Below are 114,439 nucleotides of genomic sequence, written 5' to 3'. Positions count from 1 at the left end.
AGAGATGCTGCCGGTGGTGAACAAGCCACTGATTCAGTACGGCGTCGAAGAGGCCCTGGATGCCGGTCTGAACGAGATCTCCATCGTCACTGGCCGTGGTAAGCGCGCGCTGGAAGACCACTTCGACATCAGCTACGAGCTGGAAAACCAGATCAAGGGCACCGACAAGGAAAAATACCTGGTCGGCATCCGCAAACTGCTGGACGAGTGCTCGTTCTCCTACACGCGTCAGACCCAGATGAAAGGCCTTGGCCACGCCATCCTGACCGGTCGCCCGCTGATCGGTGACGAGCCGTTCGCCGTGGTACTGGCGGATGACCTGTGTGTGAACCTGGAAGGCGATGGTGTGCTGACCCAGATGGTCAAGCTGTACCAGAAATACCGTTGCACCATCGTTGCAGTGATGGAAGTGAACCCGACTGAAACCAACAAGTACGGTGTTATTGCCGGCGACGACATTGGCGATGGCCTGATCCGCGTACGTGACATGGTTGAAAAACCAGCACCGGAAGATGCACCTTCCAACCTGGCAATCATTGGTCGTTACATCCTGACCCCGGATATCTTCAAGTTGATCGAAGAAACCGAGCCAGGCAAGGGCGGCGAAATCCAGATCACCGACGCCCTGCTCAAGCAAGCCAAAGACGGTTGCGTGATTGCCTACAAGTTCAAGGGCCAGCGTTTCGACTGCGGCGGCGCTGAAGGCTACATCGAGGCGACCAACTTCTGCTACGAACACTTCTACAAGACTGGCAAGGCTTACTGATTAACCCAATAAGCAGCCTGTTCTAAAAAAGCCACCTTAGGGTGGCTTTTTCGTTTTTCAGCCCCATGTAAGTCGGTATGCTGATTGCCTGCCGAGGAGAGTGAAATGGCCTACGATTTTGACCTGTATGTGATTGGCGCCGGTTCCGGCGGTGTTCGTGCGGCCCGTTTTGCCGCGGGCTTTGGAGCCAAGGTGGCTGTGGCGGAAAGCCGTTACCTGGGCGGCACCTGCGTCAACGTCGGCTGCGTACCGAAAAAGCTGCTGGTGTACGGCGCACATTTCGCCGAAGACTTTGAGCAGGCCAGTGGGTTTGGCTGGTCCCTGGGTGAGGCGAATTTTGATTGGGCCACCCTGATCGCCAACAAGGACCGCGAGATCAACCGCCTCAATGGCATCTACCGCAACTTGCTGGTCAACAGCGGCGTGACGTTGCACGAAGGGCATGCGCGGCTGGTCGATGCGCATCAGGTCGAGATCAATGGCGAGCGCTTCACCGCCAAGCATGTTCTGATTGCGACGGGTGGCTGGCCGCAAATTCCGGAGATTCCGGGGCATGAACATGCCATTGGCTCCAATGAGGCGTTCTTCCTCAAGGAATTGCCGAAGCGCGTACTGGTCGTCGGGGGTGGTTACATTGCCGTGGAGTTCGCAGGAATCTTCCATGGCCTGGGCGCGCAAACCACGCTGCTGTATCGCGGTGATCTGTTCCTGCGCGGTTTCGACGGTTCGGTGCGCACGCACCTGAAAGAAGAGCTGACCAAGCGTGGCCTGGATCTGCAATTCAATGCCGATATCGAGCGTATCGACAAGCAGGCCGACGGCAGCCTCAAGGCGACGTTGAAGGACGGCCGCGTGCTGGAGGCCGACTGTGTGTTCTACGCCACCGGGCGGCGTCCGATGCTGGACAACCTGGGGCTGGAGAATACCGGCGTCAAACTCGACAAGCGCGGCTTCATTGAGGTGGATGACCAGTACCAGACCGCCGATGCATCAATCCTGGCCATCGGCGATGTGATCGGTCGCGTGCAACTGACGCCGGTGGCCCTGGCCGAGGGCATGGCCGTGGCGCGCCGCCTGTTCAAGCCTGAGCAGTATCGCCCGGTCGACTACGCGATGATCCCGACCGCGGTGTTTAGCCTGCCGAACATTGGCACCGTGGGCCTCACCGAAGAAGAAGCGAAAGAGAAGGGCCACAAGGTGCAGATCTTTGAAAGCCGTTTCCGGCCGATGAAGCTGACCCTGACCGAGTGCCAGGAAAAGACCCTGATGAAGCTGGTGGTGGACGCCGATACCGATCAAGTGTTGGGTTGCCACATGGTCGGTCCGGACGCGGGTGAAATCGTCCAGGGCCTGGCGATCGCACTCAAAGCGGGTGCGACCAAGCAGCATTTCGATGACACCATCGGCGTACACCCCACGGCGGCGGAAGAGTTTGTCACCATGCGCACGCCTGTGGCCGACTGATCAGTCCTCGGGCGTTGCCTCTGGCGCCGTCGCAACGACGGTCGCCAGGCGCAATGCCTCAAGGCTGGCCTGGGCCTTGATCAGGTCCAATTCCAAGGTTTTGTTGGCGTGCTGGTGTTCCGCCAATGCTGCCTGGCGTGACTGGCTCTCCAGCACGGCAACGCGCAGACGCTCCTGCAGCAGGGTGCGCTCGCTGTCAATCAGGCCCACTTGTTCATTCAGCTTGAGCATCTGGGCCTGATCTTTGCGGGATTGTTCCTGTAGCGCCGTCAACGCTTTCGATGCCACTCGATGCTCAATCAACAGTCGCTCATTGTCGCGATGCAGCTGGGTGATTTCATCCTGGCGCACCATGGCGCTCTGCTGCGCTTGGCGCAGTTCAGCCTGGACCTGTTGCAGTTGACCTTCGTGGCGACGCTGTTCCTGCTCACGCTGCTCCTTGATTGCATGGCGGTAATGCTCCAAGGCATCCCGGGCGTGTAAATGCTTTTCTTCCAGTGAGCGAATCTGCTCGTCCTTGTCGCTGATCCTTAACTCGTAATCACTGCACGCCTGGCTCAGCCCGGCGTTACGGGTTTGTTCGGTCTGCAGGCTGGTGCTGGCGGTTTGCAGCGCGGCGCTTTCCTCTGCAAGGGCGGCGGCCTGGATATCAAATTGTTGCTTGAGCTGGCTGTGGGCCTCTTCAAGGGCTTCGACCTGGGTGAGCAGGGCGGCTTTCTGTTGCTCGAACTGCGCCATGGCCAGGTCGATGGACTCCTGGGCTTTTTCCTTTAATCGTTGCGCCAGGCGCGCCACTAACTCGCCAAGCTCGTCGTCGATAGGCGCCTCGGTAATGGTGGCACGGGTCTCGCTCTCGTCCAGCTCCTTCAGATAGCGATGAATCGTGGTTTTCGAGCCCGTGTTGCCCATTTCGATGCGTACGGCGTCGATGCTGGGGTTTTCGCCGCGGGCGAGGATTGCCAAGCGCGCCGTTTGGACTACTGCTTTGTTAATGCCGCCGCGAGCCATGGGGTCTCCGTCGATTTCGTATTGTGGTACATGGTATGTATATACGTATCATATCATGAACAAAATACGGTTTGAATTCATGATTTAACAGATGGGATATTGGCGTATTATCCCGTGTCATATGCGTTTAAACCGCGCAAACACCTGCCAGCCGTACGAATAGGCCTCCCATGAGCGATCTGGACCGTTATCTCGATGCCGCCACCCGCGATAACACGCGACGCAGCTATCGCGCCGCCATCGAACATTTCGAAGTGAGTTGGGGAGGGTTCCTGCCCGCCACCAGCGACAGCGTGGCGCGTTATCTGGTGGCGCATGCCGGGGTATTGGCGGTCAACACGCTGAAGTTGCGGCTTTCGGCTTTAGCGCAGTGGCACACGAGCCAGGGCTTTCCCGATCCGACCAAGGCGCCGGTGGTGCGCAAAGTGCTCAAGGGTATTCGCGCCGTGCACCCGGCGCAGGAGAAACAGGCCGAACCTTTGCAGCTCAAGCACCTGGAGCAGGTGGTGGCGTCCCTTGAGAGCGAGGCAAAGGCCGCGGCCCACGACCTGCCTCGGCTACTGCGCGCCAAGCGCGACACCGCACTGATCCTGCTGGGCTTCTGGCGCGGGTTTCGCAGTGATGAGCTGTGCCGTCTCGAGATCGAGCATGTTCACGCCACGCCCGGCGCGGGCATCAGCGTGTATCTGCCACGCAGCAAAAGCGACCGCGACAACCTCGGCAAGACCTATCACACCCCGGCGCTGTTACGCCTGTGCCCGGTGCAGGCCTACAACGAGTGGCTCAGTGCCTCGGCGTTGGTGCGTGGCCCGGTATTTCGCGGCATCGATCGCTGGGGCAACCTGGGGGAGGAGGGGTTGCACCCCAACAGCGTAACCCCATTGCTGCGGCAGGCGCTGGAGCGTGCGGGGATTCCCGCCGAGCAATACACCAGCCACTCATTGCGTCGTGGGTTTGCCACGTGGGCCCATCGCAGCGGCTGGGATTTGAAGTCGTTGATGAGTTACGTCGGCTGGAGCGACATGAAATCCGCCATGCGCTATGTTGAAGCGACGCCCTTTCTTGGCATGACCCTGGCGACGCAACCGCTACTTTGAGATTTCTTCTATTAATACAGTTTCCTGATAGGGAAAACCAATCGTCAGCATCAGGTTTGCCAATGAGCCATCGGCTCAGAGAGTGGGTAGGATTCACTTCATCAACTTTAAGCCCTTCTACAAAACCTGACGGAGAGTCAACGATGCCTATCATCAACAGCCAAGTAAAACCGTTCAAAGCTACCGCCTACAAAAACGGCAACTTCGTAGATGTGTCCGACGCCGATCTGAAAGGCAAGTGGTCCGTTGTGTTCTTCTACCCAGCCGACTTCACCTTCGTTTGCCCAACCGAACTGGAAGACCTGGCTGACAACTACGCCGAATTCCAGAAGCTGGGCGTCGAAATCTACAGCGTTTCCACCGACACCCACTTTGCCCACGCTGCTTGGCACAACACTTCGCCAGCCATCGGCAAAATCCAGTACACCATGATCGGTGACCCAACCCTGACCATCTCCCGCAACTTCGACGTACTGATCGAAGAAGCTGGCCTGGCAGACCGCGGTACGTTCGTGATCAACCCAGAAGGTCAGATCAAGATTGTTGAGCTGAACGACGGCGGTGTTGGCCGTGACGCTTCCGAGCTGCTGCGCAAAATCAAAGCGGCTCAGTACGTCGCTGCCCACCCGGGCGAAGTGTGCCCAGCCAAGTGGAAAGAAGGCGAGGCTACTCTGGCTCCGTCCCTGGACCTGGTCGGCAAGATCTAAGTCTGTGAAGTCTCAAGGGCGGTATTCCGCACTTAAGTAAGCTGCATCCGCCCCCAAAACGCCCGGGCGAGATTCGCTCGGGCGTTTTTTTGTCTGCAATAAACCGAATAAACAGGAAATCGCCCGTATGTTGGACGCCAATCTTAAAGCTCAGTTGAAGTCATACCTGGAACGGGTCACCCAGCCGATCGAGATCGTCGCCTCCCTCGACGACGGCGCGAAATCCCAGGAAATGCTTGCCCTTTTGCAGGATGTTGTCAGCCTCACGACGCTGATTACCCTGAAAACCGATGGTGATGATGCGCGTAAGCCGTCGTTCTCCATCAACCGCCCGGGTGCCGAGATCAGCCTGCGTTTTGCCGGCATCCCCATGGGCCATGAATTCACTTCGTTGGTGCTGGCCCTGCTGCAAGTCGGTGGCCACCCGTCGAAGGCCAGTGTCGAAGTGATTGAACAGATCCGCGCCCTTAAAGGCGAGTTCAGCTTCGAGACCTACTTTTCGCTGTCCTGCCAGAACTGCCCGGACGTGGTCCAGGCGCTCAACCTGATGGCTGTGCTCAACCCGAACATTCGCCACGTCGCCATCGATGGCGCGCTGTTCCAGGCTGAAGTCGACGAACGTCAGATCATGGCGGTGCCCAGCGTTTACTTGAACGGTGTGAACTTCGGCCAGGGCCGCATGGGCCTGGAAGAAATTCTCGCCAAGCTCGACACCAGCGGGATCGAAAAAGCCGCCGAGAAAATCAGCGCCAAAGACGCCTTTGATGTGCTTGTCGTCGGTGGTGGTCCAGCCGGTTCTTCGGCGGCCATCTATGCCGCACGTAAAGGCATTCGTACCGGCGTCGCTGCCGAGCGTTTTGGTGGCCAGGTGCTGGACACCATGTCCATCGAGAACTTCATCTCGGTGCAGGAAACCGAAGGCCCAAAACTGGCCAGCGCCCTGGAAGCCCATGTACGCCAGTACGACGTGGACATCATGAACCTGCAGCGCGCCAGCAGCCTGGTGCCGGCGAAAAACGCCGGTGACCTGCACGAAATTCGTTTCGAAAGCGGTGCGACCCTCAAGTCCAAGACTGTGATCCTGGCCACCGGCGCCCGCTGGCGCGAAATGGGTGTGCCGGGCGAGCAGGAATACAAGGCCAAAGGCGTGTGCTTCTGCCCGCACTGCGACGGCCCGCTGTTCAAGGGCAAGCGTGTAGCGGTGATCGGCGGTGGTAACTCCGGCGTTGAAGCGGCCATCGACCTGGCCGGCATCGTCAGCCATGTCACCTTGCTTGAGTTCGACAGCAAGTTGCGCGCCGACGCCGTGTTGCAACGCAAGCTCTACAGCCTGCCCAACGTTGACGTGATCACCAGCGCGCTGACCAGCGAAGTGAAAGGTGATGGCCAGAAAGTCACCGGCCTGGCGTACAAGGATCGCGACAGCGGCGAGTTCAAGACCATTGACCTGGAAGGTATCTTCGTACAGATCGGTTTGCTGCCCAACACCGACTGGCTCAAAGGCACCGTGGAGCTGACGCCGCGTGGCGAAATCATCGTCGATGCGCGTGGTGAGACTTCACTGCCAGGTGTGTTCGCCGCCGGCGACGTGACGACGGTGCCGTACAAGCAGATCGTGATTGCGGTGGGCGAGGGTGCCAAGGCTTCCCTGAGTGCTTTCGATCACCTGATCCGCACTTCCGCTCCGGCGTAAATCCGAAGCCGCAATGAAAACCCCATGAGCGATCATGGGGTTTTTTTCGTTATAGCGGTGCGGGCTGGATAATCTCGACCCAGTACGCGTCCGGGTCCTTGATGAAGGCCAGGCTTTTCATGCGGCCATCGGTCAGGCGTTTCTGGAAGTCGCAGCCCAGGGCTTCGAAACGTTCGCAGGCAGCGACGATATCCGGCACCGAGATACAGATGTGACCAAAACCACGTGGGTCGGTATTACCATTGTGGTAGGCAAAGTCGGCGTCGTTTTCGGTGCCATGGTTGTGGGTCAGTTCCAGGATACCTGGGATCGACTTCATCCACTGGGTACGCTCGGCGGCGTCGGCCGGAATCTGGGACTTGTCCACCAGGGCCAGGAAGTACAGGCTGAATTCGGCTTCCGGAAAGTCACGCTTTTCAACCAGGGAGAAACCGAGGACGCGGGTGTAGAAGTCCAGAGACTTGGTGATGTCCTTGACCCGCAGCATGGTGTGGTTGAACACGAAGTTCGTGGTGGCGGTGTCCGGTTGGGCAGTGACGCCCGGGAAAGTGTTCAGTTCGTGCAGGCTCATGGGCCCTCCAGAAAAAATGGGGCAAACGCGGCTCTGAAATGTGAGCGGTTCCTTGGCTTGCGGCTGGCATCCGTGCAGCCGGACCATGATACGCAAGGCTCGCCCCAGGCGCCAAATGAAAAAGCCCAAGCAAGCCTTGCGACACATGGGCGCGGGGGCTCAAACTTTGGCGCTTGAACCTTGGGTATTTTTCACAATGATCGCATTTCGTAAACCGCTGTTGAGCGCTGTGTGTGTGCTGTTGGGCAGTTCCTTCGTGCTGGCGGCCGACCCCGAAATTCATTGGCCCAGTGGCTGGCAGGTTGAAGAGGTTGTCCCGGATGGTGACGCACCTGCCAAACCCCAGCCGGTGTCGCGACAGCGTGCGATAAAGAATGATGAAAATGGCGCGACCTTGATGGTGATGGAGTTGACGGGGACGCCGATTGAAGCGGGGCATAAGGTTAATCTTCAAGGCGTACTGCTGGAGATGCGCAAGTCCATCCAGAAAGATTTTGCCCAAGGTGGTTATCAAAGTGTGTGCAGCAAGATGCGCCCTACAACATTGAGTCATCTTGACGCGTTGGAAACTACGTGTGTGATAACCGAAAACGGGCGTCACGTGCTTTCGCAAACATTGGTGGGCGCGGTTGATGCCGATAAGGCGTATGTTTTTTCATACGCAGGGCAGGCGGATGCGTACGAAGCCAGCAAGGACGAAGTCAGTTCGGTGCGCGATAGCCTCAAACTTTAAGTGTGTAATGTCCGGCGGTTCTGAACATAATGAAACGTTATTTAAGTTCGATTTCGAACCGTTGAAATAAAAAAGCCCCGCTTAAGCGGGGCTCTTTGTTAGTGCAGTGCGATCAGCCGCGAAGCCAGGAGTCTACAGTGGCAGCGCCGTACTGTTCTTTCCAGGCCTTGAGGCCACGGTGGTTGCCGCCTTTGGTTTCGATCAGCTCACCGGTGTGTGGGTTCTGGTAAACCTTGACCACGCGGGCGCGGCGCTGTTTTGGTGCGCTGACGGCTGCAGCGCTGGACTTGCCCGGGTTTGGATCAAGGATGGAAATGATGTCACGCAGGCTTTTGCCGTAGGTCTTCATCAGGCCCTGGAGCTTTTCTTCGAATTCGATTTCTTTCTTCAGGCCGGCGTCGTTTTTCAGGGACTCCAGCTGGGCAAGCTGCTCTTGAAGGGCTTTTTCGGCTGCGCGAAATTCGGCGAGTCTGGACAAAATAGGTACTCCAATAGTGTGTTTGGCTGATATCAACTGCAGACAAAGCTATAAGCCAAGCGCTTTAAGGCGACTCAAGAAAGAAGCCGTCTCGCGAGTTCTGCACAGGCTGAAAAAATTGTAGTAGTTAATGTGCTACGAGTAAATCATGTCTTTTGGCTAAATAAAATTATTTCAGCGCAGGTAGTGCATGGCTATTCAATGGCTGACCAGTGATTGAATAAATTCGTCGCACGGCAATGGCTTTCCGAACAGGTAGCCCTGCAGGAAGTCCACGCCTTGGGCGGCCAGGTAATCGGACTGTTCAGGCGTTTCCACACCTTCTGCAACGATGCCCAAGTCGAGTTTGCCGGACAGTTCAATGATGCTGTCGAGAATATGCAGCGATAATGCATCCGCACCGATCATGGCGACAAAACTCTGGTCGATCTTCAAGTAGTCGACATTGAAGTTACGTAAATAGCCCAGGCTTGAGTGGCCGGTTCCAAAGTCATCAATAGCGATCATCACCCCCAGTTGATGCAGGGCGTCGAACAGGCGGCGGGTGATATCGGTAGGCACGATCAGCTCGCGCTCGGTCAACTCCAGCACCAGGGTGACCTGGCCGACGGGAAAGGCGGCGAGAAACTCACGGCAGTCATCCACCAAGGCCAAATCCTGGCAGTGGCGTGCGGTGATGTTGACGCCGATATGAAACCCAGGGCTGAAACGCGACGCGTGGGGCGACAGTTGTGCCGCGGTCTGGCGTAACAGGGCACGGGTCATGGGGACTATCAGGCCAGAGTGCTCGGCCAGAGGAATAAACAGGTCGGGCCGCACCAGGCCTTCTTTGGGATGTTGCCAGCGCATCAGTACTTCACATCCCGCCCACTCGCGGGTATCCCCCCTTACCACTGGCTGGAAATACGGAATGAACTCATTGGCACCCAGCGCCCGTTGCAATTCTTGAGTCGGTGCCGAGGAGCGCTTTTGCAGCCAGTGGGCCAAAAAACCCGCCAGCACGCCAAAAAACACGACCAGGCTGAACATTGCCGGGTAACGGGCCTGCATGTAGCGCCACACTTCGCCCGCCGGCATGCCTGCGTTGACGCTGTAGTGATAGCGTTCGGACGCCAAGTGCTCGTTAGCCACGGCAAATACCGGCATCGCCGTGTCACGAACCTTGCCATCAGTCCCCAGCCAATTCGGGCCAACTTGCAGTACCAGATGGGCGTATAGGTTGATCAGGCGCAGGGCGTTGGTCAGGTGATAGCCGTCGATCGAAGCAAAAGCGGCCTTGTCACCGTCAACCAGCCGGTAGACCAGCAGCGCGGTGTCGGGGGTCACCGGGTTGCCATTCATCAGCCATAACTGGCCGGCCACATAGTCATCCGGGTTGACCGGTGACATGTAGTTGCTGCCGAACAATGAGCTGCAATAGATGTTTTTTTGCCAGGACAGGGTGGTCGCACGCACAAAGGGCCTGCGAGTGACCTGTTCGCGCAGCGCCAGCTGTGCGCCGCTGTCACAGGGTTGCCCCGCCAATGGCAGCAAGGCCTGGGCGGCGAGGGCGGTGTTGTCGAGCATCAGGTCGAATTGGCGCACCGCCTCCTGCGCGGTCTGGGCCGAGCTTTGTTGCAAGGTACGTTCGGCTTGCCAGTACAGGATGGCGACCCCGAGCGCAATCGGCAGCAGCGCACTCAGTGAGGTGATCAGGTAACGACTGGCGCGTTTTCGCGGGCCGTTGACGGTCAGTGGCATGGGGTGAACGGCCTGTTGCAGGAATCAGATTCAGTCGATGATAGATGGCCCGACCGAAATAAGCTCGCGGTACCCAACCATTTGGCCAGTATGCGTCGCTACAACGCCAGACCTTGGGCAATACGGATAAAAGCGAGCGTCGCCGGGGAAGACTGGCGCCGGTCCAGTACGGCGAGGCCAACCTGGCGCGGCACACGCGGGGATAATACGCGCTGTACGTAGCGAGGATCATGGCCGGCCGGCAACGAGGCCTGCGCCACGACGCTCACCGCATCACCCCGGCTGACGGTTTCCAAGGTGCTCAGCAGTTGCGAGCAGCGATAACGCACATTCGGGGTCAGCCGCGCCTCGTCGAACAAGCGCACCACTAATTCAGTTGACCCGGCCTCGGTCAGCGCGAAAGGGTCGTTGCACAAGTCCTTGAGGCTCACGTGTTCGCGGCCAGCCAGCTTATGATCGGACGGCAGCAGCGCCACCATCTGGTCCTCGAACAGTGGGAAAGTGTCGAAGCGTTCCTGGTCCAGCACCACAAAGCCAATATCAACCCGGCGTTCATCGAGCCATTGGATGACTTGTCTGTCCGGCCCTTCATCCACGTGCACCTCAATGCCCGGATACGCCACGCGGAACCGGTTGAGAATCTTCGGCAGCAAGTAAGTCGAGGAGGTGGGGCCGAATGAGCCGATGCGCAGTGTCCCGCGTTTCATGCCCCGGGCGTCCGCGGCCTCCTGTTGCAAGGTGTTTGCCAGGCCTAGCATCGCCCGAGCGCGTCCCAGCAACTGCGCGCCGATATCGCTCAGCTCGACCTGGGCCTGGTGGCGCCTGAACAACGCCACCCCCAGTTCCTGTTCCAGGCCTTTGATCGCGTGGGACACTGCCGACTGGCTGATGCCGAGGCGATGGGCTGCGCTGGTAAAGCCTTGCAGCTCGGCCACGAGCGAGAAGATTTCAAGTTGAGTCAGGGTCATGAGTGATCACTCATTTTACGATGACTTTGTATTACCAGAACAATGCAGGCACCTTCAAGCCAGTAGAGCCCTATCCCGTGCATTCGAGCTCAGATCGCATCACTTATATGAAGTTGGCGGCTGTCACCATGATCTGGGGCGGCACCTTCGTGGCCGGTCGCTACCTGAGCGGCACGGTTGACCCTTTGCTGGCGGCCAGCCTGCGGTTCGCGCTGGCCAGCCTGGCCTTACTGGGATTCCTGGGCTTGGCACGCATCCCACTGGCCCGCCCAAGCCCCAGACAGTTACTGCTACTGGGGATGCTGGGTTTCTTCGGGATTTTTTTCTACAACCTGTGTTTCTTCTACGGATTGCAGTCCATCAACGCTTCGCGAGCCTCATTGATCGTGGCGCTTAACCCGGCGGTGATCGGCCTGGCGTCGCGTTGGCTGTTCAAGGAGCGCCTGGGTGCCAGCAACGTCGCTGGGATCCTGCTGTGTCTGACGGGTGCCGCCGTGGTCATTGTCAGTCGCAATCCCCACGTGCTGAATGAAGCAACCAGCAGCTGGCGTGGGGATTTACTCATCTTCGGGTGTGTCGTGGGGTGGGGCATCTATTCACTGTGTTCCCGTGGCTTGAACCAGAGCCTCGGGCCGCTGCAGACGGTCACCTGGTCGATACTGCTGGGAACCCTGATGCTCACCCTCACAACGCTGATCATGGGCCGCTTTACACTTGAAGCAATGGGTCGCCTGCAGACTGCGCAGGGGCTGAGCCTGGCGTACCTCGGCGTGCTTGGCTCGGCGCTGGCCTATATCGGCTATTACGATGGCATCCGCCGTATCGGCGCGACACGTTCCGGCGTATTTATAGCGCTTAACCCCCTCACCGCGGTGATCTGCGGCGCTTTGCTGCTGGATGAACCGTTGAGCCTGCCCATGCTGATCGGCGGGGCGGTGATCCTGCTGGGCATCTACCTCTGCAACAAACCCCTTGCACGCGCCAGGGCAATGGGGATTTGATAAGAGTACGGACAAATACGGTTACGCTGTGTAGAATCGATTTACGCATACAAGAATATGGACTTGCGCTCACGCAAGCCTAAGCCGTCAGAGACTGATGACCCCATGAAGCTACTCGGCTCCCCCCTCATCTTTGGTGACTTCCTCGCCCGCAGCGTGCGAGGCCTTTCCTGTGCGCCACCCTGCAACCTCATCCTTGCTCGCCATTAATACTGTGTCTATTACAAGAATGATGAGGTGCCACCATGGCAGATCTATACGAAAACCCAATGGGCCTGATGGGCTTTGAATTCATCGAATTCGCGTCGCCGACGCCGGGCACCCTGGAGCCGATCTTCGAGATCATGGGCTTCACCAAAGTCGCGACCCACCGTTCCAAGAACGTGCACCTGTACCGCCAGGGCGAGATCAACCTGATCCTCAACAACGAGCCCAACAGCATCGCCTCCTACTTTGCGGCCGAACACGGCCCGTCGGTGTGCGGCATGGCGTTCCGCGTGAAGGATTCGCAAAAGGCCTACAACCGCGCCCTGGAACTCGGCGCCCAGCCGATCCATATTGACACCGGGCCGATGGAATTGAACCTGCCGGCGATCAAGGGCATCGGCGGCGCGCCGTTGTACCTGATCGACCGTTTCGGCGAAGGCAGCTCGATCTACGACATCGACTTCGTGTACCTCGAAGGTGTGGAGCGCAATCCGGTCGGTGCAGGTCTCAAAGTCATCGACCACCTGACCCACAACGTCTATCGCGGCCGCATGGTCTACTGGGCCAACTTCTACGAGAAATTGTTCAACTTCCGTGAAGCGCGTTACTTCGATATCAAGGGCGAGTACACCGGCCTGACTTCCAAGGCCATGAGTGCGCCGGACGGCATGATCCGCATCCCGCTGAACGAAGAGTCGTCCAAGGGCGCGGGGCAGATCGAAGAGTTCCTGATGCAGTTCAACGGCGAAGGCATCCAGCACGTGGCGTTCCTCACCGACGACCTGGTCAAGACCTGGGACGCGTTGAAGAAAATCGGCATGCGCTTCATGACCGCGCCGCCAGACACTTATTACGAAATGCTCGAAGGCCGCCTGCCTGACCACGGCGAGCCGGTGGATCAACTGCAGGCACGCGGTATCCTGCTGGACGGATCTTCCGTGGAAGGCGACAAACGCCTGCTGCTGCAGATCTTCTCGGAAACCCTGATGGGCCCGGTGTTCTTCGAATTCATCCAGCGCAAGGGCGACGATGGGTTTGGCGAGGGCAACTTCAAGGCGCTGTTCGAGTCCATCGAACGTGACCAGGTGCGTCGTGGTGTATTGACCGCCGATTAAGCGTCAAAAAGCCCGGCCGAGGGTGACCCCGGCCGGGCTTTTTATTGCCTGCGCATCAGGTTTTGCGTTGATGCACCAGGTGCTTGAAGCCTTCAAACACCAGCACCATTACCGCCAACCAGATCGGGATGTAGGTGAGCCACTCGCCACCCTTGATGCCTTCACCCAAGATCAGCGCCACGCCTAACAGCAGGACCGGCTCAACATAGCTAAGCAACCCGAACAGGCTGAACGCCAGCAACCGGCTGGCGATGATATAGCTCACCAGCGCCGAGGCGCTGATCAGGCCCAGCATCGGGATCAGCGCATACAGTTTCGGGTGGGCATCCATCACCGCAAAGCCTTGCTCGCCACTCTGCACAAACCACCACGCCACCGGCAGCATCAGCGCCATATCCAGCCAGAGCCCACCCAGATGGTCGGTCTTGAGGTACTTGCGCACGATGAAATACACCGGGTAGCCGATGATCACCACCAGCGTTGCCCAGGAAAACCCACCGGCCTGATACAGCTCGTTGAGCACCCCGAGGGCCGCAAAAAACACGGCAATCCGTTGCAGGTAGGACAGTTGTTCGCCCCACACCAGGCGCCCGGTCAGCACCATGGTCAGCGGCAGCAGGAAGTACCCCACCGACACATCCAGGCTGCGCCCATTCAGCGGCGCCCACATGAATAGCCACAATTGCACGCCCAACAAGGCAGAGGACAGCAACACACCCGCAATCAAGCGTGGCTTGGCCGCCAACAGCTGCAGCAGCTCCCACACCCGCCGCCATTCGCCGCTGACGATCATGAACACCGTCATGCACGGCACGGTCAGCAACATGCGCCAGCCGAAAATCTCCAGGCCGCTCAAGGGCGTGAGCAATGATGTGAAGTAATACATCACGGCAAACAGCACCGAGGCCAAGACCGATAAAACAACTCCTTTAGACACTCTGTCCTCGCGAAAACCGTTGATACAAAAGATAAGGGGATTATGGAGCTTTTGGCGGGAGAGGGTTGCGCTGTTTTGGGGCGTTTTTCAGGAAACTTTATCGCCGCCTCTTGTAGGAGCGAGCTTGCTCGCGAAGAACGTCAACGATCACGCAGCGCTATCAGGTAGCCTGCGGCGTCCTTGGGTTCTTCGCGAGCAGGCTCGCTCCTACAGAGTGGAGGGGTTATGCGCGTGGTAAGCGACCGGAGACGAAGTGCCCCACATCATTGAACCCCGGCGTCGACGAATGCCCCGGCGTCACCAACGAATCGATAAACGCCTCATCTTCGGCGCTGATCTTCACCTCAAGCGCGCCAATATAGGCATCCCACTGCGCCTCCGTACGCGGCCCGACAATCGCCGAGCTGACCGCCGAGTTGTTCAACACCCAGGCAATCGCAAACTCCACGATCCCCACGCCACGTCCTTGGGTGTACTGCTGGATCTGCTGGGCGATGCGCAGCGATTCGACACGCCATTCGGTTTCCAGGATGCGTTTGTCCTGGCGCGCCGCGCGGCTGCCGGCCTCGGGGGTAACGTCGGGCGCGTATTTACCGCTAAGCACACCGCGAGCCAGCGGGCTATAGGGCACCACACCCAGGCCGTAGGCGGCTGCAGCGGTGATCTGCTCCACCTCGGCCTGGCGGTTGACGATGTTGTACAAAGGCTGGCTGATGACCGGCTTGTCGACGCCCAGGCGCTCGGCAACGCGAATCACCTCGGCAATGCGCCAACCGCGATAGTTGGACAGGCCCCAGTAGCGGATCTTGCCCTGGCGGATCAGGTCGCCAATCGCCGACACCGTCACTTCCAGCGGGGTGTTGTGGTCTTCACGGTGCAGGTAGTAGATGTCCAGGTAATCGGTGTCAAGGCGGGTCAGGCTGGCTTCCAGTGCGTTGAAAATGCGCTTGCGGCTCAAGCCGCTGCGGTTGGGCAAACCGTCCACCGGGCCGATGCCGACCTTGGAGGCCACCACCCAATCCTGGCGATTACGCACAATGGCTTCGCCGACGATTTCCTCGGAGCGCCCGCCGGTGTAGACGTCCGCCGTGTCGATGAAATTGATGCCCTGATCCCAGGCCTTGTCGATGATGCGCAGCGAGTCCTCGGTGTTGGTCTGTTCGCCAAACATCATGGTGCCCAGGGTCAAGGCGCTGACCTTCAAACCGGACTGGCCCAATGTGCGGTAAATCATGGATAACTCCTCAAGGCGGGAAATGTACCCATGCAATACCAGACTCAGAGGCTCTGGGACAAGCCCTGCGCGGGTTTCTTCATGTGCTCAGCAGTGTCTGGCAGCGCTGCTGTAAAAAGCGATGCAGCACCTTCACCCGTTCCGACACCTGCAGGCGGTGAGGGCACATCAGGTTGAAAGGGGCAGGCTCTCCTTGCCAATCCTCAAACAGCGCGACCAGTCGGCCGGCGGCGATATCGCCGATCACGTCGAGCCTGGCCTTGTAGGCGATACCGTGCCCGCCAAGCGCCCAACGCCGGACGATTTCTCCGTCATTGCTGAGGAAATCCCCCGTCACTTCAACCTCCTGTAGCTGATCAGCCTGACGAAACCGCCAAGTCTTGCTCACTTGGCCCTGGCGCATGTACCGCAGCGCGCTATGTCGGGACAGTTCCATCGGTTCGCGCGGCGTCCCATGACGGGCCAGGTAGTCGGGGCTGGCGCAGGCGACGCGGTGGTGATCAGGCGCGATCGGCAATGCAACCAGGCTGGAGTCCTGGGGCACCCCAAAGCGCAGGGCGATGTCGACGGTTTCGCGGAACAGGTCGGCGTTACTGTCGTTCAACATCAATTGCAGGCGGATATTGGGGTGCTCGGCCTTGAACTCATCCAGCCAGCCCAGCACCACGTTGCGCCCGAAATCCGACGGCGCGGCCAGTTGAAGCAACCCACTCAACCCCTGGCTTTGTTGCTTGAGCGCTTGCTCACCTTCGGACAATGCCGACAGTGCCACGCGCACGCTGTCGAGGTAACGCCGGCCTTCCTCGGTCAGGCGCATGCTGCGCGTGGAGCGTGCCAGCAAGCGGATACCCAGGCGGGTTTCCAGGCGTTTGAGGGCGATGCTTGCCGCCGCCGGGGTCAAACCCAGGCCACGGGCAGCGGCAGACAAGCTGCCTGTGTCCGCGGTTCGCACGAAGACTTCAAGGTCGAGGATCGAACTCATTTGTAAAAATCCTTTAAAGATCTTGTCCTTTTACCGGGATTTTTCGCGGATTGCCAAGCTGGGAAGATAAACGCTCACTTTCTCAATCAGGAATTTTCCCATGACCTCTTCCCTCAACGGCAAAACCGTCATCGTGATCGGCGGCAGCAGCGGAATCGGTGCAGCCGTGGCCCAGGCCGCCGCCGCACGAGGTGCGCAGGTGGTGCTGGCCGGGCGGCGCCTGGTGTCCGGTGTCGAAAACGGCCTGCGCAGCGAACCCGTTGACGTCACCGACGCGGCCTCGCTGCAACGCCTGTTCGAAGCGGTGGGGCGTTTTGATCACTTGGTCTACACCTCGGGGCCGAGTGTGCGGGCCAAAACCTTGGTCGAAACCGACCTGATCGAAGCCCAGGAAAACTTCAATGTAAAACTCTGGGGCTCACTGCGGGCGATCCAACAGGCGCTGCCTTTTTTGAACGAGCACGGCAGCATCAGCCTGACGTCCGGGCAATTGGGGCGTAAATCAGTTGCAGGGCAATTCATCAAGACCGGCATCAACGCCGCGACCGAAGCATTGGTCAAGCAGTTGGCCAAGGAGCTGGCGCCGCGCCGGGTCAATGCGATCAGCCCAGGGGTGATTGATACACCGGCCTATGCAGGGCTCTCCGAAGATCAGCGCTTGGCGATGTTCGCCAAGGCCGGTGGCGCGCTGCCGGTGGGGCGAGTGGGGCAGGCGGAGGAGGTCGCGGCGGGGTATGTGCTGGCGATGGAAAATGGTTTTATGACCGGCGCCGTGATCGATATCGACGGCGGCGGTCTGCTCTGACGTGCGTGAGAGCCGGCAAGCCGGCTCTCACAGGCTTATGCCTTCAGGGTACGCGTCATCCGCAACGCCAACACGCTGCCGGCCACGATCACCGCCGCCAGCAGGTACAGCGCCATATCCGTTGACCCGGTGGCATCCTTCACGAACCCGACGATATACGGGCTGAGGAAGCCGGCCATCTGGCCCATGGAGTTGATCAACGCCAGGCCGCCTGCCGCCGCGCCTGCACTGAGCATGGCGGTAGGCACCGGCCAGAACATCGGCAGACCGGTGAGGGCGCCCATGGTGGCAATGGTCAGGCCGAGGATTGCAATAGCCGGGGTGGTGGCGAAGTTCACCGCGATCACCAGGCCGATAGCCCCCATCAGCATCGGCACCACCAAGTGCCAGCGACGCTCCTTGCGCAAGTCGGCGGAGCGACCCACCAGCAACATGAACACGGCTGCCAGCAAGTACGGGATCGCACTCAGCCAGCCGATCACCAGGTTATCGCTGAACCCCAGGTTCTTGATGATCGACGGCAACCAGAAGTTGATGGCATACACGCCGCTCTGGATGCAGAAGTAGATCAGGCCGAATGCCCAGATGGCCGGGTTCTTGAACACTTCGGCCAGGGAGTCCGTGGTTGTCTTGGGCTTGTTGGCCAAATCAGTCGCCTGGTCGGCTTCCAGCACGGCGCGTTCGTGGGGCTTAAGCCACTTGGCGTTGGCGAAGCTGTCGCTGAGCAGGAAGTAGGCGAGGGCGCCCAGCACGACGGTGGGGATGCCTTGCAGCAGGAACATCCACTGCCAGCCCGCGAGACCACCTTGGCCGGCGGCAAAATGGTTGAGGATCCAGCCGGAGAACGGGCTGCCAAGCAAACCCGAGACCGGGATCGCCGACATGAACAGCGCCATGATCCGCCCACGGCGGAAGGTCGGGAACCATTGCGAGAGGTACAGCACCACGCCGGGGAAGAAGCCCGCTTCCGCGGCACCGGTAAACAGACGCAAGGTGTAGAAGTGCGTCGGGGTGGTGACGAACAGCAGGCAGGTGGAGAGTGTGCCCCAGACGATCATCATCAACGCAATCCAGCGCCGTGGACCGAATTTGGTCAACGCCAGGTTGCTCGGTACGCCGCACAGCACGTAGCCGATGAAGAAGATCCCGGCGCCGAGGCCGTACACGGTTTCGCTGAATTTCAACGCATCGAGCATCTGCAATTTGGCAAAGCCAACGTTTACCCGGTCAAGGTAGTTGAACAGATAGCAGATGAAAATGAAGGGGATCAGGCGCAGGGTGATGCGCTTGTAGATGGCGTTTTTATCGTCATCGGTGGCCAGTGGGGTCGTGGCGCTCTGTGACATGGCAGTCTCTCTTTATTATGATTTTTTGCGATGCGAGGGTAACGTTGATCGCCCACTGAGTCTCGGCCACCTGGCAGGCCGCTGTCTTTGTGCTTGCGCACAGCGAACCCTGCTTTGCGCTGTGCCTGTGAACAACCCCGCTTCTAAGGAATTAGCCCCATGTTTGAGCTGGATCATGACCTGGCGCAGGATATTGTCGATCGAACCATGGCGATCCTGCCCTACAACGTCAATGTCATGGACAGCCAAGGCCTGATTCTCGGCAGCGGCGAACCCGAGCGCATCAACACCCGCCATGAAGGCGCCCAACTCGTGCTCGCCAATGGCCGCGTGGTGGAAATCGACGGCCAGACCGCCAAGCACCTCAAGGGCGTGCAGCCAGGCATCAACCTGCCGTTGTTGCATGATGGGCGCCTGATCGGTGTTCTCGGCATCACCGGCGAACCGGAAGGCCTGCGCACCTACGCCGAACTGGTACGCATGACTGCCGAAATGCTGGTCAGCCACCGCCACCAACAGGCCGAGCAACAATGGCGGCGCCAGCGCTGTGATGACCTGCTGGCCTTGCTCCTGGCGGAAACCGGCGACTCGCCGCGCCTGGTGGACGAGGCCCAGCAACTGGGGCTCAAGCCGCAACTGCCGCGCACGCCATACTTGTTCGAACTGGGCGCAGGTCAATCGGCGGAAGCCCTGAGTACCTGGCTGACCTCGCGTTATCCGGACAGCTGGTGTGTCAGCTCGGCGCAATTCTCACTGCTGTGGTGCCGGCCGGCGGCAGTGCAGGTCGACAACCCGCGCTTGCTGGAAAAGCTCGATGCCCTCGGCTGGAACGTCCTGCGCCTGGCCGTTGGCGGGCAGGCGGACGGGCTGGCGGGGTTGCGTCGCTGCTATCGACGCGTCGGGGATCTGCTGGCCTATGGTCGCGATGTGCTACCGCAGTCGCGCCTGCTGACCCTTAACCGCTATCGCCTGCCGGTGATGCTCTGGCGCCATCGCAACGACGATGCGCTCGACGAGTTGCTCAACCCTCTGCGCAAAGTGCTCGCCAAGGACAGCAATGGCCAACTGCTGGCCACGTTGCGCAGTTGGTGCGAACACGACGGGCAAAGCCAGGCCTGTGCCGATGCGCTGGGTATTCACCGCAACAGCCTGCGTTACCGTATGGAGCGCATTGCCGAACTCAGTGGCGTCGACCCATTGACCCTGGACGGCATGCTTGCTCTCTACCTGGGTGTACAGCTGTTGCCCCAGGCTTTGTCGGAATGAACAACAAAGCGCCGCCGTACTTGTGCATCGGACCGGCGTCAGTAGCCCTGCCAACTGGCAGCATGGGCGTTATAAAAACCGGAGAAAGCCCATGAAAATCATCATCGCCCCCGACTCGTTCAAGGACAGCCTGAGTGCCGAAGGCGTCGCCCAGGCCATCGCGGCCGGGTTGTCCGAAGTCTGGCCGCAAGCGCAGTTGATCCAGTGCCCGATGGCGGATGGGGGTGAAGGCACGGTGGACGCGGTGCTGGCCGCCTGCAAGGGTGAGCTGCGCCGCCAGCAGGTGAGAGGTCCGTTGGGTGGCACGGTTGAGGCGCGCTGGGGCTGGTTGGCCGACAGCCACACCGCCATCATCGAAATGGCCGAAGCCAGCGGCCTGCAACTGGTACCGCCGGGCCAGCGCGATGCGTGCACCAGCACCACCTACGGCACCGGCGAACTGATCCGCGCGGCCTTGGACCTCGGCGCCGAGCGCATCATCCTGGCCATCGGCGGCAGCGCTACCAATGACGCTGGCGCGGGCGCAATGCAGGCCCTGGGCGCGCAGCTGTTCGACGCGGAGGCGCAAACCCTGCCACCGGGTGGCCTGGCCTTGTCACGTCTGGCGCATATCAGCCTTGAAAACCTCGACCCACGCCTGGCACAGGTGCGCTTTGAAATCGCCGCCGACGTGAACAATCCCCTGTGCGGCCCCCACGGCGCCTCCGCTATTTTTGGCCCGCAAAAAGGCGCCAGCCCCGTGCATGTCCAACAGTTGGATGCGGCCCTCGGTCACTTCGCCGATCACTGTGCCAGGGTGCTGCCCAAGGATGTGCGCGACGAACCCGGCAGCGGTGCGGCCGGTGGCTTGGGTTTCGCTGCCAAGGCCTTTCTGGGCGCGCAGTTCCGTGCGGGTGTGGAAGTGGTGGCCGAGCTGGTAGGTCTGGAGGACGCCGTACGGGGTGCCGACCTCGTCATTACGGGCGAAGGGCGTTTCGATGCCCAGACCCTGCGCGGCAAAACCCCCTTTGGTGTGGCCCGTATCGCCGGCCAGCACAACGTGCCGGTCATTGTGATTGCCGGCACGCTGGGCGAGGGTTATGAACAGATGTATGCCCATGGTGTAGCGGCAGCCTTTGCCCTGCCTGCGGGGCCGATGAGCCTGGAACAAGCGTGCAGCGAGGCGCCGCGCCTGCTTCGTGAGCGGGCCTCGGATATAGCGCGGGTGTGGCGATTGGCATCGTCCAAGGGCTAGTGAGTGACGCCGATTGCGAGGTGGTCGATCCACTGTTTCTGAAACGCCAGCAACGCGGCCTTAGGCTGCTGCAGCTCGACCAGTGCGAGCATCGGATCGTCCACCGCGGTGCGCACACCCGACAACTCTTCCAGCGTCGCCAACCCGCAAAACGGTACATAGGCTTCGCTGTAGCCGCCTTCGTGCACCAGCACCAGACGGCCCTGGCACAGGCGTTCGGCAGCCTGGCGCACGCAGCGAGTCATCAGGCGGAAGGATTCGCTGTGCAGCAACATGCGCGCGAGCGGGTCGACGGCGTTGGCGTCATAGCCGCAGGCGACAATGATCAGCTCCGGCTGGAAACGCTCCAATGCCGGCACCACGATCCGGTTCATCGCATGCAGGTAGGCGTCGTGACCACTTCCCGGTGGCAAGGGGATATTGATGTTCGCCCCCAGCCCTGCGCCACGGCCACGTTCCTGCTCGCCGCTGTAACCGGGGGGATAACAGCCGTCCTGATGCAGCGAAATCGTCAGCACATCCGCGCGCGCCTCGAAGATCGATTGTGTGCCGTTGCCATGGTGCACATCCCAGTCGATCACCGCGACCTTGCCCAGCCCATTGCGCACCTTGGCGGCTTCGATCGCGATGGCGATGTTGGCCAGGAAGCAGAACCCCATGGCGCTGTCCGCCAGGCAGTGATGCCCCGGCGGTCGTGACAATGAGTAGGCGTTATCTGCCAGGCCCTTGAGCACGGCGTCGACGGCAGCCATCGTGAGGCCGGCCGAAAGTCGGGCGATTTCGTAGCTGCCCGGGCCTATCGGCGCCTGTAATCCCAGGTCGCCGCCACCGGCATCGCTCAACGCCTTGAAACGCTGCAGGTATTCATGGCCGTGGACGCGCAGCAAATCGGCTTCGCTCGCTGGCGCAGCGCTGTGCATGTGCAGGTGATGGCCCAACCCGGAGACATCCAGCAGGCTTTTCATGCGCCGCTTGGTTTCGGGGGATTCGGCATGCCCGCTGCCGGCAGGTGGCTGTACCCAGCCGCCCACGGGCAAGGTCAATGCATGGGAGCTGGCGCTGTGCCAAAGGCTCATTTCATCAAAGAAAAACGCGGTGGTTCGGTTCATACAGGCTCCATTTCAACGACAGGTCCGGGACGGCTGGCAAGGATCATTGCCAACGACAGCAGCGTGATCACGGCGCCGCCCATCAACAGCACGGCAAAGCCGCCGCTGGCCTCGATGAGCCGACCCGCTATCGCCGGGCCGATGGCCAAGCCGCCGCCGATCATCAGGTTCGACGCGTTCATCAGCTTGCCGCTGTGATCGAGGTCGGCCAGGCAAGCAAGGATCAGCGGCAAGATGAAGGTCCAGGCGAACTTGAACAGCAGCGCCGCCAGGGTAAAGCGCACCAGGGTGGGTTGGCCCAGCAGGAGCAGCACCGCTGCCGCCATTAACGCGTAGCCTGCCAGCAGTAACTGCTGACGCGGCAGACGGGAGCCGATCAGTGACGTGCACGCGGCGCCGGCGATTCCCATGACCGTCGCAATGGCCAATATCTCGCCGCTGTGCTGTGGGGAAATCCCGGCAGTGGCGCCCAGGGCGCCGATAAACGTCCAGACTCCGCCCAGGCTGATGTAAAAGGCCAGGACCGCACCGACACCCAGTAGGGCTTTGCGTCGTGTGCCAGCAGCGGCCGTCCCGATTGCTTGTGGCGCTGCATGGGCACAAGGAAAGCCGCGTGCCAGCGGCAGCAACAGCGCCATCAACCCTGCCAGGATCAGGTAGCAACTCTGCAGTCCATAACGTTCGAATAAACCCGGTAATACCGCCAGGCCGATGGCGCCGACGATCAGTTGTCCGACCACCCATAACCCGTAGACACGGCTGGGGTTGGCGGTGATGGCTGCGCTCGCCAGGCAGATGATCATCAACGAACCGCCCGCCAAGGCACTGACCAAGCGCAGGACCAGCAACTGGGTATAGGTGTCGGCAAGCGTCGACATCAGGTTGGCCGCAATGAACAACACGGCTGCGGCCAAGGCTGCCACTCGCCAGTTCACGCACCGCAGCCACCAGAAGGCGGGCAGGGTCGCCAGGCTCATTGCGCCCAGTTCGACGGAAAACAAGTCGCCGATCTGTGCCGGGCTCAATTGCCATTGGGCGGCCAACTGCGCCGCCACGGCAGGCGCAGTCATCAAGATGGTCGGGGTGATCGCGGCAAACAGCACGATGGCCGCCAGCCGCTGCCAGGGTGTAGGGGACGAGTTGTGCATGATCAAGCTCCAGAACAGAAGTCAGAACACATGGACCAGGCGCAACAACGCGTCGGTTCCTGCATAACCGTTGGCGGTGGCGACGTTTTGCGAGAGGCTGAACATCACTTGGTTCTGCTTATCGAGCCAATGCCCGACCTCGAACCCGACCTGGGTGTAGCGCTTGCGGGTGTCGTCGATCGACCGATTGTCGATGCGCAGTGCGCCACCCGTGGCCTGGATCAGGCGCAGGGCACCGTAGGTGACGGGCGTGAAATCGTAGGAGGCGAAGGCTTGCAGGCGGTACAACGGGTCTTGCTTGAGCTCGCTGCCCAGGTAGTCGTCATTCTTGCCGTACAGCTGGGCTTCGAGATTGGCTTCCAGTACCCACTTCTCACCGATGCCACGGGTGTAGTTGTAGACAAAGGTTGCGCCCCAGCGATTGGCGCCGGGGGATACATCCGGCTGCGTGCGGTGGTATTCGCCCAGCGGCAGCGTGATCAGGGTTAACAGGCCGCTGTAGGTGCGCGACGTCGGATCGTTGATGAAAAACAGCGTGCCACCCAACTGCGGGTCACCGAACCCGCTTTCATCGGTGCGCCGGCTGGCCCCTGGCAACCGAGCATCGATATCGGCGAACGGCAGGATAAATTGCGGGGTGCAGAGCGTGCCGCACGCGTCGGTGAAATAGACCTGGCGGTAGGCGATGGCATTGACCTTGAGGTCGGCCTTGCCAGTGCTGTCGGCCGGGCCACGGAAGTCTTGGGCGCGAGTGCCAGGCAGGTACAACACGCCAAGGCTGGTGCCGGATGGTGCGCTGAAAAAATCGCGCGCGTTAAGATCGGCTGCTTGACTGTCCAGGCACAGCAGCGTGCCCCCCAGCAGCAGCGGTAGATGACGCAGATGGGTGTGAGTCATGGCAAGGCATCTCGTGTGATGGCGGCGTGCAGCGATCGGCTGAAAACGGGCAACAGTCGCCCGTGACCGTCAAAGCGACGGTGTGAGAACCCGTAGGAAAAGTGCTGCGGATCAGTCGGGCGGGGCGTGCATCAAGTGTGCGATGTGCGCTTTGTCCTTGACCCCGAGCTTGCTGTAGATAGCGCGGATGTGATGGCGCACCGTATTGGGCGACAAGCCCAGGTCGCGGGCGACTTCCTTGTACGTCTTGCCCTCGCCAAAGCCTTGGGCAACGTCGTTTTCCCGCGGGCTGAGCTGGGGCAGCACCCGGTGGCCCCGTGCGGCCAGCAGCAATTGATCGCCCACCCCCCAGACCTGGAGATGGATGTGCTTGCCTTCATACCCGCGTTCATCCACCGGCACGGGTAGCGTCGGGCCACTCCAGCCTGGCCATTCACTGAGCAACAAATCGACGAAACCGCGCTCGGCGCACTGCAACACCCCCCGCGCGTCGCAGACCGCCAGCGCCAGGTTTCGCGGGTTGCTAAGGGTTTCACGCATGGCCACCAGCGTACGGATCTGGTTCGCTGACACGGCCGCCACCAGATGCAGCATCAGATTATCGAGCAGAAGGCAATCTTGCGCGGTAAACCCCGGGGCCCCGGGCTTGCGGTACAGGGTCAAGTGATCACTGAGGCAGGTGTGGGGGGCGATATGGATCACGCACAACAACTGGCCGATCCCGTAGCGTTCTCCCAGCCAATTCAAGCCTGCACCGCTGCCGGGGTCGCGCATGTCAATGATCACAGCCTGACCGGGCGTAGCATGGGAGCGGCCGAAGGTCACATCCAGATGGCGGATCGACTGCCAGTCGGTCAGGTAACCCGGTGGCAGCTGGTACAGGCAGCTGCTGTGTTCTTCCGGCAGATTCTCGATCACCGCAGAGCGCCCCCACCAGGCGCAGTCGAAAGCCAGTAACTGGCTGATCCGCGCCAGGGCTTGTGGCTGGAAATGCTCGATCTCCTGGTGCTGGGCCAGTCGCTGCAGATCCAGGACCAGCGTGCTGAAGGCCTGCAACAGACCTGTGGGTTCAAGACGGCTCATGAGCGTTCCTCTGTGGGGCTTTCTTATTGTTCTGGTCACAGGGTGAGAGGCCGGTAGCAGGGCCCGGCCCAAGTATCGTTGCAGGAAAGGATGGCCGCTATCGTTCAGATGCAGGATGCGGCCGATTGATATGTGGGACGTTTCCGTGGTCGTCAGCGCAGCGCTTTTCCCCCTAAACTGCTCGGCCACGTGTCTTTCAAAGGATGAAACACAATGCACACACCTGAACCTCATATCGTGATCCAGCGCTTCACCGAGGCCCACCTTGAGGGCGTCGCCGCGCTCTATAACGAACCGGCCGTGTGCCGTCAGGTGCTGCAAATGCCTTTCCAGTCGGTCGAGGCGTGGCGTAACAAGCTGGTACAGGACAACGAGCGGCGGCTGCAGCTGGTGGCCGTGCACGGTGGTGAAGTGATCGGCCAGCTTGGCTTGGAACAATACCTGCGGGTACGCCGAGCCCACGTCGGTTCATTCGGTATGGGCGTGGCGACGGCGTGGCAGGGCAAAGGGGTCGGCTCGCGCCTGCTGACGGCCGCGCTGGACGTGGCCGACAACTGGATGAACCTGCGCCGAGTGGAACTCACGGTGTACGCCGACAACGACGCGGCCCAGGCGCTGTACCGCAAATTCGGCTTTGAGGTCGAAGGCGTGCTGCGCGATTACGCCCTGCGTGACGGCCAATTTGTCGACACCGTGAGCATGGCGCGCCTGCGCACCTCGGTTTAATCCAGGGCAAACGCCACCGCAGCCTGCGCATGCAGCTCGGTGGTGTCCAGCAGCGGCAGGTCGCTGTGCTCGGGCTTGATCAACAGGCTGATTTCCGTGCAACCGAGGATGATCGCCTGGGCGCCGCGTGCGGCCAGGGACTCGATGACACCTTGGTAAACCTGGCGTGACGCATCGCTGATCACGCCGACACACAACTCTTCATAGATGATCCGGTGCACGGCCTGTCGCTCATCCGCCTCGGGCACCAGCACGGTCAGGCCCTGGGCCGTCAGCCGTGATTTGAGAAAGTCCTGCTCCATGGTAAACGCGGTGCCAAGCAGGCCGACGGTCAGCGTGCCGGCCTTCACGGCCGCCGCACCCGCCGCATCAGCGATGTGCAGGAAGGGGATCGACACCGCTGCTTCAATGCGCGGCGCGACCAAATGCATGGTGTTGGTACACAGCACCACACACTCGGCCCCGCCAGCTTGCAGACGGCGCGCGGCATCTTCGAGGATCAGTGCAGTGTCATCCCAGCGGCCGGCGTGCTGAGCCTGTTCCACCGGGCCGAAATCCACGCTGTACATCAACAGTTGCGCCGAGCGCAGCGGCCCGAGCTGGTCGCGCACGCGCTGGTTGATGATGCGGTAATACTCGGCGCTGGACTCCCAGCTCATGCCGCCGATAAGGCCGATGGTGCGCATGCGATGTTCCTCACTCGGAAAGTCGCCTCACCTTACCCATCGGCCGGCAATTAGTCATACGCAGTTGGCCGCGAAATGACCGGTGCAGTTTTACATGTCCAGGTTAACCCAGCCCGGCTTGGCGTCCTCCGGCGCCACCGCGTTGATGGGCTTGCCGGTCGCCAGCTCCACGCGCCGCGCCACCTCAGGATCATCGGCAAAGGGCATCAAGCTGGCATCGTCCAGGCTCTTCTGCGACTGACCGCGCAAGCAGTACTCCACCGCGCCATACAGGCACACCACCATCAGCAGGCCCCACATCTCAGGCGATCCGCGCATCAAGCTGCGCCATGTTCACGTCTGCGACCCGCACGGTACGCCATGTGTTGTAGGCCATCAGCACCATCCCGGTGAGGAAGAACACACCACCGGCAAATCGCACCACAAACCCCGGATGGCTGGCCTGCAAGGCTTCGACAAAGGAGTAGGTGAGGGTGCCGTCATCGTTGACCGCTCGCCACATCAAGCCCTGGGTAATCCCGTTGACCCACATCGAAGCGATGTACAGCACGGTGCCGATGGTCGCGAGCCAGAAGTGCAGGTTGATCAGGGACACACTGTGCATCTGCTCGCGCCCGAACACTTTGGGGATCATGTGGTACAGCGAACCAAAGGTAATCATCGCGACCCACCCCAGGGCCCCGGCGTGTACGTGGCCGATGGTCCAATCGGTGTAGTGGGAGAGGGCATTGACGGTCTTGATCGCCATCATCGGCCCCTCGAACGTCGACATGCCGTAGAACGCCAGGGACAGCACCAGGAAGCGCAGGATCGGGTCGGTGCGCAATTTATGCCAGGCGCCGGACAAGGTCATCATGCCGTTGATCATCCCGCCCCAACTCGGCGCCAGCAAAATCAGTGACATGGCCATGCCCAACGACTGCGCCCAATCCGGCAAGGCGGTGTAGTGCAGGTGATGGGGGCCGGCCCAGATGTACAGGGTGATCAACGCCCAGAAGTGCACGATGGACAGGCGATAGGAATACACCGGACGTCCGACTTGTTTCGGCACGAAGTAATACATCATCCCCAAAAAACCGGTGGTCAAGAAAAAACCTACAGCGTTATGCCCGTACCACCACTGCACCATGGCATCGGTGGCCCCGGAATACACCGGGTACGACTTGAACCAATCCACCGGGATCGCTAAGTGGTTGACCACATGCAACATGGCGATCACCAGGATAAATGCGCCGAAAAACCAGTTACCCACGTAGATATGCCGGGTCTTGCGCCGCACCACGGTGGTAAAGAACACGATGGCATAGGCCACCCACACCACCGCCATCCACACCGCTCCAGAGAACTCGATCTCGGCGTATTCCTTGGTGGTGGTGTAGCCCAGCGGCAAGCTGATCAGCATGATCACGATCACCGACTGCCAGCCCCAGAAGGTGAACGCTGCGAGCCTGTCCGAGAACAATCGCACCTGGCAGGTGCGCTGCACCGCGTAATAGCTGGCAGCAAACTGCGCGCTACCGGCAAAACCGAAAATCACCAGGCTGGTGTGCAAGGGCCGCAAGCGGCCGAAGGTGGTCCAGGGCAAGTCCAGGTTCATCTCCGGCCACACCAGTTGCGAGGCGATCCACACGCCCATGGCCATGCCCACCACGCCCCAGACGATAGTGGCGATAACGAATTGACGGACGACTTTGTAGTTATAGGCCTGCCCGATTGTTGCTGTGCTCATGCTCAGTCCTCCCACGGTTCCAAGTGGCGGCACTGTAGGAAGCGGGGGCAAAACAAAACAGGCTCAGAAAAACCTCATTGTTGCGGATCAGTTTTAAGCCGTACGTTCAGCGGCTGCATCTGCCATGATCGGGCTTCGCAACCCGGCTCACCCAAGGAAATCTGCAATGGACGATGTACAGCAACTGGGCGAGATGCTTCGTCATTACGCCGACAGCGAAGCGCACAAAAAACAGCAATTTGACGTGCAGTCAGCCCGTTGGGCGCAAAAGCTCGATGAGTTGTTCGGCCAGATCGAGCAGTGGCTTGAGCCGGTAAAGACGGTCGGGTTGCTGGAGGTACACCGTGAAGCCTATGTTGCCAGCGGCCCCAGCGTGCCGGTGGAAACGTCGACGTTCAAGACCGAGAAACTGACGGTGCAGATCACCGGCAAACCGGTGGAGTTCGTGCCTGATGTGATGGGGGTGGGTGGGTTGATCTCCGTGTCGGTCATGGGCTTGACCGCAGCGCGCCACGGCAGCGTTTCGTTGGTGTTGCCGGCGGATAAAAATGATTGGCTGTGGAAGAAGACCAATGGCCTGAAAGACCCGGACACCTTTGGCTTCGACGCGAATTTCCTCGCGTCGCAGCTGCAGAGCCTGATTCCACGCGAGAGGGCCTGAACATCTGGCGGTCGGCACAGGGTTATTTTCCCAGGATTAGCTATACCTAGAGCTCACCAATCCAGCGCCGACCGCCAGGGAGTTCACCGATGAAACTAACGCTATTGATCAGCACGCTGTGCATCACTTCGCTCGGACTGGCGGGTTGTGCCAGCAAAATTACGCAACCGGATGAATACTCCGGTTTTCTCTCGGACTACAGCCAGCTGAAAGAAGCCAAGTCGCCGTCTGGCGCTGAAGTGATGCGCTGGGTCGATCCGCAATTGGATTTAAACCGCTATAGCGCTGTGTATATCGAGCCAACGCAGTTTTACCCCAAGCCCCAGGCAACGGCAAAAATTCCGGACAGCACCTTGCGCGGTATCAACAATTACTTCAACCAGGCGCTCAAACGTGAGCTGGTCAAGTCGCTGCCCCTGGCCGAGGGCCCCGGTCCGGGTGTGATCGTAGTACGAGCGGCCATTACTGCGGTCAGCAGCAAGACCGAGGGGCTCAAACCCTATGAGTTTGTACCGGTCGCACTGGTCGCTGCCGCGGTCAGTACGGGTACTGGCATCCGTGACCAGGAAACCACCCTGGGCACCGAAGCGCAGTTTCTCGACGGTGCCAGCGGCAAGGTGCTCGCCCAGGTGGTGCGCAAAGGCACCGGTAAGCCGCTGGCTAATGATTCGCAGGTGATGAAAGCCGAGGATGTGAAAGGCGTGATCGATGGCTGGGCGTCAGATCTGCACCAGTCCTACCTCAAGTTGAAAAAACACTGAGCCCCGTGCTGGCCGGCGTGTTGGGGCAACCACCGCCGGCCAGGCAGCCCTACTTGAGCGGCGTCAGAGGCGGTAGCTTCCACTGGCCGTTACCCACTTCCGGCTTGGGCAGGTAAATGCGCAGTACGGCATAGAAGGGCGCAGGCGGCGCTGGCAACCAGTTGCTCTGTTCAGCCTTGGGCGGCTCGTGGTGCTGCAATGCCAGGGTCAGCCCACCGTCGGCGTCGCGCTTGAGGTCAGGCAACATCCGCGAATTGATCAGGTAGCGTTTTTTGTGGTTGGGCACCAGTTGCCCGGTTTTGGCGTCGTAAATGGTCAGTGACCAGAAAGCATCCGCCGGTGGCAGTTGGTCTTTGGCAAAGTGGACGGTGTAGCTGTGACGTGCGCCGTTGGCCGGTTTGCCTTCGCTGTCGACCGAGTAGGTCATGTAGGCCACTTCGTCTGCCGAGTTGCCGAACAGGCGCAGGTTGGCCCCGGCGTATCGATACAGGTAATTGTTTTTCAGGCGGTCACGGCTGCCATGCAGTTCGCCGCTGGTTACTTGATGAGTATCGATCTTGTCTTTCTTGAATGCCGCAAATTCGGCCTTGGCGTCGGCTATGCCTTCTTCCAGGGCTTTGCGTTGTTCCGCGTTCAATTGGCTGAGCTTGAACGGGGCACCCGGCGCGATGCCTATCTTGGCAAAGCGAGCCAACACGTCTTTCTCGCTGTCCTGAGGCTTGGCGTAGGCCAGCATGAAGTTCAGGTAGCGAAACAGTTGTGGGCTGTCTGTCATGGCGGCCGTGGGCTTGGGCCATTCGATTTTAGCCACCTTGTCCGGCGCCGGTTGCTTCACATAGCCGCTCAGCGGCTGCACCTTGTAGCCATTCTGGATCTGCTTGACTTTGGCCACGTCTTTTTCATCAAACAACTGCGTGCGGTAGAGCGCATACACCAGGCTGCTTTCGCTGTAGATCACCCGGTCTACGTCCACTGGCTGCTGGCCCTTCCAGTCAGGCCCCGCGACCATGTAGTGGCCGCCATTGTTGCCGGTACTGCGAGTGCCCAGGTAGGCGATGTTCTGGCTGTAAAGATCGATCAACTGCACTGAGTAATAACGATCGTCCTCGATCCGCGGCAACGTGAGCACCAACGGCTCCCTGCGCAGATCCATCCAGACGAAGGAGTAGGGCGTGTCGGGGTTGGGCTTGAATTGCGAAGTGTCTTTAGGCCCCGGCACCTGAGCGGAATGCCCCATGCGGTTAATCGGCGTCTTGAAGCGCGTGCCGCCTTGGTCAACGGCCTGGGTGTAGAGCGTCTTGTACATCTCAACGACCGGATAGCCATATAGATAGGCTTCCTTGGCGATTGCCCGGGCTTCGCCTGGGGTGGCGGTGAAGTCGGCCCAGACGCCGTTGCTCATGAGTATCGAGAGGCTCGCCAACAGCAGGCGCGTCGGTTTTCCAATCATGTTGTTACGTCCTTCCTGAGTGCATTTTGAAGAATAAGGATGAATGGCGCGGGCAGGCGCTGAGTGTCCGGTTTTACGGGCCGAAGGTCACGTTAATCTATGGACGCCTGACGTAAAAATGCCGCCCATGGGGACGGCACTCACAAACCGGTATTAAAGCGCCTACAGCATCGATTTGACTTTGTCGCGTAACTGATCGATCGAGAACGGTTTGGCGATCACTTGCATGCCGTCCGGCACGTCGATGTTCTCGGCATATCCGCTGGCAAACAGGATGGGCAGAGCAGGGCGCAATTCGCGCACCTTGGCCGCCAGTTGCTTTCCGTCCATGTCCGGCAGGCCCACGTCGGTCATCATCAGGTCAATTACCTGCCCGGTGTTTTGCACCACTGCCAGCGCCTCTTTAGCATCGGCAGCCTCCAAGACACTGAATTCCAACTCCTCCAGAACATCGACGATGAGCATGCGCACGATGGCATCGTCTTCGACGACAAGGATGGTGGAAGGGGGTGTGGACATAATATGGAATTCCCAAAAAAGGCGAGGGTTTACACGCGGCCGTTTTGATAGGCCTCTTCCTTGAGTAAGCGCGCACTTATGACAAGTTCCCGCTGGCCGTAAAAACAATGCGATAGAAAAGACCAGAGAGAATAGCCTGTTCCTTTGTAGGAATCTGTACAAAACCGTTCTAGAAAAATGGTCTTGCTTGCGACTTTGGGGCAAACTCCCGGTTTTTCCGTATTTGGCCAAGGCATGCCCATGACTCCCGCGTCGTCCGTCGATGAACAGAGCTTTCGTACCCTCCTCAGCCGAAACGTGGCACTGCCCTTGGGTGTGGGCGTGCTCAGCGCGGTGTTTTTCGTCGTCTTGATCACCTATCTGTTGTCGGTGATCCAGTGGGTGGAGCACACCGACCGGGTCATCAATAACCTCAATGAGTCGTCCAAGCTGACGGTCGACCTGGAGACCGGCATGCGCGGTTTCCTGATCACCGGCGACGAGCATTTCCTTGACCCTTATGAAGTCGCCAAGCCGCGCATCATTGCGGACCTGCGCAACCTGCAGGAGCTGGTGGCGGACAATCCGCAGCAGGTGGACCGCCTCAAGCGCCTCGAAGCCCTGCAATACGAGTGGAACAAATACGCCCAGTCGATGATTGATATGCAGCGCGAGAGCGGTGACTACCGCAGCGCAGTCAAGGCCGGCCGTGGCAAGCGCCTGACCGACGAGATCCGCAAGGAATACGATGACGCGGTGGCGATGGAGCAGCAGTTCCGCATCTCCCGCAATGAAGAAGTCACTCGCACTACCGTGATCAGCGTCACTCTGTATCTGGTATTTGTGCTGGGCCTAAGTGGTTTCCTGGCGTATATCGGTCGGAAGAATTTAGTTTCATTATCAGACAGTTACAGCGCAAACCTCGCGTCACAACAGAAGATAGCACGCCGCCTTGAGCGACAGGCCTGGCTGCGTAATGGCCAGACTGAACTGGCCGAACAAGTGCTCGGCCAACTCACATTGAACATGCTCGGCCGCAATATCCTGCAATTCTTTGCCCAGTACATGGGCTCGGCTGTCGCGGCGCTGTATGTACGTGAAGAGCATGGTGGCCTCAAGCGTATCGCCACCTATGGCTTCTCCCGAGAGCAGGAGCAAAAGGAACAGTCGATCTATAGCGACGAAGGCATCGTAGGGCAGGCAGCCCAGCTGGACCGCCTGATTCGCCTGGACGACGTGCCGGTGGACTACTTCAAAGTCAGCTCCGGCCTGGGCGAAGGTTCGACCCGCAGCGTGCTGGTGATGCCGACCAGCGACGATGACCGCGTCAACGGCGTGGTCGAGCTGGGCTTCCTGCGCCCCCTGGAAGAGCGTGACGTCGAGCTGCTGGAACTGATCGCCGGGAATATCGGCACCTCCATCGAGGCCGCGCGCTATCGCCAGCGCCTGCAGGAAGTGCTGGCCGAGACCCAGCAGCTCAACGAAGAGCTGCAAGTGCAACAGGAAGAGCTCAAGACCGCCAACGAAGAGCTGGAAGAACAGTCCCGCATCCTCAAGGAATCCCAGGCCCACCTGGAAACCCAGCAGGCTGAATTGGAGCAGACCAACGAGCAACTCGCCGAGCAGACCGAAACCCTGGCCGAACAACGCGACGCCATGGACCGCAAGAACGTTGAGCTGAACAAGGCTCAACTTGAGCTGGAAGACCGCGCCGAAGAACTGGAGCGCTCCAGCAAGTACAAGTCCGAATTCCTGGCCAACATGTCCCATGAACTGCGCACGCCGCTGAACAGCTCGCTGATCCTGGCCAAATTGCTGGCGGAGAACCCCCAGGAAAACCTCAGCGCCGAACAGGTCAAGTTCGCCGAGTCGATCTATTCCGCCGGCAATGACCTGCTCAACCTGATCAATGACATCCTCGATATTTCCAAGGTCGAAGCCGGCAAGCTCGAAGTGCTCCCGGAAAACGCCAGCGTGGCACGCTTGGTGGACGGCCTGCGGGGAATGTTTGAACCGTTGGCGGCCGATCGCAAGCTGGGGTTCCAGGTGGACGTGCAGGAAGGTTCGCCGACCATGCTGTTCACCGACCGCCAGCGCCTGGAACAGATCCTCAAGAACCTGCTGTCCAACGCGATCAAGTTCACTGAACAGGGTGAGGTCAGCCTGTCAGTGTCCCGCGCGCCGGGGGAGGGCATTGCCTTCACGGTACGCGACTCCGGCATCGGCATTGCGCCGGACCAGCAGGAAAGCATCTTCGAAGCCTTCCGCCAGGCGGACGGCACCACCAACCGCCGCTATGGCGGCACCGGCCTGGGCCTGTCGATCTCCCGCGACCTGGCGACCCTGCTGGGTGGCTATATCAGCGTGAGCAGCGAACCAGGCAAGGGCAGTGTCTTCACCCTGGTAGTGCCGGAGCAGTACGTAGAACGCGAAGAAGACGCCGCGCCGATCGAGCAGCCCCGCCAAGTGGTGGTGGCGCCCGCTCCGGTTCCGACCCCTGTGAAGGTGTCCGCGTTGCCGGTAGCCGATGTTAGCCAGATCCCGCGTTTCGCCGACGACCGCGACAAGGCCCCGTTCGCCACGCGCTGCATCCTGGTGGTGGAGGATGAGCCAAACTTCGCGCGTATCCTCTTCGACCTGGCCCACGAGCTGGGCTACAACTGCCTGGTGGCGCATGGCGCCGACGAAGGCTACAGCCTGGCCGAAGAGTACATTCCCGACGCGATCCTGCTGGACATGCGCCTGCCTGACCATTCCGGGCTGACTGTGCTGCAACGTCTCAAGGAACACGCCAACACCCGCCATATCCCGGTGCACGTGATTTCCGTGGAAGACCGCGTAGAAGCCGCCATGCACATGGGCGCCATTGGGTATGCCGTCAAACCCACCACCCGCGAAGAGCTCAAGGACGTGTTCGCGCGCCTGGAAGCCAAGCTCACCCAGAAGGTCAAGCGCGTGCTGCTGGTGGAGGATGACGACCTGCAACGCGACAGCATTGCCCGCCTGATCGGCGACGATGACATCGAGATCACTGACGTCGGGTACGCCCAGGCCGCCCTGGACCTGCTGCGCACCCATATCTACGACTGCATGATCATCGACCTCAAGCTGCCGGACATGCTCGGTAACGAGCTGCTCAAGCGTATGGCGACCGAGGACATCTGCTCATTCCCGCCGGTGATCGTCTACACCGGGCGCAACCTGACCCGCGATGAAGAAGCGGAACTGCGCAAGTATTCGCGCTCGATCATCATCAAGGGCGCCCGCTCGCCAGAGCGCCTGCTGGATGAGGTCACACTCTTTCTGCACAAAGTCGAATCCCAGCTGTCTCATGACCGCCAAAAGATGCTCAAGACCGCGCGCAGCCGTGACAAGGTCTTCGAGGGGCGCAAGATCCTGCTGGTGGACGACGATGTGCGCAACATCTTCGCCCTGACCAGCGCCCTGGAGCACAAAGGCGCCGTGGTGGTGATCGGGCGTAACGGCCGTGAAGCCATCGACAAACTCAATGAAGTCGAGGACATCGACCTGGTGCTGATGGACGTGATGATGCCGGAAATGGATGGTTACGAGGCCACAGCCTTGATCCGCCAGGACCCGCGCTGGAAAAAACTGCCGATCATCGCGGTGACGGCCAAGGCCATGAAGGACGATCAGGAGCGCTGCCTGGCAGCAGGTTCCAATGACTACCTGGCCAAGCCGATCGATCTGGACCGTCTGTTCTCACTGATTCGCGTATGGCTACCGAAGATGGAACGCATTTAAGTGGAGCGAACTTTTTTGGAAAAAAGCAGCGATATTGAGCTGCGCCTGTTGATTGAGGCGATTTACCTCAAGTACAGCTACGACTTCCGCGATTACTCCGGGGCGTCGGTGAAGCGCCGCGTGGCTCACGCGCTGCGCCAGTTTGATTGTGCGACCATTTCCGCTTTGCAGGAGCGCGTGCTGCACGACCCGGCGGCGTTCATGCAGTTGTTGCAGTTCCTGACGATTCCGGTAAGCGAAATGTTTCGCGACCCGACGCACTTCCTGGCGATCCGCCAGGAAGTGGTGCCGCTGCTCAAGACCTACCCGTCGATCAAGATCTGGATCGCCGGCTGCAGCACGGGCGAGGAGGTGTACTCGATGGCCATCCTGCTGCGCGAAGAAGGCTTGCTGGAACGCACGATCATTTACGCCACCGACATCAACCCGGCGTCGCTGGATAAAGCCAAGCAGGGCATCTTTTCCCTGGAGAACGTACGCGCCTACACCGCCAACTATCAACAGGCCGGCGGTCAACGTTCATTTGCCGACTACTACACCGCGGCCTACGATTACGCGATCTTCGATAAGACGCTGCGGGAGAATGTCACGTTTGCCGACCACAGCCTGGCAACCGATAGTGTATTCTCAGAAACCCAATTAATTTCGTGCCGCAACGTACTGATTTATTTCAATAAAAAGTTGCAGGATCGCGCGTTTGGATTGTTCCATGAGTCGCTGTGCCATCGCGGTTTCCTGGTGCTGGGCAGCAAGGAGACGCTGGATTTCTCCGTGTACGGCAAACAGTTCGAACCCTTGGTCAAACAGGAACGGATCTACCGGAAACTATGAATCAAGCGGCTGCCAGCCCGGCATCGGTCCGGGGCATAGAAGCGATCGTCATCGGCGCATCCGCCGGTGGCGTGGAGGCGTTGCTGACGATATTCGCCGAGCTGCCTGCCGATTTCGGCTTGCCGATCATCACCGTATTGCACTTGCCGGACGAGCGTCGCAGTCAATTGGCTGAGGTGTTCGACCGCCGCGTGGCCATGCCCGTGGTCGAAGCCCGCGACAAGGAAGTGATCAAGCCGGGCACCCTGTATTTTGCCGGCCCCGGCTATCACCTGTCGGTGGAGCATGACCGCAGTTTGTCCTTGAGCCAGGAAGACCGCGTGCACCACTCACGGCCGGCGATTGATTACCTCTTCGAATCCGCCGCCGATGCCTATGGCAAGGGCTTGCTCGCCATTTTGTTGACCGGCGCCAACCATGACGGCGCCCGCGGCTTGGCCCACGTGAAGCAACACGGCGGAACTACAGTGGTGCAAGACCCCACTGAAGCACGCGTTGCCGTCATGCCTCGCGCAGCCCTGGCGCTGCACACACCCGACCACATTCTGACGCTGAGCCGCATTGGCTCATTGCTGGCTTCCCTGGAATATTCCCCATGTTAAGTACTGTCCAGGCCAAACTGCTGATCGTCGACGATCTGCCGGAAAACCTGCTGGCCCTGGAAGCGCTGATCAAGCGCGAGGACCGCCAGGTATTCAAGGCATTGAGCGCAGACGAGGCCTTGTCCCTGTTGCTGGAGCATGAGTTCGCCATGGCGATTCTCGATGTGCAAATGCCCGGCATGAACGGTTTCGAGTTGGCCGAACTGATGCGCGGAACCGAAAAGACCAAGAACATCCCGATTGTGTTTGTCAGCGCAGCCGGCCGTGAACTCAATTACGCGTTCAAAGGTTATGAAAGCGGTGCCGTGGATTTCCTGCACAAGCCGCTGGATATTCATGCGGTGAAGAGCAAGGTCAACGTGTTTGTCGACCTGTACCGCCAAAGCAAGGCGATGAAACTCCAGGTCGAGGCCCTGGAGCGCAGCCGTCGTGAGCAGGAGTTGTTGCTGACACGCCTGCAAGCCACTCAGGCGGAGCTTGAACAAGCCGTGCGCATGCGTGACGACTTCATGTCAATCGTCGCCCACGAAGTGCGTACTCCCCTCAACGGCCTGATCCTGGAGACCCAGCTGCGCAAGATGCACCTGGCCCGGGACAACGCCGCCGCGTTCACCCTGGACAAGATGCACGCCATGGTCGACCGCGATGAACGCCAGATCCAGAGCCTGATCCGCCTGATCGAAGACATGCTCGATGTGTCGCGCATCCGCACCGGAAAATTATCGATACGCCCAGCGCGTTTCGACCTGGCCCAGCTTGTCAGCAACCTGGTGGAGAACTTCGCGCCTCAGGTCGCAGCGGCTGACTCGTCCATGGCATTGGTTGCCGACGGCCCGGTAGAGGGCCATTGGGACGAATTCCGCATCGAGCAGGTGGTGACCAACCTACTGACCAACGCGCTGCGTTACGGCGCAAAAAGCCCGGTCGAGGTGCGCGTGTACAGCGAACATGGCGAAGCCCGGGTAGAGGTGCGCGACCATGGGATTGGCATCAGCGCAGAAAACCAGAAGCGTATTTTCCAACAGTTCGAGCGTGTGTCCGCCAACCAAGTGGCGGCGGGCCTGGGCCTTGGGCTGTTTATTTCCGAGCAGATCGTTGCAGCCCATGGTGGCACCATCGAGGTCGAGAGCCAGATAGGCGAGGGCGCCTTGTTCCGGGTATGCCTGCCGTTGCAGGCCTCGGCATGAATTCAATCGTCACCTCAACGCAACCTCTGCGTGACCCCATGGTCGTAATTGCAGCAACTGACCGGACTAAGGCTTCCCATGAGTGAAGATGCACAAGATGTCGTACTGATCGTCGAGGACGACGAATCCATTATGTTTGTGCTGGGTGAATACCTGGCGGGCCTGGGCTATCGGGTGTTGAAGGCGATCGATGGGGAGCAGGCCTTTGAAATTCTAGCGACCAAGCCGCACTTGGATTTGATGGTGACGGACTACCGTTTGCCGGGCGGGATTTCCGGCGTGCAGATCGCTGAGCCCGCGATCAAGCTGCGACCGGAATTGAAGGTGATTTTCATCAGCGGTTACCCGCAGGAAATCCTCGACTGCAACAGCCCCATCACGCGCAACGCGCCTATCTTGGCCAAGCCGTTTGACCTGGATACGTTGCAGGAACACATACAACGCTTGTTGGCGTGACACGTCCTTGTGGCAATCTGATTAACCGCGTTGAACGCGCCGCCGACGCCATTTACATACGCGTCGAACAGCGGCGCCCGGTGGGTCGATTCCGTTCCAATGCGAACACCCTCTCCGTATTGATCACGTTAAATCGTCGTACGCTGAAAGGTCAGCGTCTGCCTTATCAGCGCCACTGTCATTTAGGACAACCCAGTGGGCGTTACCCTCGGTAAACTCGCGTTGCTTGGCGCCACCGCCCACAGCGGACACTGCTGCTGTCTTCGGCATCGGGTAATCACGCTCGGATCATTTCCCGCACCTTCGCCGTAAGCAAATCGAAGGTAAACGGCTTGGTGATCAACTGCATTCCCGGGTCCAGGAACCCGCCCCGCACCGCCGCGTGTTCGGCATACCCTGTAATGAATAGCACCTTGAGGTCCGGACGGATCTGCCGGCCGATTTCCGCCAACTGGCGGCCGTTCATACCGGGCAGGCCGACATCGCTGATCATCAGGTCGATACGCTGGTCCGACTCGATGATCGGCACCGCCGTGTCGGCGTCACTGGCCTCAACGAAGGCATAGCCCAGTTCCTTGAGCACCGCACTCACCAGCACACGCACTGCGGGGTCGTCCTCGACAATCAGCACGGTTTCGCCGGCATTGGCAAACGGCGGCAGCGTCGGGTCAGCCGGCAGGTTTGCGGTGATTTCGCCGATAAATCGCGGCAAAAACAGGCTGACGGTGGTGCCTTTGCCCACTTCACTGTGGAGGGTGACGTGTCCGCGCGACTGGCGGGCAAAACCGTAGATCATCGACAACCCCAACCCCGTGCCCTGGCCAATCGGCTTGGTAGTAAAGAACGGATCGAACACCCGGCCCATCACGTTCTCGGGGATACCGCAGCCGGTGTCGCTGACGCTCAGTTCCACGTAGTCGCCCGGCGTCAACGTGCCATAGGCGGCAGTGAATACGTTGTCCAGATGGCGGTTGCTGGTTTCCACCAGCAATTGGCCACCGCCCGGCATGGCGTCTCGCGCATTGATCACCAGGTTGAGCAGGGCACTTTCCAGTTGGTTGGGGTCGGCTTCGGCGGTCCACAACTCACCGGTCAGGCGCATATCCAGCTTGATGCTTTCATTGATGCTGCGTTGCAGCAGTTCGCCCATGGAAACCACCAGTTGGTTGATCTCCACGGGTTTTGAGTCCAACGATTGCCGGCGGGAAAACGCCAGCAAGCGATGGGTGAGCCCTGCTGCACGATTGGCGGAGGTGACACCCAGGTCGATCAGGCTGTCGAGGTCGTCGAGCTTGCCTCGGGACACGCGCCTGCGCAGCAACTCCAGGCTGCCGATGATGCCCGTGAGCATGTTGTTGAAGTCGTGAGCAATGCCGCCGGTCAACTGCCCGACCGCTTCCATCTTTTGAGATTGGCGCAACGCTTCTTCGTTGTGGCGCAGTTGCGCTGTACGTTCCTCTACCTGTTGTTCGAGGGTTTCCAAGGTACGTTGCAGGCGCAACTCGCTTTCGCTCAGGTCGATCAGGCGATCGCGCGCTTCGTATTGTCTTCGCCGGCCGCGCAATGCAGTGCTGACCAGGCTGATCAGCGTCACCGGATGGAACGGACGTTCCAGGAATGTCACGTTGCCCAGTAGCCGGCTCAGGTGGCTCGAGCCATTCTGCTCGCTGCCGCCGTGATGGGTCATGAGGACGATGGGCAGGTCCGACCAGGCCGGTTGTCGATGCAGGTAGTCGAGCAACGGTGCCAGGTCAACGCCGCGCAAGGCTTCGGCAGCAATGATCAACAAGCCGCTGCCTTGTGCCAACGCCTCGCACAGGCTGTTCAAGTCGGTGGCGACGATACCGCTGTAGCCGGCCTCGTTGAGCATCATCAGTGCCAACGCGCCGTCACGCCCCAAGGGCGCGAGGATGATCGCGCGTTCGGAGAGAGGAGAAAGGACCGTCACTAGCCCTCATCCTTGAGCAGGGGAGAACCGGCACCCATGTAAGTTGGAATACCGCGTAAAACCCCTTGAAAGTTGTTCAGCGGCTCACCGACCGTCATGCCGCGACTGCCGATGCGGTATTCGCGAATCGTCGACTCATGGGTGCCGGTGCGTTTCTTGATGATCGAAATGGCGCGGCGCACTTCGCCAATGGCTTCGAAATAGCGCAAAAGGATCACGGTGTCGGCCAGGTAGGTAATGTCCACGGGTGCCTGCATATCGCCCACCAGCCCGTGTTGGGCCACCGTCATGAAGGTGGCAGCGCCTCGGCGATTGAGGTACAGCAACAACTCGTGCATATGCAGGATCAGCGCGTTTTCTTCCGGCATTGCCGCCTGGTAACCGTTAATGCTGTCGATCACCACGGTCTTGATGCCCCGTTCGTCCACGCAACGACGTACACGGTGCGAAAACTCACCGGGGGTCAGTTCGGCGGCGTCTACTTGTTCAATGAACAAATTACCGGTGGCCTGTAAGGCGGCAAGGTCGATGCCCATGTTTTTCATGCGCTCGAACAATAGGCCCAACTCTTCATCAAAGATAAACAGCGCGGCCTTCTCGCCCCGCGCCACGGCGGCAGCGGCGAAGATCATCGAGATAAGCGATTTGCCAGTACCCGCAGGCCCCAGGATCAGGCTGCTGGAGCCGGTCTCGATCCCGCCGCCCAGCAACGCATCCAACTCGCGGATGCCGCTGGTGAGGGTCTGGCGGTTGTAGCCGCCACGGTGTTCGGCGGCCACCAGGCGCGGGAACACATGCAAACCGCCCTGCATGATGGTGAAGTCATGGAAGCCACCCCGGTATTTCTGGCCACGGTACTTCACCACGCGCACGCGGCGGCGTTCAGCGCCGTAGTTGGGGGTCAGTTCCTCCAGGCGGATCACGCCATGGGCGACGCTGTGCACGGTTTTATCGAGAGACTCGGTGGTCAGGTCGTCGAGCAGCAAGACAGTCGCGTCATAACGCACGAAGTAGTGTTTGATTGCCAGGATCTGCCGGCGGTAGCGCAAGGAGCTTTGCGCCAACAGACGGATCTCGGAGAGGCTGTCGACGACCACGCGGGTTGGCTTGACCCGTTCCACCACCTCGAAAATCTGTCGCGTCGCTTCGCCCAGTTCCAGGTCGGAGGAATACAGCAAGCTCTGCTGGTGCTCGGCGTTGAGCAGACTCTCCGGCGGGGTCAGTTCGAAGATATGAATATTGTCATCGAGGTCCCAACCATGGGACGTGGCGCCCTGGCGCAACTCACGCTCGGTCTCGGACAGGGTGATATATAACGAGGTCTCACCGTTTTTCGCGCCGGCCTGCAAAAAATGTAGCGCAACGGTAGTCTTACCGGTACCCGGTTCGCCTTCCAGCAGGAACAGGTGGCTGCGCGACAGGCCGCCGGCAAGAATGTCGTCAAGACCTTCGATGCCGGTAGCGGCTTTTTCACTCAACAGCTCGTTGGATGTAGACAAGGAGTGCCCTCGGTCACGTTCAAATAGAGGCGCGCGCCGGCTCGGCGTGCGCCATATTCACTTGACCGTAGTGGCTTCTGGCGGTTCAACGTTTCGTAGAATTTGTGCAACAAGGGCCTGGGTTTACACGTGTTTAACCTGAACCTACAGACCTTGTTGCAGCGCGGGATCATCCGGATTCTGTTGCTCAAGCTGTGCGAGCAGAACCTGGACGTTCTGCAACTGGCCGCTTTCCTTCCAGTAATTGATCAGCAGCACCCGTGCCTTGCGATTGGCAGGGTGACGCTGGACGACTTCTTCCAGTTGCCGCTGGGCCGCCTCCAGTTCCTGCTGGGCATGCAGGGTGGTGGCGAGGTCGTAGCGATAATCCTGATTGTCCGGTTCCAACTCTACGGCTTTAGACAGACCGAGCAGGGCATAGGGCCTCTCGCCGTGGTGCAACAGCCACATGCCCAAGGCGTGCTGCAGGTAGGCCGACTCAGGGTGCGCCGCCAATTGGCGTGCCAATAACTGGCGGGACTCGTCGGTCTTGCCTTGTTTATCCAGTAACTCTATCTGCGCCACAACGGCTTGCAAGTTGTCCGGTTGCAAGCGCATAGCCTGCTCCAGTGCATTTTGCGCTTCCGGCAACAGAGCGCTGTGGATGTACAGGCGCGCCAGTTGAATCCAACCTTCGGCCGTTTCGGGCTGAGCCTTGAGCTTTTTCACGAACTCATCGAGGACCTGCTGCAATGGCCCGAAGTACAGACCCAGCGTATCAGGTGACAGGCCCAGCAAGGCATTGGCGGCAGCAAATCGAACTGCTTGTTCGGGGTCGTCGAGCACCGGCCCGAGCAACAACGTGCGCTGGCCGGTCGGCACCAGGCCGACAATGCTGTGAATGGCCGCCTCGCGCACCAGGGGCGACTCGCTGGCCAGGTCTTTGTCCGCCAGCTTCAGGGCCTGGGGGCTGGGGTAGTTGGGCAGTTCTGCATGCAACGCAGCACGACGCTCGGGGGACAGGTCCGGCCGGCCCAGTTGTTGGTACAACACGCGCGCTGCGCCAGGTTCGCCATTACGCGCCTGTTTCAGGGCCTTGGAGTAACCATGGGCAATGGTGGGCGGTACGGCCACCGGGGTGGCACGGGAGAAATACCAAGTGATCAGCACAATCAACAGCAGGGCGCACAGGCCGACGATGGAGTAACGGCGTGACTTTGACATGCAGGCGTCCGAAAGCGTGGGCAGCAAAGCCGTCAGCTTCGGTCAGACCACGGCAGGTGTCAAACCCGCATCAGGTCAACACGTATTCCACCGGTTCCAAAGGCAGTGGCAGATCGGTTTCACCAAGGGCGGCCAATACTTCGCGCTCCAGCGTGCGCAGGAGGGCATTGCAGGGCAGATCGTTTTCGTCAAAGCCGAATGGGTCCTCCAGGTCATCACCGATTTCATCGAGGCCGAAAAACGTGTAGCTGACGATGGCAGTGAACACTGGCGTCAACCAACCCAACGGCTCGGCCATGGCAAACGGCAGCAGGATGCAGAACAGGTAAATAGTGCGATGCAGCAACAAGGTATAGGGAAAGGGCAGCGGCGTGCTCTTGATCCGCTCGCAGGACGCCTGCACCTGGCTGAGGCTGACCAGGCGCGCCTCCAACTGTGTGTAGCGCCATTCGCTGATCACGCCTTGTTCAGCCAATGCGCTAAACCGTGCGCCGACCTGTTGCAGCAGGTTGTCGGGCAGGTTGGGATGGTTGGCCTGGAACTGGCTCCACGGCTTAATGGCCTGGGCTTCATCTTCATGCCGCAGCCGTGCAACCAGGCCATGGGCGAAGCCGCACACGCTTCGCAGCAAACCCGCACGTTCGGCCGGATCCCGCAGCACTTGGGTTTCGCGGATCAACGAGCGCACATCGATGATCATCTGCCCCAGCTGCTTGCGACCCTCCCACCAGCGGTCATAGCAGGCGTTGTTGCGAAAGCTCATGAAAATCGACAGCGACAGCCCGAGCAAGGTGAATGGCGTGGCATTGACCTTGGAGAAATACGCCGGATGCAGGGTTTCCACCAGCACGATCACCGAGGCCAGCAAGGTGACTAACAGGCTGCGCAAGGCGATGCGCTTGGCTATTGACCCCTTGAGGGAAAACAGGATGCCCAGGAGGTTGGGTTTGGGTCGGACTATCATTCAGGGGCGGGCTTCTGTGTCGGTGCAGCCCATCAGGTTAGAAGCACGCACTGCGCCCGTCCAATCGATTGAGCTGACGGGCTGATCGGCGGGGTCGATGACTGGCCAAACCAGTCAGGCAGGTTGAGGGCTTTGACCATTGCCGCAGTGGCGCTCTGGGGCGACTATTTCGACGATTCGGACTGTTAAAGAGAATAACAATGCAGATTGAAAACAAGATCTTCCTGGTCAGTGGCGGTGCCTCGGGCCTCGGCGCGGCCACTGCTGAAATGTTGGTAGCGGCAGGTGCCAAGGTGATGCTGGTGGACCTCAACGCCGATGCGGTGGCGGCCAAGGCCCAGCAGCTGGGTGAGAATGCACGCAGCGCCGTGGCGGACATCAGCCAGGAAGCGGCCGCCGAAGCCGCCGTGCAGGCCACAGTTGCGGCGTTTGGCGGGTTGCATGGGCTGGTGAACTGCGCCGGTGTGGTGCGTGGCGAGAAAATCCTCGGCAAGGACGGCCCCCACGGGCTGGCCAGCTTCGCCCAAGTGATCAACGTCAACCTGATCGGCAGCTTCAACCTGTTACGCCTGGCGGCCGCCGCCATTGCCGAAACCGAGGCGAATGCCGACGGCGAGCGCGGTGTGATCATCAATACCGCCTCCGTCGCCGCGTTTGACGGGCAGATCGGCCAGGCGGCGTATGCTGCGTCCAAGGGCGCCATCGCCAGCCTCACATTGCCTGCCGCGCGAGAACTGGCGCGGTTTGGTATCCGCGTCATGACCATCGCCCCCGGGATCTTTGAAACGCCGATGATGGCCGGCATGACGGAGCAAGTGCGCGAGTCCCTGGCTGCGGGCGTGCCGTTTCCGCCACGCCTGGGCAAACCCGCCGAATACGCCGCGCTGGTGCGGCACATCATCGAGAACAGCATGCTCAATGGCGAGGTGATCCGTCTCGACGGTGCTTTGCGCATGGCGGCCAAATAAGGAGGAGTTCCCATGACCGACCCCATCGTTATTGTCAGCGCCGTACGCACGCCCATGGGCGGGTTTCAGGGTGATCTCAAGGGCTTGACTGCGCCGCAGCTGGGTTCCGCCGCCATTCGTGCGGCGGTCGAGCGTGCCGGTATCGCCACCGATGCCGTGGATGAAGTGCTGTTCGGCTGCGTACTGCCCGCTGGCCTCGGCCAGGCACCCGCACGCCAGGCGGCGTTGGGCGCGGGCCTGGACAAGGCCACGCGCTGCACCACCCTCAACAAGATGTGCGGCTCGGGCATGGAAGCCGCGATCCTGGCGCATGATTCGCTGCTGGCCGGCAGCGTTGATGTGGTCATTGCCGGTGGCATGGAAAGCATGTCCAACGCACCGTACCTGCTGGACCGCGCCCGCAGCGGCTACCGCATGGGGCACGGCAAGGTGCTCGACCACATGTTCCTTGACGGTTTGGAAGACGCCTACGACAAGGGCCGCCTGATGGGCACCTTTGCCGAGGACTGCGCGCTGCACAACGGCTTCACCCGCGAGGCCCAGGACGCGTTTGCCATCGCGTCCCTGACCCGTGCGCAAGAGGCGATCTCCCATGGCAACTTTGCCGCCGAGATAGTCCCGGTGCAGGTCACCGTAGGCAAAGAGCAGAAAACCATCCTGCATGACGAACAGCCCCCCAAGGCCAAGCTGGACAAGATCAGCAGCCTGAAGCCGGCGTTCCGCGACGGCGGCACAGTGACGGCGGCCAACGCCAGTTCGATTTCCGATGGTGCGGCAGCCTTGCTGCTGATGCGCCAGTCCGAGGCCCAGAAGTGCGGCCTCAAGCCCTTGGCCGTGATTCATGGGCACGCAGCGTTTGCTGATGAACCGGGATTATTCCCGGTGGCGCCGGTGGGCGCTATCCGCAAGTTGATGACCAAGACCGGCTGGAACGTGGGTGACGTCGATCTGTTCGAGATCAACGAAGCCTTTGCCGTGGTCAGCCTGGTGACCATGAGCAAGCTGGACATCCCCCACGCCAAGGTCAATATCCACGGCGGCGCCTGTGCCCTGGGGCATCCGATCGGTGCATCGGGTGCGCGGATCCTGGTGACGCTGCTCTCGGCCTTGCGACAGAACGGCCTCAAGCGTGGCGTTGCAGCCATTTGCATCGGCGGTGGTGAAGCCACGGCCATGGCCGTCGAATGCCTGTACTAAGGACTGACCATGTTGCCCAATGAAGAACAACTGCAAATCAGCGACGCGGCCCGGCAATTTGCCCAGGAACGCCTGAAACCCTTTGCCGCCGAATGGGACCGCGAGCACCGCTTTCCCAAGGAAGCCATCGGTGAAATGGCCGAGCTGGGTTTCTTCGGCATGCTGGTGCCGGAACAGTGGGGCGGTTGCGACACCGGCTACCTGGCCTACGCCATGGCCCTGGAAGAAATCGCTGCGGGTGACGGCGCCTGCTCCACCATTATGAGCGTGCACAACTCGGTCGGTTGCGTGCCGATCCTGAAGTTCGGTAACGACCAGCAGAAAGAGCAGTTCCTCAAGCCCCTGGCCAGCGGCGCTATGCTCGGCGCCTTTGCGCTCACCGAACCCCAGGCAGGTTCCGACGCCAGTAGTTTGAAAACCCGTGCGCGTCTGGAAGGTGACCATTACGTACTGAATGGCTGCAAACAGTTCATCACCTCCGGGCAGAACGCCGGGGTGGTGATTGTGTTCGCCGTGACTGACCCGGCGGCGGGCAAACGGGGGATCAGCGCGTTTATCGTGCCGACCGATTCGCCGGGCTACAGCGTGGCACGGGTCGAAGACAAGCTCGGGCAGCATGCGTCCGACACCTGCCAGATCCTGTTCGAGGACGTAAAGGTGCCGGTCGCCAACCGCCTAGGGGAAGAGGGCGAAGGCTACAAGATTGCCCTGGCCAACCTTGAGGGCGGCCGCGTCGGCATCGCCTCGCAAGCGGTGGGCATGGCCCGCGCCGCCTTTGAAGCGGCCCGCGACTATGCCCGCGAGCGTGAAAGCTTCGGCAAGCCGATCATTGAACATCAGGCCGTGGCCTTCCGCCTGGCGGACATGGCCACGCAAATTGCGGTCGCCCGGCAGATGGTGCATTACGCGGCCGCGCTGCGTGACAGCGGCAAGCCGGCCCTGGTGGAAGCCTCGATGGCCAAGCTGTTCGCCTCGGAAATGGCCGAGAAAGTCTGTTCGGCCGCCTTGCAAACCCTGGGCGGTTACGGTTACCTGAGCGACTTCCCGCTGGAGCGGATCTACCGCGACGTGCGGGTCTGCCAGATTTACGAAGGCACCAGCGATATCCAGCGCATGGTCATCTCACGCAACCTCTAAGGAGCCGATACATGAGTTACGAAACCATTTTGCTCGAAGTCCAAGGCCGCGTTGGGCTGATTACCCTCAATCGCCCGCAAGCCTTGAACGCCCTGAACGCGCAGCTGGTCAGTGAATTGAACCAGGCGCTGGATGGCCTGGAAGCCGACCCGCAAATCGGCTGCATTGTGCTGACCGGTTCCAGGAAGGCCTTCGCCGCCGGTGCCGATATCAAGGAAATGGCCGAGCTGACCTACCCACAGATCTATCTTGACGACCTGTTCAGCGACAGCGACCGCGTCGCCAACCGCCGTAAGCCGATCATTGCCGCGGTGAACGGTTTTGCCTTGGGCGGGGGCTGTGAGCTGGCGTTGATGTGCGACTTCATCCTGGCAGGCGATGGCGCCAAGTTCGGTCAGCCGGAAATCAACCTGGGCGTACTGCCGGGCATGGGTGGCACCCAGCGCCTGACCCGCGCGGTGGGCAAGGCCAAGGCCATGGAAATGTGCCTGACCGGGCGTTTTATCGACGCGGTGGAAGCCGAACGCTGCGGGATTGTCGCGCGCATCGTGCCGGCGGATGAGCTGTTGGAAGAGGCGCTGAAAGTCGCCACTTTGATTGCTGGCAAGTCAGTGCCTATCAGCATGATGGTCAAGGAAAGCGTGAACCGCGCGTTTGAAGTGAGCCTGTCGGAAGGCGTGCGGTTTGAGCGCCGGGTGTTCCATGCAGCATTTGCAACGCAGGATCAGAAGGAAGGCATGGCGGCGTTTGTGGCCAAGCGAGCACCGGACTTTAAAGACAGATAACCCGGTCTCCCACCTGCCACAAACCTGTAGGAGCCGGTAAGCCGGCTCCTACAAGTCGGGTTTACAGTTGGTAGTGCTTGAGTTCCCTGGCAATCACCATCCGCTGAATCTCGCTGGTCCCCTCGTAAATCTGCGTGATCCGCGCATCCCGGTAGTAACGCTCCACCGGATAATCCTCCAAATACCCATAGCCGCCATGAATCTGCATGGCTGACGAGCAGACTTTCTCCGCCATTTCCGAGGCAAACAGCTTGGCCTGGGAGGCTTCCGACAGGCACGGTTTGCCGGCACTGCGCAGTCGCGCAGCGTGCAGGATCAGCAAGCGGGCGGCATTGAGCTGGGTTTGCATGTCGGCCAACAGGTTGGCCACGCTCTGGTGCTCGATGATTGCTTTGTCGAACTGCACGCGATCACGGGCGTAAGCCAACGCCGCCTCAAACGCCGCCCGGGCGATTCCCAGCGCCTGGGCGGCAATGCCGATGCGTCCGCCTTCCAGGTTGGACAGGGCGATCGCCAGGCCTTTGCCACGCTCACCCAGCAGGTTGGCTTCGGGCACTGTGCATTGGTTGAGGGTGACCGCGCAGGTGTCAGAAGCGCGAATGCCCATTTTGTGTTCGGTGCGGTCCACCACGAAGCCGGGTGTTGCGGTGGGTACCAGGAACGCCGAGATGCCTTTCTTGCCCAGTTCAGGGTCGGTGATGGCAAACACGATCGCCACTTTGGCGCGCTTGCCATTGCTGACGAATTGCTTGGCGCCTGTGATCACCCAGTGACCGTCGCGCAGTTCTGCTCGGGTGCGCAGGTTGTGGGCTTCGGAACCGGCCTGGGGCTCGGTCAGGCAAAAGCAGCCAATCGCTTGGCCGCTGGCGAGGTCAGCCAGCCAAGTCTGCTTCTGCGACTCTGTGCCGTAATTGAGGATTGGCCCGCAACCCACTGAATTATGGATACTCATCAGCGCACCGGTGGCGCCGTCGCCAGCGGAGATCTCTTCCACGGCGAGGGCGTAGGCGACGTAATCGACATAGGTGCCGCCCCATTTTTCCGGCACTACCATGCCCAGCAGGCCCAGTTCGCCCATCTTGGCGACCAGGGCATCGTCGATCCAGCCAGCTTTTTCCCAGGCTTGGGCGTAGGGCGCGATTTCACCACGGGCAAAGTCGCGTGCCATGTCGCGGATCATCACCTGTTCTTCAGTATATTCAATATCTTGCATGACTTAGTTCGCAACCTTCTTGAAGTTATGAAAGAAGCTTTCTACATGGCTGAGGGCCAGTCCGTGCAGAGTCGGTGGGTTCCAGCGCGGGGCCTTGTCCTTGTCGATGATCAGCGCACGCACGCCCTCGATCAGGTCGCCGCGTTCGAACCATTGGCGGTCCAGGTGCAGCTCCAGGGCAAAACATTGCTCAAGGGGCAGGCGACGCCCGCGGCGTAGCATTTCAAGGGTGACGGCCATGGCCAGGGGTGAGCGGGTCTGCATCAGGTGGGCGGTGGTCAGGGCCCATTCGTGGCTGTCGGCCACGGTGACTTGTTGCAGTTGTTCAACAATGCTCGGCACATCCGGCAACGCGAAGAAGTGGTCAATGGCGGGGCGCAAGACGGCCAGGGGCGCGTCGGGGAGTTGCTGCACCGCCAGTTTGGCGAGCACACCTTGCAGGTCCTTGAGTGGCGAGTCGTGCCATTGCAGGCGGTCAAGCTTATTGTCCAGGTCGGCAAGCTTGCTGCTCTCAAGATACCAATCCGCCAGCCCGCAGTAGAGCGCATCGGCCGCACGGATCTGCACCCCGGTAACCCCCAGGTAAATCCCCAGCTCACCCGGAATACGCGGCAGGAAGTAGCTGCCGCCCACATCAGGAAAGTAACCGATGGCCACTTCCGGCATTGCCAGGCGGCTGCGCTCGGTAACGACGCGCAAGTCGGCGCCTTGCACCAGGCCCATGCCGCCCCCCAGGACAAACCCGTCCATGAGTGCCAGGACCGGTTTGCGGTAATGGTGGATGGCCAGGTCCAGTGCGTATTCCTCGACGAAGAAGTCCTGGTGCAGGGTGTCGCCATTCTTGAAGCTGTCGTAAAGCGAACGGATGTCGCCGCCGGCACAGAAGGCTTTTTCACCGGCGCCGCGCAGGACCACGGCGTACACCTGCGGGTCATCGGCCCAGACTTTTAGCTGGGACGCCAGCCTGCGCACCATGTTCAGGGTAATGGCGTTCAAGCCGGCGGGGCGATTGAGGGTGAGGTTGCCGATATGGTTACGGACCTCGGCGAGGACTTCGTCCTGAAGTGTTTCTGCGTGGCTTGCCTCGGATGAAACCTGAGCAGTCATCGATAACTCCCTGCTTTTATTGTTCTTTATCAAGATGTTCGCGGACGAACCATCTCGCGATCGTACCAGTGCAAATTTGCCCAGTACAACCGTCAATCATGCAGGTTGTTTTTGCATTTATGCAGTGAATGGATGAGTGCCTCACGGCACCCGACTGGCCAGTACCTCACCGATGCTGCGGCGTCGGGCGTGGGTTTCTGCGGCGTGGATCAACGCTTCCAGTTCAGTGGGCTCTACATCGTAGAATTGTTCCATTTCGGACAGCGCCAGCTTCAGATCGTCGGCAGTAATCGTTGGGTCTCGAGCGGCCTTGGGGTTGCCCAAGATAGGCGCGGGTGTTTCAACGGCGCCTTTTGGGTAGCGCGTGCGTGTCGCGTTGTTGTAAACCAGCGCGCAGGCCAGCAAGGCGCCGGCACCGAGCAGCACGGCGCCCAATTCATACCAGCCCAGGGCGGCTGAAGCCGGGTCCGCCAACACCAGTGTCATCGCCAATCCGCCGGCTGGCGGATGCAGGCAACGCAGCCAGCACATCAGCACCACCGTCATGCCGGCCGCCAGGCAGGCGCCGCCCAGGGAGGGACCCAGGACGCGGGCCACCAGCAACGCAATCACGCCCGCGCACAGGTAGCTGCCAATGATCGACCAGGGTTGCGCCAGTGCACCGGACGACACGGCGAACAACAACACCGCCGAGGCGCCGAGGGGGCCGAGCAGGTGCAACGCCACCTTCATGCCAAACACTTGGGCACACAGCCAGACGCTGAGGAGGGTGCCCAAGGCCATGCCGATGGCGGCACGGCTCCATTCAGTGGGGCGGGTGTTGATAGCAGCGGGGAACCAGCGAGCGAACATTGAAAGGGGGTCCATAAACAGCGGGCAAAAAAAAGGCTTGTCTGGTTGCCCGGAAAAGCCCTTTGAAGGTTCCAACATTTGGGGGAAGGAACCCGTGCAGTGTGCCCACCTTGGAAGAACCGCGCCAATGCATATTGATGCAGGTTGAGTGCAAAAATAATGAATTGAAGGCCGGCGCAGTCTTTAAGGTTGCGGCGGTTTGGCCAAGTGCAGCAGTACGTAAGGGTTGCGGTCAAACTCACCGACCAGGGTGGGCGTGATGCTGCGAAAGCGCGGGTCCTGCAAGCCTTCGTAATCCGCTTGACTCATCACCAGCCAGGCTGGCGCCTGGATGGGCTTCAGCTCGGCCGCTTGCTGAGTGAATAACGGTACTTGGTCGCAGTCGAGGTTGACCATGTATTTGATCGCCTTGGCGTCTTTGCCCAGGCCGTGCAACACCACGGGAGCACGCTGCTGCATCACCTGTTCATGCACCTGCAGGGTAAAGGTGCGTGTGTCATAGACACTGCGTTCCAGCGGTTCGACCACCAGGATATAAGTGGCCCATACCGCCAGTACCGCGGCAAAAGCCGGTCCGACCTGTCGCAGTTGCGACTTGAACAGCGCCAGCAGCGCCACTCCCTGCAGCCCCCCAAGCACGCCGTACACCCAGCCCAAATGACTCAAATGTTCCGGGTAGCGCGGCCGCGCGAAGAGCAATCCGGCGATCAACAGCGTCGGCAACAACGTCCAGATGCCCAGCATCAACCCACGCAACCAGGCAAACAACCGCCCGTGCGCCACTTGGAACGGATACGCCGCAATCATCGCCGCCATGGGCAACATCGGCAGTACATACCGCGCCTTTTTCGCCTGTGGGATCGACAAGCCCAGCATCACCAGCAAGCCTGCGGCAGCGCAGTACCACACCAACTGCAAGGCCGGCCCCGGCGCCCGGCGTCCGCTGATCACCATGGCCAGCAGCACAAGCACGGCCATCGGATACGCCAGGGCATAGTTGCCCAGGGAACTGGTGAAGTAATACAGCACGCCGCTGGAACCTTCGCTGCCATCCATGCGCCCGAGGAACTGCATGCGAATCACGTCCTGCATGAAGCGCTCGCCGCCACTCAGCTTGGCCATCAACAACAGCAAGCCGACACAGGCCACCAGCAACGCCAGCGCAAGCAATCCGAAGCTGAACAGTGGGCGCCATTGGCGGTTGATCAGGTAATAGCTGCACAACACGCCAGTGGGAACGACCAGCCCAATCGGCCCACGCACTGCAAAGCCGACAATCAGCAGCAGGTACAGCCAATGCAGGCGCTTACCTGCACCGAAGTGGTCGTGGGCGTACCCCAGATAGAACACCGCCAGGGCGATTGCGGCCAACATCTGGTCGAGGGACACCGCGCGGGTTTCGCTGATGAAGCTGCTGCTCAGCAACAGCATCGCAATGCTCAACAGTCCCCAGCGCTGGGAGTAAGGGGCCGTCAGGCGATACACCAGGGTGACGATCAACGCCGAGGCAATGGCCGTAGGCAGCCAGGCGGTAAAGCGGGTGACCTCGCCAAACGGCAAAGACACCAGCCACGTCATCAACGTCGAGGTAGCCAGGTAATCCGCGTAAGGCTGGCCATAGGTGGTCGGAAAGAAACCGGGCCCATGACGCAGCATCTCCTGGGCAAACAGCACGAAGCGTGAGTCGAAGCCGATGATTGCCTGATGCCAGTTGCCGGCGATGAACAGCAGCAACGCCAGCAATCCCAAGCCGAGGGATTGACGGCGGATCGCGGGGCTTAACAGGGACGGTTGGGCAGTGTTCACGTCTTAGGCTTCCACGACCTGCGGCAACCATTGCTGCTGCGGAATCGGCAACTGGCAGGAGTCGCCACGGCCGATCGGGTAGTACTGGAAGCCTTTGCGCGCCAGGCGCTCGCCGTCATAGAGGTTGCGGCCGTCGAAGATCACCGGGGTTTTCAGGCGCTGGTGGATCAGGTCGAAGTCCGGCGCCTTGAACTGCTGCCATTCAGTGCAGACGATCAGCGCGTCGGCGCCGCCCAGGGTGGATTCCGGGGTACCCATCAGCATCAGCCGTGGATCGTCGCCATAGATGCGCTGGGTTTCCTGCATGGCTTCCGGATCGAAAGCACGCACGTTGGCGCCAGCCGCCCACAAGGCTTCCATCAACACCCGGCTGGGCGCGTCACGCATGTCGTCGGTGTTCGGCTTGAACGCCAGGCCCCACAGGGCAAAGGTCTTGCCGCGCAGGTTGCCCTTGAAGAATGCATTGATGCGTTCGAATAATTTGCTCTTCTGGCGCTGGTTGATGGCTTCCACGGCTTCCAGCAGGTCGCTGGAGCAGTTGGCTTGCTTGGCGCTGTGGATCAGGGCGCGCATGTCCTTGGGGAAGCACGACCCCCCATAGCCGCAGCCGGGGTAGATGAAGTGGTAACCGATGCGCGAGTCGGCACCGATGCCAAGGCGCACGGCTTCGATGTCTGCGCCCAGGTGCTCGGCCAGCTCGGCGATCTGGTTGATGAAGCTGATCTTGGTGGCCAACATGCAGTTGGCGGCGTATTTGGTCAGCTCGGCGCTGCGCAGGTCCATGAAAATGATGCGGTCATGGTTGCGATTGAAAGGAGCGTACAGGTCGCGCATCACCTCGCGCACGTCTTCGCGCTCGCAGCCGATGATGATGCGGTCCGGGCGGCGGCAGTCGGCCACGGCCGAGCCTTCCTTGAGGAATTCCGGGTTGGAGACGATATCGAACTCCAGGTGCCGACCGGCCAAGTGCAGGGCTTTTTCGATATGCGCACGCAGGGTGTCGCCAGTACCGACGGGCACGGTGGATTTTTCCACCAGGATCACCGGTTCCTTGCGATGACGGGCCACGGCATCGCCCACCGACAGCACGTACTTCAAGTCCGCCGAACCGTCTTCGTCCGACGGCGTACCCACGGCGATAAACAGCACTTCGCCATGCTCGACCGCGAGTTTCTCGTCATGGGTAAAGTGCAGCCGCCCGCTTTCCAGGTTTTCCTTGACCATCGCCGCCAGCCCCGGCTCGAAGATCGTCACATGGCCCTTCTGCAAAGACTCGACCTTGTTCTTGTCAACGTCCATGCAGATGACATCGTGACCGACTTCGGCCAACACAGTGGCCTGCACCAGACCGACGTAACCACTACCAAATACACTGATTTTCATGGGGCATTCCTGGGACTTGTAGCGCTAGCACGACGAGAGTTGATAACCAGCACACCGAGGATGACCAAAGCCACCCCCAGGGTTTTTGAAATGGAGAAGTCTTCGTTGAACACCGGCAGGCTGGCCGCCAGCAGGTACACCAGGGCGTAGCTGATGCTCAACAGTGAATAGGCACGGCCCAGTGGCAGGTGCTTGAGCGCGCCGAGCCAGCAGAGCATCGACAGCGCGTAGGCCAGAATCGCCAGGAGCACCACGCCGAGGGCGTCGAGATCAATCTGGACGCTCAGCCACTGGTTGGGCAGCGGCAAGCGCGTCATGCTCCAGCGCATGCCCAATTGGGCGGCGCTGACCAGGCCAACACTGCCCAGGGCCAGGGCAAACCCTTGAACCCGGCTCATACGTGACGCCCCAGCAGCACGACACCGCCGATCACCAGCGCCACGCCCAACCAGTGACGGCCGTCGATGGGCTCATCAAAGACAAACCGCGCCACCAGTGTGACCAGCACGAAATTCAGGCTGAGCATGGGGTAGGCAATGCCCACCTCAAGGCGCTGCAACACCAGCAGCCACACCAACAGGCCCAGACCCAGACACATCAGCGCCGACCACAACCACGGCGAACGCAGTTTCAGTGCCCAGCCGTCCGGCAGGTCACGCCAGCTTTCCACGGCGAATTTCTGCGACACCTGGCCCATGCAGGTCAGCAGGCACGCGGCCACTAACAGCAGCAAGGTGATCAAGGCGTCACCTGCGGGAAGATCAAAATCACTATATTGCCTTGCTCATAGCGCTGGCCGTCGCTGGGCAACAAAGCGATTTCGGCTCGCTCATCGTCACCTTTGACGCGCATCACCACACCGACCGTGCCTTTTTTACGCGCATCGCTCATCCACTGCTGAACCTGAGGCATATCCACCTTGTGATGCCCGGCATCCGGGTAGGCGAGGCCGTATTTGACTTCACCGACGGTGTTGTAGAGCGTCACGTCCGGCCGTGCCAGGCGCCACGACAAGGCCGATGCGGCGCCGAGGTCATTGCTCAACAGTGCAGTGGCCGGTTGCAGTTCCTGCAGGTGATCGATGATGAATTGGTCGGGGGTCTTGTTGTAAACCACTGAGTGCGGCAGCGCGGCTGGCAACAGGGCGACCATCAGCCAGCTGCCAAGCACTGGCATCGCCCACAAGCGAAGCGGCTGTGCGGCCTGCAGCAGGTTGACCAGGATCCAGCCGAACAGGAATGTGAACACCAGTACCAGGCTGAGTGTTTCCTGACCGTGTTCATACACCGGTTTTTTCAGTTGGAACCAGCTCAGCGCCAGCAGCATCACCACGCCGATGATCAGGTTCAACCAGCCGTTGATACGCACTGCGCGGTAACGACCCTGGGCCAGTTTGTCGGCCAGGGTGCTTCCCATCAGCAACGCCAAGGGCAGCAGGCACGGCATGATGTAGGAGGGCAGCTTGCCCTTGGCCAGGCTGAAGAACGCCAGGGGCATCAGCAGCCACAGCAACACAAAGCCGACTTTTGCGCTGCGTTTGTCCTGCCATGCCTGTTTAAGGGTGGACGGCAACAACGCCACCCATGGCAGGCAGAACGCAACCAGCAACGGCAGGTAATACCAGAACGGCTCGGCATGCTGGGCGTCGTCACCGGCAAAGCGCTGGATATGCTCGTGCCAGAAGAAGAAGTGCCAGTAGTCGGGCTCTTGCAGGTGTACAGCCAGCGCCCACGGCAAGCTGATGACAATCGCCACCACCACCGCCACCAGGCCGTAACCCAGCAGCTCGCGGAAACGCTGTTGCCAGATCGCATAGGGCAGGGCGATCAACACCGGGAGCAGCCACGCCAGGAAGCCCTTGGTCATGAAACCCATGCCGCAGGCAAACCCCAACAGCGCCCAGGCGCCGAGTCGCCCGTTTCGGGTCGTGCTGTCAAAGCAAAACCACAAGGCCACGCCCGTCAGGTTCACCCAGAACGTGAACTGCGGATCGAGGTTGGCATAACCGCCCAGGGCCGCCACGCTGACAAAACTCATGTACAGCACAGTGCTGATCAGGCTCTTCTGCGGGTCATTCCACAACCGACGCGACACCAGGTACACCAACAGGATGCTCAATCCGGTGCTCAACGCCGACGCAAACCGCACGCCGAACAGGTTCTGCCCGAAGATCGCCTGGCCCAGCGCGATCATCCAGTAACCGGCCGCCGGTTTCTCGAAGTAACGGATACCCATGAAGTGCGGCGACGCCCATTTTCCGGTCAGCAGCATTTCCTGGCTGATTTGCGCATAACGGGTTTCATCCGGAATCCACAGACCATGGGTAGCCAGTGGCAGCAGGTAAAACACGCCAAACGCCAGCAGGAGCAGGGGCAGGGCCCAACGGCGAATCATGCCTGCTGCACTCCAAGCCAACCCTCGCGACCGGGCAAGGCGCCGCGCACCAGCTGTTGCTGGGGCAGGGTGGTCAGGTCCGCCGGCAACAACTCGCCCAACGGTTTGAAATCGATGCCGCGCTGCCCTGCCTGGGCGAGCAACTGGCGGAACTCATTGGCCATCAGAATCCCTTCTACCTCTGCGTGGATCGTGTAGACGTTGAGCTTCGACTCGGCAAAGCGGTCGAGGATGAACGTATTGAAGTCCTTGGCAGCCACTACCGGCCCGACGACTTCGTCGAAGGTCGGCAGGTCCACCGGAATCTGTGGGGTGCCCGCACTGCCATCGGCCAAGGTGGGACGAAACAGGCTAGTGCCGCGGCAATCGCTGTTGTAGCGAAAGTTGAACCCTTGCTTGGCTTGCACCACGCGTTCATCGGCGCGCCAACCGGCGGCCGCTGAACAGTCAATGCGCTCACCAAGGATGTCGCTCAGGCTCTCCACGCCGCGTCGAATTTGCTCGACCAACTGCGCTTCGCTCCAGCGCCCGGTGTTGGCCTGCCAGCCGTGGTGATCCCAGGCGTGCAGGCCGACCTCATGCCCGGCCGCCTTGGCTTGGCGCATCAGGTGCCCCAGGTCGCGACCGATCGGCTTGCCCGGCCAGGCGGTACCAGCCAGCAGGATATCCAGGCCATACAGCCCGACGGCGTTGGAGCGCAGCATCTTCCACAGGAACTGCGGGCGGATGAGGCGCCACAGGTGGCGCCCCATGTTGTCCGGCCCGACACTGAAGAAAAACGTCGCTTTTACCGAGGCTTCGTCCAGGGATTCGAGCAACCGTGGCACACCTTCACGGGTGCCGCGGTAGGTGTCGACGTCGATGCGAAGACCTGCATCCATTACTTTTTGTCCGCGATTTCGAGCATCGCTTCACGCAGGAAGAAATCCAGCGTGTTGCCGATGGTTTCGCTCATCTCTACGGTCGGCTCCCAGTTCAGCAGGCGCTTGGCGTTTTCGATGCTTGGCTTGCGGTGTGCCACGTCCTGGTAACCGGTGCCGTAGAACGCCTTGCTTTCCACGTCACGGAAACCGGCGAACGGCGGGAAGTTGCCACGCAGCGGGTGCGCTTCGAACTGGCGCAGCAGCTCTTCGCCCAATTGGCGGATGCTGGCTTCGTTTTCCGGGTTGCCGATGTTGATGATCTGGCCGTTGCACGCGTCGTTGTCGTTATCAATGATGCGCGCCAGGGCTTCGATACCGTCGGCGATGTCAGTGAAGCAACGTTTCTGCTCACCACCGTCGAACAGACGGATCGGCGTACCTTCCACCAGGTTCAGGATCAGTTGGGTGATCGCACGGGAGCTGCCGATGCGCGCGGAGTCCAGGCGGTCGAGACGCGGGCCCATCCAGTTGAACGGACGGAACAGGGTGAAGTTCAGGCCCTTGGCGCCGTAGGCCCAGATCACGCGGTCGAGCAGTTGTTTGGAGACCGAGTAGATCCAGCGTTGCTTGTTGACCGGGCCGACCACCAGGTTGGAGGTGTCTTCATCGAAGTACTGGTCCTGGCACATGCCATAGACTTCGGAGGTCGACGGGAAGATCACGCGCTTGTTGTACTTGACGCAATAGCGCACCAGCTTGAGGTTTTCCTCGAAGTCCAGCTCGAACACGCGCAGCGGGTTGCGGGTGTATTCGATCGGCGTGGCGATGGCTACCAACGGCAGGACCACGTCGCACTTCTTGATGTGGTACTCGATCCACTCGGTGTGGATGCTGATGTCGCCTTCCACGTAATGGAAGTTCGGGTGGCTGCGCAGGCGCTCGATGGCGTCGGAGCCGATGTCCAGGCCATAGACTTCGTAACGGTCGTCACGCAGCAGACGCTCGGACAGGTGGTTACCGATAAAGCCATTCACGCCCAGGATCAGCACACGGGTACGCCGTGGCTTGCGGCCGGACTCGGCGCCGCGCAGCACGGAACCGTCCACCAGGCCCAATTCGTTGGCCAGGGAAGGACCGGCCAGGTACAGGCCGTTGTCATTGCGTTGGCCGAACTTGATCACCAGGGAGTCTTCACCGCAGGCAATGCGCAGCGGGTTGACGCTGATCACGCGGCCCGGCGCCTGGCCATCGTTGCCCTTGACCACTTCGGCTTGCCACACGATCAGCTTGTGCTCGCCGACCGCGCAGAAAGCGCCCGGATACGGTTGAGTCACGGCGCGAACCAGGTTGAACAATGCTTCAGCCGGTTTTTTCCATTCCAGCTTGCCATCGGCGGCGGTGCGGCGACCGAAGTAAGTGGCCTGGCTTTCGTCCTGGGCGGTCTCCGCCAGCTTGCCTTGAGCCAGTTGCGGCAGGGCGTCACGCAGCAGGTTGCTGGCGGCGTCGCGCAGTTTGGCGTGCAGGGTCAGGCCGGTATCAGTGCGATCGATCACGACTTTCTGTTGGGCCAGGATCGCGCCGGCATCGGCACGCTTGACCATACGGTGCAGGGTTACGCCGGTTTCGCTTTCGCCGTTGACCAGCACCCAGTTGGCCGGGGCGCGGCCACGGTATTTGGGCAGCAGCGAGCCGTGAAGATTGAATGCGCCGTTGCGTGCGGTTGCCAGCAATGGCTCGCTCAGCAGGTTGCGGTAGTAGAACGAGAAAATGTAGTCCGGGTTCAGCTTGGCGATGCGCTCGACCCACAGCGGGTGGTTCGCGTCTTCCGGAGCGTGCACTGGAATACCGTTGCGTGCGCACAGTTGAGCAACGGAACCGTAGAAGTTGTTTTCCTTCGGGTCGTCGGCATGGGTGAACACAGCAGCAATTTCGTAACCCGTGTTGAGCAGCGCTTCAAGGCCTGCACAACCAATGTCGTGGTACGCGAATACAACAGCTTTTGAACTCATGATTGGACCTGATCAGCAGAAGAAGTAGAAGTATGGGAAGACACCAGGCCGTCAACGACGACCACGGGAGCCGGTGCTGCCGGTTGGTTGCGCAGCACCTTTTCGATAAAGAAGCGCGGACGGGCGCGCACATCGCTGTACATGCGGCCCAGGTATTCACCCAAGAGGCCCATGCCGATGAATTGGCCACCGGTGAACACGAACAGCACGGCGAACAGTACGAACAAGCCATCACCGGCCCAGTCGGCACCAAAGGCCAGGCGCATGACGATCAACGCCAGGGCAAACAGCATGCCGAGCGCCGCCAGGCTGAAGCCGACGATGGACAGCAGGCGCAGCGGGGTGGTGGTCATGCAGGTCAGCAAGTCGAACATCAGGCTGATCAGGCGCATGGCGCTGTATTTGGATTCGCCATGTTCACGCTCGGCGTGGTGCACCAGGATCTCGGTGGTGTGGCGGGCAAAGCCGTTGGCCAGGATCGGGATAAAGGTGCTGCGCTCGCGGCAGGCCAGCATCGCGTCGACAATGGTGCGGCGGTAGGCGCGCAACATGCAGCCGTAATCGGTCATGGCCACGCCGGTGGAGCGCTGCACGGCCAGGTTGATCAAGCGCGAAGGCCAGCGGCGGAAGGCCGAGTCCTGGCGATTATTGCGCACGGTCGCAACCACGTCGTAACCGAGGGCGGCTTGGTCCACCAGGCGCGGGATTTCTTCGGGCGGGTTTTGCAGGTCGGCGTCAAGGGTGATCACCACGTCGCCCCGGCACTGCTCGAAACCGGCCATGATCGCCGCATGCTGGCCGTAGTTGCGGTTGAGGATCACCGCCACCACGTTGCTGCCGTCTTCAGCCGCAGCGTCTTCCAGCAGTTGGGCCGAATTGTCGCGGCTACCGTCATCCACCAGGATGATTTCGTATTCGTAGGCCAGCTGCTTGCAGGCCGCAGTGGTGCGACGCAGCAATTCAGGCAGGCTCTCTTGTTCGTTGTAGACCGGGATAACGATCGACACGCAATGAATAGGGTAGGGTTTCAAAGATTCATGACCTCGGGGTTAGAGCATCTTGGAGCGTGGAAACAGCAGCAATCATTGGGGCGAACGTCCAGGCCGCAGGTTAAGAAACGGCGCCAAAGGTGAAGCGTAATCAATAGGTTAGACGATATAGCGCGGCTTGCCGTGAAGTACTGTGTTTAAGATTAAGCGTAAAAATGTGGAACAGATATGAAAGGCGGATGAAAAACTCGTTTATTTGACAGGTAGACAGCTAGGGTTCAGCTAAGCAACTAACGGGTTGTCGACTTTAGTTAGTGGGGGAAATAGGAACTGTTTGTAGGACGTTTGGTTCAACTTGAGCGTCTACGCTCAGCCAACGAATTTTAGTGAAGAATCTTCTCTGCAATGCGCCCCAAGTGCCGGTAAAGTAAGCCGTCTCTTGCCAGGGTGATCGGATGAATAGCGTGCAGCTTTTACGCGGCCAATTGCGGCCTGCTTTGATGGGATCGTTGATGGCGTTGTTGATGAGCGTGGCCAGTGTCACGACAGTCCAGGCCGATGACGGCGTGGCGCTGACCAGCATCGATCAAGTGCCGGACGGCGTGGAAGTGCGCGGCAAGCAGATCGCCGCCTACACCTGGGACGATAAGCAAGGCAAGAACCTGCTGGTGCTCGCCGAGCAAGTCAGCGAGCGTGACGACGACGGCACCCAGTCGGGGTTCGTCTATGCGGCGCAATACCTGATCGACGGCAACCGCCCCAAGCGTGTGTGGATGCTCTACGACGACGTGCAGCATTGCGAATTCGACGCCGCCCTGCATTTTGACAGGGCGGCGACCAAGGTCACCGACCTCACCGGCGACGGCATCACCCAGGCCACCGTGGGCTATTCGCGAACCTGCACCAGCGATGTTAGCCCCAACGAATTCAAGCTGATCATGCATGTCGGCAAGTCGCAGAAATTCCGTCTGCGCGGCCTGGATCGCGTGGGGGCTGCCTGGTGGGACGAAGAGGCTGGCGCCTTGCGCGGCATGCCGTTGCCCAAGGATTGCAGCGTGGCCGGACAGCAGGCGCTCGTCAGCCAGTACAAGGAGCAGGGCACCGAGTTGCCGTTGCCGGGTTGTTATGGCGATGAAAAGGATTTTGCCAAGGCCCCTGAGGCTTACTTGACGTTCATGCGTCAACACTGGTTCGCGCTGATGCAGAAGCAGGACAGCGACTGGAGCCAGACCCAGGTCCAGCCGCAGGATCCTACCGAAGATGACGACACGGCCCCGTGATTTTGTGCCTGGGCCGGTCCTGGGTTAGACTCGGCCTTCGCCAATTCACTAAATACCTCGATTAATCAAAGGCTTGTTCGAGGTATTTAATCCAAAGGCTGATCTACCTTGACTGAGTCTATCCGCAACCCGCTGACCCTTTACCTCACCCGCCTGGCACCCTCCAGCCAACTGACCATGCGCTACGTGTTGCAAGACGCGGCCGACCGCCTGGGCTTCGAGGACATTAACCTTGAAGACATCGACTGGCATCTGCTGCAGCCCGAACACGTGATCGCCCTGGTCGCTGCCTTGCGTGAGGACGGCTACGCGCCGAATACCTCATCGTTATATGTCAACGCGGTACGCGGTGTGATGAACGAAGCCTGGCGGCTGAACCTGATCAGCCAGGAACACCTGTTGCGCATGCGCACCGTCAAGGCTGCACCGGGCACGCGCCTGAGCCAGGGCCGCAACCTGCGGCGCAGCCTGATCCGCGAAATGATGGAAGTCTGCGCTGCCGACCCTCGGCCCCAGGGCCTGCGGGATGCCGCGGTGATCGGCATTCTGTATGGCTCCGGCATGCGCAAGTCGGAGTCGGTCAACCTCGACCTGGCGCAGATCAACTTCGAAGAGCGCAGCCTGCGGGTGATCGGCAAGGGTAACAAGGAGTTGATCAAGTACGCGCCGGACTGGGCATTCGCCAAGTTGCAGGCGTGGCTGGCGTTTCGCCGCGAGCAACTCAAGGAAGGCGAGCAGGACGACAGTTTCCTGTTCAACCGCATCCGCCGCGGCAGTCATATCACCCGCGAACGCATCACCAAGCATGCGATCTACTACATCGCCCGCCAGCGCGGCCAGCAGGTAGGCGTGAAAATCATGCCTCATGACTTCCGCCGCTCGTTCATTACTCGGGTGATTGAAGAGCATGACCTGTCGATTGCACAGAAACTGGCGCACCACACCAATATCCAGACCACCGCCAGCTATGACGTGCGTGACGACAACGAGCGGCGGCGGGCGGTGGATCGGTTTGATCTGTAACGTCCGACATGATGAAGATCAAAATGTGGGAGCGGGCTTGCTCGCGAAGGCGGTTTGTCAGTCAAAGTCCGGTGACTGATACGCCGTATTCGCGAGCAAGCCCGCTCCCACAAGGGTTAGGTGTAAAGGTTAGAGGATAGGCTTGCCGCCCGTGACCGCATAACGCGACCCAGAGATATAGCTGCCTTCATCCGAGGCCAGCAGCACATAGATCGGCGCGACTTCCACCGGTTGGCCCGGACGGCCCAGCGGGGTTTCGCTGCCGAAGCTCTTCACGTCTTCATCGGTCATGGTCGCCACAATCAGCGGCGTCCAGATCGGTCCCGGCGCTACGCTGTTGACGCGAATGCCCTTGCTGCCGAGCAACTGCGCCAGACCACCCGTGAAGTTCGCGATTGCACCCTTGGTGGCGGCGTAGGGCATCAACGTCGGCTTGGGCATGTCCGAGTTGACCGACGATGTATTGATGATCGAACTGCCCGCCTTCATATGCGGCACGGCAGCCTTGCAGATACGAAACATGGCTGTGATGTTGATATCGAAGGTTTTCACCCATTCCTCGTCTGAGATCTCTTCAAGCGTTTCATGGCTCATCTGGAATGCTGCATTGTTGACCAGCACATCAATACGGCCGAATTGCTCGACCGTCTTGTCGACCAGCGACTGGCATACGCTTTTCTGCGCGATATCACCGGGCAGCAACAGGCACTGGCGTCCGGCTTCCTCGACCCAGCGTGCAGTTTCCCTGGCGTCCTCATGTTCATCCAGATAAGCGATGGCCACATCCGCGCCTTCGCGCGCAAAAGCGATCGCCACGGCACGGCCGATGCCACTGTCGGCGCCGGTGATCAGCGCGATCTTGTTGGCGAGCCGGCCGGAGCCCTTGTAGCTTTGCTCGCCGCAATCCGGGTAAGGGTCCATTTTTTTCTGCGAACCTGGCACGTTCTGAGCTTGCGGCGCGAAGGGTGGGCGAGGGTAGTCAGTCATTTCAATCTCCATAGGTTTCCAAAGGTGCTATGGGATTAGTAGTTTTGCGCCGGACGATAGTTGTAATGGATGCCATTGAAGCCCGACGAGTGGTTGGCTTCAGACTTATGCATACAGGGTATTTCCACGCTTTGATGTTGCCCCGTAGGCGCAGTCAAGATTCGAGATCCGAACCTGCTGCGCAGACGGGCAGCGATCAGGAGGAGGGCGGGGCACTGGCCAGGTGAGTGGGCAGGCGGCGCAAGGTCCACAGCGTGGTGAGCATCGCTGCGATAGCGCATAGCGCAATGCCTATCAGCATCGGCGCGGGTGTGTGATCGGCGAACACACCGACCACCGTCATTGACAGGGCTGCCGTGATCATCTGGATCGCCCCGAGCAGGGCCGAGGCAGAACCGGCCACCGCGCCATGATCCTCCAACGACAACACACCGGCTGCCGGCAGCAGCAGGCCGAGAAAGCCGAAGCCGATAAACAGCAGCGTCATCATCAAGGCCAGGCTATCGACCCATAGCGTGGTGGCCGCCAGCAAGGCCATGACCGCCGCCACGGCCACCACCGACCAGCGGATCAACGGCGCCAGGCCAAAGCGTGCAGTGAGGCGCGCGGTCAGTTGGCTCATGGCGAAAAACGAGGCGGCATTCAGGGCAAAACCCAGGCTGAACTGGGTCGGCGTCAGGCCGTAATACTCGATGTACACGAACGGTGCGCTGCCGATGAACACGAAGAAGGTCGCCAAGCCAAAACCACACACCACCGACAAACCGATAAAGACCGGGTCGCGCAACAACGCGCCATAGCTGCTGAACGCATTGCCCAGGGTTTTGCCCAATCGACGTTCGGCCGGATGGGTCTCGGGCAGTTGCACGATGGTCATCACCAGGCAGGCCACGGCAACGACGGCCAGCACGGCAAACACTTCACGCCAGCTCCACAACGCGATCACCAGGCTGCCGGCGAGCGGCGCAAGGATCGGCGAGACGCTCATCACCAGCATCAGCAACGCCATGAGCTTCGCCGCTTCATGCCCGGTGTACAAGTCACGCACGATGGCCCGCGGAATCACCATGCCTGCGCACGCACCAAACGCCTGCAGGGCACGAAAGGCAATCAGTGTTTCGATGGTCGGCGCCAGCGCACACCCGACACTTGCCACGGCAAAAATTACCAGGCCTGCGTAAATCGGCGGTTTGCGCCCAAACACATCACTGATCGGCCCGTAGAACAGCTGGCACACCCCAACGATGACGAAAAACACAGTGAGGCTCATCTGCACCAGCGCGGGTGAGGCATGCAGGCTTGCGCCCAGAGTCGGCAAGGCTGGCAGGTAAATATCGATGGCGAAGGGGCCGACTGCGGTGATCAAACCCAGCAGCAAGGCGAGGTGGGCGATACGTCGAGACATGGGGCAGTTCCGGGCGGAGCAAAGGTCGGTCAGCTTAAGGGATCTGCGCAGATCCGCAAACTTAGGCTTCAATAAGCAGTATGGTTGGCCGATAACATGACCAGCGAGGCTTCTGCGGTTGGGTTCCCAACCGACTGACCAGGCACGGGGATATATCAGCATGACGATCAAACTACGCCTGATGCTGTTGATAGCGACCGGACTGCTTACGGCCTTGATCATGAGCCTGGCCGGCTACCTGGGAAATACTCGGATGGGCACTGCCGTGCAGGACAGCGAGCTCAGCATGACGGCGCTGCGCAACCATATGGAAGCCGACATGATGCACGACGCCCTGCGCGCGGATGTGCTGTCGGCCATGCTGGTGGGCCTGGGTAAAAGTACCAGCACGAAGGCGCAGGTCAGCGATTCGCTCAAGGAACATGCCGAGCACTTTCGCCAGGTGTTGGCGGATAACCTCAAGCTGCCGCTGGACAACACGCTCAAGGCAAACCTGGAAAAAATCAAACCCAGCCTGGACAACTATATAAGTACCGGCGAGCGCATCGTCACCCTGGCGCTGGATGACCCCGACGCCGCTCGGGGCGAACTGGGTACGTTCAACGCCGCCTTCAGCCAGCTTGAAGATCAGATGGCGACGCTCAGTGAGCTGATCGAAAACAACACCCAGCAGGCCAGTGTCGGCACTCGGCAGAGCATCAGCGCCGCCAACTTCACCCTTGGCGTGGTATTGATCGCCAGCCTTATACTGCTGTTGGCCCAGGGCCGCTGGGTCATCCTCAGCATCATGGGACCGCTGCAAACGGCCAGCCGGATTGCCGACAGCATTGCTCATGGCAACTTGAGCGAACCGATTGTCGAACCCGTGCGCAAAGATGAAGCCAGTGCATTGATTCGCAGCCTCGCCACCATGCAACGGGATTTGCGCGGCATGATCGACGTGGTGCGCAGCAACGCCCATGGCGTCAATACCACGAGCGAGCAACTGAGCCACGGCTGTCATGAAGTGGCTGGCAGCAGCCAGCAACAAAGCGCGGCGGCAAGCGCCATGGCCGCTGCCGCGAGTGAAATGACCGCGAGCATTGAGGAAATCACTCGGCATGCCGAGCGAGCATTGGCCATGGCCAACCAGGCTGAAACACTGGCCAAGGACGGTGGCCAGGTGATTCATCAGGTGGTCAGCGACATGGACGGCATTGCCCGCTCCGCGCAACAGTCCGCCCAGGTAATCCGCACGCTGGACAAGGAGTCCGAGGCGATTTACAGCATTATCCAGGTGATCAAGGGAATCGCCGACCAGACCAATTTGCTGGCCCTGAATGCCGCGATCGAGGCCGCCCGTGCCGGTGAGCAGGGGCGCGGTTTCGCCGTGGTCGCCGATGAAGTACGCAACCTCGCCGGGCGCACCAGTGCCTCGACCCAGGAAATTGCCAGCATGGTAGGGCGTATCCAGCAAAGCACGCGCGAAGCCGTCGCCAGCATGGAGGAGGGCGTTGCTCAGGTCGATAAGGGCATGGCGGTGACCGCTGATGTGGAGCGCTCAATTCGTGAGATTCTCCAGGCCACCTTGAATACCACCGAGATGGTCAACGATATCTCCCGAACCATCGGGGAGCAGAGCCTGGCCAGCAATGAAATTGCCCATCAGGTGGAGATGATTGCGCAGATGTCGGAGAGTAACAGTCGCGTAATCGGCCAGACGGCGTCGACGACGGACGAATTGTCTAGCTTGGCAGGCCAGCTGTCACAGTCCGTCGATCGATTCAGGCTCTAACTTATTGATTTAACTCAACTAAATAGTCATTTAGTTGAGTTGGATATCGGGCAGGGGCTCAGGACCGGGAGAGGGCAGACGTGCGTCGTTCGGCGATGCGCTCGACCGTTTGCATATGCTGCGTACCCCATTGGCACAACCCGCCCAGCGCCGTAGCCAAGGACTGGCCAAAGGGCGTGAGGGAGTACTCGACCTTCGGCGGTATCTCGTGAAAGTCCATACGAGCAATGATCTCGTCGCGCTCCAACTCCTTGAGTTGCTGAATCAACACTTTGTCAGTCACGCCGCCAATCGCGCGCCTTAATTCGCCATATCGATGAACATTCTGCGCCAGGTTGAACAGAACCAGGGGTTTCCATTTGCCGCCAATCACCGCCAGCGCAGCTTCCAGGCCACAGTTGAATGAGTTGTTAGCCATGATGATGAAGGCTCCGAGGGGGTACTTACTAAAAGGTGCATACTATTCAAAAGAATAGCGCAGATCTACAGTTGGGCCTCAACCTTATTCATTGGAGCTCACCATGAGCAGGCTCAACGGCAAAATTGCAGTAGTTACCGGCGGCAACAGCGGCATCGGCCTGGCAACCGCCATTCGCTTCGCAACTGAAGGCGCGCAGGTCGTGATCGTAGGACGTCGGCAGGATGAACTGGACAAGGCGCTTGCACTGATTGGCCATGAGGCCATCGCCATCCAGGGTGACATTTCAAAACTCGACGACCTGGCGCGCATTTTCACTCAAATCAAAGCCGACAAGGGCCGCGTTGACGTGCTGTTCGCCAACGCGGGCCTGGGGGATTTCCAGCCGATCGGATCCATCACCGAGGAATCGTTTGACCGGACATTCGGCATCAACGTCAAAGGCACGCTGTTCACCGTGCAAAACGCGTTGCCACTGATGCACGCTGGCAGCTCAGTGATCCTGACCGGTTCAACCACCGGCACCATGGGCACACCGGCATTCAGTGTGTACAGCGCCACCAAGGCTGCGCTGCGTAATTTCGCCAGAAGCTGGGCGCTCGATCTGAAAGGTAGCGGCATTCGCGTCAACGTGCTGTCACCAGGCCCGATCTCGACACCAGGCCTGGACCTGGCGCTGTCAGGCACGGGACAAAAGGAAGCCATCATCGACGACATGACGGCGCAGGTTCCGTTGGGTCGTATCGGCAAGCCGGAAGAAGTCGCAGCCGCCGCATTGTTCCTGGCGTCGGATGAGAGCAGCTTCATGACGGGCAGTGAAATGTTTGTCGATGGTGGCTTTGCTCAGGTTTGAGCAAGACAGGGGTTTTGCCTGCTGAAATCTGACAGACACTGCCCCTGAATACGCAATGCGATATTACGCATAATGTATATTATGTTAAATAATGTGTCAGGGTGGAACTTTCTATACTTGTGCTTGAGGTTACGCGCCACCACTTTCCGATTTTTGCAGACGTTCAGGCTCTTGCGCCAATCGCGGTTTAAGTGGAAAGCCCTATGCTAATCCCCTGAAACCCTTGATCCCTGAGGGCTGGAGCGCAGCCAGCAAGCCATTGCGACAAGTTGTTTTTAACAAAATCAGTGGAAAAATCTGTTTTCTGAAAATCCGTAAGGTACTGATTAATAACATTATTTACTGACTAGCCTCAAATTGAACAGCTCCCGAGTCTATGGAGAAATAAATGGACTGAGATCCGAAGGTGCGCATCTTTGGCTGCCCTGAAGCCCACGGAAGACAGGGGTTCCAGCGATTTTTGAAGAAATGAATAGACATTCTCACCCCCCGTTTCCTGAGACGAAACAAGTGGACATTCCATGCCGACCGAGCGCTGCCAAAGGTCTTGCCGGAGACCTGCTTAAGCCTAGCGTCCGCATGCTCATAGGGCCTAAGCTGAAGCTTCTCAAAGCCGCTTCAACCTCTCCAAAGCCCGGTAATAAAGGGCCAGTGTCATGGACACCATGGTTCGTGTTGCAATCACGCAATGATCCTTGTCTGCTCGCCGCCGCTCCTGAACGACATGATCAACAATACGTAGCTTGGTCGTAGCCATCCCTCGATGGCGCCGTTATTTATTGACAAAATAAGTGGAAATGCCATGTTCTGATCAGACTTAAAGTCCGTGCAACCCACGAAAATCGGGCTCTCACGGGTATTCAACAAAACAAGTGGATGTCCCAGAGTGCGTTTCTATCAAAAGATTTAAATGGAAAAACCAATCGTGCTTTTCCACTCATTTCTTGATTTCTGCCTGAGCTTCGTTGAAGCGAATATTATTCCGAAAATGCAGAGCCCGAAGCATGAATTACACGACAATTGCCACTGACCTTGTGCCGAGCAAAGCCGCTCCAATGAGCTTAACTCCGTTTTACGCTCATGACACCCAAAGAATAAAAATCGAGTTCGCACACTTTGACAATATTGGATTAATAATTTTGATAATGATCCAGAAAGGTTTAAGTCCATAATGAAGCGGCGAATTCAGATTGGTCTGACAATACATATTTAAATATAAAGAAATTCCGCGCATCACATGAGGCGCAAAAAATCTACACGAAGTAATTAGCGGAAAAACCAACAGGGCAATCGCTACTTAGTGCAGATCCCAGGCTTTTGTCAAGCCCATGCTAACACTATGTCTGCTGAGCAAGGGTAGTTGCAACGGAGTCATTCAGGGGCTACCATCGATCAATGCTCATCAGTTCACATTAAAGAAGATGGAAAATACAACCGCCCTGCCCTAACTTCCAGTTACTCCCATTACTGGAAGTTCTTAATCAGCGACAAATCATACGGTAGTGCACCAATATGTCTACGCAGCCCATGCCTGTTTTTGAGACCTACGAAATTTTCATTGATATGGACTTTAGTTTGCGTGAACCTAGTATGGCTTGCATTCGTCAGTACATTCAAAATTTTCCCGCATCAGTGGAGGCTAACAAGGGTTATCTAACGACTCGGGAGTTCCTTCGCGCCTTTTCGGACAACAGCCAAACTTTCACTTCTTATAGAACTCATGTTGAAAGGTTGTTGTTATGGGCACTCATCATAAAGCAGAAGCCTTTTTCTCAGCTCAAACGCCAAGATGCGGAAGACTACCTAGAGTTCTGCCGTAACCCTCCAGGAGACTGGATTGGCCCAGTCGTACGCGGCCGTTTCGTGACCAGCGATCAGACCGAATCTGCTTGGGGTGATCCTGTCATGCCAAACGAGAAATGGAGGCCATTTAGCCTGAAGCAATCTAAGGACTCCTCGAATGACCTGAAGTTAACGCCCGACGCCACATTCCGGGATGCAGAGCCTGGCGTGGCCTCGAGCGTCACTCGTTACAAGCCTTCTCCGAGCACCCTCAACCAGATCTATACGATCTGCAGCCGGTTCTTTGAGTACATGATCGAAGACGGGACAGCTTCGGCGAACCCTTTCCGGATGATCAAGAAGCGCACCCTTAACCGTGGAGCGCCACAAGAGGAAGGCTCGAATCGCGCCCTGACGCCCTTACAGTGGGACTACGTGCTGGAGACCGCTGAACGGATGGCCCAGGATGAGCCAGCGCGACACGAACGCACTCTATTCATCGTCGCCACTCTGTTTGCGATGTATCTCCGGGTCTCCGACATCGTTGGCCGGCCGAACTGGCACCCGGTAATGGGTGATTTTCGCCAGGATCCAGAGGGCAACTGGTGGTACCACGTGATCGGGAAAGGCAACAAGGCCGGTAAGGTCGCAGTCAGGGATGAGTACGTCTCCAAGTACCTGAAGCGCTACCGCCGGTTTGTAGGCCTTTCGCCGTTGCCGGAATGGAACGAGCAGACGCCTCTGCTGATGACACTTCGAGGTCGCTCAGGACTCTCCGGGCGACAAGTACGCGCCCTCCTCCAATCAGTCTTCGATAATGCTGTCGCGCGAATGCGCGATGAGGAGCGCGAAGAACACGAGATGAATAGCCTGCGTGCAGCGTCTGCGCACTGGCTGCGGCATACTTCTGCAACGTTTGATGCGCCACTGCGTAGTCCAAAGGATCTGCAGATGGACTTGCGGCATAGCAGTCTCAGCACCACTCAGAACGTCTATTACCACTCGCACGACCAAGAACGTAGTCTCTCTGTGCGTGGCGTGGGCATGCGCGACAGGGGTTAAAAGTCCCATCGCCTCCATAGCAGCTACCGGTATCGGGCTACATACGCATTCTCAATCAGATGAGTACAGTCAATTGCGACTGTACTCACTACCGTTCGACAGTTGCTGCACCGCCTGGTTGGACATTGGCGAACACGTCCGAACTTTAACATTGGCGAGTGCTTATTTAACGTCAGGCATCGTCAGGCGATACGTTAGTATTTGAATCGAATTGCGCCTACTGCTAATCCATAGTTGCTATATCGGTGCCGTCATTAATAATAATGGAGGTATTTAAATGCCCGGCGCTAAATCCACTTCATGCTCTCGCGCTCGAACCAAAACATGGTTTGGCACCCGCCAATTGTCCGTTGCCCAGAAGAAACTTGTAAGGCTTAGTCAATTTCAAGCAATTGGTTGGTTTTTCAAAGCCGTCGACATCCTGCGGGAGGATCCTTGATGGATCAATTGAACGGGATGTTTGTTTCGACCGCGAAGTTGATCAACTGAGCATCGGAACTGACGCCCCAGTACATCTATTATGCTCTGCTACTGGGACGAGAGATTCTTCGTGGCTTGGTGCTTGATCGGTGCGCGAGAGCGAGAGCTTGCCAAACAGCTGATTGCTGACGGAGCCCACAACTTTTGGCCCGATACGCGTCTCTGCGAAGCCGGGTTGGAAGACCGTGTTCAAGTATGGCTGGCCAATCTCCCCACGGACAAACCTGATCACGTAGAGTTTGAAATCGTGAGATTCGCAGACCAACCGCCTCGAAATGCCCTCCAGTTCGCAAAATAGAATCGAGGTGCAACGAGCAAGAAGCCATGAGCGTTGAGTCTGCCAGGATCAGGAACAGCGCCGATGATAAGCCCACTTGGCTATCCTGAAGCCGCTGTTCGCGGATCATTCTGTGCAATGCGTTGCTTGGCGCAGCGGAGAAACACTAACTGTATTTATATGCAGCATAGGAAAGATACGACACCTCGAGCGTTCAAGTACACCGACGCCCCCTGTGTTGGGCTCCTGATGAGCCTCTAAACCACGTGACACGGGCCTGTAGCCATTCTCCACTGGCGACCACCCATCATGGTCGACAAGGTTAATCAGAACACACAGGTGCCAGATTCATGAGGCTAGAAATAACGCTGTTTTTACATACATCATTCGGCCTGCCACGCGCACTCCGGTACCCTGCCCTCGCTTTCTCGAGCACGAGCGTCAGCACTTTGCGAAGCCAGGGAAAAAACTAAGCGATAGCTTAGCTTCTCAAGCTAACCGCTCCAAAGTCTGCGAAAACTAAGGTAACCGTTAGTTTTCAGGGAACACCCCGGTCACTGGCGCCCCACACAGCTACCTGTAAACCAACTTTTTGCACAGTAAACCACTTCGGTTAACAGCATCGAAAATTGGTTTACAACCTCTTTTCTATCCTTCAAAGGCTGGGAACAGCGCGCGTTGGGTGAGCAGCAGCAACCCCAACAGGCTGGAGGCCTTGTCCTTACGGTTTTCGATAGCCTCCTCGAGCAGTGCCCGGGCGTCTTCTTGCGTGAGTTTTAGCGTACCGGTAGCAAGTGCAGCGGCAAACTCCAGGGCGGCATCGCCGTAAGTCCGCTCCCAGCGGGCAAATACCTTGGCGATGAACTCCTTCATCAGCTTGCTCAGCTCCGGGCTTGCTGAGTAGTCGAGCTCTGAAGGTAGACACGCCCGGAGGAATGACGCCTGTAGGACGTTGTCGTTAAACCGAAGGAAGCACTCCGGTGATAACACCACGGACTCATACCCCGTCGGCAGAAGGCGTAGCTCATGATCGTCGTGTTCGCGAGCGAATTGCAGAACTGCAGCAATCGTGAAGAACACTGTGCTTTGCGGTACGTTTGGGCAGTCCCGACCCACATTGCTTGAGGGGTCGAAGAACAGAAACCCATCCGACAAGGCGAGCGCGCTGCCATCATGTTTTGGCAGGAAGTGGTGCTTGTGCTCCTCAACAAGCTCAGAGGCCTCATCAATAGCCTCATGACGAACCTTTTCCGCGACTTTGGGCGTGAAGCCGACGTCATCGACCTGCCCGGCTGACGCAACCGTGATCAAGCGACTCCAGGCGTTCTGTTTCCCGTCATCACCAATGGGTAAGCACAGCCAGTTGGAAAAGCCATACTCCCGGGGCGTGGGGCTCTTCATCAGGAAAGTCTTGAGGAGCGCCCAGGCTCTGGCGCTCTGTGGAATCCCGATCGGTGCAAGGAATCTGCGTGGGACGGACGCGTCCATGTAGGCCCGCAGATCACGACTGATCTCCCTTAGAATGCCCCCGTCGCGCGCTACCACTGTCGCGACAAGCACCCCGGAGACGGTCTCAAAATCGACTTGATCAAGTTCGCTGTAAGGCACGCATCGGATTGACTTGGTAGCGCCCCATTTCTGACTGAGCATCTCATTGGTCACCTCGCCGAGTTTTTTCGACCCGTCATCGTCGGCGTACACAATTAGGTTTGTCGCCATAGAGACCGACCAGTCAATTTCAGCGGTCAGCCATTTCCTGAATTCAACGTCCGCTAGCAGCAGATCAGGATTGAGCGTCAACAGCTTGCGAGGCGTGCTCGACCGGTTGAATCCAATGATTCCCCCCATACCGAAATACTTGTGGAATTTGGCCAGCCGTTTAGGGTCATGCTTCAGGGATATTGTGATCGATTTGGGAGGCTTTGATTTCGCCGAGAAGTTCTCCCCTATGATCTCGATTAGCGTGCAGCCTTCCTCCGCCTTGACCGGCAGTGGATAGTCAATGTCGTCCAAGGCGACCAGGACACCCCCGTATCGGCCATCCGCCGTGCGATCGATCAGGGTGGCAACGCAATCCCCTGTGAAACCCTGCTCCCCCATCTGCTTGGCCATGCCGCCGGACGTGGAAGCCGATACCACGCAGAAATAGTCACTTGCTGGAGGGTACATTGTCTTGAGTCGCTCATAGGAGTGAAAACTCATGACTTCGGCCTTACTGTCCAAGCGACCAAGCGCATTCTTCACGAAGGCGTAAATGCCCATGGTGTCGATGTACACCTTGGCCGCTTGGCGCAGCCTGACGCCGTATTCGAGTGCGATCGCATACCCCACCACGCAAACTTCGGCCTCATCACTCGCCAGTTCTCGGGCCTGGATAAACACATTGTTGAGCGTGCCGGATGGGTGCTTGAAAGAATGCGCGGACGGAGCAGAATGAATGACGTTGTTCTTCTCGATCAGCGTTCTTAAACCATCTCGCAAGAGAGTGCTCGGATCATAGTGGTAGACAAGTTCCTGGCCGCCCAGCACATGAACGTTGAAGCTCGCGCCATTCCACTCTAAGAACACGTATTCATGGACGCACACACGCGCGTTTTTTACGCCACGCTTCAGGAGGTTGGCCAGGCGGTCTTGATCGTCAGCCCAACTGCTGTTGTAGACCGACAACTGATCAGATGTTCCCACGATGTAGACACAGTCAGGCAGATGTCGTTGGGCCTTCAGCGCGTCTTCGATATCAGTGAAGACGTGCTGTACCGAGAGCTCCGAATCGTTGTAGCAAATGACCAACGCTTCATGACTGCCGCTAAAGTCGCTGACAGCGGACATCCATTGATAGAAACGCTCCATTACATGCCCCTCAATGGAATCATAATGGTGACAACGGCCCCAGCAACGGGTGCCAGGTCGGTGTTGCCCCAATCCCTGAAGTCGTCAGGGTCACGCTGCCGATCGTTTTCTTCGAACTGGTTGTAGATGCACAGCCGGCCAGAACGAATACGGATTAACCCGCCCACCTTGCGAAGCTCATTCAAGATGGCAGGCAGACCTATCCCCGCGGCGTCCAGAGTCTTGCTGGACTGACGCGGCTGCAAGCATTTGAGCAGATACCCCCGCTCATCCTGGAGCGACATCTCTCGCACCGCCTTACCGCTCATTCTGGAGGCAAATCCTGGGCCGGAGTCGAAGAAGCTGATGTGCAACGCCCGCAAGCTTGTCTTGTTATTGTCGGTGGTAGAAGATTCTCTCTGCCAGTAACGGCGCAAGTCCTCACTGCCGTCGAAGTCTTCGGCAAAGATGTCGTCCTCAAGACGCCTCCAGCCGATCATGACGCCTTCAACGTGGGCAAAATACGCGTTGCCAAGATGATCTGAGGTCGCATGTTCCTGTGTGTTGGATACAAGCTCAGAACAGAACAGACCTAAGCTTTCGATCAATGATTCTGGAACACTGGTGCGCCCGCTCTGCTTGTTGACAAAGTCAATGAGCCTGCGCATCTCGGTGGTCATTTCAGATGGAGGCTTTACCTGACCTGCAGCGCTAAACAGCGGTCGCAGGTGCTGAACCTTCGATCCCGCTACACAAATCAAATCGACGGCCCGGCCATTTACGACGTCCTCGTACCGACCTGCATCCATGGCCTGCATTCGTTCTACCGACTCTTGGAAGACCTCTCGGCGATTGAATGTCAGTTCGCCTAGCCGGATACCCTTGGAAAGACGTAAAGCTGCGATACCTGGCGAACAGTTAGCGAGGTTGTGTAAGAGCGTTTTAACATCTGCCTGCGGGTTAAAATCCAGGTAGTCGCTCTGCAGCTGCTGTCGGGCCAGGGTGACGATCAGTTGGAGGCGTGCGGCATCATGCATGGCGCCACGCCGGGCGCTGAGCATGTCTGCCTGAATGAGGAATTTCTCCCCCGGACGATCGCAGATCTTGCGAATGGCCGCCTCGATGTCTTTGAGCGTACGCGTCTTGCCAATGTTGATGGATTTCAAGCCTGTTTCTCCGATCAAGCGTCCGCTTTGCCGTTAGCACCAAGAAGCAAGTTTTTGATCTTGGGCTCCGGTTTCCAGTAATTCGGGCCTTTGAGGAACTTGCCATTTTCATCGTAGATCGGCTTTCCATCCGCCCCGAGCTTGCTCTCGTTGCTGTCCATGATGATGTCCAGCACCTCCTCGAGCGGTAAGCCGTACTTCAGCGCCTCAGACCTGCAGTAAACAATCACGTCGCCCAACAAGTCGGCAATGGCGGCCTTTATATCGATTTCAGCATCGCCTTTTTCGATCTTTTCGACGATTTCATCGATCTCATGAACTTCAGCCATCAGCGTGGCTTTGAACTTCTTGAGCTTGTCCGCAGGATCGGTCAGTAGCGTGGGCGTGCCGTTGATCGGCAGCTTGTACATCTGATTCATGGCATGAATTCGGTCTTTAAAAGGCTTACCCATGAATGCTCCCTTATCGATTAGTCAAAAATTGTAAGTGTGGGCTGCGGGATGCTAAGCGCAAAAAATCAAGGCTATGCTCTGAGCCACGTGACCACTGGGTCAGGGTTGGTTGCTCTGGCTGCATGCACCCTGCCTCCGGTTAGCCGTGAGGCCTTAAGCATACACGGAGGGCGCCGAGGAACGGTTCATACACAGGAGACCTCCATGTACATTTGAAAACTCATCGTCTCACCCTACTGATTTAGATCAAAAGGCCAAGTTGACGAAAGCATGCCCCAGAAGTTTTGCACAGCGCGCCCAGCATGAGTGAACGACCTAAATGGTGATTAGATTTAACGAGGGGATCGCAAATGTGCTCGTTTAGGGACGGTTATCGGGGGGGGGCGGTACTTCAAAACCCAATTGTGCCAGTACAGGTCGATCCTCTTCTTTGAGCTTTTTTACCGCCCAAATCAACATATGCTGGGGCCTGGAACTCGCCACATAAGCGAACCTTGCGGCTTCCGATCCGCGATCTCGCAACCAGTCTTGCCAATGAGACTGGTGCGGCCCGGGCTGTTGGGACGAAACCACCACAGTGACATCGTGAGTTTCGCCCTTCACCTGGTGAATAGTTTCGTAGCGCAACGTGTCTGGTGGCCCCTCCAGTACCTCTTGGCTCAACACTCGCACGGAGACTGGCTTATCACCCTGCCCTTTGCGAGCCACAAGGTTCAAGTTTTTCAGGACATCCAGCTCCTCCAGTAACTCCACAGGTACGAAAGGTTGATTCGGGAGCCGTCGGATCGCCAGCTTTGCAGTGCGCACCCAAGCAGACCAAGTCTGATCGGACTTGCCAGCACCATTGGCGACCATGAATTTCAGGCTTTCATGGAGGAATTTCCGCCAAACAAGCTTGGACTCCATGACAATGGGGCAATAGGGGCCGACTTTGGTGACCTGCAGCTCGAGCTTTTCGGCCAGCCACTTTGCAAACGTCCTCAGGCTTTGCTTGATGTCCTTAAGGTTACCTGTGTTGGCGCTGATGCACGCGACTGCCAATAGTTCGATGCCTTCGAAGGTCTCACCATTACGTAAACGCTGCAGGGTCGTATGACCTCGGGCCACCAGTACCACTTTGGTGTACCCCTGTGTCATGGTGCGAATCGTAGGCAGCAGCTCAGAGGGGCACACTTCATATTCGAGTATCCGTGGTTGCAGGGAAGGAATATCTGCATTGCCCATGATCCGTTCGCCGCCAAGGATGTTGGTACACAGATCGACTATGACCTGTCCACTCCGCCAGTTCGACTTGAGCTCATACGGGTCGAATTTCAGCTTGACCATGAGGTCGGTGACATTCTCTGGGTTTGACTTGCGAAAGCCATAGATTGACTGGTTCAGATCACCCACGAAATGGAACGCCATACCGAACCGTGCGAGATGCTCCACGATTCGCAGTTGCTCTGTAGAGAGATCCTGGCATTCGTCCACGATGAGCAGAGGAAACCGGCGCGCGATCCGCGAAAAATAGGGGTCGAATTTCCTATCCTTGAATGCCTTCAGGGCAAGCATGTCGATGTCACCAAAAGTGGCAAAACCTCCTCGCCACAGCCGCTTCTTAGTGGCAATAAGATCTTTGCAGGTATCATGATTAAGGGTTTCGGCGTTCAGTTGCTTATCGAGGCCGCGTTCGCCAGTGGAAAATACGAACTTGGTCGTTCCAAGGTCGTAGTCGTATTTGCACGCAGAGATCCAACGATTGCAAATGCTATTTCGCGTGCGATAGATGTTCGCTGCTTTGTCCAGAATCCGAATGCGAAAGTCACCCTCCCTGCCGGTATATCCCGTCATCTCACTGGCAATGCTCGCCACCAGCCGGTTCAGCACAAAGCTGTCGAACGTAGCGATTAGATGAGGTTTGCCGATCGGCTCCCCCAGGTACCTATGAACCCTGTTCCTGAGTTCGTCCGTGGCACTGTTGGAGAACGTCAGGACTGCGATGCCCGATGGTGACCGAGACCATTCTTGGACTATTTTGGCCACCATCGCGGCAACCACTTCCGTCTTTCCGCTGCCCGGGCAGGCCTTGAGGTAAACGTGCCTATCGAGCGGTGAGGCGAGATAATCCAACTGTTCCTGGGTGAAGTTCATTGGGGGAGCACCCTGCGTGGGGGTTCTTCAGCAACTCGAGCGATCATGCCTGTCCATCTTCCAGTCCACAGGCCCAAAGGATGCCCAGTCGGATGTACTCCGGCACGACGAAATCAGCTGGGCGCGCCAAGAGCGCGTCCGCGAGCGCTTGGGCGTACAACCCCTTGCCGATCTCTTCGGAGTCGAGCCTGGCGAGCAAAGCGCCAGCAAAAGGGGCTTTGTCAGCAGAGGACATGGAGGCGAAATCCCGTTTTGCATCTTCCCTCAAATTCCCGGCCACCTTGCCATCCTGAACGGGCCAGAGATCTGCTGCCACATTCAGCATGGTCGTAAGGTTGCCGCCCTCCAGCGCAATGTCGTACTCGAAGGTCTTGTACTTGCCGGCGAACAACCGTGCGAATTGAGACTGATTGATCGGCCCCTGAAGCTCCAATGCCGGATTGTTTCCCAGCCGGTGATCTTCGGCATGCGGAAGGAATGGAATTGGTTTTTCCCCGCCTTCGCCATCGTCAATGATCGAGAGAGATTTTGAAGGGTCATTGTCCGTGAGTCCGGCGCACCTGATAGGCACATTACCACCAGGCTGGGCGCCCGTGACATCGCAGAACAGCTGCATGAAATGCTTGAAGTAGATACCGCCAAGGTTGATGACGGACACGCCGTAATCGTCCAAAGAGTCCCTGCCCCTCCCTTGAGCATGCAAGACGATCCTAGCCAGCTCGGGGACAACGATTGCCTCTGCAATTCCTTCGACGAGGATCGCGCCTTTTGAGAAAAGAAGATTTGACTTGGTGACGTCGAGCCAGCGATCTACAAAACGCCGGCTCTGCTCAGGAAGCCCTGTTTTTCTCAGAGGAACGGCTATTGGCATGCCTTCATTGGAGAGGTGAATCAGGTGCTCCACAGACACCGCAGCCGAAATCACAGTTGAGTGGGTTGTGATGATGACCTGGATACCTCGCGCTTCTGCCTCCGTTTTGAGGTGTCGTAGCAACCGTAGTTGGAGCTGCGGGTGTAGGTGCGCCTCCGGTTCCTCGATGAGCAGCAGCCGCAGGTAGGTCTCTTCACCACGCCCCTCCTCTACCTCGAGGACGAGCTCCGCGAGGATGGATGCAATGTACAATAAGTTGTTGTACCCCAGGCTGTTCTCCCCTAGAGATCGGAACTGGGTGGGGTCGGCATTTGTGAGGTCGGGGAAATAAAGCAGTCTCAAACCTTCAACGATACGGGAGAAGCTCACCTCGGAGAATTGGATCAATGTGCTTTGGGACAGATGCATTCCGAGCGCGGCCTTCAGGCTTTCACCGATGCGTTGGTTGGCCAGTTTGATGGCAAAGTCGTCGCTCTGAGAAAGCTCGCGGTTGAAGTCGCCAACGCGCTGCTCCAGCGCAGTTTGAGTACCGGCCTTTCTGGCAGCGTCCAACTCTTTCCGACATAGGGCCTTCAACAGTCTGGCCAAGCGTGATTGGCGCCCCTCTCGGAGCTTGCTCTCTGCGTCACGTAGTGGCGGCAGATAAACACAGTGAATCAAGTCGAGTGTTTCAGGGTCTAGGGGCTGGGTGAATTCGTGCCCACCATAAGTGTGATACTTGAAGCGTCCACGTGACTCTTGGTTTTTGGCAATGAAAGTGAGCTTCGCTTCGTCATGGTTCCCGCACCATTCATTAAAGGCAGTGGCATCCTTATCATCAAGGTCGGAAAACGTGGCCTGGATCTGGAGCTCCACCGAGGCGAAAGCACCTGCCTCAAAACCCTTGTAGAAATCCTGCTCACCGATGATTCGTTTCCCCGACTCCGAGTCATTGAATAGCTGACGCACCGCGCTAATTACACCGGTCTTGCCTGCGCCGTTTTCGCCCACCAACACGTTCAGCCCGTCGTGAAGTTCGATAGTGAAGGGTTCACCAAAGCACTTGAAACCTCTAACGTTCAAAGCACGCAGATACATGAGAATCCCTTCTGTTTAGAGTCATCCGCTGGCAGGCAGAGACCGCGACTGGATAGCGCAGGCCTCGATGAACGACCCTTGGCTGCGAATTGGCAATACGTTACACCGGTTGGCTATCGGGGCCTACGAGGTGATTGGGCTTTAGCGCTCTTTTCAAAGCGGAAATAAGGGTACGCAAGTCTGCTGCTTGACTAACTCTTGGGTACATTAGCGCCCCTCCTCACGAACTGCGCAGGGATCGTTGGCTACCCATGCCATAAGTGGTCAAGGCATTACCTTTTTCCTGCCCTACACCAAGGGTGACCGACAGCATGAAGGAACTACGTTCCAGACGCCGGCGCTCACAATGCTTTGCCCCGTGGAGGCCTATATCAATTGGATAACGGTTGCCGGGATCGCTAAAGGCCCGGTGTTCCAGCGGATTGATCGCTGGGGCAACCTGTCAGGCAAAGCTATGCAGCCGCATAGCCTGATACCCGTGCTACGCCGCATTTTCAAAGAGGCAGGATTGCCAGCGGAACTGTATAGCAGCCACTCAATGCGGCGAGGCTTTGCGACCTGGGCGTCCGCCAATGGGTGGGACATCAAAGGGCTGATGAGCTATGTGGGCTGGAAGGATATGAAGTCAGCTCTCCGGTACGTTGACGCTGGCATGTCGTTTGGAGGGTTTGCAGTGCGGCCAGGGGCAACACAATTGAGTCACCCCTGACGCCTGCCCCGGCTGCAACTTCCATGTTTCTGCTGCACGAAGATATGTTTACAAAGACCTGCGTGCCATGGCAGCACTTTACAACTAATCGTCCATCCCGACCTTAGCTCTCCATCCAGGGTAAGCGTACAACGAAGTCATTTATCGATCGAAGTTGTTAGGGCGATAGTCAAGAAAGATTGCTATCAAGCCTTGCTCGGACTTCGCTAGCCAGCCTTTCGTCTATCTGCTCAAGCACTTTTGCAACGGCCCACCAGTTCTTAGCCCGAGTGAAGTCGGAGTGGCGGAAAGAGGACTGGACTCCCACAACACGTACATTGTCTACCGCCGACCAAATAATGGACTGAGACTCAACGAGCTCCCAAACGGAGCCACCACTTACACCTTCCAAATCAGGAGTAAATACTGATTGACCGTCCAACGCCTGGGCCTCACGGCCATAGTCGAAAAATAAGTCCAATCCCTCAATGTAAGGCTCCTTTAAATCAGTTGGAACGTCAGGGCGCCGCTGCGTGTATGCAGTCAGAAAGCTACCATGAGTCCAGCCATTATTTTCGCCTGTAAGAGCGACGGGATATCCCGCGACGAAGACCGCCCCATTTTCGGGGTTGGCCGAAGGCGAGGCAACGTTCTGAAGCGTCAGGAACTGCCATCTTGCCTCCAAGCGAGCGATTGTCTCCTGGGAGTGCAGCTCAATGACTGCTACGTCGATCTTGTCATCGTCAGGCTTATACAATTTCATATCACCGAAGGTACGCAGTGCACCTTTCAATGGATTCTCTGGATAAGCCAATAAAGTCAGATCACTGACTTGGTCGAAGAGGTGCCTTACTGTGATGATGAACGAGCGATTTGCAATTTTGAAAAGTGTTCCCGTAGCCACAACTGCAGCGGAATGCCCTATCTCATGGAGGATGGGGATAGTCACACTCAGGACGAAACGTCTGACGAGATCTGCCTGAGATTTATCGATATCAATAGACATGCTAAAAGGGACTCAACTTCATGGGCTCAAGGTTCTCAAATGCATGCGAAAACCAACATTCTTGCGGCTACTTACAACTTAGGAGCTAGGTAACTCAAACCAAGGCGGTACGAGCTTCTTATCGCGCCATTCTTCAGTGAGTACCACGTTAGGAATTCCGCCCCAAACACCTTCATCGGCATGATCGAGAACGATAATTTGTAGGCGACCTTCCGAGCTGTTGACTGCTGTAGCCAAGGCCCTGAAAACCTTGCGCACGGCTATTCGGTCTTCGTCGTCAAGCTCATGCTCCTCGTCAGTCTGGGCGGCGCGCTTTACTGGAAAGTACACCTGACTAGGCTGGTCGAAAATCAGAAAGTGAGGTACTGGATGCTCAACGGTTTTCTTAGCCAAGAACAGTTTCTGCAAGGCCAGCAGCATCGCGACATGGTATGCGAGCCAGTTTGCGCCACTACCGATCTCCCATAGAAAATCATCACGCCCATCATGGCGCACCTTGATCGCAAGGTCAGTGATCGATAGACCGATTCGGGCATCCTTCCACTCGGCATCAAGAACCGGCGTTATCTGGGCGCAGTAATCACTCAGTGTGTTCAAGATCTTGCGAGTTTTATCTCGCACTTGGTCAACAGAAATCGATGGTGCTAGGGCTGCTATCTTGTTCTCAACCTCATTCAGCCGTTTTGCCAAGCCCTCGTCCTGTTGCGCCGTTTCATAATTCCGAACAGCCTCCTGGAGCCGACCAAGATATCGATCGATGTCGGACTGGCGCAGAGCCTGACCTTTGGCCTGAGTGTCGAGGGCTTCAATGGCCTTGATCTCTGTTTTAATTGCTTCGAGCTCCTCAGCATCGATGCGCACCGCGCTGCGTAGCCGGACGAGCTCACTTTCAACCGAAGCAGATACTACGGGCGTTTGTTCCGAGAGCGTCTCTATGCCATGCAGTGCCTTACACAATGCGTCTAATTCACTAGACGCTGACAAAGTTTGTGATCCCAGAATACAGGGGGACGATTGCTCGACAACTAAGTCTTTCAGCCACGTCGAGAGCGACAGCCGCTCTTTCATGGTATCAAGCGCCTTGAGGTAAGCGTTGGCATCCCCCCGAATGCGGGTCAGCTCGTTAAGCTTTTGACGACCGGTAAACAGGTTCGCGGCGATGACGTCTTCCCGCTTTCTCAATTCGCCTATGGTCGTGATCGAAGCCTGAAGCGCCTCGAACTTGGGTGCTGCATCGCGAGAGGTTTTCTGCAGGATCGAACTGAGCTGCTGAATCGCGGTAGTCCAATCCTCCGAGAGCACCGCATTGTTCGGTACTAGCCCGTACTCTCGAGCTTGGTAATACCAACTGCGAGCCTCGGAGCGCAACCGCGCAGATGCATCAGCGAGCGTTTTGAGCTCTGACTGCAGCTGCTTCTGCTGACGCTCAAGATCTTTCATTTCCCAAGATGCAACCAGCGTTTGAGAGGTGACGGCACCCAGAATGAACGGAAAAATGTCCTTGAGCTTCTCACGGTGGCCTGTGGTATCAGCCTTGTAGAAAAGGACGTCAGGGTTAGCCACTATGTTTTGCGGCTGGAAGGTGAACGCCATCAAATCTCGGAAGCTCGGACGGGTTTTGAATCCGTAGCGAACGTCGTCTCCAAAACCAAGATTCGGCAGGCCCGACAACCTGTTCAGGATGTCCTTCACACTGCTTCGGTTTGTGTTTTTGCCCTCAATCCTTTCAGGTATAGAAATCTGATCACCTTCCAGGGCGAACATATCATCCGTTGATCGTTGCTTGCCCGGTTCAGCACGTGCGAAAAGCTTGAGTCCTTCGTCCGTATCCACGAGCAGACCAAACCACCCGCAGGTATTGCGAATAGTTCCAACAGGAATCCCACATTTTTCCGACGCTAGGCAGTAATCGATAATCGGAATAACCGCCGACTTCCCTGCCTTTGACGAACCGCTGATCACGTTCACTGCTCCGGGCGTGAACGTCAACTCTCGATACTGAAGGCCGTTTTTTGGCCACAAAATCAATTTTATGATCTGGAGTTTCATTAAAAACCTATCCGTAGTGCAGCCTGGACTTCCTGAAGAGTTAGCGAACCACACCACCCGCCTAGCTTGTCAGCGTGCTTCCCAAGCTCCCTGACAGCCAGTGGAGTCGTTGAGGGATATCGCTTGGTCGTGCAGTCAACTGAAGCGGAAGTTACGTTGAGTGTCAGCAAACCGCACTCAAGTGCGATAGACAAACTGGACAGGGACGTGGGTCGCAGCATCAGCATCCTTCGTTGCAATGTCAGAAGCACCTCTTGATCCCTGGAGAATTTCGATGCGAACAGTCGCAATCCGGAAGAGGGATTTGTCCCTGACATTACTGTCCTGAGCGTTTCGTTAAACACAATCGGTAACACAGCGAAGAGTAAAGGCAGCTCCGGCAAACGACCGGCGCTCTGACGGACGAACCCTTTAACAAACTCCCACATCAGAATCGCACCGAGTGCAGGGTTCTGCACCAAGTACACCTCATCAAGGCTATTGTTCGCCTTGCCGTATAGTTTTGTAGGCTCCATCCTGGTCAACCTGTTGGACTTATTGTGGTTGGTCGCACTGCGCAAACGGCGACCTTTAGGGGGGCGCGAAGTGCATATGCATATTCAATGTATTTGCTTCGCCTGCGGGTTCGACAGAAGCGGCTCAGTCCAGCACATATCGAAAATCAGTCATCGATCAAATCATTGAATTGGGGGTGCCATCCAATGTCTTTACGGTTTGAAAAATCGTGGTAAGTCCCGCGAACGAAAAAACCCGGGGAGTCGACGTCGTTAAGTTTGGCGTTGTCCACCATGCATCTGAGGTGCAGCAGCTGGCCTTTGTCGACGTCCGAAGCGGTAGCGTAGATGGAGAGCAGACGAATTTCCTTACTGAAAAACTGCCACTTTTTCAGCAAGCTTTTTTGAAGTCGTTGAATTCCGGCTCGTAGACCAGACCTCGTTCCCCCCACCGCACCTTATTGGTTGTCGACTGCAAGTAGTCCGACATGGCATCGGCGCTGTCCTGTTCCATTTCAATCAGCTCAAGCTGACGAATCAGCGTAAGGGCGTACGGCCGACCCTCTTCGATCTCCTGGGCTGTCGGTGGAGGCAGCGTGTATTTCAGAAGATGGTTAAACGAGAAACGGCTATTGTAGGTCGACATCCAATCGCTGAACTGCGAACGAGCGAGCACTGCTAGCTGACCGCCTGCAATCAGTACGTCTGAGGTGTTTTTCACCCACCCGATTGCTGCATGACAGGCATCTTCCAGAAGGTCATCTGGCACGGCTAGAGATAGGTAGCCCTTGATCCCTTCAACCAGTTGGTCATTCCCTGTTTCGAGCTCAAACGCCATGACCAAATTCGCACGCTTGTCAGGATCGTAGCTTAAGAATTTCTCGATATATGGCTTGCAGCCCGCTGGCTGCTCGTCTTGAAAGGATTGACGAATCTCGCGTACCACGTGCTCGACCTGAGGCTTGGTATGCGCGTAATGCAGATCGTGCGCGAACGCACCCTCTTTCCTTTGCAATACATAGAGACGGAAGCGAGTTTTTCCAAGGTCGATTACACCCGCCTCAATAGCATCGATCCAGTTAGAAAAAGTCTTCCACAAATCTTTAGAGAAATTGGCAATGGGGTTAGTAGCAATACCGCTCTTGGATTGCTCAACCATTTTCTTGCCGTCAGCATATTCAACGTCAACGTCGTCTAAAACTTCTAACGCAACGAACGAGCCCCGTGGCGCCTCGCACAGATGTAGGCACATCCGGGTGGACTGCAGTGAGTACCCAAGGTAAGAGCCAGGTCTGCTCGATTTCAGAGAGGGATTTTCTCTCACTACCGTGATGCTTTCCTTATCCATACACTTTCGTCCTGAATCGTTCGTTCGAGACCACTGCAGCCTGAATCTGATTTCTCAGTGTCTACGCGGTGGATTGTGCGCGCTCTCGAAGTGCAATCGGAGCGTCCCCAACAAGGGGGTGAGGTTGCAAAGTCTGAATTCGCAACGGCCCAAATGGGTGACACGGCCTTTTGACATCGGTTCTTAGTCCTTGAGCAACGGGTATGGATGCTCACAGGTCTAACTGGCAATTCCAAATCGCCATCATGTTAGCCTAGTTACGTATCTGGTGAAAACCGTCGTTAGAATGACATTGGCCCTATGGGTGTTCGTCCGATACACCTGCGCGCCTCGCTTGCCCCACAGCCCACAGTATTGTCGAGTGGAGGCTGAACCTGACTGCACCCATTTAGCCGACAGTTGCAACTGCTCTGCTCCACCCAGAGGTTGATGGTTTTTCAAACGTGAGCATGAGCCATGCTCGGTTATCCATGCAGAAGTAGGCTACTCCTCTCACGAACTCTCAATCCGAGCTAGCAAGTATCCTCCCACGCACAGCTGCTCAAACAACCACGAAGCGTCCTCAACGCTGAACTTGAATACCCTATCTTCGATCCCCAAGATCGGTACGAATAGCTCGCCGTTCACCCCTATGAAAAGCTGAAAATAGCTTTGCGAATCTGGATAGCGAAACGATCCAGATGCTCCAAAGAACATTCCGTCCAAGTCGTACCCGTGATTGCACAACCAATCCTGCTGTGTGGACTGAGTACGAGACACAATCAGTTGGTGAAATAGCTTACCAAAATCCAATATCAGCGGATTAGGGATACCAGTGAGGATTGCGCTCCGTTGATAGAGCGTTTTGACCAAGGTCGACAGCCCATCAGCTAGCTCCCCGCATTGCTGAGCAGTGAAGTCATATTCAGACCCGTCTAGGACGAGCTTTATGTGGCTATTTGCGAGTTCAACAGATGCTTCGAACCACCTAGCTTCCTCACCTTCACCTTCACCTTCACCTTCACCTTCGTCTTCATGAGATAAAAATTCGCGCTCGGCCCTGAATCTAATAGTTTCTGCAGAATCATGCTCTTTCATCATTTCCAACACAGCCCTTTTCCGTGAAATACAAACTTAAACGGATTTTTTCGAGCAAAACTTTAGCGCTGCGCAAAATTACTTTTCAGGCAGATGTCTTTTTAATCCCACCACTCAAGTTTCGAATTTCGCCTCCGTTTAAATAGTCATGCGACATATTTTCTGAGGACTATCGAGACCATGAGTACAAAACTGCCGCCGAACAGATTCTTCACGTTCAAGGATGGTTCGCCCGAGGGCGAGTTGGACGAAGTTAGGCTCGCCATCTTCACTCGGCCCGGCATTGCCGAGGGTGAAGTCATAGACGATGACAACAGCTACGCAGTTCTCCTGGATACAGAATCCAATGGCGTAATTTCTATCAAAATCGATGAGTCGCGCTTTAGGTTCACGCCTAAGCAGGCGACCGCGTTAGCCTCAGCACTTACTGACCTCTCGAGAAATGACGTATGATTTCCCGCCTCTGCTCTGTGCAATCGGCTCTGCGAGACCTTCATCATGGATGGGTGATCATTACGGGCCGGAAACCGTGTAAATCCTTGCTGAGGAGATAGCGATTGGGGGGTTACCGGCTTGGCTTTGTGCGTGCCCCTGCGGGAATGGCTGTCGTGAACCGAGCCTGGCGGAGCCAAGTCTCGACCCTGCCGGGCTTCCATCCTCACGCCTCCAGCCGTATCGGCTTGCGCGCTCCGCTTGCTGTTCAATCGGTTGAGCATCGTCTTTTATTGTCACGGATCTCGAAACCCCACCGACGTCGCGGGGCTAAGGTTTTTGCCTCGAAGGGCGCCAACTTTTAAGCACTTTCTTCCTCGGCCTGGAAAACCTCGATGAGCTTCTGGTTGTAGTCATCCAGATAGCTCTGAAGCCCGTCCCTGTCGATCAGCCGGACGCCTGCTGTGCTGGCCAGCTCTTTAGCTGATTTCGTGTAGTAGGAGTTCGTGACTACCATGGCCTCGTCGCACCCATAAAAGGCTTTTGCGGAGATGGCTTGCTGCACAGCCGCATTGCCTACGGAGCCCGAGTAGTTCTTTGCCTGGATCACCATGTTTTTGCCGAAGCGGCTGACGAAAAGATCAGCCCCTTGGTCAGCCGTCTTCTTGGTCTCTTTAACGTCGTATCCAATGGTTTGGAATATTTCAACCAGGAAGGCTTCAAACTGAAATCCGTCCATAGCGTCCACTAGGTACATGGTGATGAACTGGTTAGGATTGAAATGCTCCAGCTGAGATCCCAGGCGCTCGACGAGAATATCGAAATAAATCTCCTCGCAAAGGCTCAGGCCATTACGAAAAACCTGTATCGGGAGGAGTGGAACACCAGATGTAGAATCCGCCTGGGGATTGAATTGAACATTGGGGAAAGCAACGTCATTTTCCCACAGGTAGTAATAGAACAAAGCCAAGTCAGACCTGAACGTCGTTCCTGCCTCTTCAATCCAAGAACGTAAGGTGTCGGCAAGATCAGTTCGAATGTGGCGGGTCAGCTCTCTGGAGAACCCCATATAGTCGGAGTTGAAAGCTGTGGTCTGCAGCAGCTTGTCCAAGAGAGATGGAAGCCCTTCAAGCTCGTCAAAGCCTTTGCGAATCAAGACCTCCCTGAACAGCTCTCTCTCGCTGTACACACCATCCAAACGTGGGCCGGGCACGCCTGCGTCATCGCTGCTACCTGCGCTTTCGCGAGTCGTGTGAATGAAGTTCGTAAAGTATGGCTGCTTCAGCTCCGCGTATTTTCTCAATACGTTGTTCAGAAGATCGTTCAGTTGGGCTTGCTCCTTCTTCTTACCGAAGAAGTCTTGAATCAAGCCTTTAGATCTGTATTGAAAGTCGGGATAAAACGAAGGATCCAGCGGCGTAAGGTGTCGCAACGTGAGCTCTGATGACGGCGAGACCTGAGAGCCCATGCACCACGGGCATGCGATCTCGAAGGTAGTCCTGTTGCATCCGTTGCATTGGTAAATCATCGCGTCTATCCCTTTCATGAGTCGTCACGCGGCTAGCGCGTAATCACGCTTGCGACAATATCTGAGTGCCATTAGCACGTCCACGCGTTCGCGTCCGGTTAGCGCCTGTTTGCGTCGGCACAAAGAAAATTCCTATACGGCTCAAGGTTTCTCAAAACGAACCGTTTTTCATATCTATGACATCCAGAGAAACCGGTTTTGAACCTACCAACGATCGCATTTGCACGCTCCTTGAAAGGCGCCGTGCCGTTTGCCGAGACCATCCAGGGTCATCGTCAACGCAGGGCGTGGGAGCGCTTGGTCAGCCACATCGCGTCCTCTGACTCCCCTTCGGACTTTGACAGAGCTGCTGCCTTCGCTGAGGGCTATGCGCAAGCGCTGGTCGATGGTGAGCAGATCGAAATCTCAACAGAGCGTGACTTACTGATCATCTCAATCGTTGATGAGTGGCGGCGTCATTTCATCCGCACCAATGGTTCGTCCACCTTTAGCACTCCCCTCCTCCAAGGACATTCATGACCTCCAAGTTCCAGCGCTTCGCAGATGACGATACTTCAGATCCAAGCATCCGAATGCCTCGTCAAATTTTGGCAACCAGCACCAACCAATATCCGATTGACGTCGTTGTTTCTCGCTGGGAAAAACACCTGGTCGAGCCATCTGCTGCTCACGAGAAGTATCCTTGGGCTGCAGGGTTCGTAATGGGCATTCCAGTTCCGTCTTGGCATCGCCCGGTAGTATGGAATCTGGGGCAAAAGGCTCGGTTCATCGTTTCTGTGTGGTCTGGAGGGGATCTTGGAAGCTATCTCACTAATGAGTGGTGTGATTTGGTTGCGGGGCGAGTAATGGCTGAGAGCAGCGATATTTTGATCGATGGCTTGCAGCGGTTGCATAGCCTTGAGGAGTACCTTCTTGATCGCTTGGCAGTCCCAGATGCTCAAGGGCAACCGAGGGTTTGGTCTGAGATTGGCAATGGCGAACGGAAGCGTTTCTTGTCGACAGTCTTCATTCATGCGCATGTATCGTCTGATGACGAATTGTTGTTGCGAAAGACTTATGACCTTTACGCCATGGGTGTAGCTTCTCGTAAGAACGATCAGCGCGCGGTTCGATAACCGTTAGATCCTATTTTTGGGGCATGCCCCTCTGGGGGATGGCTGTCGTAAACCAAGCCCCGTCTATCGATGGGTCTTGGCCCTGCGGGCTTCCATCCTCATGCCTTCGACCTTCCAGGTCTGCGCGCTCCGCTTACATAATGACCAAGGTCACCACCTAGCTTGGACATTTCTTTCTGCTGCCACATACTGGTCTCATCCGCTCAGGAACGAGGCTCAGCGAATGGCATGGTCATTTTGGAAAGACAAACGTCCTGAATGGATTCAGGCAGAGGAGCGAGCCTTCATCAAGGCAGCCAACGGTTTGAAAACTCTCAAGACAACACCTCGCGGTGGGATGAGGATTGATCCTGAAGAGCTCAGAGACCAGATTCTCGCCTCTCGAGAAAAGTACAAAGATCTGGTTCAGAAATAGGGATACCGGGTGGCCAGCCAGTTTGGAGCCTCATCGAGAGTAGGCTGACCTGCTTTTCATCCTCGCCTGCGCCACCGAACAGACGCCAGCGAGGCTCGTATTTACCTCACGAGCTGACCCTCTGGCGTACGTGGCAGTCGAACACCTCTATGTAGCTCGCGCCGACTTCCATGAAATGGAGGCTCCATAACAACTGCTGAGCATTTTCTTAACCGCTGCGCCGGGCGCATACTACCTGCCTTGATTGCGTACGGGCAGCATGGATGAAGTTTGTTCCTGGCTGTTCAACCTCGTGACGTTGTCATTGCAGTCATTCTGTGCGGAAATCTTTCGATTTAAGGCTTCGTGATTTTTTTGGCAGGCGCTAAGCAAGACCTCGCTCAGCCAAAACGCATCATCTTCAGTGAACGAGTAACACATAAAAGGAAATACCAACTCATAACCCCCGCCCTCAATTGTGCAGACCACGATTGACGTGGTGCCTGAGGGTGACTCCTCACAGACGTCTTCGCTCGCATCTTCAAAGTAAGCGTCCGGCAGACACACCTTGACCACACCATTCTCCCCCGTGCTCCTCAAAACCACGCTCATTTGCAAGGCTTTAGTAAGCGCTTGGTTAAGTCACCGTGGTTCGGAATTCGCGCTTAGAAAACTCAATAGATAGTGAAGTGGGACGCCTCAGACCTCGGCAGATGGTGCGGATAAGATAAAGATTCGGTCGTCTTGGATTACCAGACCCATTCTCCGCGCCTTAGCTTCGGTTATCAGCGCCCATTATCAGACTGAGGAGCTTTTTAGCAGGTCAACTCCGAGCGCGAGAACGTTCGTTCAGCTACTGCCCTTATGCTGATGAGGTTGCCAGATTTGCACGGGCCCACTCCTCAGCGGTCGTGACTTGAGTCGACTGCTGCGCGTTGAAAGTGCCTGCTTTAGGCCAGGCCACGCCTCTGCCCTGGGCGAACACAGCGCGGTACTTCTTGATGTGATGCGTTGGGTCTCTCTCCAATTCTTGGAGCAAGTACGGAACAGTCCACACGTTACGTTTGAACGGGCGACCCAGTACACGTTCGAGGAGGCTCGCAACCTCTCCGTACGTCACTGTATCTCCCGAGAGGTACACAATCTGATCGCGGAAGCGAGGTTCGAAGAAAACAATTTCCGCTGTCAACGCACCAATGTCTTCTGGAGTCGTGAGCGTCACGCTGGTCTCAAGACTGCCTAGCGCGTTCACGGTATCGTTTTCGAAGTCAACCACCTCGAATACTGGCTCGAATAGAAAGCTGGTGAACATACCCGTCGAGATGATTACCCATTCAGTTTTATCCTGGGCGCGAAGCAATTCGCGTACATCAAGCTGAGCATCGAACAGATCTTGAGGACTGCCCCGACCGATTACCTCGAAGTCGACACCAAACTGCCAAGGAAAGTAGCGCTTCACACCGGACTTGAGAGCTGCTGTAGCCAGCTTCATCGGGGTTTCCCGGCCTGCAACCATGCCTGCGCAGCCTATTACGGTATCGAACCGTGCGAACACTTCAGCCAACTGATCGATTGAATTATTCACGAGATCTGCGGCCACCATCTGGATGCCAAGATCTCGAAGCTCATCGATTTCGACCTTTTTCTCGGGCACCTGAGTGTTGATGGTCGAATCCCTGAGCAGGACGCTGATTGTGGAGCCGGGCGCGCGCTTTGCTACTCGCGCAAGATTGCGCAGAACCGGCAGCCCAAGCTCACCGGCGCCTAGAACGAGAATGGATTGGGGGGAAAGCTGGGTCACTTCGGTCATGATTTCTCCTGAGACCTGTTGCCTGTAAGATGAACAAATGCTTGCACGATTAGGCAACGTTCGTAAGAAGGCACACCTGTGATACCAGAGAATGAAATGACCGATCAGGAGGCTCTCAGCCAGGCAGAAACAATTTGCCGAACGCTTAGAGAAGACGATGATGGCGTCAGACGAGAAGTGCTTGCTCACGCAGGTAGCCGCTGGTCGTTAGGTATTCTGCATGCCCTGGGGGTTTACGGCACGATGCGCCATGCCGAAATAAAAAGGCAGATGACTGGGGTGACTCAGCGGATGTTAACCAAGACGCTACGCTCCATGGAGCGGGATGGGCTAGTGGTTCGGCGGGAGTTCGGTGAGATTCCGCCACGTGTCGAGTATGAGCTGACGCCGCTGGGTATGGGACTGTTGATCCGCATGTCACCTATCTGGACTTGGGTTGTCGAGAACGTTGAGGATTTCCGCAAGGCGCGGCGTATTTTCGACAGTCAGGATGACAAAAAACCCGCATGGCAAATACCTCCATCGACACCATTAGATTCAGACGCGTCGGACTGAATGTAGCTCATAGCGTGTTAGGAGCCCTGTGCCCATTGATGCGGTAGTAATTGGTCAATTGCACTGGCCCTCTGTGTCGGCAACCGCGTCAGTACATCCTTGAGATACGCGAACGGATCATGCCCATTCATGCGTGCCGATTGAATCAAGCTCATAATTGCCGCCGCTCGTTTACCGCTGCGCAGTGATCCGGCGAAGAGCCAATTCGAACGGCCAAGGGCCCAAGGCCGGATCGTATTTTCGACCCGATTGTTGTCGATGGGCACAGCACCATCATTGAGGTAGCGCGTCAGCGCTACCCAGCGTTTCAGGCTGTAATCCAGAGCCTTGGCTGTGGCCGAGCCCTCGGGCACAAGTTCGCGCTGAGCCAGCATCCACTCATGCAACTTCTCCGCGATAGGAATCGTCATTTCTTGACGTAATCGCCAGCGATCTTCATCGCTCATCTCTTTGGCCTTTCGTTCAACCTCGTATAGGCCGCCGATTGAGTGCAGCGCCTGTTCGGCCAGTTGGCTTTTGTTCGCCACATGCAGGTCGAAGAACTTGCGGCGAGCATGGGCCATGCAGCCGATTTCGGTGATGCCCCCTTCGAAGCCGGCCTTGTAGCCTGCGAAGCCATCGCAGACCAGCTTGCCGTTCCAAGTGCCCAGGAAGTTGCGCGCATGTTCGCCAGCACGGCTCGGGCTGAAGTCGTAGACTACCGCCTTCAGTGCCGAGAATGGTGTCGTGCAGTAGGCCCAGACATACGCTCGGTGCGTTTTCTTTTCACCCGGTGCCAGCATCTGCACGGGTGTTTCATCGGCATGGACGACTCGCTGGGCCAGCACTGCCTCGCGCAGTGCTTCCACGAGCGGTTGCAGTTGTACGCCGGTTTGACCCACCCACTGCGCCAGTGTCGAACGGGCGATGGGCAGCCCGGCGCGGCCGAAGATTTTCTCTTGGCGATACAGCGGCAGATGGTCGGCGAACTTGGCCACCATGATGTGGGCCAGCAGGCCTGCGGTCGGGACGCCTTTGTCGATGACGTGCGCCGGTACCGGCGCCTGGATTAGCGTTTCACACTGCTCGCAGGCCCACTTTCCACGGATGTGACGCTCGACGGTGAATACGCCGGGCGTGTAGTCGAGCTTTTCGCTGGCGTCTTCGCCGATGCGCTTGAGGGCGCAGCCGCACTGGCAGTGGCTGTTGTCCGGTTCGTGATGGATCAGTGTGCGAGGAAACTGCGGTGGCAGCGGTGCGCGCTTGGGTTGCTGGCGCACTTTGGCTTCGACAGGTGCCGGTTGCAGCGCCTCAAGTTCGGCTTCGATAGCGGCGATATCCGTATCGATCAAGTCGTCGAGCAGGCTGGCTTGATCCGGGCTCAACTGCTCGCTGCGCTTGGCAAACTTGAAGCGTTTGAGCAGCGCGATCTCGTGGGCCAGTTTCTCGTTGACCGACTTGTGATGAGTGATTTGCTTGTCCATTGTCTCGACGCGCTGGATCAACTGCGCCGCCAGGGCACGCAGTTGTTCAGGGTTTAATTGATCGAGATTTGGATGCAAAGTCATGCCGCCGATTTTGCCAGAGAGGGCTGATGGCGACGATAGACTGATGGGCCAATTGCGCTGGCAAGCACGCCATGGCAGATGTTAAAGCATCGAGATGATTCCGCCTGCACCGACGCGCTGCCAAGGTAAACCGAGCACCAGGGCCTGAAGTTGCTCGGCATCCAACTCAACTTCGGAGCCGTGTCGCACACCCGGCCAGAAGAAGCGTCCTTGATTCAAACGCCGGGCGGCAAGCCAAATCCCCACGCCGTCATGCACCAGCACTTTCATTCGATTGGCGCGGCGGTTGGCGAACAGATAGGCACAGTGCGGCTTCGCCGCACCGAACACCGCCACGACTCGTGCGAGCGCGGTTTCAGTGCCGGCGCGCATGTCCATGGGCTCGGTGGCGAGCCAGATGGAATCGACGCGGATCATCGCAGCAGGTCTCGTAGGAAAGCAGAACACGCCGCTGCATTTTCTGCTGGCCAACTCACCACGACTACACCTTTTGGATGCGGCACTTCGATTCGGATCGTGGCAGGAAGGGCCTGATGCATCGGCACCGGCGGCGAAGTCTTGACCGGGATGAAGGCAGTTTGCAGTGCCAGGTTTTTCTGCGCATGCACCCGAATCCATTTATGGACGAGGTTTGCATTGAGGTTGTGGGTCAAGGCGACATTGGCAATTGAAGTGTCAGGATGGGCGCACTCAGTAATGACCTGGGCCTTGAAGGACTTGGAATAGGAACGGCGTTCTTGTGGCATGGGCGTCCGCTTAAAAAGGCTAAAAATGGTGTCCACTTAAATTTAGGTGGACACCATCGCCTTAACCGATGGCATCAGGAAGATGTGTTGCTCGGACGGTTACTCTTCAAACGCAATCTCGCTAGAAGCCGAGTATTGATGGCCGCGTATTCCAATCAATCTGCGAACCTTGAACAATCCAGTCGGACGATTTTCGCCTACGGCTTGATCACCTGCCTCACCACCAGTAGCCAGTGCTTCTCTCAGGCATGATGAAATCTCTTGTGCGACGTCAGGAGTGACACTGAGCTTCACGATGTCTAGCTCGATCATGATCCGCGCCGACGGTAGCACTTCGATTGCGCATGTGTATTTCTCGTCAAAATCTAGTCCGCGCCAGCATTCGAACTCTCTACAAAGACGAAAATCAGAAGATGCTTTTGAGGTCGCATGAAGCTTCATGGAAACGCCTTATATATTTGCTCTTGTGAATACAAACGGATGCGTTTCGAGAAACTTGAGATGCTTTCCTAGATTTTTTTGCCGATAGCTAATCGGTACGCTTCTAAGCACTGATTTTCCTGCTTCCAAAGATTAATAAATTTTTCAAAATCATCAAGGAAAGGGCCTGTTTCAACCCGAGTCGATCCGATGCTCGCTTGGAGGAATCGCTCTCGCCACGGTTCCGGAATGCTCCCTTCACGAACAATTTGAACGCCGCTCGAGCTAGGTTCGGTAACGACAAGGTCGCGAAGATCCTCTACTTTCGCTACATCTCTCAGCAATCTGTCGGCTTCATCCTGGCGTGCGATTTCGTCGAGCATAGACACGACTGGAGTGGCCTTGGGATCGCCTGGCAGAAGATCAGATAGCGCCCACAAAGCTTTCCTCCTGATCTTCTCTCGCTCACGCAGATTCTGATCAACAGCACCGCTAGACATTAGGTTCTCCTCCTTAATGCGGACACCTGACCTCTTTTTAAGGTCGCGGGCTTCGTGGCTGAGCTATTTCAGTGTGACCGCCGGCCAAATCCGCCTGCGCCGGAGAGTTGCTCTTCCACGAACTCGATTGACGAGCTCAGCTCGTGCTGTATTTCTTCAAAGACTGAGTCTAGCTCGGGATGAGCACCTGACTTTCTAAGCTCCCCTACTAACCGAGAAAGCTCCCTCCCCTTGGCCATCGGCATTTGAACATTGCAGTACACCGTGTCTTTGTCATCACGACTCATAAGTCCTCCAAACTAGGAAGCTGAAGCCCTGATGTTGGTATGTACCGGTACTGCAATCAAGCCTCGTTGGGAGCGCTATGTCTTACGATCCGAATGCAGCAGTGGATCGGCGATTGATTGACATTAGTTTTGGTGCGCGCCCCTGCCGGGGACGGCTGTCGTAAACCAAGCCCCCCGCCAGGGCGGCGTCTTGGCCCGTAGGGCTTCCATTCTCGCGCCTCGGCCTCTCGGCCTGCGCGCTCCGCTTGCCACCACACTCCCAGCTGATTTTTGGTGTCACGGCCCCGAAGAATTTGATACTTCTCTTAGCCTATCTTTGATAAAACTTGCTCTGTTTTCAACTCAACCTCTGAGGAGTCGCAAATGGATGAAACTCATTGGGTAAAAGAGAGGACTTACCAATCCGCTCGGGATCCTGAGCGGGTGCTGATCGAAGAGCGAGCAAAGGCGCTATCAGCGGCCGGCTACCCGCTGCCTGAGGATGACTCAGCGATGTACGCTGAGCAAAGACTGCGAGACGCTAGAGAGGCGGCGCGAAAATCCCAACCTAGTCTGGTGAGTGAAGCCACTCCAATCCCCATACCGTGATTGGCTTCACATGGCTAAAATGGCTCATACAGCGTAACCACGCTAAAAGGGACTGGCTAATCAGGAACGTGTTTATGACGCTCAAAATTGCTTTTGCTGCCGTGCTAAAAGCGATGCGCGCGGGCAAAGGATTGACCCAGAAAAATCTTGCGGAAGTCAGCAGTCGAACATACGTTTCGAAACTAGAGCGCGCCCAGTCAAGCCCCACGCTGGAGATGATAATGGCTTTGAGCGGCCCGCTCAGAGTAAGTCCTATGACCCTGGTCGCCATTACTCTGTGCGCTGAGTCGGGAGAGTCCGTTGACGCTTTGCTGCGTCGCACCCAAGAGGAATTGGCGAGCCTAGGCCATGAGGGAGTTCTCAAAAATCTGGCGATTTCGTCGTGTGACGAGTTGCCAGCGCGACCTCGCTCTCGAAAGCCCCAAAGTCATCGCTCAGTGACGAACTCCCAGCAAGTTGAATTTTGTTTCGCTGAATAGACGCTTTTCATTGCCATCTAATCAGACGGCAGACACGGCTGCGGTCGTGGCCTACTTTGGAAAATCCAAGAGGTCGAGTAATGCGTAATTTCGATCTTGACCTTAGTAGGGTTACCTACGAGCACTTCATCACCGGCAAGGCAGCCATAAATTTCCCGAGGCCTCACATCACTTCGGGTGGATGGCACTACCTAGCATATTGGAACAGCGAGGTCGGTGAGGCGAAGGTGTCGCTTGCTGGTATCCACTACCCCGACACGGCATTTTGCTTTGGTGACACGGGCATCTTGAACGCCACCGATGAACTAGAGCGGAGGGGGTGGAAGACCGATCACCAGATCTATATGGCCGATCACTTCCGCGCGACCGGAGATATGGTTCTCAAGTGGGGGCTAGGCCGTTCAGAGTTTTGCAACGTCGAGCTGTCAGAATGGTTTCCGGACGATCATGATTTAGATGCCATGGTCGGAATGCTCAAAGGTGCCATCAACAAACTGGAAAACGTTCAAGGTGATCGTCTCAGTCGATGGCTTGGTTCGCAGCTCCTGTAAGATGGTAGGAGCTTTGTCTATTTGTTTAGGGACAAGGCATCACCCTTCACTCCTCCGCCCGTTAGCTCGTCAGGTCGCCATGATCAATAAACAACTGCAGCAGATTCTTCCCCAGGTGATCGAAGTTGTGGAGCGGGCGGGTTTGTTATTGGCAGAGGAATGTGTACGTCCGGAAGGCCGTAGGGGTTACGGTGATAAAGCTGAAATCGACGTCGAAATTGAGGTATTTCTCCGTGAGAAGTTGCTAAAAATTTTGCAATGCGATTGGTGGGGTGAAGAGACCGGCCACGTACTTTCCGGCAACTCCTTCTGCTGGGTAGTTGACCCGAATGACGGTACAAGTGATTTTCTGAAGGGACTGTCGGGCTCGGCTGTCTCGGTAGGACTACTTCATGACCTTCAACCTGTCTTGGGTGTGGTGCATGCGCCATTAACTCCGGATGGGAAGGCAGATAGCATCAGCTGGGCCGCAGGTATGGATCACTTGGTTAGGAATGGAGCCCCGATCTATGTCGACCTTTCGAAACAGGTGCTTTCGAAGGAGTGCATGGTGATGGTGAGCGCTGCTGCTGGCAACAAATCGCAGACCAATCGCGAGCTCTGTGCGCCGGCAGGTTTTTACCCCATGCCATCGATTGCGTACAGACTGGCTAAGGTCGCTGCTGGGGATGGAGTTTGCGGACTGTCTCTATATCCGGTGTCAGCCCATGACGTAGTCGCGGGGCACGCATTGCTGATTGGTGCCAAAGGCGTTTTGGTCGACGAATACGGTGATCCCATTCAATACCGTACTGAGGTAGAAATGCTGAAGGTTTGCCAACGATGCTTCGGGGGTGCGCCCAATGTTTGCTCGGAACTAGCGAGTCGCGACTGGGCTAAAGTCTTTGAGACGTCGGCGAACTAAGTCGCTTTGAAAAGCGGGATCATCACTTACACATTGGAGATGGCACATGGCCGGTTTTTTTCGACAAAAATTGATGTCTTTTGGAATCAAAAAGTAGCCGCGACTGACGTCGCAAAGGTGCGATCAGCATACACAACACTGGCTTCGCCGCCCTCCATCAAGCATTCCAACGCAGAGAAACCGGAAATCAGAAGCCAAAAGATGAAAAGCACAAGGAGCGCAAACCCATAGAGCAACATCAAGGCAATCGGGTCGATTGCCCCACAGCTCAAGGCAGGCCGAAAAAAAGGGGGATTTTTGGAGAACGTCGCTTTTTGTTTGTTTTCAAATATAAGGCCTCCGGTTTGAAATTTTACTTTCAAGGGGGCGGGGAAAATATATTTTCGGTTTGTGTGGCGAAAGCGTCTTGAAGAACCATTTTGTGAAGTCTAGAGCAGTAAATCAGGCGCCGAAAAGCCGCTGAAGCAGCTGCTCCGCCTGCGTTCCACTGTACCTTGCCTTCAGCTCATCAAGCTTGGCACCTCTGCGCTCGCCAGTAAGTAAGCTAAGCCCGTGCAACGCGTTAATGAGCTTCTCAGATTCAGCGTCCTCATCTCTCATGATGATCCACGATGAGTTTGCATGCTTGGCCAACGCTTCAGCCTTTCGGCTAAGGCTCTGCGACTCAATCAATCTGTTGCCATTCACTTCTGTCTTGAGCTGACTGATGACATTCTCGAGCTCTTGCAGCTGCTCTGAAATGCTCTCCGCGCTATCAAGCGACACAGGACGCCCATCAACATAGATAGCGTCTTCTTGGACACAGTAGATTGCCAAAGGGCCGTCCCCTCCTCCCGTGCAGTCAAGCGCGAGAAAATTCCCCAATCTCAGCGGTTTCGGAATCCACGTATGTCCCGAGCAAACTCTCCAGATGCCTGGAACGCCGTCACGATAATGCTTGATGATCCGTTCCCTGCCCCACAGCGCGATCTCTTCGATCTGAGTATTGTCTAGGCTCCCAACGAACTCTTGCCAAGAAATCCCTGCCGGCACGTCGGCGTGAACGACACCGACCAGGCCACGTGCGGACTGAATTTCTATGGCGGTGGGAAGCTGTTCCAGCTTCTCGATCACCATTCCTTTCGACTCATCGGCGATCGTTGCCCACCATCCCGCGCCGTGGGAGCTGTAACGTGCTTGTGGGTTTTCACGGTAAGCGTTTATCAGCATCTGCTCGTGATTGCCTTGGACACAAAAGAACCAAGGTTCGCCGAGCAGCTTTAGGCCATCCAGCATCCCGGGCCCACGGTCGATCAGATCACCGACAGCGATGACCCGATCAATCGCACTGTCAAAGCCGAGCGCACGAAGCCCCTTGTGGAGCTCGGTGGTTTTGAAGTGGATATCACCGACTACAAAGTCACGACCAAGGTAGTTTTTGGGGAGGCGTAAAAGCGCCTGCTTCATTTTGGATCGGTACTCCGGAGTGTTTGCCGATGGGTCGATTTATTAGCTTAATTGTACTCCCTCGTCAGCAGAATGAGCGCCGCTAACCTACCCTCCCACCACTTTTCGAGCTGCTGGCGGCGATGGCTTGATGGCTATGTGATACTATTGAAATTGATAGTTTTCCTCGGATCATCAGTTGTTGCAGGTAGTAAAGCTGGTACAGGTTTCAATCAATCAAAACATCACTCCATACAACGACGGAACGTTTCGATGTCCTTTCTCGTGCCAATCTTACTCGCGCTCCTGACCTATCCTTTTCTGCAAAGCCGCCTTTGCAAAGGACAATACAGTTTTGCGAAAACCTATTTCGGATGGGGGCTACTGGGGACAGTTGCACTGTCGATCTGCATTTTCTGGCTGCTTGGCCCGATCTTCTTTCAACAGGATCATGGCAGAGGTGATAGGGCAATTTCGGTCACCTTCAGGATTTAGAGTTTCGCTACTACTCTCTACATGATAGGGGTCTGCATGGGTCTCAATCACATCCGAAAAAGAGACGATCGACCGCTTTTTAACCTCTACATCATCATGCTCATCGTCTGCGCTGCTTTATGTTTTCTATCCAGCTTAGCGGCAGCGCCCGTTTACTGGTGTATTTACGGAGTGACGGCCTTCATCGCATACAAAATTCGGACAAACCAAAATTCTGGGGCATCGCCCAAATCTCGGAATGACTGAAGGAAGCGCAAGCGAGAAACCCACGTGACGTTCCGTTTGCACGCTAATTCATCGAATGCCTTTGGGGCAGCTTTATACAGGTAAGGGCAACTTGATTAAGCACGCGTCTGAATTCAAGGAAATATCAGGCCTGCACAGACAGACTTTCGAAGGAGCAACAATGACGCAGCAGCATTCAACGGCCTGGATGGTCGAAACAGCCTATCGCTACTTGAAGGCCGCTCAACATATGCAAAGAGGCTTTGACATGGTCGATGTGGCGCAGATAAACGCTGCCATCGGTATAGAAATCATCCTGAAAAGCTTTTGCTCCAAGCCCAGTGGAAACCTTGGCCAGATTAACGAAACCTACGAATTGGACAATGCGGCCCTCAAGACCGCACATGGTCATTTGCAAAACCTTAACAAGGTTCCAAGTGACCGCAAAAATCCTGACAAGCATGACCTGTTGACCTTGTTTCATTCGGTACCTGCTCAAATTCGGCAGCAGCTTCGCATTGATCAGTATGAGGGCGTAATCGAGACATACCGGCACATCTTCACTGCCGCGCGGTACCCATATGAGCGAAACGCCCAAAAAATGGTCGACGACGTCTTAATTGAAGTTCTCGACGAATTGGTCACACGGGTTAACGCTTGGTATGGGGACTTGGGGTGGCAAAATAACTACCTCTATTACGATGGAGCGCACCCAGAACTAGCGGATTGGGAGAGCGCCGGCGAAATAGAGCTAAGCTACGGAGACCTTTCAAAAGGGTATTAACCTGGAATTACACTAAAGTCAGTCAACCCTGTCAGATTGGTGGCCTGAGCCATGACTTCGTCGCGTTTGATCAGCCCGATGAAGCGCCAGCCCAGGCTTTCAGAACTGACCACATTGACCATGTAGGGCACGCCATCGATCTCAACCTGGGTCACGCCATCGCCACTCTTTGCCAGCTCGGTATAGCCGGGGCCCAGATCGGCTAGGGGCTTGAAACTATTTTTGGCATTCGCCGGATCGACCAGAACGTTGCCGTTGGCTTCGACCATCATCAGGTACCCGCTGTCGCCCAGCTTGATGGTTTTAACCAGTTCAGTCAGTTGCTTGAGCGAGACGTCCACGCCGACGACACCCACAGGGTTGCCGCTGGGGTCGGCGAAAGCGCGAACCGTGCTGACCAGCACCATGTCATCCGGTGCCCAATAGTAAGCGCTCGTGCGCACGGTTGAGCCTGGCGCGGCCGCCACGGCGGTCTTGTACCAAGGACGTACTCGGGGGTCGTAGCTGGCCATTTTCGGGTCGTCGGGCCAACCGGCAAAGCCGCCGTCTTTGAGCCCCAGGGAAATAGACGCAGTGGTCGGATGGTTCTCGGCAAATCTATCGAAAATAGCCTGGAGTCGCTGATCCGCTTCGGTCACAGGCGTTTGCTCAGCATTGGCCGCGGTATAGTTTTTCAATCCCTTGACGGTGGCGATTCGAGGATCCTTGGCCAGGTATTCGACGTTTTGGCGGATGCTTTCAAAGAACTGCTTCATACCGTTATCGATCTGGCGAATTTCACGACCGCTGCTATCCAGGAAATTGGCCTGTGCCGCGCTCCGCAAGTTCAATACGACAAGCACCGCAACCAGAATCACCGGAAGGCAGGCGATGGCGGCAAATTCAATGGCACACAGGTGTCTACCGCATACGCATTGCGTGGTTTGTTCGAGGGCGAAGATCTGTTCGCTGGCGCACTGGTCATTGGTGGTTTGACAGTTGAAGCAGTCTTGGGCTCGCGCTCGCCGTTCGACGCTCGCATCCATGCCGCTCGTGGACAAAAAAGCCAGATCGACACCGCTAGCGCTTACCGTGACTTGCTGGGCGAACGCAGTGAAGTTTCTGATTCGCACCAGAACTGCGGCAAGGTTCAGGATCCGTACTCCCTGCGTTGCCAGCCGCAAGTCATGGGAGCGTGTCTGACCCAGTTCCGTCAAACCGCCGAAGTGTTAGTCGTCGAAGCTAACGCCGTCTCCGACAACCAGTCCGACGGAGATGGGCGAGAAAGTTCATGCACTGCTGCTCAGCTCAGAAACGTCCGGGAGCAAAGGGTGCCGGATCGACCACAGGCGCCTCGCCCATCATCACTTCTGCGAGCAGTCGACCGCTGACCGGGCCTAGCGTAAATCCTTGATGGGCGTGGCCGAAATTGAACCAGAGCCCTTTATGCAAGGGCGCCGCGCCGATCACCGGCTTCATGTCTACAGTGCAGGGTCTGGCGCCGCTCCAAGGCGTGCGCTCCACCTGGGGGCCTAAGGCTAATACCTGCCGTGCGGCCCGCTCGGCCTTGCCCAGTTGCACCGGTGTTGGAGGTGCACTCAAGCTGGCGAATTCCGCCCCCGTTGACAGGCGAATACCGCGCTTCATCGGCGCCAGCATGTAGCCTTGTTCGGTATCCAGCACCGGGCGGCTCAATGTCGCGCCATCGGCAAAGTGAGCGTGGTAACCACGCTTAACGAACAACGGAATGCGGTAGCCCAACTCGCCAAGCAGTTCGTGAGCCCAAGGGCCCAACGCCACGACCACCTGCGACGCGCCGACTGATCCAGAATCGGTGTCTACGCTCCAACCGGCTCCCGACTGACGCAACGATCGCGCATCGCCACGCAAAATATCCCCACCTTCACGAACGAACAGATCGGCATAACGCTGCACCAACTCACCCGGCTCAATGCACGTCCAGGGTTGCAGCCAATGAATGCCCCCCACCAATGCATCGCTCAACGCTGGTTCCGCCGTTCTGAGCGCGACACCGTCCAGATGCTCAGACAACACGCCGTGTGCACTCACGCGTACCGCGCGCTCCACCGCCTCATCGAATTGCTGTGGGCTACGAAAAGCCTGGATCCACCCTTTGCGCACGATCAGGTTTTGCGAACCGCTTTGATCAATCAACTCCGAATGCTCGCTGATCGAGTGCTCAATCAGCGTGCGAAAGGCATCTGCAATGGCCTGGTAATGCCTAGGCGCGGAGTTGGCCCAATACCTGACCAAGGCAGGCACGTATTCAGGCATCGCGCGCAAATGGTAATTGACGCCAATGTCACGCTTGGCTGCCACGTTTATCAGGCTGGCAAGATCCCTCGGGAACGCATAAGGCTCAATGGCCTCACGCTGAATGATGCCTGCGTTGCCGAACGACGTTTCACGCCCCGGCAAACCTTTGTCCACCAGCGTCACCGCGCAGCCACGGCGTTGCAAATGCAACGCCGTGCATACGCCGACAATGCCGGCACCCAGTACCACCACTTGTTTTTCGTTCACGCTGCCTCCGAATCAAGCACGCTGTTGCGCGATGACACTGATCTCGACCAATGCATCGACCACAAGGCCGGCGCAGACGGTCGCGCGCACTGGCAGGTTGGCCGTGAAGAATGATGCATAAGCCCGATTGAATTCGGCGAAATTACTCCGGTCGGTCAGGTACACGGTAACGCTGACAACATCGTCCAGCGACAGCGATTCGGCTTCCAGCGTCTGGGCAATACGCATCAAGGTCAAACGTGTTTGCGCTTCGATACCTTCAGGAAAGCTACCGTCCTCACCAAAAGGCAATTCGCCAGACAAAAAAACCAGGCCCTGGCTGTGGCGGACTTTGGAAAAGGGCAGATTACTAACGGTCATGGCAGTTCTCTCTTGGGTAATTCAAGGAGGCGCCCATCAACGAGCACCGGTTGTGAATCATCGATTCGACTTCAGCGGTTTTTACGGTAGGCCATTGAGTCATGCATACGCTTGAGCACGTGTTCCCCCTCGCGGACACCGGACACATAGATCAGGAGCGAACAGCGGCTTGAGATCATGTCGACTCGTTGCTTAATAGGTTCAGGAGGGGTGAAACATGTGTTTTAGCCTGAAACACCAATCATGTATATACAAGATTAAGCATTTATCATGCCGCTCGATCAAAAAATGCGCCATAAGCCTAAGGTAGAGCGACTTACCCTCCTCTCGCGATTAGAACGCTTTAGGTGCCCCGACACTAAAGGTTTCGTTTTTTCCCACCAGGCATCATGGGTAACACTCCAAGCGCAACCAGCGGTTACATAAGGCTAAAAAGTAGCGATCATCAGCCTGGTCAACTTCGCTAGAAACAAGCCTGAACTGCGGAATCAAAAGCAGCTCAGACATATTGGCCTGCATCTTGCCTTACCGGTATATACAGGCACATACAGATGTCTGCTGCGTGATCATCCTGCTCCCCAAGGATGTTACTCATGAATGTACTGATACCGCTCAGCCCCATTCAACGACCAGCCGTACGAGATCAGCCATAACGCCGAATAGCCGCGTCTGCAGCAACTCTTGCAGAACTGCCTAGATCGTAATGCCTACCAGCAAGACACTAATGAGGTTAACCCTGTATGAATGCCAATGACTTGAACCTGCTTGCCCGCGCAGAAGTGCGCGAATTGGCCAGTTACAACGCCGGCCTCGCCTCGGATGCTGTGCGCAAGCGTTTCGGCCTGACTCGCGTCGCCAAACTAGGCAGCAACGAAAACCCGATGGGCACAGCACCCGCCGTTAGCGCCGCAACGGCTCGAGCTTGCAGCGAAATTGCGCTATACCCCGATGCTGGCTGCCAGGCATTACGCTCTGCACTCTCGAAAAAGCTCGACGTACCCGAGAATCAATTGGTGTTCGGCAACGGCTCGGAAGATTTGCTGAGCGTCATCAGCCGCGTGTTTTTAGACCACGATGACGAAGTAGTTACCGTGGTGCCATCTTTCGGGTTGCACTTCATATACCCAATGGCAGCCGGTGCCCGGGTGGTAGGTGTTCCCATGACCGACAGAGGCACCTTCGATGTAGCGGCAATGATCGCTGCACTCACCCCCCACACCCATGTGCTGATGTTTTCATGCCCGTCAAATCCGGTCGGCTGCACCTTAAGCGCCGACGAGTTGCAGCAACTGCTCGACGCATTGCCCTCGAAGTGTCTGCTGGTGTTTGATGAGGCCTATTACGAATACGCGCAGTGGGAGGCCGAGTACCCAGATTGCCTCGGTTTGATTCAGGCCAGCGGCAAACCGTTTATCCTGCTGCGGACTTTCTCCAAGGCTTATTCCCTGGCAGGTTTGCGCATCGGCTACGGTATCGTCAGCGATCCACTGCTGGCAGATCTGATTAACCGCCTGCGCACCCCGTTCAACGTCAACAGCGTGGCACAAGCTGCAGCGATTGCGGCACTGGCAGATGATGGTCATCTAAACGCCTGCCTATCCCATGTCGCCAGCGAACGCCAGCGGCTGGAAGTAGCGCTGCACGAGCAAGGCATTACGACCGCACCGTCCTTGGCCAACTTCCTGTTTTTTAGCACGCCTTATCCGGCCGAAGTAATCAACCAAGCACTGCTGCGTGAAGGGGTTATCATAAAACCGTGGCGCGAAGTTGGATACACTGAGTACTTGCGCGTCTCTGTCGGAAGCTGTGAGGATAACGACCTTTTCCTCCAAGCACTGGCAAGCGTCCTTGCCGCACTTGAAACACGGACTGACTAATGATCAAAAATGCACCACAAGCGCTCTACCGGCGTGCAAAGGATTATGTGCAAGACCAACTTCGCGCGGGCGTTTGGAAACCTGGTGACCTGATTTCTTCAGAAAACCAACTGGTGCAAGAACTGGGCATTTCGCGCATGACCGTCAACCGGGCCTTACGCGAACTGACCGAAGAAGGTCATCTGGTCAGGATTTCAGGCGTTGGCACGTTCGTAGCCGAAAGCAAACCGCAATCAAACTTGCTGCGTATCACGAACATTGCCGACGAAATCCTCGCCAGAGGTCACAGTTACACCTGCCGTGTGCTGCACTTGGGGCGCGAATCGGCCTCAATGCCGGTGGCCTCCGCATTGGGCCTGACCACCGGTTCTTCAGTTTTTCATCTAGTCTGTGTTCACAGCGAAGAAGGCGTGCCCGTGCAACTCGAGGATCGTTACGTCAATCCCGAGCTGGTGCCAGAATTTCTGAAGCAAGACTTCGGGGAGCACTTGCAACCCGCCAAATACCTGTTGCGCGTCGTCAAACCCGATGAAATGGAGCATATCGTCGAAGCCTGTCACCCAAGCATTGACGAAAGCAAACATATGCAGATCGACGCCAACGAACCTTGCTTAGCACTTATCCGCCGCACTTGGAGCCAAAGCAAAATTGTGACTTACGTGCGCTTGGTTCACCCCTCCTCACGCTATCGACTCGGCAGTCGCCTGCCGGTAAACGGGGCGCATAGAGACAGTTGATGCCTGAAGGCATCTGATGAACTGTTCCATCATAAACCGGGATCGAAATGCCATTGCTGCTTCTACTTTCCGGACAACCTCTTGACGCAGAATTTCACCAGTGAGTTTCCTGCACTACAAAAGTGAAAAAGCTCCACAGCTACGACAACTGCCTGTCGCCGATAGCTGTAGAGCAAAAAAACTGCATAAACACTGTAGCTCTCGTGCGGGATGACTCGAGCAATTCAGCTTGCTCACACAGGAGCCAAACGCCCCTTCCCCCCGATTACAAGCTAGGCAGCAACTTTGGCAACACCAGTTCGTTCAAGCACCGGGAAGCCAACAGCTCGCTTGCTGCGTTGATATCCGGCGCAAAGAAGCGATCTTTGTCGTAGTAAGCCACTTTGCTGCGCAGGCTGGTGCGGGCAAGCTCCAGCTTCGTCGAGGTCTTCAAGCCTTCGCGCAAGTCAAGGCCCTGACACGCAGCGAGCCACTCAACAGCGAGGACGCCGCGAGTGTTTTCAGCCATTTCCCATAAACGCTTGCCCGCTGCAGGAGCCATTGACACGTGATCCTCCTGATTCGCGGAAGTTGGCAGGCTATCCACCGAATGTGGATGCGCAAGTGCCTTGTTCTCACTGGCCAGCGCCGCTGCGGTAACTTGGGAAATCATGAAGCCGGAGTTCACACCGCCGTTGGCCACCAGGAATGGCGGCAATTGCGACATGTGCTTGTCCATCATCAGGGAAATACGCCGTTCGCTTAGCGAGCCGATTTCCGCTATCGCCAATGCCATGTTGTCAGCAGCCATGGCCACAGGCTCGGCGTGGAAGTTGCCACCGGAGATCACATCGCCTTCGACAGCGAAGACCAATGGGTTATCGGAGACGGCATTAGCTTCGACGACCAATACCTCCGCAGCTTGACGGAACTGGGTCAGGCAAGCGCCCATGACTTGCGGCTGGCAACGCAGGGAGTACGGATCCTGAACCTTGCCGCAGTTCTGGTGGGAGTCGGAGACTTCACTGCGCTCGCCGAGCAAGTCTCGGTAGGCGGTAGCACTGTCGATCTGGCCTTTCTGGCCACGCGCGGCGTGGATGCGTGCGTCGAACGGCGAGCGCGACCCCAGAACCGCTTCAACAGTCAGAGCACCGATCGCCAGTGCGCCAGCGAACAGATCTTCGCCCTCGAACAAACCACGCAGTGCATAAGCGGTGGATACCTGCGTGCCGTTGAGCAACGCCAGCCCTTCCTTGGCAGCCAGTGTCAGTGGCGTCAGGCCGGCGACTTTCAGCGCCTCGGTTGCTTCCAGCCATTCGCCCTTGTAACGAGCCTTGCCTTCACCCAACAGCACCAGCGACATGTGGGCCAAGGGTGCGAGGTCGCCGGATGCACCGACCGAACCTTTCAACGGAATGTGCGGATAAACCTCGGCGTTGATCAAAGCGATCAGTGCTTCGATGACGGTGCGGCGGATGCCGGAGAAACCACGGCTCAAGCTATTGACCTTGAGCACCATGACCAGCCTGACCAGCGCGTCACTGATCGGTTCGCCAACACCGGCAGCGTGGGACAGAACCAGTGAGCGCTGGAGGTTCTCCAGGTCTTCGGTAGCGATGCGGGTCGAGGCCAGCAGGCCGAAACCGGTATTGATCCCATAGGCGGTGCGGTTCTCGGCGAGGATTTGTTCCACGCAAGCAACGCTGGCTTCAATCTGGGCCGAAGCACTGTCATCGAGGGAGATGTTGATCGGATGCTGGTAGACGTCGCGCAGTTGGGCAAGGCTCAGTTGGCCAGGGATGATGTTGAGTGTGTTCATGCTTTTGCTCCTTTAACAGAGGTGATCATTGGCAGGTTCAAGCCTTGTTCTTTGGCACAATCTATTGCGATCTGGTAACCCGCGTCGGCGTGACGCATCACGCCGGTCGCCGGGTCGTTGTGCAGCACGCGTGCAATGCGCTCAGCCGCTTCGTCGGTACCGTCGCAGACAATCACCATGCCCGAGTGCTGAGAGAAGCCCATGCCGACGCCGCCGCCGTGGTGCAGGGAAACCCAGGTCGCGCCGCTCGCGGTGTTCAGCAGTGCGTTGAGCAGTGGCCAGTCGGACACGGCGTCGGAACCGTCCTGCATTGATTCGGTTTCGCGGTTTGGGCTGGCCACGGAACCGGAGTCCAAATGGTCGCGACCGATGACGATCGGCGCCGACAACTCACCGCTACGCACCATTTCGTTGAATGCCAGGCCCAGCTTGGCGCGCAGACCCAGCCCTACCCAACAGATTCGTGCCGGCATGCCCTGGAAGCTGATGCGCTCGCGCGCCATGTCCAGCCAGTTATGCAGGTGCGCGTCGTCCGGGATCAGCTCTTTGACCTTGGCGTCAGTTTTGTAGATGTCTTCAGCGTTACCCGACAGCGCAGCCCAGCGGAACGGGCCGATGCCACGGCAGAACAGCGGACGGATGTAGGCCGGTACGAAGCCCGGGAAGTCGAATGCGTTTTCCACGCCTTCTTCCTGAGCCATCTGACGGATGTTGTTGCCGTAGTCGAAAGTTGGAATGCCCATTTTCTGGAATTCAAGCATCGCTTTGACGTGTACGGCCATCGATTGCTTGGCGGCTTTCACTACAGCGGTAGGCTCGGTTTTGGCGCGAGCGCGATACTCTTCCCAAGTCCATCCGGCCGGGAGGTAACCGTTTAGTGGGTCGTGGGCGCTGGTCTGGTCGGTGACCATGTCCGGGCGTACGCCGCGCTTGACCAGTTCAGGCAGGATTTCCGCCGCGTTACCCAGCAGGGCGATGGAGATAGCCTTGCCTTCTTTGGTGTATTTGGCGATGCGGGCCAGTGCGTCATCGAGGTCTGTGGCTTGCTCGTCGACGTAACGGCTGTTCAGGCGGAAATCGATACTGACTTGCTGGCATTCGATATTCAGCGAGCAGGCGCCGGCCAGGGTTGCCGCCAGTGGCTGGGCGCCACCCATACCGCCGAGGCCTGCGGTCAGCACCCAACGACCCTTCAGATTATCGTTGTAATGCTGGCGACCGGCTTCTACGAAGGTTTCGTAGGTGCCCTGGACGATGCCCTGACTGCCGATGTAGATCCAGCTGCCGGCGGTCATCTGGCCATACATGGCCAGGCCTTTGGCGTCGAGTTCGTTGAAGTGTTCCCAAGTGGCCCAGTGCGGCACTAGGTTGGAGTTGGCGATCAGCACGCGCGGGGCGCTGCTGTGGGTCTTGAACACGCCGACCGGCTTGCCGGATTGCACCAGCAGGGTCTCGTCGTCGTTTAGATTGGTAAGGCTTTCGACGATCTTGTCGTAGCATTCCCAATTACGCGCCGCACGACCGATGCCACCATACACCACCAGTTCTTTTGGGTTCTCGGCCACTTCCGGGTCGAGGTTGTTCATTAACATGCGCAGTGGAGCTTCGGTCAGCCAGCTTTTGGCGGTCAGCGTGTTACCACGCGCGGCGCGGATTTCGACATTACGGAAATGGGATGGCTTGCTCACCGGTAATCCTCTCGAAATGACTTTCTCAGCCTATTTATTGGTTTAACGCTACAGGTCACGCATAAATATAATCATGTATATACAACCATAATCAAGCGAATTTTACTCGAGCATGGTCACTGACGAAGGGCAAGGTAATTTGGAGCTAATGAGCGACCGAAGAGTCGCTCGAAGGCATAGCGGTTACTTGAGGTTGCCGCTAAGGAACTGCTGCAGGCGCTCGCTCTTGGGGTTACCCAAGACATCTTTAGGTAAGCCCTGCTCTTCCACGAGTCCTTGGTGGAGGAACAACACCTGACTCGACACCTTGCGCGCGAAGCTCATCTCATGAGTCACCATGATCATGGTTCGACCTTCTTCGGCCAGACCCTGGATAACCTTGAGCACCTCGCCGACCAATTCTGGATCAAGCGCCGAAGTCGGCTCGTCGAACAACATGATCTCAGGCTCCATGGCCAAAGCCCGAGCGATAGCGACCCGCTGCTGCTGCCCGCCAGAGAGAAAAGCCGGATACTGGTCGGCAACGCGAGACGGCAAACCTACCTTGTCCAGATACCGCCGAGCACGCTCCTCAGCATCTTTCTTGCTGATACCCAGGACGCGGCGTGGAGCCATCGTGATGTTGTCGAGCACGGTCATGTGGCTCCAGAGGTTGAAGTGCTGGAACACCATCGCAAGCCGTGTGCGCAGCCGCTGCAGTTCAGAAGCGTCGGCCACATGCATGCCGTGGCGGTCATGCATCATGCGAATCGGCTGGTTATCCAGGCCCATGGCGCCGTCGTTGGGCGTTTCCAAAAAGTTGATACAACGCAAGAAGGTGCTCTTGCCCGACCCGCTGGCGCCAATCAGGCTAATCACATCGCCGGTCTTGGCGTTTAGGGAAACGCCTTTGAGTACTTCGTGGCTGCCATAGCTTTTATGCAGGTTTTCAACGGTCAATTTGTACATGTTCAAACACCCTGAATTAATGAGCCGGGCCGAGGAAAGACAGCCAGCGGCGTTCAGCCAGACGGAACAGGCCAACCAGAGAGAAAGTGACTGCGAGGTAAATCGCGGCGGCGATACCGAACGACTGGAATGTCAGGAACGTTGCCGAATTGGCATCCCGGGCGACCTTGAGAATGTCCGGCACAGTCGCAGTGAACGCGACTGTGGTCGAGTGCAGCATCAGTATGACTTCGTTGCTGTAGTTCGGCAGCGATCGGCGCAGCGCAGATGGCATGATGATGTAGGCATACAACTTCCAGCCGCGCAGTCCGAATGCCTTGGCCGCTTCGACCTCGCCGTGATTCATGTTACGGATCGCCCCGGCGAAAATTTCCGTGGTGTAGGCGCAAGTGCTCAAAGCGAAGGCAAGAATGGTGCAGTTGATTGCATCGCGGAAGAATGCGTCGAGCATGGGTTGCGCGCGCACCGCTGCAAGGCTGTAGATACCGGTGTAGCAGATCAGTAGCTGTATATACAGTGGCGTACCGCGAAACAGATAAGTGTAGAACTGTACCGGCCAGCGCACCCATACGTTGCTTGAGACCCTGGCAATCGACAGCGGGAGTGCCATCAAAAAGCCCAGGAAAAGCGAAGCACTTAGTAGCCACAGGGTCATCGCTAACCCGGTGATGTGATAGCCATCGCTGTAGAGGAAAGGCTTCCAGTATTCCTGCAGAAGTTCGATCATCGCACGGCCTCCCGGGTGCCTGCGGCATAGAGGATTTCCAGCCGGCGCAAGACGTAGTTCGATGCAGTGGTGATGACCAGATAGATCAAGGCCGCCAGCACCAGGAAAAAGAACAGTTGATAGGTGGTCTTGCCGGCGTCTTGAGCCACTTTCACCAGGTCGGCCAACCCAATAATCGAGACCAACGCGGTGGCTTTGAGGATGACCATCCAGTTGTTGCCGATACCCGGTAAGGCAAAACGCATCATCTGCGGGAACAGTACGTAGCGGAAACGCTGCGCGCGGGTAAGGCCGTAAGCAGTGGCCGCTTCCATCTGGCCACGCGGCACGGCGAGGATGGCGCCTCGGAAAGTCTCAGTGAAATACGCACCATAGATAAAGCCCAGCGTGATCACGCCGGCACTGAATGGATTGATCTCGATGTAATCCCACCCTAAGGCTGAGGTCAGCTGGGTGAGCCAGGTCTGTAAGCTGTAGAAGATCAGCAGCATCAGAACCAGATCCGGCACTCCACGAATCAGCGTGGTGTAGGCCTGTGCAGGGACGCGCAACAGCGCCGACGTTGAAAGCTTGGCACTGGCACCGATCAGGCCGAAAATCACGCTTAGCAGCAAGCAAAGGAAGGATAACTTGACCGTCATCCAGGTGCCTTGCAGCAAAAGTGGGCCAAAGCCCTTGAGGCTGAAGCCCGACAGCCCCAGCATCTGCAATAGGTTTTCTAACATGGGGAAGCCCTTCGTCAATCAGGAAAACGCCCATCCGTGAATGGGCGCAGCGTCGTTATTTGCCGCTGTAAATATTCTGATCACCGAAGTGTTTCTTTTGGATGGCCACGTAGGTGCCGTCGTCGTGGAGCGCCTGTATGCCTTTGTTCACTAGGGCTTTAAGCTCGGCATTGCCTTTGAGCAGACCGATCGCCGTTTTTGCTGGCAGCAGTTCGTGATGGACTGGCTTGCTCACTTCAAAGTCAGCGCCTTGCGGGGACTTCAGGAAACCCATTTCAGCTTGCAGCATGTTCTGAATCGAGGCATCGAGGCGACCCGTGACCAGGTCAGCATAAACCTGATCCTGGTTGGCGTAGGCCTGGGTTTTTACCCCGGCCTTGTTCAGCACGGCCTTGGCGTAGGCCTCCTCGGTGGTGCCTTGTTCATAGCCAACGGTTTTGCCAGCCAGCGTCGTGATGTCTTCGCTCAAGGCCGAGCCTTTC

Annotated in this window: 104 protein-coding genes and 3 pseudogenes (2 of these 107 only partly in view); 42 read left to right on the top strand and 65 right to left on the bottom strand. The window is 57.7% G+C overall.

Annotated elements, in window-relative coordinates:
- Together galU and gorA are read left to right on the top strand one after the other, a co-directional pair.
- Positions 1 to 766, top strand: the 3' portion of a protein-coding gene (gene galU, locus AB4N92_RS26740; protein WP_003173830.1) for a UTP--glucose-1-phosphate uridylyltransferase GalU. Its footprint begins 74 nt before the window's first position; 766 of the gene's 840 nt are visible here — the last part of the coding sequence; the start codon falls outside the window, past its left edge; its stop codon occupies positions 764 to 766.
- 105 nt (positions 767 to 871) lie between these two features.
- A complete protein-coding gene (gene gorA / locus AB4N92_RS26735) occupies positions 872 to 2,230 on the top strand; it encodes a glutathione-disulfide reductase (protein WP_010210355.1) in 1,359 nt (452 codons plus the stop codon).
- Here gorA and AB4N92_RS26730 read toward each other — a convergent pair whose 3' ends face one another.
- Positions 2,231 to 3,238: a DNA-binding protein gene (locus AB4N92_RS26730; RefSeq protein ID WP_236267250.1), complete on the bottom strand. Its 1,008-nt coding sequence runs from the start codon at positions 3,236 to 3,238 to the stop codon at positions 2,231 to 2,233.
- Positions 3,239 to 3,408: 170 nt separating this feature from the next.
- On the opposite strand from AB4N92_RS26730, the gene AB4N92_RS26725 reads away from it, so the two are divergent.
- The 3 genes from AB4N92_RS26725 (at position 3,409) to ahpF (ending at position 6,735) form a co-directional block, all read left to right on the top strand.
- Positions 3,409 to 4,335: a site-specific integrase gene (locus AB4N92_RS26725; RefSeq protein WP_236267248.1), complete on the top strand. Its 927-nt coding sequence runs from the start codon at positions 3,409 to 3,411 to the stop codon at positions 4,333 to 4,335.
- Positions 4,336 to 4,478: 143 nt separating this feature from the next.
- Complete coding sequence (gene ahpC, locus AB4N92_RS26720; RefSeq protein ID WP_010210361.1) at positions 4,479 to 5,042, top strand: alkyl hydroperoxide reductase subunit C; 564 nt, start codon at positions 4,479 to 4,481, stop codon at positions 5,040 to 5,042.
- Between the two features lie 127 nt (positions 5,043 to 5,169).
- Positions 5,170 to 6,735 (top strand): alkyl hydroperoxide reductase subunit F, encoded by a 1,566-nt coding sequence (ahpF, locus tag AB4N92_RS26715; protein ID WP_021493112.1) that lies wholly within the window; start codon positions 5,170 to 5,172, stop codon positions 6,733 to 6,735.
- Positions 6,736 to 6,784: 49 nt separating this feature from the next.
- Here ahpF and gloA read toward each other — a convergent pair whose 3' ends face one another.
- Positions 6,785 to 7,306, bottom strand: a complete 522-nt coding sequence (gene gloA, locus AB4N92_RS26710) for a lactoylglutathione lyase (RefSeq protein WP_010210364.1) — start codon at positions 7,304 to 7,306, stop codon at positions 6,785 to 6,787.
- A gap of 196 nt (positions 7,307 to 7,502) precedes the next feature.
- Here gloA and AB4N92_RS26705 point away from each other — a divergent pair, with 196 nt between their 5' ends.
- Positions 7,503 to 8,039, top strand: a complete 537-nt coding sequence (locus AB4N92_RS26705; protein ID WP_031291339.1) for a DUF4946 domain-containing protein — start codon at positions 7,503 to 7,505, stop codon at positions 8,037 to 8,039.
- A gap of 112 nt (positions 8,040 to 8,151) precedes the next feature.
- Here AB4N92_RS26705 and AB4N92_RS26700 read toward each other — a convergent pair whose 3' ends face one another.
- The 3 genes from AB4N92_RS26700 to AB4N92_RS26690 form a co-directional block, all read right to left on the bottom strand.
- Complete coding sequence (locus tag AB4N92_RS26700; RefSeq protein ID WP_021493114.1) at positions 8,152 to 8,517, bottom strand: histone-like nucleoid-structuring protein, MvaT/MvaU family; 366 nt, start codon at positions 8,515 to 8,517, stop codon at positions 8,152 to 8,154.
- Positions 8,518 to 8,715: 198 nt separating this feature from the next.
- Complete coding sequence (locus AB4N92_RS26695; RefSeq protein WP_236267246.1) at positions 8,716 to 10,257, bottom strand: EAL domain-containing protein; 1,542 nt, start codon at positions 10,255 to 10,257, stop codon at positions 8,716 to 8,718.
- Positions 10,258 to 10,355: 98 nt separating this feature from the next.
- A complete protein-coding gene (locus AB4N92_RS26690) occupies positions 10,356 to 11,225 on the bottom strand; it encodes a LysR family transcriptional regulator (RefSeq protein WP_137205994.1) in 870 nt (289 codons plus the stop codon).
- A 77-nt stretch (positions 11,226 to 11,302) separates the two neighbouring features.
- Between AB4N92_RS26690 and AB4N92_RS26685 the strand changes: the two genes are divergently transcribed.
- The gene (locus AB4N92_RS26685) at positions 11,303 to 12,226 is read left to right on the top strand and encodes a DMT family transporter (protein ID WP_236267244.1); all 924 of its coding nucleotides are present in this window, start codon (positions 11,303 to 11,305) and stop codon (positions 12,224 to 12,226) included.
- Positions 12,227 to 12,471: 245 nt separating this feature from the next.
- Complete coding sequence (gene hppD / locus AB4N92_RS26680; protein WP_021493116.1) at positions 12,472 to 13,548, top strand: 4-hydroxyphenylpyruvate dioxygenase; 1,077 nt, start codon at positions 12,472 to 12,474, stop codon at positions 13,546 to 13,548.
- 55 nt (positions 13,549 to 13,603) lie between these two features.
- On the opposite strand, the gene rarD is transcribed toward hppD, so the two are convergent.
- The 3 genes from rarD to AB4N92_RS26665 form a co-directional block, all read right to left on the bottom strand.
- Positions 13,604 to 14,485, bottom strand: coding sequence for an EamA family transporter RarD (gene rarD / locus AB4N92_RS26675; protein WP_021493117.1), 882 nt, complete (start codon positions 14,483 to 14,485; stop codon positions 13,604 to 13,606).
- Between the two features lie 223 nt (positions 14,486 to 14,708).
- On the bottom strand, positions 14,709 to 15,719 hold the full coding sequence (locus AB4N92_RS26670) for an aldo/keto reductase (protein WP_010210373.1): 1,011 nt from the start codon (positions 15,717 to 15,719) through the stop codon (positions 14,709 to 14,711).
- 79 nt (positions 15,720 to 15,798) lie between these two features.
- Positions 15,799 to 16,701, bottom strand: coding sequence for a LysR family transcriptional regulator (locus AB4N92_RS26665; RefSeq protein ID WP_236267242.1), 903 nt, complete (start codon positions 16,699 to 16,701; stop codon positions 15,799 to 15,801).
- 100 nt (positions 16,702 to 16,801) lie between these two features.
- Between AB4N92_RS26665 and AB4N92_RS26660 the strand changes: the two genes are divergently transcribed.
- Positions 16,802 to 17,506 (top strand): SDR family oxidoreductase, encoded by a 705-nt coding sequence (locus AB4N92_RS26660; protein WP_010210378.1) that lies wholly within the window; start codon positions 16,802 to 16,804, stop codon positions 17,504 to 17,506.
- Positions 17,507 to 17,541: 35 nt separating this feature from the next.
- Here the strand turns inward: AB4N92_RS26660 and AB4N92_RS26655 are convergent, their stop codons facing one another.
- Positions 17,542 to 18,852, bottom strand: a complete 1,311-nt coding sequence (locus tag AB4N92_RS26655; protein ID WP_010210380.1) for an MFS transporter — start codon at positions 18,850 to 18,852, stop codon at positions 17,542 to 17,544.
- Positions 18,853 to 19,011: 159 nt separating this feature from the next.
- Here AB4N92_RS26655 and AB4N92_RS26650 point away from each other — a divergent pair, with 159 nt between their 5' ends.
- Positions 19,012 to 20,118: a sugar diacid recognition domain-containing protein gene (locus AB4N92_RS26650; protein ID WP_236267240.1), complete on the top strand. Its 1,107-nt coding sequence runs from the start codon at positions 19,012 to 19,014 to the stop codon at positions 20,116 to 20,118.
- A gap of 91 nt (positions 20,119 to 20,209) precedes the next feature.
- Positions 20,210 to 21,352, top strand: coding sequence for a glycerate kinase (locus tag AB4N92_RS26645; RefSeq protein WP_010210382.1), 1,143 nt, complete (start codon positions 20,210 to 20,212; stop codon positions 21,350 to 21,352).
- On the opposite strand, the gene AB4N92_RS26640 is transcribed toward AB4N92_RS26645, so the two are convergent.
- From AB4N92_RS26640 to AB4N92_RS26625, 4 genes are all read right to left on the bottom strand, one after another.
- Positions 21,349 to 22,461, bottom strand: coding sequence for a class II histone deacetylase (locus AB4N92_RS26640; RefSeq protein ID WP_010210383.1), 1,113 nt, complete (start codon positions 22,459 to 22,461; stop codon positions 21,349 to 21,351). The two genes, AB4N92_RS26645 and AB4N92_RS26640, sit on opposite strands and share 4 nt — an antisense overlap.
- Positions 22,458 to 23,609, bottom strand: coding sequence for an MFS transporter (locus AB4N92_RS26635; RefSeq protein ID WP_236267238.1), 1,152 nt, complete (start codon positions 23,607 to 23,609; stop codon positions 22,458 to 22,460). The genes AB4N92_RS26640 and AB4N92_RS26635 overlap by 4 nt, the downstream gene beginning before the upstream one ends.
- A gap of 21 nt (positions 23,610 to 23,630) precedes the next feature.
- Positions 23,631 to 24,506: a transporter gene (locus AB4N92_RS26630; RefSeq protein ID WP_045792088.1), complete on the bottom strand. Its 876-nt coding sequence runs from the start codon at positions 24,504 to 24,506 to the stop codon at positions 23,631 to 23,633.
- A gap of 111 nt (positions 24,507 to 24,617) precedes the next feature.
- Entirely contained in the window at positions 24,618 to 25,589 is a 972-nt protein-coding gene (locus AB4N92_RS26625; RefSeq protein ID WP_236267236.1) for a helix-turn-helix transcriptional regulator, read from the bottom strand.
- 213 nt (positions 25,590 to 25,802) lie between these two features.
- Here AB4N92_RS26625 and AB4N92_RS26620 point away from each other — a divergent pair, with 213 nt between their 5' ends.
- Positions 25,803 to 26,315 carry a GNAT family N-acetyltransferase gene (locus AB4N92_RS26620; RefSeq protein WP_010210387.1) on the top strand — a complete coding sequence of 171 codons (513 nt, stop codon included), beginning with the start codon at positions 25,803 to 25,805 and terminating at the stop codon, positions 26,313 to 26,315.
- Here AB4N92_RS26620 and AB4N92_RS26615 read toward each other — a convergent pair.
- From AB4N92_RS26615 to ccoN, 3 genes are all read right to left on the bottom strand, one after another.
- Positions 26,312 to 27,001 (bottom strand): aspartate/glutamate racemase family protein, encoded by a 690-nt coding sequence (locus tag AB4N92_RS26615; RefSeq protein WP_010210388.1) that lies wholly within the window; start codon positions 26,999 to 27,001, stop codon positions 26,312 to 26,314. The genes AB4N92_RS26620 and AB4N92_RS26615 overlap by 4 nt on opposite strands.
- Before the next feature lie 90 nt (positions 27,002 to 27,091).
- Complete coding sequence (locus AB4N92_RS26610; RefSeq protein ID WP_010210390.1) at positions 27,092 to 27,301, bottom strand: cbb3-type cytochrome c oxidase subunit 3; 210 nt, start codon at positions 27,299 to 27,301, stop codon at positions 27,092 to 27,094.
- Position 27,302: 1 nt separating this feature from the next.
- Positions 27,303 to 28,730, bottom strand: coding sequence for a cytochrome-c oxidase, cbb3-type subunit I (gene ccoN / locus AB4N92_RS26605; RefSeq protein WP_021493124.1), 1,428 nt, complete (start codon positions 28,728 to 28,730; stop codon positions 27,303 to 27,305).
- Positions 28,731 to 28,896: 166 nt separating this feature from the next.
- Between ccoN and AB4N92_RS26600 the strand changes: the two genes are divergently transcribed.
- Entirely contained in the window at positions 28,897 to 29,391 is a 495-nt protein-coding gene (locus tag AB4N92_RS26600) for a hypothetical protein (RefSeq protein WP_010210393.1), read from the top strand.
- Between the two features lie 89 nt (positions 29,392 to 29,480).
- Complete coding sequence (locus AB4N92_RS26595; RefSeq protein ID WP_021493126.1) at positions 29,481 to 30,152, top strand: DUF3313 domain-containing protein; 672 nt, start codon at positions 29,481 to 29,483, stop codon at positions 30,150 to 30,152.
- A 49-nt stretch (positions 30,153 to 30,201) separates the two neighbouring features.
- Here the strand turns inward: AB4N92_RS26595 and AB4N92_RS26590 are convergent, their stop codons facing one another.
- Both AB4N92_RS26590 and AB4N92_RS26585 read right to left on the bottom strand, forming a co-directional pair.
- Positions 30,202 to 31,602: a DUF1254 domain-containing protein gene (locus tag AB4N92_RS26590; RefSeq protein ID WP_021493127.1), complete on the bottom strand. Its 1,401-nt coding sequence runs from the start codon at positions 31,600 to 31,602 to the stop codon at positions 30,202 to 30,204.
- A gap of 162 nt (positions 31,603 to 31,764) precedes the next feature.
- On the bottom strand, positions 31,765 to 32,121 hold the full coding sequence (locus AB4N92_RS26585; RefSeq protein ID WP_010210396.1) for a response regulator: 357 nt from the start codon (positions 32,119 to 32,121) through the stop codon (positions 31,765 to 31,767).
- Positions 32,122 to 32,361: 240 nt separating this feature from the next.
- Between AB4N92_RS26585 and AB4N92_RS26580 the strand changes: the two genes are divergently transcribed.
- The 5 genes from AB4N92_RS26580 (at position 32,362) to AB4N92_RS26560 (ending at position 38,941) form a co-directional block, all read left to right on the top strand.
- Positions 32,362 to 35,865 (top strand): response regulator, encoded by a 3,504-nt coding sequence (locus AB4N92_RS26580; RefSeq protein WP_021493129.1) that lies wholly within the window; start codon positions 32,362 to 32,364, stop codon positions 35,863 to 35,865.
- Entirely contained in the window at positions 35,866 to 36,696 is an 831-nt protein-coding gene (locus AB4N92_RS26575) for a CheR family methyltransferase (protein ID WP_010210399.1), read from the top strand.
- A complete protein-coding gene (locus AB4N92_RS26570; RefSeq protein WP_010210400.1) occupies positions 36,693 to 37,298 on the top strand; it encodes a chemotaxis protein CheB in 606 nt (201 codons plus the stop codon). The genes AB4N92_RS26575 and AB4N92_RS26570 overlap by 4 nt, the downstream gene beginning before the upstream one ends.
- On the top strand, positions 37,292 to 38,485 hold the full coding sequence (locus AB4N92_RS26565) for a hybrid sensor histidine kinase/response regulator (RefSeq protein WP_198832016.1): 1,194 nt from the start codon (positions 37,292 to 37,294) through the stop codon (positions 38,483 to 38,485). Before AB4N92_RS26570 ends, AB4N92_RS26565 begins: the two co-directional genes overlap by 7 nt.
- A gap of 78 nt (positions 38,486 to 38,563) precedes the next feature.
- Positions 38,564 to 38,941: a response regulator gene (locus AB4N92_RS26560; protein WP_003217591.1), complete on the top strand. Its 378-nt coding sequence runs from the start codon at positions 38,564 to 38,566 to the stop codon at positions 38,939 to 38,941.
- 277 nt (positions 38,942 to 39,218) lie between these two features.
- Here the strand turns inward: AB4N92_RS26560 and AB4N92_RS26555 are convergent, their stop codons facing one another.
- From AB4N92_RS26555 to AB4N92_RS26540, 4 genes are all read right to left on the bottom strand, one after another.
- On the bottom strand, positions 39,219 to 40,889 hold the full coding sequence (locus AB4N92_RS26555; protein ID WP_183703999.1) for an ATP-binding protein: 1,671 nt from the start codon (positions 40,887 to 40,889) through the stop codon (positions 39,219 to 39,221).
- Entirely contained in the window at positions 40,889 to 42,388 is a 1,500-nt protein-coding gene (locus AB4N92_RS26550) for an ATPase domain-containing protein (protein WP_047541994.1), read from the bottom strand. The genes AB4N92_RS26555 and AB4N92_RS26550 overlap by 1 nt, the downstream gene beginning before the upstream one ends.
- Positions 42,389 to 42,532: 144 nt before the next feature.
- On the bottom strand, positions 42,533 to 43,591 hold the full coding sequence (locus AB4N92_RS26545) for a tetratricopeptide repeat protein (protein WP_021493132.1): 1,059 nt from the start codon (positions 43,589 to 43,591) through the stop codon (positions 42,533 to 42,535).
- Between the two features lie 70 nt (positions 43,592 to 43,661).
- On the bottom strand, positions 43,662 to 44,555 hold the full coding sequence (locus tag AB4N92_RS26540; protein WP_010210406.1) for a bestrophin family protein: 894 nt from the start codon (positions 44,553 to 44,555) through the stop codon (positions 43,662 to 43,664).
- Between the two features lie 200 nt (positions 44,556 to 44,755).
- Here AB4N92_RS26540 and AB4N92_RS26535 point away from each other — a divergent pair, with 200 nt between their 5' ends.
- Genes AB4N92_RS26535 through AB4N92_RS26520 form a run of 4 tightly spaced genes read left to right on the top strand, consistent with a single transcriptional unit; the run spans position 44,756 to position 48,642 of the window.
- Positions 44,756 to 45,523 carry an SDR family NAD(P)-dependent oxidoreductase gene (locus AB4N92_RS26535; protein WP_010210408.1) on the top strand — a complete coding sequence of 256 codons (768 nt, stop codon included), beginning with the start codon at positions 44,756 to 44,758 and terminating at the stop codon, positions 45,521 to 45,523.
- A 12-nt stretch (positions 45,524 to 45,535) separates the two neighbouring features.
- Complete coding sequence (locus AB4N92_RS26530) at positions 45,536 to 46,720, top strand: acetyl-CoA C-acyltransferase (RefSeq protein WP_236267235.1); 1,185 nt, start codon at positions 45,536 to 45,538, stop codon at positions 46,718 to 46,720.
- Positions 46,721 to 46,729: 9 nt separating this feature from the next.
- Entirely contained in the window at positions 46,730 to 47,857 is a 1,128-nt protein-coding gene (locus AB4N92_RS26525) for an acyl-CoA dehydrogenase (RefSeq protein ID WP_021493134.1), read from the top strand.
- 11 nt (positions 47,858 to 47,868) lie between these two features.
- Positions 47,869 to 48,642 carry an enoyl-CoA hydratase gene (locus AB4N92_RS26520; protein WP_010210412.1) on the top strand — a complete coding sequence of 258 codons (774 nt, stop codon included), beginning with the start codon at positions 47,869 to 47,871 and terminating at the stop codon, positions 48,640 to 48,642.
- Positions 48,643 to 48,703: 61 nt separating this feature from the next.
- Here AB4N92_RS26520 and AB4N92_RS26515 read toward each other — a convergent pair whose 3' ends face one another.
- From AB4N92_RS26515 to arnC, 11 genes are all read right to left on the bottom strand, one after another.
- Entirely contained in the window at positions 48,704 to 49,855 is a 1,152-nt protein-coding gene (locus tag AB4N92_RS26515; RefSeq protein WP_236267234.1) for an acyl-CoA dehydrogenase family protein, read from the bottom strand.
- A gap of 3 nt (positions 49,856 to 49,858) precedes the next feature.
- Positions 49,859 to 50,962 (bottom strand): enoyl-CoA hydratase/isomerase family protein, encoded by a 1,104-nt coding sequence (locus tag AB4N92_RS26510; RefSeq protein WP_236267233.1) that lies wholly within the window; start codon positions 50,960 to 50,962, stop codon positions 49,859 to 49,861.
- Between the two features lie 141 nt (positions 50,963 to 51,103).
- A complete protein-coding gene (locus AB4N92_RS26505; RefSeq protein ID WP_236267232.1) occupies positions 51,104 to 51,814 on the bottom strand; it encodes an HPP family protein in 711 nt (236 codons plus the stop codon).
- A 183-nt stretch (positions 51,815 to 51,997) separates the two neighbouring features.
- A complete protein-coding gene (locus tag AB4N92_RS26500; RefSeq protein ID WP_010210416.1) occupies positions 51,998 to 53,620 on the bottom strand; it encodes an ArnT family glycosyltransferase in 1,623 nt (540 codons plus the stop codon).
- A gap of 3 nt (positions 53,621 to 53,623) precedes the next feature.
- Positions 53,624 to 55,003, bottom strand: a complete 1,380-nt coding sequence (locus AB4N92_RS26495; RefSeq protein ID WP_010210417.1) for a UDP-glucose dehydrogenase family protein — start codon at positions 55,001 to 55,003, stop codon at positions 53,624 to 53,626.
- The gene (gene arnF / locus AB4N92_RS26490; protein WP_010210419.1) at positions 55,000 to 55,401 is read right to left on the bottom strand and encodes a 4-amino-4-deoxy-L-arabinose-phosphoundecaprenol flippase subunit ArnF; all 402 of its coding nucleotides are present in this window, start codon (positions 55,399 to 55,401) and stop codon (positions 55,000 to 55,002) included. The genes AB4N92_RS26495 and arnF overlap by 4 nt, the downstream gene beginning before the upstream one ends.
- Positions 55,398 to 55,745, bottom strand: coding sequence for a 4-amino-4-deoxy-L-arabinose-phosphoundecaprenol flippase subunit ArnE (gene arnE / locus AB4N92_RS26485; protein ID WP_010210422.1), 348 nt, complete (start codon positions 55,743 to 55,745; stop codon positions 55,398 to 55,400). Before arnE ends, arnF begins: the two co-directional genes overlap by 4 nt.
- Positions 55,742 to 57,397, bottom strand: coding sequence for a lipid IV(A) 4-amino-4-deoxy-L-arabinosyltransferase (gene arnT / locus AB4N92_RS26480; RefSeq protein WP_069673038.1), 1,656 nt, complete (start codon positions 57,395 to 57,397; stop codon positions 55,742 to 55,744). The genes arnE and arnT overlap by 4 nt, the downstream gene beginning before the upstream one ends.
- Entirely contained in the window at positions 57,394 to 58,278 is an 885-nt protein-coding gene (gene arnD, locus AB4N92_RS26475; RefSeq protein ID WP_042572391.1) for a 4-deoxy-4-formamido-L-arabinose-phosphoundecaprenol deformylase, read from the bottom strand. Before arnD ends, arnT begins: the two co-directional genes overlap by 4 nt.
- Entirely contained in the window at positions 58,278 to 60,269 is a 1,992-nt protein-coding gene (arnA, locus tag AB4N92_RS26470; RefSeq protein ID WP_010210427.1) for a bifunctional UDP-4-amino-4-deoxy-L-arabinose formyltransferase/UDP-glucuronic acid oxidase ArnA, read from the bottom strand. The genes arnD and arnA overlap by 1 nt, the downstream gene beginning before the upstream one ends.
- The gene (gene arnC / locus AB4N92_RS26465; RefSeq protein WP_032882817.1) at positions 60,266 to 61,300 is read right to left on the bottom strand and encodes an undecaprenyl-phosphate 4-deoxy-4-formamido-L-arabinose transferase; all 1,035 of its coding nucleotides are present in this window, start codon (positions 61,298 to 61,300) and stop codon (positions 60,266 to 60,268) included. Before arnC ends, arnA begins: the two co-directional genes overlap by 4 nt.
- A 413-nt stretch (positions 61,301 to 61,713) precedes the next feature.
- Here arnC and AB4N92_RS26460 point away from each other — a divergent pair, with 413 nt between their 5' ends.
- Both AB4N92_RS26460 and AB4N92_RS26455 read left to right on the top strand, forming a co-directional pair.
- The gene (locus tag AB4N92_RS26460; protein ID WP_031291350.1) at positions 61,714 to 62,538 is read left to right on the top strand and encodes a M949_RS01915 family surface polysaccharide biosynthesis protein; all 825 of its coding nucleotides are present in this window, start codon (positions 61,714 to 61,716) and stop codon (positions 62,536 to 62,538) included.
- A gap of 108 nt (positions 62,539 to 62,646) precedes the next feature.
- On the top strand, positions 62,647 to 63,561 hold the full coding sequence (locus AB4N92_RS26455) for a site-specific integrase (protein ID WP_021493142.1): 915 nt from the start codon (positions 62,647 to 62,649) through the stop codon (positions 63,559 to 63,561).
- Positions 63,562 to 63,690: 129 nt separating this feature from the next.
- Here AB4N92_RS26455 and AB4N92_RS26450 read toward each other — a convergent pair whose 3' ends face one another.
- Both AB4N92_RS26450 and AB4N92_RS26445 read right to left on the bottom strand, forming a co-directional pair.
- The gene (locus AB4N92_RS26450) at positions 63,691 to 64,548 is read right to left on the bottom strand and encodes an SDR family oxidoreductase (protein ID WP_031291352.1); all 858 of its coding nucleotides are present in this window, start codon (positions 64,546 to 64,548) and stop codon (positions 63,691 to 63,693) included.
- A 196-nt stretch (positions 64,549 to 64,744) separates the two neighbouring features.
- Positions 64,745 to 65,953: a multidrug effflux MFS transporter gene (locus tag AB4N92_RS26445; RefSeq protein WP_021493144.1), complete on the bottom strand. Its 1,209-nt coding sequence runs from the start codon at positions 65,951 to 65,953 to the stop codon at positions 64,745 to 64,747.
- A 160-nt stretch (positions 65,954 to 66,113) separates the two neighbouring features.
- Here AB4N92_RS26445 and AB4N92_RS26440 point away from each other — a divergent pair.
- Both AB4N92_RS26440 and AB4N92_RS26435 read left to right on the top strand, forming a co-directional pair.
- Positions 66,114 to 66,821, top strand: a pseudogene (locus AB4N92_RS26440) (MCP four helix bundle domain-containing protein); the annotation flags it as partial.
- A 42-nt stretch (positions 66,822 to 66,863) separates the two neighbouring features.
- Entirely contained in the window at positions 66,864 to 67,727 is an 864-nt protein-coding gene (locus AB4N92_RS26435; RefSeq protein WP_413469201.1) for a methyl-accepting chemotaxis protein, read from the top strand.
- Between the two features lie 58 nt (positions 67,728 to 67,785).
- Here the strand turns inward: AB4N92_RS26435 and AB4N92_RS26430 are convergent, their stop codons facing one another.
- Complete coding sequence (locus tag AB4N92_RS26430; protein ID WP_010210436.1) at positions 67,786 to 68,145, bottom strand: winged helix-turn-helix transcriptional regulator; 360 nt, start codon at positions 68,143 to 68,145, stop codon at positions 67,786 to 67,788.
- 103 nt (positions 68,146 to 68,248) lie between these two features.
- Between AB4N92_RS26430 and AB4N92_RS26425 the strand changes: the two genes are divergently transcribed.
- Together AB4N92_RS26425 and AB4N92_RS26420 are read left to right on the top strand one after the other, a co-directional pair.
- Positions 68,249 to 68,998, top strand: a complete 750-nt coding sequence (locus tag AB4N92_RS26425) for a glucose 1-dehydrogenase (RefSeq protein WP_010210437.1) — start codon at positions 68,249 to 68,251, stop codon at positions 68,996 to 68,998.
- Positions 68,999 to 70,510: 1,512 nt separating this feature from the next.
- The gene (locus AB4N92_RS26420) at positions 70,511 to 71,842 is read left to right on the top strand and encodes a tyrosine-type recombinase/integrase (protein WP_137212322.1); all 1,332 of its coding nucleotides are present in this window, start codon (positions 70,511 to 70,513) and stop codon (positions 71,840 to 71,842) included.
- 1,405 nt (positions 71,843 to 73,247) lie between these two features.
- Here AB4N92_RS26420 and AB4N92_RS26415 read toward each other — a convergent pair.
- The 5 genes from AB4N92_RS26415 to AB4N92_RS26395 form a co-directional block, all read right to left on the bottom strand.
- On the bottom strand, positions 73,248 to 75,449 hold the full coding sequence (locus tag AB4N92_RS26415; protein WP_460128699.1) for a hypothetical protein: 2,202 nt from the start codon (positions 75,447 to 75,449) through the stop codon (positions 73,248 to 73,250).
- Positions 75,449 to 76,612, bottom strand: coding sequence for a hypothetical protein (locus AB4N92_RS26410; RefSeq protein WP_137212324.1), 1,164 nt, complete (start codon positions 76,610 to 76,612; stop codon positions 75,449 to 75,451). Before AB4N92_RS26410 ends, AB4N92_RS26415 begins: the two co-directional genes overlap by 1 nt.
- Entirely contained in the window at positions 76,609 to 77,046 is a 438-nt protein-coding gene (locus AB4N92_RS26405) for a MazG nucleotide pyrophosphohydrolase domain-containing protein (protein ID WP_137212325.1), read from the bottom strand. Before AB4N92_RS26405 ends, AB4N92_RS26410 begins: the two co-directional genes overlap by 4 nt.
- 360 nt (positions 77,047 to 77,406) lie before the next feature.
- Complete coding sequence (locus tag AB4N92_RS26400; protein ID WP_460128694.1) at positions 77,407 to 79,179, bottom strand: UvrD-helicase domain-containing protein; 1,773 nt, start codon at positions 79,177 to 79,179, stop codon at positions 77,407 to 77,409.
- A 43-nt stretch (positions 79,180 to 79,222) separates the two neighbouring features.
- Positions 79,223 to 81,127: an ATP-dependent nuclease gene (locus tag AB4N92_RS26395; protein WP_137212326.1), complete on the bottom strand. Its 1,905-nt coding sequence runs from the start codon at positions 81,125 to 81,127 to the stop codon at positions 79,223 to 79,225.
- A 346-nt stretch (positions 81,128 to 81,473) separates the two neighbouring features.
- Between AB4N92_RS26395 and AB4N92_RS26390 the strand changes: the two genes are divergently transcribed.
- Entirely contained in the window at positions 81,474 to 81,836 is a 363-nt protein-coding gene (locus AB4N92_RS26390; protein WP_137212338.1) for a tyrosine-type recombinase/integrase, read from the top strand.
- Positions 81,837 to 82,005: 169 nt separating this feature from the next.
- Here AB4N92_RS26390 and AB4N92_RS26385 read toward each other — a convergent pair whose 3' ends face one another.
- From AB4N92_RS26385 to AB4N92_RS26360, 6 genes are all read right to left on the bottom strand, one after another.
- Positions 82,006 to 82,821 (bottom strand): hypothetical protein, encoded by an 816-nt coding sequence (locus AB4N92_RS26385; protein WP_137212327.1) that lies wholly within the window; start codon positions 82,819 to 82,821, stop codon positions 82,006 to 82,008.
- 78 nt (positions 82,822 to 82,899) lie between these two features.
- Positions 82,900 to 84,870 carry a DUF3732 domain-containing protein gene (locus tag AB4N92_RS26380; RefSeq protein WP_137212328.1) on the bottom strand — a complete coding sequence of 657 codons (1,971 nt, stop codon included), beginning with the start codon at positions 84,868 to 84,870 and terminating at the stop codon, positions 82,900 to 82,902.
- Positions 84,870 to 85,298, bottom strand: coding sequence for a three component ABC system middle component (locus AB4N92_RS26375; RefSeq protein ID WP_460130379.1), 429 nt, complete (start codon positions 85,296 to 85,298; stop codon positions 84,870 to 84,872). The genes AB4N92_RS26380 and AB4N92_RS26375 overlap by 1 nt, the downstream gene beginning before the upstream one ends.
- Positions 85,299 to 85,531: 233 nt before the next feature.
- Complete coding sequence (locus tag AB4N92_RS26370) at positions 85,532 to 85,816, bottom strand: ABC-three component system protein (RefSeq protein WP_460128690.1); 285 nt, start codon at positions 85,814 to 85,816, stop codon at positions 85,532 to 85,534.
- Entirely contained in the window at positions 85,756 to 86,712 is a 957-nt protein-coding gene (locus AB4N92_RS26365) for a hypothetical protein (RefSeq protein WP_460128687.1), read from the bottom strand. Before AB4N92_RS26365 ends, AB4N92_RS26370 begins: the two co-directional genes overlap by 61 nt.
- Positions 86,713 to 87,204: 492 nt before the next feature.
- Positions 87,205 to 87,801, bottom strand: coding sequence for a hypothetical protein (locus AB4N92_RS26360; RefSeq protein WP_137212330.1), 597 nt, complete (start codon positions 87,799 to 87,801; stop codon positions 87,205 to 87,207).
- A gap of 168 nt (positions 87,802 to 87,969) precedes the next feature.
- On the opposite strand from AB4N92_RS26360, the gene AB4N92_RS26355 reads away from it, so the two are divergent.
- The gene (locus AB4N92_RS26355) at positions 87,970 to 88,242 is read left to right on the top strand and encodes a hypothetical protein (RefSeq protein ID WP_137212331.1); all 273 of its coding nucleotides are present in this window, start codon (positions 87,970 to 87,972) and stop codon (positions 88,240 to 88,242) included.
- A gap of 340 nt (positions 88,243 to 88,582) precedes the next feature.
- Here AB4N92_RS26355 and AB4N92_RS26350 read toward each other — a convergent pair whose 3' ends face one another.
- Positions 88,583 to 89,749, bottom strand: coding sequence for a restriction endonuclease (locus tag AB4N92_RS26350; protein ID WP_137212339.1), 1,167 nt, complete (start codon positions 89,747 to 89,749; stop codon positions 88,583 to 88,585).
- A 198-nt stretch (positions 89,750 to 89,947) separates the two neighbouring features.
- Here AB4N92_RS26350 and AB4N92_RS26345 point away from each other — a divergent pair, with 198 nt between their 5' ends.
- From AB4N92_RS26345 to AB4N92_RS26335, 3 genes are all read left to right on the top strand, one after another.
- Positions 89,948 to 90,268, top strand: a complete 321-nt coding sequence (locus AB4N92_RS26345; RefSeq protein WP_178084551.1) for a hypothetical protein — start codon at positions 89,948 to 89,950, stop codon at positions 90,266 to 90,268.
- Positions 90,265 to 90,864 (top strand): hypothetical protein, encoded by a 600-nt coding sequence (locus AB4N92_RS26340; RefSeq protein WP_137212332.1) that lies wholly within the window; start codon positions 90,265 to 90,267, stop codon positions 90,862 to 90,864. The genes AB4N92_RS26345 and AB4N92_RS26340 overlap by 4 nt, the downstream gene beginning before the upstream one ends.
- A 223-nt stretch (positions 90,865 to 91,087) precedes the next feature.
- Positions 91,088 to 91,279 (top strand): hypothetical protein, encoded by a 192-nt coding sequence (locus AB4N92_RS26335; RefSeq protein WP_137201204.1) that lies wholly within the window; start codon positions 91,088 to 91,090, stop codon positions 91,277 to 91,279.
- Positions 91,280 to 92,120: 841 nt separating this feature from the next.
- Here AB4N92_RS26335 and AB4N92_RS26330 read toward each other — a convergent pair.
- Positions 92,121 to 93,068, bottom strand: coding sequence for an aromatic alcohol reductase (locus AB4N92_RS26330; protein WP_003173940.1), 948 nt, complete (start codon positions 93,066 to 93,068; stop codon positions 92,121 to 92,123).
- Between the two features lie 96 nt (positions 93,069 to 93,164).
- On the opposite strand from AB4N92_RS26330, the gene AB4N92_RS26325 reads away from it, so the two are divergent.
- Entirely contained in the window at positions 93,165 to 93,623 is a 459-nt protein-coding gene (locus tag AB4N92_RS26325) for a winged helix-turn-helix transcriptional regulator (protein WP_003429427.1), read from the top strand.
- Positions 93,624 to 93,640: 17 nt separating this feature from the next.
- On the opposite strand, the gene tnpC is transcribed toward AB4N92_RS26325, so the two are convergent.
- The 6 genes from tnpC to AB4N92_RS26295 all read right to left on the bottom strand — a co-directional run bounded on the left by tnpC (position 93,641) and on the right by AB4N92_RS26295 (position 97,123).
- The gene (tnpC, locus tag AB4N92_RS26320) at positions 93,641 to 95,170 is read right to left on the bottom strand and encodes an IS66 family transposase (protein ID WP_460128680.1); all 1,530 of its coding nucleotides are present in this window, start codon (positions 95,168 to 95,170) and stop codon (positions 93,641 to 93,643) included.
- Between the two features lie 81 nt (positions 95,171 to 95,251).
- Positions 95,252 to 95,587, bottom strand: a complete 336-nt coding sequence (tnpB, locus tag AB4N92_RS26315; protein ID WP_003177794.1) for an IS66 family insertion sequence element accessory protein TnpB — start codon at positions 95,585 to 95,587, stop codon at positions 95,252 to 95,254.
- On the bottom strand, positions 95,584 to 95,916 hold the full coding sequence (gene tnpA, locus AB4N92_RS26310; RefSeq protein ID WP_003173944.1) for an IS66-like element accessory protein TnpA: 333 nt from the start codon (positions 95,914 to 95,916) through the stop codon (positions 95,584 to 95,586). The genes tnpB and tnpA overlap by 4 nt, the downstream gene beginning before the upstream one ends.
- Before the next feature lie 99 nt (positions 95,917 to 96,015).
- Positions 96,016 to 96,357: a hypothetical protein gene (locus AB4N92_RS26305; protein ID WP_161985722.1), complete on the bottom strand. Its 342-nt coding sequence runs from the start codon at positions 96,355 to 96,357 to the stop codon at positions 96,016 to 96,018.
- A 68-nt stretch (positions 96,358 to 96,425) separates the two neighbouring features.
- The gene (locus tag AB4N92_RS26300) at positions 96,426 to 96,836 is read right to left on the bottom strand and encodes a hypothetical protein (RefSeq protein ID WP_137201202.1); all 411 of its coding nucleotides are present in this window, start codon (positions 96,834 to 96,836) and stop codon (positions 96,426 to 96,428) included.
- Between the two features lie 68 nt (positions 96,837 to 96,904).
- On the bottom strand, positions 96,905 to 97,123 hold the full coding sequence (locus AB4N92_RS26295; RefSeq protein WP_137201201.1) for a hypothetical protein: 219 nt from the start codon (positions 97,121 to 97,123) through the stop codon (positions 96,905 to 96,907).
- A gap of 662 nt (positions 97,124 to 97,785) precedes the next feature.
- On the opposite strand from AB4N92_RS26295, the gene AB4N92_RS26290 reads away from it, so the two are divergent.
- The 3 genes from AB4N92_RS26290 (at position 97,786) to AB4N92_RS26280 (ending at position 99,645) form a co-directional block, all read left to right on the top strand.
- On the top strand, positions 97,786 to 98,190 hold the full coding sequence (locus AB4N92_RS26290; RefSeq protein ID WP_137201200.1) for a helix-turn-helix domain-containing protein: 405 nt from the start codon (positions 97,786 to 97,788) through the stop codon (positions 98,188 to 98,190).
- Positions 98,191 to 98,270: 80 nt separating this feature from the next.
- Entirely contained in the window at positions 98,271 to 98,741 is a 471-nt protein-coding gene (locus AB4N92_RS26285) for a hypothetical protein (protein ID WP_137201199.1), read from the top strand.
- 79 nt (positions 98,742 to 98,820) lie between these two features.
- On the top strand, positions 98,821 to 99,645 hold the full coding sequence (locus tag AB4N92_RS26280; RefSeq protein ID WP_137201198.1) for an inositol monophosphatase family protein: 825 nt from the start codon (positions 98,821 to 98,823) through the stop codon (positions 99,643 to 99,645).
- Positions 99,646 to 100,086: 441 nt separating this feature from the next.
- Here the strand turns inward: AB4N92_RS26280 and AB4N92_RS26275 are convergent, their stop codons facing one another.
- Entirely contained in the window at positions 100,087 to 101,091 is a 1,005-nt protein-coding gene (locus AB4N92_RS26275; protein WP_137211965.1) for a metallophosphoesterase, read from the bottom strand.
- An 880-nt stretch (positions 101,092 to 101,971) separates the two neighbouring features.
- Here AB4N92_RS26275 and AB4N92_RS26270 point away from each other — a divergent pair.
- Positions 101,972 to 102,574 (top strand): hypothetical protein, encoded by a 603-nt coding sequence (locus AB4N92_RS26270; protein WP_241669118.1) that lies wholly within the window; start codon positions 101,972 to 101,974, stop codon positions 102,572 to 102,574.
- Positions 102,575 to 102,597: 23 nt separating this feature from the next.
- Here AB4N92_RS26270 and AB4N92_RS26265 read toward each other — a convergent pair.
- Positions 102,598 to 103,470: pseudogene (locus tag AB4N92_RS26265) on the bottom strand (cache domain-containing protein); the annotation flags it as partial.
- On the opposite strand from AB4N92_RS26265, the pseudogene AB4N92_RS26260 reads away from it, so the two are divergent.
- Positions 103,459 to 103,815 (top strand): annotated as a pseudogene (locus tag AB4N92_RS26260) (aromatic amino acid lyase); the annotation flags it as partial. The pseudogenes AB4N92_RS26265 and AB4N92_RS26260 sit on opposite strands and share 12 nt — an antisense overlap.
- A gap of 46 nt (positions 103,816 to 103,861) precedes the next feature.
- On the opposite strand, the gene AB4N92_RS26255 reads toward AB4N92_RS26260, so the two are convergent.
- Together AB4N92_RS26255 and AB4N92_RS26250 are read right to left on the bottom strand one after the other, a co-directional pair.
- Positions 103,862 to 105,097: an NAD(P)/FAD-dependent oxidoreductase gene (locus AB4N92_RS26255; protein ID WP_137201192.1), complete on the bottom strand. Its 1,236-nt coding sequence runs from the start codon at positions 105,095 to 105,097 to the stop codon at positions 103,862 to 103,864.
- A gap of 12 nt (positions 105,098 to 105,109) precedes the next feature.
- Positions 105,110 to 105,457 (bottom strand): RidA family protein, encoded by a 348-nt coding sequence (locus AB4N92_RS26250; protein WP_137201191.1) that lies wholly within the window; start codon positions 105,455 to 105,457, stop codon positions 105,110 to 105,112.
- Positions 105,458 to 106,197: 740 nt separating this feature from the next.
- Here AB4N92_RS26250 and hisC point away from each other — a divergent pair.
- Both hisC and hutC read left to right on the top strand, forming a co-directional pair.
- Positions 106,198 to 107,334, top strand: coding sequence for a histidinol-phosphate transaminase (gene hisC / locus AB4N92_RS26245; protein WP_137201190.1), 1,137 nt, complete (start codon positions 106,198 to 106,200; stop codon positions 107,332 to 107,334).
- Positions 107,334 to 108,071: a histidine utilization repressor gene (gene hutC, locus AB4N92_RS26240; RefSeq protein WP_137201189.1), complete on the top strand. Its 738-nt coding sequence runs from the start codon at positions 107,334 to 107,336 to the stop codon at positions 108,069 to 108,071. The genes hisC and hutC overlap by 1 nt, the downstream gene beginning before the upstream one ends.
- Positions 108,072 to 108,336: 265 nt before the next feature.
- Here the strand turns inward: hutC and hutH are convergent, their stop codons facing one another.
- The 6 genes from hutH to AB4N92_RS26210 form a co-directional block, all read right to left on the bottom strand.
- Positions 108,337 to 109,869: a histidine ammonia-lyase gene (hutH, locus tag AB4N92_RS26235; protein ID WP_137201188.1), complete on the bottom strand. Its 1,533-nt coding sequence runs from the start codon at positions 109,867 to 109,869 to the stop codon at positions 108,337 to 108,339.
- Positions 109,866 to 111,557 carry a urocanate hydratase gene (gene hutU / locus AB4N92_RS26230; protein ID WP_137201187.1) on the bottom strand — a complete coding sequence of 564 codons (1,692 nt, stop codon included), beginning with the start codon at positions 111,555 to 111,557 and terminating at the stop codon, positions 109,866 to 109,868. The genes hutH and hutU overlap by 4 nt, the downstream gene beginning before the upstream one ends.
- Positions 111,558 to 111,740: 183 nt before the next feature.
- Complete coding sequence (locus AB4N92_RS26225; protein WP_137201186.1) at positions 111,741 to 112,505, bottom strand: ABC transporter ATP-binding protein; 765 nt, start codon at positions 112,503 to 112,505, stop codon at positions 111,741 to 111,743.
- Between the two features lie 16 nt (positions 112,506 to 112,521).
- Complete coding sequence (locus AB4N92_RS26220) at positions 112,522 to 113,232, bottom strand: ABC transporter permease (protein ID WP_068933319.1); 711 nt, start codon at positions 113,230 to 113,232, stop codon at positions 112,522 to 112,524.
- Positions 113,229 to 113,957: an ABC transporter permease gene (locus AB4N92_RS26215; protein WP_137201185.1), complete on the bottom strand. Its 729-nt coding sequence runs from the start codon at positions 113,955 to 113,957 to the stop codon at positions 113,229 to 113,231. The genes AB4N92_RS26220 and AB4N92_RS26215 overlap by 4 nt, the downstream gene beginning before the upstream one ends.
- A gap of 55 nt (positions 113,958 to 114,012) precedes the next feature.
- A protein-coding gene (locus tag AB4N92_RS26210; protein ID WP_101220338.1) for a transporter substrate-binding domain-containing protein crosses the window boundary here: on the bottom strand, positions 114,013 to 114,439 show its 3' portion. Its footprint extends 356 nt past the window's final position; only the last 427 of its 783 coding nucleotides appear in the window; its start codon lies beyond the right edge, outside the window — the gene reads right to left on this strand; its stop codon occupies positions 114,013 to 114,015.

It is taken from the genome of Pseudomonas sp. S3_A09 (assembly GCF_054668065.1).
The sequence above is the reverse complement of the archived record's forward strand: the minus strand, read 5'-3'. Positions and strand labels throughout refer to the sequence as shown.

Excerpts from the sequence above, each read along its gene's own strand:
- gorA (WP_010210355.1), top strand. The coding sequence starts at position 872 with ATGGCCTACGATTTTGACCTGTATGTGATTGGCGCCGGTTCCGGCGGT.
- AB4N92_RS26730 (WP_236267250.1), bottom strand. The coding sequence starts at position 3,238 with ATGGCTCGCGGCGGCATTAACAAAGCAGTAGTCCAAACGGCGCGCTTG.
- AB4N92_RS26725 (WP_236267248.1), top strand. The coding sequence starts at position 3,409 with ATGAGCGATCTGGACCGTTATCTCGATGCCGCCACCCGCGATAACACG.
- ahpC (WP_010210361.1), top strand. The coding sequence starts at position 4,479 with ATGCCTATCATCAACAGCCAAGTAAAACCGTTCAAAGCTACCGCCTAC.
- ahpF (WP_021493112.1), top strand. The coding sequence starts at position 5,170 with ATGTTGGACGCCAATCTTAAAGCTCAGTTGAAGTCATACCTGGAACGG.
- gloA (WP_010210364.1), bottom strand. The coding sequence starts at position 7,306 with ATGAGCCTGCACGAACTGAACACTTTCCCGGGCGTCACTGCCCAACCG.
- AB4N92_RS26705 (WP_031291339.1), top strand. The coding sequence starts at position 7,503 with ATGATCGCATTTCGTAAACCGCTGTTGAGCGCTGTGTGTGTGCTGTTG.
- AB4N92_RS26695 (WP_236267246.1), bottom strand. The coding sequence starts at position 10,257 with ATGCCACTGACCGTCAACGGCCCGCGAAAACGCGCCAGTCGTTACCTG.
- AB4N92_RS26690 (WP_137205994.1), bottom strand. The coding sequence starts at position 11,225 with ATGACCCTGACTCAACTTGAAATCTTCTCGCTCGTGGCCGAGCTGCAA.
- hppD (WP_021493116.1), top strand. The coding sequence starts at position 12,472 with ATGGCAGATCTATACGAAAACCCAATGGGCCTGATGGGCTTTGAATTC.
- AB4N92_RS26670 (WP_010210373.1), bottom strand. The coding sequence starts at position 15,719 with ATGATTTACCGCACATTGGGCCAGTCCGGTTTGAAGGTCAGCGCCTTG.
- AB4N92_RS26665 (WP_236267242.1), bottom strand. The coding sequence starts at position 16,701 with ATGAGTTCGATCCTCGACCTTGAAGTCTTCGTGCGAACCGCGGACACA.
- AB4N92_RS26660 (WP_010210378.1), top strand. The coding sequence starts at position 16,802 with ATGACCTCTTCCCTCAACGGCAAAACCGTCATCGTGATCGGCGGCAGC.
- AB4N92_RS26655 (WP_010210380.1), bottom strand. The coding sequence starts at position 18,852 with ATGTCACAGAGCGCCACGACCCCACTGGCCACCGATGACGATAAAAAC.
- AB4N92_RS26650 (WP_236267240.1), top strand. The coding sequence starts at position 19,012 with ATGTTTGAGCTGGATCATGACCTGGCGCAGGATATTGTCGATCGAACC.
- AB4N92_RS26645 (WP_010210382.1), top strand. The coding sequence starts at position 20,210 with ATGAAAATCATCATCGCCCCCGACTCGTTCAAGGACAGCCTGAGTGCC.
- AB4N92_RS26640 (WP_010210383.1), bottom strand. The coding sequence starts at position 22,461 with ATGAACCGAACCACCGCGTTTTTCTTTGATGAAATGAGCCTTTGGCAC.
- AB4N92_RS26635 (WP_236267238.1), bottom strand. The coding sequence starts at position 23,609 with ATGCACAACTCGTCCCCTACACCCTGGCAGCGGCTGGCGGCCATCGTG.
- AB4N92_RS26630 (WP_045792088.1), bottom strand. The coding sequence starts at position 24,506 with ATGACTCACACCCATCTGCGTCATCTACCGCTGCTGCTGGGGGGCACG.
- AB4N92_RS26625 (WP_236267236.1), bottom strand. The coding sequence starts at position 25,589 with ATGAGCCGTCTTGAACCCACAGGTCTGTTGCAGGCCTTCAGCACGCTG.
- AB4N92_RS26620 (WP_010210387.1), top strand. The coding sequence starts at position 25,803 with ATGCACACACCTGAACCTCATATCGTGATCCAGCGCTTCACCGAGGCC.
- AB4N92_RS26615 (WP_010210388.1), bottom strand. The coding sequence starts at position 27,001 with ATGCGCACCATCGGCCTTATCGGCGGCATGAGCTGGGAGTCCAGCGCC.
- AB4N92_RS26610 (WP_010210390.1), bottom strand. The coding sequence starts at position 27,301 with ATGTGGGGCCTGCTGATGGTGGTGTGCCTGTATGGCGCGGTGGAGTAC.
- ccoN (WP_021493124.1), bottom strand. The coding sequence starts at position 28,730 with ATGAGCACAGCAACAATCGGGCAGGCCTATAACTACAAAGTCGTCCGT.
- AB4N92_RS26600 (WP_010210393.1), top strand. The coding sequence starts at position 28,897 with ATGGACGATGTACAGCAACTGGGCGAGATGCTTCGTCATTACGCCGAC.
- AB4N92_RS26595 (WP_021493126.1), top strand. The coding sequence starts at position 29,481 with ATGAAACTAACGCTATTGATCAGCACGCTGTGCATCACTTCGCTCGGA.
- AB4N92_RS26590 (WP_021493127.1), bottom strand. The coding sequence starts at position 31,602 with ATGATTGGAAAACCGACGCGCCTGCTGTTGGCGAGCCTCTCGATACTC.
- AB4N92_RS26585 (WP_010210396.1), bottom strand. The coding sequence starts at position 32,121 with ATGTCCACACCCCCTTCCACCATCCTTGTCGTCGAAGACGATGCCATC.
- AB4N92_RS26580 (WP_021493129.1), top strand. The coding sequence starts at position 32,362 with ATGACTCCCGCGTCGTCCGTCGATGAACAGAGCTTTCGTACCCTCCTC.
- AB4N92_RS26570 (WP_010210400.1), top strand. The coding sequence starts at position 36,693 with ATGAATCAAGCGGCTGCCAGCCCGGCATCGGTCCGGGGCATAGAAGCG.
- AB4N92_RS26565 (WP_198832016.1), top strand. The coding sequence starts at position 37,292 with ATGTTAAGTACTGTCCAGGCCAAACTGCTGATCGTCGACGATCTGCCG.
- AB4N92_RS26560 (WP_003217591.1), top strand. The coding sequence starts at position 38,564 with ATGAGTGAAGATGCACAAGATGTCGTACTGATCGTCGAGGACGACGAA.
- AB4N92_RS26545 (WP_021493132.1), bottom strand. The coding sequence starts at position 43,591 with ATGTCAAAGTCACGCCGTTACTCCATCGTCGGCCTGTGCGCCCTGCTG.
- AB4N92_RS26540 (WP_010210406.1), bottom strand. The coding sequence starts at position 44,555 with ATGATAGTCCGACCCAAACCCAACCTCCTGGGCATCCTGTTTTCCCTC.
- AB4N92_RS26535 (WP_010210408.1), top strand. The coding sequence starts at position 44,756 with ATGCAGATTGAAAACAAGATCTTCCTGGTCAGTGGCGGTGCCTCGGGC.
- AB4N92_RS26530 (WP_236267235.1), top strand. The coding sequence starts at position 45,536 with ATGACCGACCCCATCGTTATTGTCAGCGCCGTACGCACGCCCATGGGC.
- AB4N92_RS26525 (WP_021493134.1), top strand. The coding sequence starts at position 46,730 with ATGTTGCCCAATGAAGAACAACTGCAAATCAGCGACGCGGCCCGGCAA.
- AB4N92_RS26520 (WP_010210412.1), top strand. The coding sequence starts at position 47,869 with ATGAGTTACGAAACCATTTTGCTCGAAGTCCAAGGCCGCGTTGGGCTG.
- AB4N92_RS26515 (WP_236267234.1), bottom strand. The coding sequence starts at position 49,855 with ATGCAAGATATTGAATATACTGAAGAACAGGTGATGATCCGCGACATG.
- AB4N92_RS26510 (WP_236267233.1), bottom strand. The coding sequence starts at position 50,962 with ATGACTGCTCAGGTTTCATCCGAGGCAAGCCACGCAGAAACACTTCAG.
- AB4N92_RS26505 (WP_236267232.1), bottom strand. The coding sequence starts at position 51,814 with ATGTTCGCTCGCTGGTTCCCCGCTGCTATCAACACCCGCCCCACTGAA.
- AB4N92_RS26495 (WP_010210417.1), bottom strand. The coding sequence starts at position 55,003 with ATGAAAATCAGTGTATTTGGTAGTGGTTACGTCGGTCTGGTGCAGGCC.
- arnF (WP_010210419.1), bottom strand. The coding sequence starts at position 55,401 with ATGAGCCGGGTTCAAGGGTTTGCCCTGGCCCTGGGCAGTGTTGGCCTG.
- arnT (WP_069673038.1), bottom strand. The coding sequence starts at position 57,397 with ATGATTCGCCGTTGGGCCCTGCCCCTGCTCCTGCTGGCGTTTGGCGTG.
- arnD (WP_042572391.1), bottom strand. The coding sequence starts at position 58,278 with ATGGATGCAGGTCTTCGCATCGACGTCGACACCTACCGCGGCACCCGT.
- arnA (WP_010210427.1), bottom strand. The coding sequence starts at position 60,269 with ATGAGTTCAAAAGCTGTTGTATTCGCGTACCACGACATTGGTTGTGCA.
- AB4N92_RS26460 (WP_031291350.1), top strand. The coding sequence starts at position 61,714 with ATGAATAGCGTGCAGCTTTTACGCGGCCAATTGCGGCCTGCTTTGATG.
- AB4N92_RS26450 (WP_031291352.1), bottom strand. The coding sequence starts at position 64,548 with ATGACTGACTACCCTCGCCCACCCTTCGCGCCGCAAGCTCAGAACGTG.
- AB4N92_RS26445 (WP_021493144.1), bottom strand. The coding sequence starts at position 65,953 with ATGTCTCGACGTATCGCCCACCTCGCCTTGCTGCTGGGTTTGATCACC.
- AB4N92_RS26435 (WP_413469201.1), top strand. The coding sequence starts at position 66,864 with ATGCAACGGGATTTGCGCGGCATGATCGACGTGGTGCGCAGCAACGCC.
- AB4N92_RS26430 (WP_010210436.1), bottom strand. The coding sequence starts at position 68,145 with ATGGCTAACAACTCATTCAACTGTGGCCTGGAAGCTGCGCTGGCGGTG.
- AB4N92_RS26425 (WP_010210437.1), top strand. The coding sequence starts at position 68,249 with ATGAGCAGGCTCAACGGCAAAATTGCAGTAGTTACCGGCGGCAACAGC.
- AB4N92_RS26420 (WP_137212322.1), top strand. The coding sequence starts at position 70,511 with ATGTCTACGCAGCCCATGCCTGTTTTTGAGACCTACGAAATTTTCATT.
- AB4N92_RS26415 (WP_460128699.1), bottom strand. The coding sequence starts at position 75,449 with ATGGAGCGTTTCTATCAATGGATGTCCGCTGTCAGCGACTTTAGCGGC.
- AB4N92_RS26405 (WP_137212325.1), bottom strand. The coding sequence starts at position 77,046 with ATGGGTAAGCCTTTTAAAGACCGAATTCATGCCATGAATCAGATGTAC.
- AB4N92_RS26400 (WP_460128694.1), bottom strand. The coding sequence starts at position 79,179 with ATGAACTTCACCCAGGAACAGTTGGATTATCTCGCCTCACCGCTCGAT.
- AB4N92_RS26395 (WP_137212326.1), bottom strand. The coding sequence starts at position 81,127 with ATGTATCTGCGTGCTTTGAACGTTAGAGGTTTCAAGTGCTTTGGTGAA.
- AB4N92_RS26390 (WP_137212338.1), top strand. The coding sequence starts at position 81,474 with ATGCTTTGCCCCGTGGAGGCCTATATCAATTGGATAACGGTTGCCGGG.
- AB4N92_RS26385 (WP_137212327.1), bottom strand. The coding sequence starts at position 82,821 with ATGTCTATTGATATCGATAAATCTCAGGCAGATCTCGTCAGACGTTTC.
- AB4N92_RS26380 (WP_137212328.1), bottom strand. The coding sequence starts at position 84,870 with ATGAAACTCCAGATCATAAAATTGATTTTGTGGCCAAAAAACGGCCTT.
- AB4N92_RS26375 (WP_460130379.1), bottom strand. The coding sequence starts at position 85,298 with ATGTGGGAGTTTGTTAAAGGGTTCGTCCGTCAGAGCGCCGGTCGTTTG.
- AB4N92_RS26365 (WP_460128687.1), bottom strand. The coding sequence starts at position 86,712 with ATGGATAAGGAAAGCATCACGGTAGTGAGAGAAAATCCCTCTCTGAAA.
- AB4N92_RS26355 (WP_137212331.1), top strand. The coding sequence starts at position 87,970 with ATGAGTACAAAACTGCCGCCGAACAGATTCTTCACGTTCAAGGATGGT.
- AB4N92_RS26350 (WP_137212339.1), bottom strand. The coding sequence starts at position 89,749 with ATGATTTACCAATGCAACGGATGCAACAGGACTACCTTCGAGATCGCA.
- AB4N92_RS26340 (WP_137212332.1), top strand. The coding sequence starts at position 90,265 with ATGACCTCCAAGTTCCAGCGCTTCGCAGATGACGATACTTCAGATCCA.
- AB4N92_RS26335 (WP_137201204.1), top strand. The coding sequence starts at position 91,088 with ATGGCATGGTCATTTTGGAAAGACAAACGTCCTGAATGGATTCAGGCA.
- AB4N92_RS26330 (WP_003173940.1), bottom strand. The coding sequence starts at position 93,068 with ATGACCGAAGTGACCCAGCTTTCCCCCCAATCCATTCTCGTTCTAGGC.
- AB4N92_RS26325 (WP_003429427.1), top strand. The coding sequence starts at position 93,165 with ATGACCGATCAGGAGGCTCTCAGCCAGGCAGAAACAATTTGCCGAACG.
- tnpC (WP_460128680.1), bottom strand. The coding sequence starts at position 95,170 with ATGACTTTGCATCCAAATCTCGATCAATTAAACCCTGAACAACTGCGT.
- tnpB (WP_003177794.1), bottom strand. The coding sequence starts at position 95,587 with ATGATCCGCGTCGATTCCATCTGGCTCGCCACCGAGCCCATGGACATG.
- tnpA (WP_003173944.1), bottom strand. The coding sequence starts at position 95,916 with ATGCCACAAGAACGCCGTTCCTATTCCAAGTCCTTCAAGGCCCAGGTC.
- AB4N92_RS26305 (WP_161985722.1), bottom strand. The coding sequence starts at position 96,357 with ATGAAGCTTCATGCGACCTCAAAAGCATCTTCTGATTTTCGTCTTTGT.
- AB4N92_RS26300 (WP_137201202.1), bottom strand. The coding sequence starts at position 96,836 with ATGTCTAGCGGTGCTGTTGATCAGAATCTGCGTGAGCGAGAGAAGATC.
- AB4N92_RS26295 (WP_137201201.1), bottom strand. The coding sequence starts at position 97,123 with ATGAGTCGTGATGACAAAGACACGGTGTACTGCAATGTTCAAATGCCG.
- AB4N92_RS26290 (WP_137201200.1), top strand. The coding sequence starts at position 97,786 with ATGACGCTCAAAATTGCTTTTGCTGCCGTGCTAAAAGCGATGCGCGCG.
- AB4N92_RS26285 (WP_137201199.1), top strand. The coding sequence starts at position 98,271 with ATGCGTAATTTCGATCTTGACCTTAGTAGGGTTACCTACGAGCACTTC.
- AB4N92_RS26280 (WP_137201198.1), top strand. The coding sequence starts at position 98,821 with ATGATCAATAAACAACTGCAGCAGATTCTTCCCCAGGTGATCGAAGTT.
- AB4N92_RS26275 (WP_137211965.1), bottom strand. The coding sequence starts at position 101,091 with ATGAAGCAGGCGCTTTTACGCCTCCCCAAAAACTACCTTGGTCGTGAC.
- AB4N92_RS26270 (WP_241669118.1), top strand. The coding sequence starts at position 101,972 with ATGACGCAGCAGCATTCAACGGCCTGGATGGTCGAAACAGCCTATCGC.
- AB4N92_RS26250 (WP_137201191.1), bottom strand. The coding sequence starts at position 105,457 with ATGACCGTTAGTAATCTGCCCTTTTCCAAAGTCCGCCACAGCCAGGGC.
- hisC (WP_137201190.1), top strand. The coding sequence starts at position 106,198 with ATGAATGCCAATGACTTGAACCTGCTTGCCCGCGCAGAAGTGCGCGAA.
- hutC (WP_137201189.1), top strand. The coding sequence starts at position 107,334 with ATGATCAAAAATGCACCACAAGCGCTCTACCGGCGTGCAAAGGATTAT.
- hutH (WP_137201188.1), bottom strand. The coding sequence starts at position 109,869 with ATGAACACACTCAACATCATCCCTGGCCAACTGAGCCTTGCCCAACTG.
- AB4N92_RS26225 (WP_137201186.1), bottom strand. The coding sequence starts at position 112,505 with ATGTACAAATTGACCGTTGAAAACCTGCATAAAAGCTATGGCAGCCAC.
- AB4N92_RS26220 (WP_068933319.1), bottom strand. The coding sequence starts at position 113,232 with ATGATCGAACTTCTGCAGGAATACTGGAAGCCTTTCCTCTACAGCGAT.
- AB4N92_RS26215 (WP_137201185.1), bottom strand. The coding sequence starts at position 113,957 with ATGTTAGAAAACCTATTGCAGATGCTGGGGCTGTCGGGCTTCAGCCTC.